Annotated in this window: 94 protein-coding genes and 1 pseudogene (2 of these 95 running past the window's edge); 43 read left to right on the top strand and 52 right to left on the bottom strand. The window is 72.3% G+C overall.

Annotated elements, in window-relative coordinates; genetic code table 11:
• From IF02_RS0112585 to IF02_RS0112575, 3 genes are all read left to right on the top strand, one after another.
• Positions 1-969: the 3' portion of an HtaA domain-containing protein gene (locus tag IF02_RS0112585; protein ID WP_030156301.1), read on the top strand. It extends 495 nt beyond the left edge of the window; only the last 969 of its 1464 coding nucleotides appear in the window; its start codon lies beyond the left edge, outside the window; its stop codon occupies positions 967-969.
• Between the two features lie 19 nt (positions 970-988).
• Positions 989-1660 carry a PhzF family phenazine biosynthesis protein gene (locus IF02_RS0112580; RefSeq protein WP_030156300.1) on the top strand — a complete coding sequence of 224 codons (672 nt, stop codon included), beginning with the start codon at positions 989-991 and terminating at the stop codon, positions 1658-1660.
• Positions 1661-1726: 66 nt separating this feature from the next.
• Positions 1727-2086, top strand: a complete 360-nt coding sequence (locus tag IF02_RS0112575; RefSeq protein ID WP_030156298.1) for a hypothetical protein — start codon at positions 1727-1729, stop codon at positions 2084-2086.
• Between the two features lie 104 nt (positions 2087-2190).
• Here IF02_RS0112575 and IF02_RS0112570 read toward each other — a convergent pair whose 3' ends face one another.
• Both IF02_RS0112570 and map read right to left on the bottom strand, forming a co-directional pair.
• A complete protein-coding gene (locus tag IF02_RS0112570; protein WP_030156296.1) occupies positions 2191-2838 on the bottom strand; it encodes a heme oxygenase (biliverdin-producing) in 648 nt (215 codons plus the stop codon).
• Positions 2839-3006: 168 nt separating this feature from the next.
• Positions 3007-3864, bottom strand: a complete 858-nt coding sequence (map, locus tag IF02_RS0112565; RefSeq protein WP_030156294.1) for a type I methionyl aminopeptidase — start codon at positions 3862-3864, stop codon at positions 3007-3009.
• 72 nt (positions 3865-3936) lie between these two features.
• Between map and IF02_RS0112560 the strand changes: the two genes are divergently transcribed.
• On the top strand, positions 3937-4176 hold the full coding sequence (locus IF02_RS0112560; RefSeq protein WP_030156293.1) for a hypothetical protein: 240 nt from the start codon (positions 3937-3939) through the stop codon (positions 4174-4176).
• 99 nt (positions 4177-4275) lie between these two features.
• Here IF02_RS0112560 and IF02_RS0112555 read toward each other — a convergent pair whose 3' ends face one another.
• On the bottom strand, positions 4276-4881 hold the full coding sequence (locus tag IF02_RS0112555; protein ID WP_030156292.1) for a hypothetical protein: 606 nt from the start codon (positions 4879-4881) through the stop codon (positions 4276-4278).
• Between the two features lie 113 nt (positions 4882-4994).
• Between IF02_RS0112555 and npdG the strand changes: the two genes are divergently transcribed.
• Positions 4995-5723, top strand: coding sequence for an NADPH-dependent F420 reductase (npdG, locus tag IF02_RS0112550; RefSeq protein WP_030156291.1), 729 nt, complete (start codon positions 4995-4997; stop codon positions 5721-5723).
• A 54-nt stretch (positions 5724-5777) separates the two neighbouring features.
• On the opposite strand, the gene IF02_RS0112545 is transcribed toward npdG, so the two are convergent.
• Complete coding sequence (locus tag IF02_RS0112545) at positions 5778-7811, bottom strand: TerD family protein (protein WP_030156290.1); 2034 nt, start codon at positions 7809-7811, stop codon at positions 5778-5780.
• Positions 7812-8043: 232 nt separating this feature from the next.
• Between IF02_RS0112545 and IF02_RS0112540 the strand changes: the two genes are divergently transcribed.
• Positions 8044-8229 (top strand): hypothetical protein, encoded by a 186-nt coding sequence (locus IF02_RS0112540; protein WP_030156289.1) that lies wholly within the window; start codon positions 8044-8046, stop codon positions 8227-8229.
• A gap of 13 nt (positions 8230-8242) precedes the next feature.
• Here IF02_RS0112540 and IF02_RS0112535 read toward each other — a convergent pair whose 3' ends face one another.
• A complete protein-coding gene (locus tag IF02_RS0112535; protein ID WP_030156287.1) occupies positions 8243-9040 on the bottom strand; it encodes a site-2 protease family protein in 798 nt (265 codons plus the stop codon).
• Here IF02_RS0112535 and IF02_RS0112530 point away from each other — a divergent pair.
• Positions 9039-12620: an AfsR/SARP family transcriptional regulator gene (locus IF02_RS0112530; protein ID WP_051696167.1), complete on the top strand. Its 3582-nt coding sequence runs from the start codon at positions 9039-9041 to the stop codon at positions 12618-12620. The two genes, IF02_RS0112535 and IF02_RS0112530, sit on opposite strands and share 2 nt — an antisense overlap.
• A gap of 59 nt (positions 12621-12679) precedes the next feature.
• Here the strand turns inward: IF02_RS0112530 and IF02_RS0112525 are convergent, their stop codons facing one another.
• The 3 genes from IF02_RS0112525 to panB all read right to left on the bottom strand — a co-directional run bounded on the left by IF02_RS0112525 (position 12680) and on the right by panB (position 15563).
• Positions 12680-13528, bottom strand: coding sequence for an ABC transporter permease (locus IF02_RS0112525; RefSeq protein ID WP_030156284.1), 849 nt, complete (start codon positions 13526-13528; stop codon positions 12680-12682).
• A complete protein-coding gene (locus IF02_RS0112520; protein ID WP_030156282.1) occupies positions 13525-14559 on the bottom strand; it encodes an ATP-binding cassette domain-containing protein in 1035 nt (344 codons plus the stop codon). Before IF02_RS0112520 ends, IF02_RS0112525 begins: the two co-directional genes overlap by 4 nt.
• A 143-nt stretch (positions 14560-14702) precedes the next feature.
• Positions 14703-15563 carry a 3-methyl-2-oxobutanoate hydroxymethyltransferase gene (gene panB / locus IF02_RS0112515; RefSeq protein WP_030156280.1) on the bottom strand — a complete coding sequence of 287 codons (861 nt, stop codon included), beginning with the start codon at positions 15561-15563 and terminating at the stop codon, positions 14703-14705.
• A 362-nt stretch (positions 15564-15925) separates the two neighbouring features.
• Between panB and IF02_RS0112510 the strand changes: the two genes are divergently transcribed.
• Positions 15926-16954: an endonuclease/exonuclease/phosphatase family protein gene (locus tag IF02_RS0112510; protein ID WP_030156278.1), complete on the top strand. Its 1029-nt coding sequence runs from the start codon at positions 15926-15928 to the stop codon at positions 16952-16954.
• Between the two features lie 37 nt (positions 16955-16991).
• On the opposite strand, the gene IF02_RS0112505 is transcribed toward IF02_RS0112510, so the two are convergent.
• From IF02_RS0112505 to IF02_RS34335, 4 genes are all read right to left on the bottom strand, one after another.
• A complete protein-coding gene (locus IF02_RS0112505) occupies positions 16992-18746 on the bottom strand; it encodes an NAD+ synthase (protein ID WP_030156277.1) in 1755 nt (584 codons plus the stop codon).
• Positions 18747-18822: 76 nt separating this feature from the next.
• A complete protein-coding gene (locus IF02_RS0112500) occupies positions 18823-20049 on the bottom strand; it encodes a DUF4352 domain-containing protein (protein WP_030156275.1) in 1227 nt (408 codons plus the stop codon).
• Between the two features lie 164 nt (positions 20050-20213).
• Complete coding sequence (locus tag IF02_RS0112495; RefSeq protein ID WP_030156273.1) at positions 20214-21866, bottom strand: multicopper oxidase family protein; 1653 nt, start codon at positions 21864-21866, stop codon at positions 20214-20216.
• Positions 21867-21955: 89 nt separating this feature from the next.
• On the bottom strand, positions 21956-22432 hold the full coding sequence (locus IF02_RS34335; protein ID WP_030156271.1) for a hypothetical protein: 477 nt from the start codon (positions 22430-22432) through the stop codon (positions 21956-21958).
• Between the two features lie 110 nt (positions 22433-22542).
• On the opposite strand from IF02_RS34335, the gene IF02_RS0112485 reads away from it, so the two are divergent.
• Positions 22543-23229, top strand: a complete 687-nt coding sequence (locus tag IF02_RS0112485) for a DUF998 domain-containing protein (protein ID WP_030156270.1) — start codon at positions 22543-22545, stop codon at positions 23227-23229.
• A gap of 71 nt (positions 23230-23300) precedes the next feature.
• Positions 23301-24131, top strand: a pseudogene (locus IF02_RS0112480) (alpha/beta fold hydrolase); the annotation flags it as partial.
• A gap of 69 nt (positions 24132-24200) precedes the next feature.
• Here IF02_RS0112480 and IF02_RS33685 read toward each other — a convergent pair.
• The 4 genes from IF02_RS33685 to IF02_RS34330 all read right to left on the bottom strand — a co-directional run bounded on the left by IF02_RS33685 (position 24201) and on the right by IF02_RS34330 (position 26566).
• Positions 24201-24620, bottom strand: coding sequence for a CBS domain-containing protein (locus tag IF02_RS33685; RefSeq protein WP_078622060.1), 420 nt, complete (start codon positions 24618-24620; stop codon positions 24201-24203).
• Between the two features lie 127 nt (positions 24621-24747).
• Positions 24748-25461: a DUF305 domain-containing protein gene (locus tag IF02_RS0112475; protein WP_030156266.1), complete on the bottom strand. Its 714-nt coding sequence runs from the start codon at positions 25459-25461 to the stop codon at positions 24748-24750.
• On the bottom strand, positions 25458-26111 hold the full coding sequence (locus tag IF02_RS0112470) for a DUF3105 domain-containing protein (protein WP_030156264.1): 654 nt from the start codon (positions 26109-26111) through the stop codon (positions 25458-25460). Before IF02_RS0112470 ends, IF02_RS0112475 begins: the two co-directional genes overlap by 4 nt.
• Positions 26112-26182: 71 nt before the next feature.
• A complete protein-coding gene (locus IF02_RS34330) occupies positions 26183-26566 on the bottom strand; it encodes a hypothetical protein (RefSeq protein ID WP_051696166.1) in 384 nt (127 codons plus the stop codon).
• A 172-nt stretch (positions 26567-26738) separates the two neighbouring features.
• On the opposite strand from IF02_RS34330, the gene IF02_RS0112460 reads away from it, so the two are divergent.
• Positions 26739-28100: a glutamine synthetase family protein gene (locus IF02_RS0112460; protein ID WP_030156261.1), complete on the top strand. Its 1362-nt coding sequence runs from the start codon at positions 26739-26741 to the stop codon at positions 28098-28100.
• 129 nt (positions 28101-28229) lie between these two features.
• Here the strand turns inward: IF02_RS0112460 and IF02_RS33675 are convergent, their stop codons facing one another.
• The 3 genes from IF02_RS33675 to IF02_RS0112450 form a co-directional block, all read right to left on the bottom strand.
• Entirely contained in the window at positions 28230-29318 is a 1089-nt protein-coding gene (locus IF02_RS33675; RefSeq protein WP_078622051.1) for an RICIN domain-containing protein, read from the bottom strand.
• A gap of 437 nt (positions 29319-29755) precedes the next feature.
• On the bottom strand, positions 29756-31876 hold the full coding sequence (locus IF02_RS0112455; RefSeq protein WP_030156259.1) for a PIG-L family deacetylase: 2121 nt from the start codon (positions 31874-31876) through the stop codon (positions 29756-29758).
• Positions 31877-32059: 183 nt separating this feature from the next.
• On the bottom strand, positions 32060-34072 hold the full coding sequence (locus tag IF02_RS0112450) for a PIG-L family deacetylase (RefSeq protein WP_051696165.1): 2013 nt from the start codon (positions 34070-34072) through the stop codon (positions 32060-32062).
• A gap of 596 nt (positions 34073-34668) precedes the next feature.
• On the opposite strand from IF02_RS0112450, the gene IF02_RS0112445 reads away from it, so the two are divergent.
• Together IF02_RS0112445 and IF02_RS0112440 are read left to right on the top strand one after the other, a co-directional pair.
• Complete coding sequence (locus IF02_RS0112445) at positions 34669-37665, top strand: bifunctional [glutamine synthetase] adenylyltransferase/[glutamine synthetase]-adenylyl-L-tyrosine phosphorylase (RefSeq protein WP_030156256.1); 2997 nt, start codon at positions 34669-34671, stop codon at positions 37663-37665.
• 186 nt (positions 37666-37851) lie between these two features.
• A complete protein-coding gene (locus IF02_RS0112440) occupies positions 37852-38592 on the top strand; it encodes a hypothetical protein (RefSeq protein ID WP_030156254.1) in 741 nt (246 codons plus the stop codon).
• Positions 38593-38605: 13 nt separating this feature from the next.
• On the opposite strand, the gene IF02_RS0112435 is transcribed toward IF02_RS0112440, so the two are convergent.
• Positions 38606-39442, bottom strand: coding sequence for a hypothetical protein (locus IF02_RS0112435; protein ID WP_051696164.1), 837 nt, complete (start codon positions 39440-39442; stop codon positions 38606-38608).
• Positions 39443-39786: 344 nt separating this feature from the next.
• Between IF02_RS0112435 and IF02_RS0112430 the strand changes: the two genes are divergently transcribed.
• Positions 39787-40635 (top strand): helix-turn-helix domain-containing protein, encoded by an 849-nt coding sequence (locus tag IF02_RS0112430; RefSeq protein WP_106977272.1) that lies wholly within the window; start codon positions 39787-39789, stop codon positions 40633-40635.
• Positions 40632-40889 (top strand): DUF397 domain-containing protein, encoded by a 258-nt coding sequence (locus IF02_RS0112425; RefSeq protein ID WP_030156249.1) that lies wholly within the window; start codon positions 40632-40634, stop codon positions 40887-40889. Before IF02_RS0112430 ends, IF02_RS0112425 begins: the two co-directional genes overlap by 4 nt.
• A gap of 36 nt (positions 40890-40925) precedes the next feature.
• Here the strand turns inward: IF02_RS0112425 and IF02_RS0112420 are convergent, their stop codons facing one another.
• Entirely contained in the window at positions 40926-41531 is a 606-nt protein-coding gene (locus IF02_RS0112420; RefSeq protein WP_030156247.1) for a TetR/AcrR family transcriptional regulator, read from the bottom strand.
• Between the two features lie 111 nt (positions 41532-41642).
• Here IF02_RS0112420 and IF02_RS0112415 point away from each other — a divergent pair, with 111 nt between their 5' ends.
• Both IF02_RS0112415 and IF02_RS0112410 read left to right on the top strand, forming a co-directional pair.
• The gene (locus IF02_RS0112415) at positions 41643-43202 is read left to right on the top strand and encodes an APC family permease (RefSeq protein ID WP_030156245.1); all 1560 of its coding nucleotides are present in this window, start codon (positions 41643-41645) and stop codon (positions 43200-43202) included.
• Positions 43124-44707 (top strand): amidohydrolase, encoded by a 1584-nt coding sequence (locus tag IF02_RS0112410; RefSeq protein WP_030156244.1) that lies wholly within the window; start codon positions 43124-43126, stop codon positions 44705-44707. The genes IF02_RS0112415 and IF02_RS0112410 overlap by 79 nt, the downstream gene beginning before the upstream one ends.
• Here the strand turns inward: IF02_RS0112410 and IF02_RS0112405 are convergent.
• From IF02_RS0112405 to IF02_RS0112395, 3 genes are all read right to left on the bottom strand, one after another.
• Positions 44704-45594, bottom strand: coding sequence for a phosphatase PAP2 family protein (locus tag IF02_RS0112405; RefSeq protein ID WP_078622049.1), 891 nt, complete (start codon positions 45592-45594; stop codon positions 44704-44706). The genes IF02_RS0112410 and IF02_RS0112405 overlap by 4 nt on opposite strands.
• A gap of 68 nt (positions 45595-45662) precedes the next feature.
• On the bottom strand, positions 45663-46709 hold the full coding sequence (locus IF02_RS0112400; RefSeq protein WP_030156240.1) for a LacI family DNA-binding transcriptional regulator: 1047 nt from the start codon (positions 46707-46709) through the stop codon (positions 45663-45665).
• A 26-nt stretch (positions 46710-46735) separates the two neighbouring features.
• Positions 46736-48361 (bottom strand): glycoside hydrolase family 13 protein, encoded by a 1626-nt coding sequence (locus IF02_RS0112395; protein WP_030156239.1) that lies wholly within the window; start codon positions 48359-48361, stop codon positions 46736-46738.
• A 233-nt stretch (positions 48362-48594) separates the two neighbouring features.
• On the opposite strand from IF02_RS0112395, the gene IF02_RS0112390 reads away from it, so the two are divergent.
• From IF02_RS0112390 to IF02_RS0112370, 5 genes are all read left to right on the top strand, one after another.
• On the top strand, positions 48595-49869 hold the full coding sequence (locus tag IF02_RS0112390) for an extracellular solute-binding protein (RefSeq protein WP_030156237.1): 1275 nt from the start codon (positions 48595-48597) through the stop codon (positions 49867-49869).
• 8 nt (positions 49870-49877) lie between these two features.
• Positions 49878-50906, top strand: coding sequence for a carbohydrate ABC transporter permease (locus IF02_RS0112385; protein ID WP_030156235.1), 1029 nt, complete (start codon positions 49878-49880; stop codon positions 50904-50906).
• Positions 50907-50908: 2 nt separating this feature from the next.
• Positions 50909-51763 (top strand): ABC transporter permease subunit, encoded by an 855-nt coding sequence (locus IF02_RS0112380; protein WP_030156233.1) that lies wholly within the window; start codon positions 50909-50911, stop codon positions 51761-51763.
• A 75-nt stretch (positions 51764-51838) separates the two neighbouring features.
• Entirely contained in the window at positions 51839-53455 is a 1617-nt protein-coding gene (locus IF02_RS0112375) for a glycoside hydrolase family 13 protein (protein WP_030156231.1), read from the top strand.
• Positions 53443-54459, top strand: coding sequence for a LacI family DNA-binding transcriptional regulator (locus IF02_RS0112370; RefSeq protein WP_234318172.1), 1017 nt, complete (start codon positions 53443-53445; stop codon positions 54457-54459). The genes IF02_RS0112375 and IF02_RS0112370 overlap by 13 nt, the downstream gene beginning before the upstream one ends.
• A 77-nt stretch (positions 54460-54536) precedes the next feature.
• Here the strand turns inward: IF02_RS0112370 and IF02_RS0112365 are convergent, their stop codons facing one another.
• Positions 54537-55694 carry a PQQ-binding-like beta-propeller repeat protein gene (locus IF02_RS0112365; protein WP_030156227.1) on the bottom strand — a complete coding sequence of 386 codons (1158 nt, stop codon included), beginning with the start codon at positions 55692-55694 and terminating at the stop codon, positions 54537-54539.
• Positions 55695-55747: 53 nt separating this feature from the next.
• A complete protein-coding gene (locus tag IF02_RS0112360) occupies positions 55748-56812 on the bottom strand; it encodes a hypothetical protein (RefSeq protein WP_030156225.1) in 1065 nt (354 codons plus the stop codon).
• Between the two features lie 471 nt (positions 56813-57283).
• Here IF02_RS0112360 and IF02_RS0112355 point away from each other — a divergent pair, with 471 nt between their 5' ends.
• Both IF02_RS0112355 and pulA read left to right on the top strand, forming a co-directional pair.
• The gene (locus IF02_RS0112355) at positions 57284-58993 is read left to right on the top strand and encodes a carbohydrate-binding module family 20 domain-containing protein (RefSeq protein WP_030156223.1); all 1710 of its coding nucleotides are present in this window, start codon (positions 57284-57286) and stop codon (positions 58991-58993) included.
• 130 nt (positions 58994-59123) lie between these two features.
• Positions 59124-64469, top strand: a complete 5346-nt coding sequence (gene pulA, locus IF02_RS0112350; protein ID WP_037836105.1) for a pullulanase-type alpha-1,6-glucosidase — start codon at positions 59124-59126, stop codon at positions 64467-64469.
• Between the two features lies 1 nt (position 64470).
• Here pulA and IF02_RS0112345 read toward each other — a convergent pair whose 3' ends face one another.
• From IF02_RS0112345 to IF02_RS0112310, 8 genes are all read right to left on the bottom strand, one after another.
• A complete protein-coding gene (locus IF02_RS0112345; RefSeq protein ID WP_030156220.1) occupies positions 64471-65007 on the bottom strand; it encodes a GNAT family N-acetyltransferase in 537 nt (178 codons plus the stop codon).
• A gap of 22 nt (positions 65008-65029) precedes the next feature.
• On the bottom strand, positions 65030-65752 hold the full coding sequence (locus IF02_RS0112340; RefSeq protein WP_030156218.1) for a TetR/AcrR family transcriptional regulator: 723 nt from the start codon (positions 65750-65752) through the stop codon (positions 65030-65032).
• 31 nt (positions 65753-65783) lie between these two features.
• Complete coding sequence (locus IF02_RS0112335) at positions 65784-66830, bottom strand: PDR/VanB family oxidoreductase (protein WP_030156217.1); 1047 nt, start codon at positions 66828-66830, stop codon at positions 65784-65786.
• Entirely contained in the window at positions 66827-67723 is an 897-nt protein-coding gene (locus IF02_RS0112330; RefSeq protein WP_030156215.1) for a metal-dependent hydrolase, read from the bottom strand. Before IF02_RS0112330 ends, IF02_RS0112335 begins: the two co-directional genes overlap by 4 nt.
• Positions 67724-67871: 148 nt before the next feature.
• Positions 67872-69344 carry a hypothetical protein gene (locus IF02_RS0112325; RefSeq protein WP_106977271.1) on the bottom strand — a complete coding sequence of 491 codons (1473 nt, stop codon included), beginning with the start codon at positions 69342-69344 and terminating at the stop codon, positions 67872-67874.
• 156 nt (positions 69345-69500) lie between these two features.
• Positions 69501-71444 carry a hypothetical protein gene (locus tag IF02_RS0112320; RefSeq protein ID WP_420708133.1) on the bottom strand — a complete coding sequence of 648 codons (1944 nt, stop codon included), beginning with the start codon at positions 71442-71444 and terminating at the stop codon, positions 69501-69503.
• Positions 71445-71576: 132 nt separating this feature from the next.
• Positions 71577-72374, bottom strand: a complete 798-nt coding sequence (locus tag IF02_RS0112315; RefSeq protein WP_030156210.1) for a tyrosine-protein phosphatase — start codon at positions 72372-72374, stop codon at positions 71577-71579.
• An 80-nt stretch (positions 72375-72454) separates the two neighbouring features.
• Positions 72455-73057, bottom strand: a complete 603-nt coding sequence (locus IF02_RS0112310; protein ID WP_051696161.1) for a rhomboid-like protein — start codon at positions 73055-73057, stop codon at positions 72455-72457.
• Positions 73058-73236: 179 nt separating this feature from the next.
• Between IF02_RS0112310 and IF02_RS34325 the strand changes: the two genes are divergently transcribed.
• The gene (locus IF02_RS34325) at positions 73237-73908 is read left to right on the top strand and encodes a hypothetical protein (protein ID WP_158708488.1); all 672 of its coding nucleotides are present in this window, start codon (positions 73237-73239) and stop codon (positions 73906-73908) included.
• 90 nt (positions 73909-73998) lie between these two features.
• On the top strand, positions 73999-75480 hold the full coding sequence (locus IF02_RS0112300) for a PepSY-associated TM helix domain-containing protein (protein ID WP_030156205.1): 1482 nt from the start codon (positions 73999-74001) through the stop codon (positions 75478-75480).
• A 65-nt stretch (positions 75481-75545) separates the two neighbouring features.
• Here the strand turns inward: IF02_RS0112300 and IF02_RS0112295 are convergent, their stop codons facing one another.
• Positions 75546-76172: a winged helix-turn-helix domain-containing protein gene (locus IF02_RS0112295; RefSeq protein ID WP_030156203.1), complete on the bottom strand. Its 627-nt coding sequence runs from the start codon at positions 76170-76172 to the stop codon at positions 75546-75548.
• A gap of 431 nt (positions 76173-76603) precedes the next feature.
• Positions 76604-77623, bottom strand: a complete 1020-nt coding sequence (gene glnII, locus IF02_RS0112290) for a glutamine synthetase (RefSeq protein WP_030156201.1) — start codon at positions 77621-77623, stop codon at positions 76604-76606.
• A 237-nt stretch (positions 77624-77860) separates the two neighbouring features.
• Here glnII and IF02_RS0112285 point away from each other — a divergent pair, with 237 nt between their 5' ends.
• Entirely contained in the window at positions 77861-78802 is a 942-nt protein-coding gene (locus IF02_RS0112285; protein ID WP_234318179.1) for a Gfo/Idh/MocA family protein, read from the top strand.
• Positions 78803-78838: 36 nt separating this feature from the next.
• Here the strand turns inward: IF02_RS0112285 and IF02_RS0112280 are convergent, their stop codons facing one another.
• Positions 78839-79441 (bottom strand): hypothetical protein, encoded by a 603-nt coding sequence (locus IF02_RS0112280; RefSeq protein ID WP_234318171.1) that lies wholly within the window; start codon positions 79439-79441, stop codon positions 78839-78841.
• 121 nt (positions 79442-79562) lie between these two features.
• A complete protein-coding gene (locus IF02_RS0112275) occupies positions 79563-79934 on the bottom strand; it encodes an ArsC/Spx/MgsR family protein (protein WP_030156196.1) in 372 nt (123 codons plus the stop codon).
• Between the two features lie 107 nt (positions 79935-80041).
• On the opposite strand from IF02_RS0112275, the gene IF02_RS0112270 reads away from it, so the two are divergent.
• On the top strand, positions 80042-80299 hold the full coding sequence (locus IF02_RS0112270; protein WP_030156195.1) for a hypothetical protein: 258 nt from the start codon (positions 80042-80044) through the stop codon (positions 80297-80299).
• Positions 80300-80397: 98 nt separating this feature from the next.
• Here IF02_RS0112270 and IF02_RS0112265 read toward each other — a convergent pair whose 3' ends face one another.
• Positions 80398-81579 (bottom strand): PP2C family protein-serine/threonine phosphatase, encoded by a 1182-nt coding sequence (locus tag IF02_RS0112265; RefSeq protein WP_037836104.1) that lies wholly within the window; start codon positions 81577-81579, stop codon positions 80398-80400.
• Positions 81580-81752: 173 nt separating this feature from the next.
• On the opposite strand from IF02_RS0112265, the gene IF02_RS0112260 reads away from it, so the two are divergent.
• The 3 genes from IF02_RS0112260 (at position 81753) to IF02_RS0112250 (ending at position 84860) form a co-directional block, all read left to right on the top strand.
• Positions 81753-82421 carry a VIT1/CCC1 transporter family protein gene (locus tag IF02_RS0112260; protein WP_051696159.1) on the top strand — a complete coding sequence of 223 codons (669 nt, stop codon included), beginning with the start codon at positions 81753-81755 and terminating at the stop codon, positions 82419-82421.
• Between the two features lie 91 nt (positions 82422-82512).
• Positions 82513-83406: a TIGR01777 family oxidoreductase gene (locus IF02_RS0112255; protein WP_030156189.1), complete on the top strand. Its 894-nt coding sequence runs from the start codon at positions 82513-82515 to the stop codon at positions 83404-83406.
• A gap of 197 nt (positions 83407-83603) precedes the next feature.
• Entirely contained in the window at positions 83604-84860 is a 1257-nt protein-coding gene (locus IF02_RS0112250; RefSeq protein ID WP_030156188.1) for an FAD-dependent oxidoreductase, read from the top strand.
• A gap of 64 nt (positions 84861-84924) precedes the next feature.
• On the opposite strand, the gene IF02_RS0112245 is transcribed toward IF02_RS0112250, so the two are convergent.
• Complete coding sequence (locus tag IF02_RS0112245) at positions 84925-86388, bottom strand: hypothetical protein (protein ID WP_030156186.1); 1464 nt, start codon at positions 86386-86388, stop codon at positions 84925-84927.
• Between the two features lie 173 nt (positions 86389-86561).
• On the opposite strand from IF02_RS0112245, the gene IF02_RS32365 reads away from it, so the two are divergent.
• The 5 genes from IF02_RS32365 to IF02_RS0112220 all read left to right on the top strand — a co-directional run bounded on the left by IF02_RS32365 (position 86562) and on the right by IF02_RS0112220 (position 90101).
• Entirely contained in the window at positions 86562-86885 is a 324-nt protein-coding gene (locus IF02_RS32365) for a hypothetical protein (RefSeq protein ID WP_037836102.1), read from the top strand.
• A gap of 76 nt (positions 86886-86961) precedes the next feature.
• On the top strand, positions 86962-87759 hold the full coding sequence (lipB, locus tag IF02_RS0112235) for a lipoyl(octanoyl) transferase LipB (protein WP_030156185.1): 798 nt from the start codon (positions 86962-86964) through the stop codon (positions 87757-87759).
• Between the two features lie 111 nt (positions 87760-87870).
• Entirely contained in the window at positions 87871-88818 is a 948-nt protein-coding gene (gene lipA, locus IF02_RS0112230) for a lipoyl synthase (protein ID WP_030156183.1), read from the top strand.
• A 376-nt stretch (positions 88819-89194) separates the two neighbouring features.
• The gene (locus IF02_RS0112225) at positions 89195-89392 is read left to right on the top strand and encodes a hypothetical protein (RefSeq protein WP_030156182.1); all 198 of its coding nucleotides are present in this window, start codon (positions 89195-89197) and stop codon (positions 89390-89392) included.
• A 10-nt stretch (positions 89393-89402) separates the two neighbouring features.
• The gene (locus tag IF02_RS0112220) at positions 89403-90101 is read left to right on the top strand and encodes a DUF4191 domain-containing protein (RefSeq protein WP_030156180.1); all 699 of its coding nucleotides are present in this window, start codon (positions 89403-89405) and stop codon (positions 90099-90101) included.
• 85 nt (positions 90102-90186) lie between these two features.
• Here the strand turns inward: IF02_RS0112220 and IF02_RS0112215 are convergent, their stop codons facing one another.
• Positions 90187-90654 (bottom strand): RDD family protein, encoded by a 468-nt coding sequence (locus IF02_RS0112215; protein ID WP_030156178.1) that lies wholly within the window; start codon positions 90652-90654, stop codon positions 90187-90189.
• A gap of 184 nt (positions 90655-90838) precedes the next feature.
• Here IF02_RS0112215 and glnA point away from each other — a divergent pair, with 184 nt between their 5' ends.
• Entirely contained in the window at positions 90839-92248 is a 1410-nt protein-coding gene (gene glnA, locus IF02_RS0112210) for a type I glutamate--ammonia ligase (RefSeq protein WP_030156177.1), read from the top strand.
• Between the two features lie 93 nt (positions 92249-92341).
• On the opposite strand, the gene IF02_RS0112205 is transcribed toward glnA, so the two are convergent.
• A complete protein-coding gene (locus IF02_RS0112205) occupies positions 92342-93025 on the bottom strand; it encodes a TetR/AcrR family transcriptional regulator (RefSeq protein WP_078622046.1) in 684 nt (227 codons plus the stop codon).
• Between the two features lie 86 nt (positions 93026-93111).
• Here IF02_RS0112205 and IF02_RS0112200 point away from each other — a divergent pair, with 86 nt between their 5' ends.
• On the top strand, positions 93112-93882 hold the full coding sequence (locus IF02_RS0112200; RefSeq protein ID WP_030156173.1) for an SDR family NAD(P)-dependent oxidoreductase: 771 nt from the start codon (positions 93112-93114) through the stop codon (positions 93880-93882).
• Between the two features lie 13 nt (positions 93883-93895).
• Here IF02_RS0112200 and IF02_RS0112195 read toward each other — a convergent pair whose 3' ends face one another.
• From IF02_RS0112195 to IF02_RS0112165, 7 genes are all read right to left on the bottom strand, one after another.
• Positions 93896-94414, bottom strand: a complete 519-nt coding sequence (locus tag IF02_RS0112195; protein ID WP_030156172.1) for a DUF4240 domain-containing protein — start codon at positions 94412-94414, stop codon at positions 93896-93898.
• A gap of 132 nt (positions 94415-94546) precedes the next feature.
• The gene (gene aceE, locus IF02_RS0112190; protein WP_030156170.1) at positions 94547-97228 is read right to left on the bottom strand and encodes a pyruvate dehydrogenase (acetyl-transferring), homodimeric type; all 2682 of its coding nucleotides are present in this window, start codon (positions 97226-97228) and stop codon (positions 94547-94549) included.
• A gap of 220 nt (positions 97229-97448) precedes the next feature.
• Positions 97449-98072 (bottom strand): GntR family transcriptional regulator, encoded by a 624-nt coding sequence (locus IF02_RS0112185; RefSeq protein WP_030156168.1) that lies wholly within the window; start codon positions 98070-98072, stop codon positions 97449-97451.
• Positions 98073-98181: 109 nt separating this feature from the next.
• Entirely contained in the window at positions 98182-99507 is a 1326-nt protein-coding gene (locus IF02_RS0112180) for an esterase/lipase family protein (protein ID WP_030156167.1), read from the bottom strand.
• Between the two features lie 115 nt (positions 99508-99622).
• Positions 99623-101392 (bottom strand): 2-oxoglutarate dehydrogenase, E2 component, dihydrolipoamide succinyltransferase, encoded by a 1770-nt coding sequence (sucB, locus tag IF02_RS0112175; protein WP_030156165.1) that lies wholly within the window; start codon positions 101390-101392, stop codon positions 99623-99625.
• 57 nt (positions 101393-101449) lie between these two features.
• On the bottom strand, positions 101450-102838 hold the full coding sequence (gene lpdA, locus IF02_RS0112170) for a dihydrolipoyl dehydrogenase (RefSeq protein WP_030156163.1): 1389 nt from the start codon (positions 102836-102838) through the stop codon (positions 101450-101452).
• 310 nt (positions 102839-103148) lie between these two features.
• The gene (locus tag IF02_RS0112165; RefSeq protein ID WP_030156162.1) at positions 103149-104708 is read right to left on the bottom strand and encodes a leucyl aminopeptidase; all 1560 of its coding nucleotides are present in this window, start codon (positions 104706-104708) and stop codon (positions 103149-103151) included.
• A 346-nt stretch (positions 104709-105054) separates the two neighbouring features.
• On the opposite strand from IF02_RS0112165, the gene IF02_RS0112160 reads away from it, so the two are divergent.
• From IF02_RS0112160 to IF02_RS0112140, 5 genes are all read left to right on the top strand, one after another.
• Positions 105055-107082, top strand: coding sequence for a hypothetical protein (locus tag IF02_RS0112160; RefSeq protein WP_051696158.1), 2028 nt, complete (start codon positions 105055-105057; stop codon positions 107080-107082).
• Positions 107083-107173: 91 nt separating this feature from the next.
• Entirely contained in the window at positions 107174-108715 is a 1542-nt protein-coding gene (pelF, locus tag IF02_RS0112155) for a GT4 family glycosyltransferase PelF (RefSeq protein WP_030156160.1), read from the top strand.
• Positions 108712-110250 (top strand): hypothetical protein, encoded by a 1539-nt coding sequence (locus IF02_RS0112150; protein WP_030156159.1) that lies wholly within the window; start codon positions 108712-108714, stop codon positions 110248-110250. The genes pelF and IF02_RS0112150 overlap by 4 nt, the downstream gene beginning before the upstream one ends.
• 108 nt (positions 110251-110358) lie before the next feature.
• A complete protein-coding gene (locus IF02_RS0112145) occupies positions 110359-111006 on the top strand; it encodes a spherulation-specific family 4 protein (protein WP_030156158.1) in 648 nt (215 codons plus the stop codon).
• A complete protein-coding gene (locus IF02_RS0112140; protein WP_078622045.1) occupies positions 111003-111866 on the top strand; it encodes an endo alpha-1,4 polygalactosaminidase in 864 nt (287 codons plus the stop codon). Before IF02_RS0112145 ends, IF02_RS0112140 begins: the two co-directional genes overlap by 4 nt.
• Here the strand turns inward: IF02_RS0112140 and IF02_RS0112135 are convergent.
• The 3 genes from IF02_RS0112135 to IF02_RS0112125 all read right to left on the bottom strand — a co-directional run.
• Positions 111863-113035, bottom strand: coding sequence for a sensor histidine kinase (locus tag IF02_RS0112135; protein WP_106977275.1), 1173 nt, complete (start codon positions 113033-113035; stop codon positions 111863-111865). The genes IF02_RS0112140 and IF02_RS0112135 overlap by 4 nt on opposite strands.
• Positions 113036-113120: 85 nt before the next feature.
• The gene (locus IF02_RS34775) at positions 113121-113855 is read right to left on the bottom strand and encodes a hypothetical protein (protein WP_030156153.1); all 735 of its coding nucleotides are present in this window, start codon (positions 113853-113855) and stop codon (positions 113121-113123) included.
• Positions 113852-114526, bottom strand: partial view of a phosphatidylglycerol lysyltransferase domain-containing protein gene (locus tag IF02_RS0112125; RefSeq protein WP_037836100.1) — the 3' portion only. It continues 1227 nt past the right edge of the window; the window shows 675 of its 1902 coding nt (coding positions 1228-1902); its start codon lies beyond the right edge, outside the window; its stop codon occupies positions 113852-113854. The genes IF02_RS34775 and IF02_RS0112125 overlap by 4 nt, the downstream gene beginning before the upstream one ends.

Genomic DNA, 114526 nt, shown 5'->3' with positions numbered 1-114526 from the left:
AAGCTCGGCACCACCCTCACCAAGGAGGCGGCGGCGCAGCTGGGTTCGGACAAGTACGTCGGCCTGGCCGGCGACCCGCTCACGGCCGCCCTGGAGTTCGGGCAGCCGTCCCCCTCCCCCTCCCCGTCCCAGTCCGTGAGCCCGTCGCCGTCGGCCTCCGCCTCCCCATCCCCGTCGGGCTCGTCGAGCCCGTCGAACTCCGCGAGCCCCTCCCAGGGCGCGAGCTCCCCCGCCGCCGACGGCCCGCAGCAGCTCCTCGGCGGCCGGCTCACCTGGGGCGTGAAGGAAGGTTTCCGCTCGTACGTGGTGAAGGGCGGCGGCTCGGTCACCCCGGCCGACGGGGCCGTCGCGAGCGGCGACACCTTCGCCTTCGCCCTCGGCAAGGGCGAGCTCGACGTCAAGAAGCAGAAGCTGAGCGCCACCTTCGCGGGCAACCTGCGCTTCCAGCGGGCCGACCACGGCGTCGACATGACCTTCGCGAACGTCCGCATCAACGCCGAGGGCAAGAAGGGCACCCTCGTCCTGGACGTCAAGTCGCCCACCGCCACCAAGGTGAACGTGCCCTTCGCCACGCTCGACCTGTCGAAGGCCGAGTACCGGACCTCGGGCGGCCTGCTCACCCTGAACGCCGTCCCGGCCGCCTTCACCGCCGAGGGCGCGGCCGCCATCGGCGCCCCGAGCCCGGACTACGCCGAGGGCAAGCCGACCGACCCCGTCACCCTCTCGGTCTCCGTCGACAAGGACGTGGTCGTCCCCACCGCGGCGCCCACCACCGCCCCCACGTCCACCACCGGCGGGACCGGCGGGACGGGTGGCACCGTGGGCGGGGGCGGCAGTGTCGGCGGCAACCTCGCCAGCACCGGCGCCGAAGTCCCGGCCGGAGCCCTGCTCGCCACCTCCGGCGCGGTCGTCGCGGCGGGTGCCGGCGCCGTCTTCCTCGCCCGCAGGCGTCGCGCGGTACGGATCTGAACCGTGTTTCAATTTCCGCGTGAACGATCTCGATGTGCTCAAGGTCTTCTGCGCGGGCGACGGACGGCACGGCAACCTGCTCGGCGTCGTCCGTGACGGCCGGACCTGCCCCGACGACGCGTCGCGGCAGGCGCTGGCCGCCGAACTCGGCTACAGCGAGACGGTGTTCGTCGACGACCCCGAGCGCGGGGTCGTCGACATCCGCACCCCCGGCACGCGGATGTCCTTCGCGGGACATCCGCTGGTCGGGGTCGCCTGGCTGCTGGACATCGAGGAGCTCCAGCCGCCGGCCGGCTCCGTATGGGCGCGTGACGACGGGGAGTTCACGTGGATCACGGCCCTCCCCGAGTGGGTCGAGGGCAAGCGCACCGAGCAGTACGCCAGCCCCGCCGAGGTCGACGCGCTGCCCGCGCCGCCGCCCGGCGAGGGCTGGCTGTACGCCTGGGCCTGGGAGGACGAGACCGCCGGCCGCATCAGGGCCCGCGGCTTCCCGCGCCGCCCCGACGGGGTCATCGCCGAGGACGAGGCCACAGGATCGGCCGCGATCCTGCTGACCGCCGAGCTGAACCGGGCCCTGAACATCACCCAGGGCGCGGGCTCCCAGATCCTCACCGCGCCCGGCCCGGACGGCACCGTCGAGATCGGCGGCCGCGTCCGCTTCGCGAAGCTGCCGCCGCCGCGAACTGAGTAGGTACGCACCCGCGATTGAGTACGTACGCGCTGGGGGCGGGATGCCGTACCGCGGTTCCATGGCCGCATGAACACGCCACCGAGTGCCGTCCGGCCGCCGAATGCCGCGCCGGACGCCCCGCCGCCCGCCCCGCCGCAGCCGTGGCTGCTGGTCCCCGCGCTCTTCACCGCGCTGACGCTGGCGGCCGGCGGCCTGAGCTACGCGACCTCCTACCTGCCGCGCTACCCGCTGTGGTGCTCGTTCCCGTACCTGATCCCGCTGGGCCTGGCAGCCCTCACCTGGCGGCGGCCCCGGACCCCGGCGCAGCGTACGAACCGCATCGTGGCGGGCAGCATCGGCGTCGGACTCGCCCTCGTCTGCGCCAAGGTCATCGACGTCGTGTTCATCTGCGTCGCCCTGGCCTTCTGGCTCATCCACGGCGACTGACCGCGCGGGGTGTGGCGGCGCGGGGTGCGGCGGGCGCGTGGCGGGGCAGCCGCGACACCCCCGGCACCGAGCGGCGGCGGGGGTGTCGTCCGTACGGGGGAGCGTCAGGCGCTCAGCGGGAACTCCGCGCCCAGCTCCCGGAAGACCGCGCCGTTGAAGTCGAAGGCGCGCTTGCACTCGTCGATGATGCGCTGCTTCTCCAGGTCGTCCGCGGCGATCGCGTCCAGCAGCTCGCGGTAGGTCCGCTTGAAGGCGGCGGGGTTGGAGATGTCCGCGAAGACGTAGAACCGCACGCCGTCGCCCTTGCGCGTGAAGCCCCAGGTCCGCTCCGCCTTGTCGCGGATGATCTGGCCGCCCGAGAGGTCGCCCAGGTAGCGGGTGTAGTGGTGGGCGACGTACCCGCCGGGCCAAGTGGCCGCGCACTGCGCCACGCGGTCCGCATAGGCCTCGGTCGCGGGCAGCGCGACCAGCGTCTCGCGCCACGACGGGCCGCGCAGGTGGGCCAGGTCCCGCTCGATCTCGGCCACGCGCATCAGCTCGGGCCGTATGAACGGGCCCGCCACCGGATCGTCCCTCAGGGACTCGGCCGCGTCCTCCAGGGCCCGGTACACGAACCACAGCTGCTCGGTGTAGCGCGCGTACGCGTCCACCCCGAGACGGCCGCCGAGCAGGTCGCTCATGAACGTCGAGGTCTCTGCCTCGGTGTGCTGCTCGTGCGACGCGACACGGATGACCGTAGAGAAGGCGTCCAAGACAATCCTCCGAAGACGGGGCGAGGAACAACGGAGCCCGGCGGGCGTGACGGCACCGCCGCCACGCCCGATCCTCGCGCTTAGGGTTACCTAAGTCAATGTCTTCCCGACGCCTTGTCGGTAAAACTCCCCCGGACGGTTTTTGGGGAGAGCTTTTCCGGTGAGCCGCTACGGAAGGGTGAGGATCTCGGCGCCCGTGTCCGTCACCACCAGTGTGTGCTCGAACTGCGCGGTGCGCTTCCGGTCCTTCGTGACGACGGTCCAGCCGTCCGCCCACATGTCGTACTCGTGCGTGCCCAGGGTCAGCATCGGCTCGATGGTGAAGGTCATCCCGGGCTCGATGACGGTCGTGGCGTGCGGGCTGTCGTAGTGCGGGATGATCAGGCCGGAGTGGAAGGACGAGTTGATGCCGTGCCCGGTGAAGTCCCGGACCACGCCGTAGCCGAAGCGCTTCGCGTACGACTCGATGACCCGGCCGATCACGTTGATCTGGCGGCCCGGCTTGACGGCCTTGACGGCCCGGTTCAGGGCCTCGCGGGTGCGCTCCACCAGCAGCCGCGACTCCTCGTCCACCTCCCCGCACAGGTACGTGGCGTTGTTGTCGCCGTGCACTCCGCCGATGAACGCGGTGACGTCGAGGTTCACGATGTCGCCGTCGCGCAGGACGGTGGAGTCGGGGATGCCGTGGCAGATGACCTCGTTCACCGAGGAGCACAGGGACTTCGGGAAGCCCCGGTAGCCCAGCGTCGACGGGTAGGCGCCGTGGTCGCACATGTACTCGTGCGCGACCCGGTCCAGCTCGTCGGTGGTCACCCCCGGGGCGATCAGCTTGGCGGCCTCTTCCATCGCCTGTGCGGCGATCCGGCCGGCGATGCGCATGGCCTCGATGGTCGCGGCGGACTGCACCTCCGGTCCGGTGTACGGAGTGGGCGCGGGCTTGCCCACGTACTCGGGCCGGCGGATGTTTCCGGGAACGGAACGGGCGGGAGAGAGCTCGCCTGGTACGAGCAGCGACTGGCCAGACATGCAAGCGAGTGTATCCAGCGGGGATGGGGCAGCATGGCGGCAGAGAGTGGTATCGAGAGGAGCCCGAGGACGATGGCCCTGTTCAAGAAGCGCCAGGTGGGCAAACCCGGCGAATGGTACTACTGCCTGGTCCATCACAAGGTAGAGGAAGGCCCGGAGTGCCCGGCGAAGGACCGTTTCGGCCCGTACTCCACGCCGGAGGAGGCGGCCCACGCCATGGAGACCGCGCAGGAGCGCAACCTCGAATGGCAGAACGACCCCAAGTGGAACGACAAGTCCCGCGAAGAGGGCGAGGGTACGAGCGCGCCGTAGGGCCGTAGGGCGGTACGGCTGTAGGGCGGTACGGCTGTAGGGCCACGGCGCCTCCGGGCCTCCGGGCTACCGGGCCTCCGGGCTACCGGGCCTCGCGGCCTACCAGGGGCTGGGCGGCGGCGCGGTCAGCTGGTCGGCCAGCCGCGCCAGCCGGTCCCGCAGCCGCCGCGGCCCGCGCTGCACCGGCAGGCTGTTCTCCCCGGCCGCCGCACTGACCAGGTGCTGCACCGTGTCCAGGTCCAGCTCGCCGGCGCCCTCCCGTACCGACAGGGCGTCGTGCGCGAGCGCGGCGAGATCCGGGTCCCCGCCGTGCAGCGACAGTACGGTCGCCCCCGCGCGCCGGGCGTCGTGCACCCGCTCCAGCAGCTCCGTCCCGGGCTGCTCCGGGGCCACCACCAGCAGCGTGTGCCCGCGCCGGGCCGCCTCCAGCCGGCCCAGCCCCACCGACAGGTGCGCCGGCTGCCCGGGCCGCACCCGGTGCCGTACGAGCGTGGGCGCCAGCTCCGGCAGCCCGGACCAGGCGGCCTCGTCCACCAGGTGCGCCGCAAGATGCCAGGGCTCGTACTGCTCGGTCCCCACCAGCAGCAGGTTCCCGCCGGCCGGCACGACCGAGTGCCGCAGCGATCCGGCGAAGCGGCGCGCGGCGCCGGGCCACTGCGTACCGGCGAGCACCTCGCGCAGCAGCGCGACCCTCACGGCGTCCATATCGGCATCCTGCCGCAGGAAAGGGACCTAGGGGAGCACTTCGCCCCGGTTCGCCCGACGGCGCAGGTTCGCGGCCGTTCGCCTCTCGGGATCACGGCATTACCCTCGCCCCCATGACCTCCACAGACAGCACTCAGAATCCGCCCGCCCAGGCCGCGGCGAAGGCGCCCGCCAAGGACCCGTGGGACCTGCCGGACGTCTCCGGCCTCGTCGTCGGCGTCCTCGGCGGCACCGGTGACCAGGGCCGGGGCCTGGCCTACCGGCTCGCCCGGGCCGGCCAGAAGGTGATCATCGGCTCCCGTGCCGCCGAGCGCGCGCAGAGCGCCGCCGACGAGCTGGGCCTCGGCGTGGAGGGCGCGGACAACGCCGAGTGCGCGCGCCGCAGCGACATCGTGATCATCGCCGTGCCGTGGGAGGGCCACGCCAAGACCCTCGAAGCCCTGCGCGAGGACCTCGCGGGCAAGCTCGTGGTGGACTGCGTCAACCCGCTGGGCTTCGACAAGCAGGGCGCGTACGCCCTCCGTGTCGAAGAGGGCAGCGCGGCCCAGCAGGCCGCGGCCCTGCTCCCCGACTCCCGCGTGACGGCGGCCTTCCACCACCTCTCGGCGGTCCTGCTCCAGGACGAGTCGGTCGAGGAGATCGACACCGACGTGATGGTCCTCGGCGAATCCCGCGCCGACACGGACATCGTCCAGGCGCTGGCCGCCCGTATCCCGGGCATGCGCGGGGTCTTCGCGGGCCGTCTGCGCAACGCCCACCAGGTCGAGTCCCTGGTGGCCAACCTCATCTCCACCAACCGCCGCTACAAGGCCCACACCGGCCTGCGCGTCACGGACGTCTGATCCGCCGAGGGGTACCGCTGCGCCCCGACGGGCGCAGCGGCCCCTCGGCCGGTGTCAGGCCCGGCGGTCGGCGCGCGCCTCCAGGGGGCCCAGATGCGCCACGACCCCCTGGTGGAAGCGGTCCACGGCCTCGTCGACGCTGCGGATGAAACCGGACTCCGTATTGCCGCGGGTGTTGCCCATGCCCTTGATCAGCGACAGCCGGAACCCGGTGAGGGCGGCGCCGCCCTTGGGCAGCAGGTCGCCCGGCTCGGGGCGCAGCCGCTCCAGGGTGCCGCGCGGCCCGTTGCCGCCCTCGACGAGGCTCTCCACGTGCAGGTCCGCGGGCGCCTCGGCCAGCAGCCGCACCAGCCGCTTCACCGTGGTCAGCGGGTACGAGCCCTCCGGCGCCGGGACGTCCACGCAGGTGCGGACCTTGCCCGTCCGCAGATCGGCGGTCACCGCGATGACGCTGTTCGTCCCGTCGATGCGCAGCTCCGCCGTGAGCCGCCCGTCCTGGCAGAGCTTCTGCGCCGCGGCCGTGCGGCGCGCCTGGGGATCGCTGCCGCGCCGCACGCGCTGGACCGGGAGCGCCTTCTGCCCGAGCTCTCCGCCCAGGCGCAGGCAGACCTGGCGGATCAGCCGCTCCCAGCTCTCGACGACCTCGACGGCGCGCGCGTCGTCGCAGGCGAGGGTCTCGTCCTCGATCCCCTTGCGTACGGGCACCCAGGCGGCGCCCATGTTCTGGAATCCGTGGCAGCCCGACTGCTCGTGCTGGAGGTACTCCAGCAGCTCCTGGAGCAGCCAGGCGTGCGCGGCGTTGCCCACGCCCTCGTGGCGGATCAGCATCTGGGCCTGGTGGGCCACCTCGGCCCAGGACAGGTGCCAGAGGCTGACCTTGTGCTTGCGCCGGCCGTCGATCTTGACGTCCACCATGGCCGTGCCTTCGAGGGCGACGTCGTTGGAGAGCGTGATCACGGCCTCGTAGCCGCGGCGGGCGGCGATGTCCATGTACTGCTGCACCTGCTCGGGCTTGAGCGGGTTGCCGTTCGTCTTCGTCTCGACCAGGGCCGTCCAGAGCTTCCCGGCGCGCTCCACGCGGATCACGCCGTCCGGGCGGCGCGGGGTGTCGCCGTGGGGGAGGGACACCTCGGTGAAGGTCTGCATGCGGCCCGCGGGGGCGCCGAACGCGGCGGTGAGGCGGCGGCCGAACTCCGGCACTTGCGCCATGACGGACAGCAGCACCGAGGTGGCGCGCACCTCCCGCTCCTTGTCGCTCTTCAGCGTCGGCACGGGGAACAGCCGGGCCGGGCGCCAGGAGTCGTTCTCGGCGAGCGAGCTCTTGGCCACCTTGGGCAGGGTGACCTTCTTCTTGGTCGTACGGGGGCCCCGGCCGCGGGTCTGGGCGGGCACGGCGACGGGCTCGTCTGGGGCCGGGGCCGGCGCCGGGGCCGGGGCCGGGGCGACCGGCTCGGGTTCCGCGCCGGGCGCCTTATCCATGGTGACGGCGTCGGCGGCCCCGCCCGGGCCCTCGGCCTCTTGGGCCTCTTCGGCCTCCTCCGCCTCCTCGCTGACGGCGATGCCGAAATCGGTGGCCAGACCGGCCAGCCCCGTCTCGTAGCCCTGCCCGACCGCGCGGAACTTCCACTCCTCGCCGCGCCGGTACAGCTCACCGAAGATGAACGCGGTCTCCACGCTCGCGTCGTGGATGGAGAACCCGACCAGCGGTTCGCCGGACCGGTCCGCGACCGTCATCCGCAGGTCGTCCAGGTCGCCGAACCGGGCGCCCCCGTACTGGCTGGCCGCCACCACGATCCGCTCCACCCCCGCGGGCACGGCGGTGAGGTCGACGCCGATGCGGTCCTCGTCCCCGCTCCCGGTCGGCGTCTTCCCCAGCAGCTGCACGCTTCCGTCGGCGGCCGCCGGGTTGTTGTAGAAGTAGAAGTCGTTCTCGCTGCGGACCTTGCCGTCCGCGTCGACGAGGAGCACCGAGACGTCGGCGTCGCCGGCCCCCGACACGCTGCTCCAGCTCAGGCTCACCACCACGGCCCCGGCGTCTTCGCTGAGGGCCGTCAGGCTGACGTTCGCGCCCTTTGAGATCTCCTGCATGTCCATCCCCCCAGTCGCCCGGCTTCGGCCGTGGCGGACCGTGCAGGCCGGACTGTCGTTCTTCCGTATCCGGCGAACCGTAGCGGCGTGCCGCGCGGAAGATCGGGAAACGGCGAAAACGGGGCGGAAGCGGAGTGCGGGGCTCGTGGGGCGGCTTTACGGGAGCACTGCGGGGCATGGGGGACACTGGTGGGGTTCGACCCCGTTCCGTGTTGCCGAGGAGCTGTTCCCCATGCCCCGCCTTGCCGTGTTCGCCATCGTCGTCTGCGTGCTGTCCGTGGCCGCGGCCGTGGTCGCCTTCGTGGAGGGCAGCTTCGTGGGGATCGTGTGGGTGCTGCTGGCCGGGCTCACGTCGAACATGGCCTGGTACTACCTGCGCAAGGCGAAGGCGGAGAAGGCCGCGCGCTCCGCGGGATAGGGCCTGCCAGGGCCTACTGCGGGGCCGCGCAGAAGCCGTTCGTGTCCTGCCAGAAGCGGTAGAGGTCGCGGCCGCAGAAGGTCTCCAGGTCGGACACGCCCAGCGTGGACAGCAGGTTGCGCACCGCGTCGAAGAAGAACCCGTTGACCTCCGGGATCCACAGCAGCGCGAACACGGCGATCAGTCCGAACGGCGCCAGCGGCGCCACCTCGCGGCGGATCCGGTACGAGAGCCAGGGCTCGATGATCCCGTAGCCGTCCAGGCCCGGCACCGGCAGGAAGTTCAAGATGGCCGCCGATACCTGGAGCAGCGCGAGGAAGGCGAGCGCGAAGCGGAACGCCATCGGGACCCCGTCGAGGGCGTTCAGCCAGAACGGCGCCGTGCAGACTATCGCGAAGGCCACGTTGGTCAGCGGGCCCGCCGCCGAGATGAGGCTGTGCTTCCAGCGGCCCCGGATCCGGTCGCGCTCGATGTACACCGCGCCGCCGGGCAGGCCCAGTCCGCCCATGATCACGAAGATCACCGGCAGGACGATGCTGAGCAGCGCGTGCGTGTACTTCAGGGGGTTCAGCGTCAGGTAGCCCTTGGCCCCGACCGAGAGGTCGCCGCTGTGCAGGGCCGTGCGGGCGTGCGCGTACTCGTGCAGGCAGAGGGAGACGATCCAGGCCGAGGTGACGAAGAGGAACACGGCGAGCCCGGTGCTCGTCGAGTAACCCGTCCACACGGCCCAACCGGTGACCGCCATGACGGCGAAGATGCCGAGGAATACGGAACTGATCTGCCGCTCGCTGCGGCTGCCCTGATGACCCATGCGGCGAAACCTACCCCGCGCAGGGGGCCAAAAGGAGTACGGGGCCGGGCCCCGGGCCAGCGACAATGGGCCGGTGCGTTACGCGATTCTCGGCACTGCCCAGGCCAGCCGCGACGACGGGAGCCCCGTCGCCGTCGGCGGAGCGCGCCTGCGGGCGCTGCTGACCGCGCTCGCGCTGCGCCCGGGGCGGGCCGTGCCGGTGCACCTGCTGGTGGAGCAGGTGTGGGACGGCGACCGCCCGGCGGATGCGCCGGCCGCGCTCCAGGCGCTGGTGGGCCGGCTGCGCAGGGCGCTGGGGCACGGGGCGGTGCGTTCGGTGGAGGGCGGGTACCTGCTGGTCGCGGCGGGCGAGGACGTCGACCTGTACCGCTTCGAGCGGCTCGCCCGGGCGGGCGCGGCGGCGCAGGACCCGGCCGAGGCGGCCGCCCTGTACGAGGAGGCCCTGGGGCTGTGGCGCGGTCCGGCGCTGGCCGACCTGCCGGACGCGGCGGCCGAGTCCGCCCGCTGGGAGGCCGTACGTCTGGACGCGCGCCGGGGCCGGCTCGCGGCGGCCCTGGCGCTGGGCCAGGCCGAGCGGGCCCTGCCGGAGCTGACCGTCCTGTGCGGGGAGCGCCCGCTGGACGAGCCGCTCCAGGCCCTGCGGATCCGGGCCCTGCGGGACACGGGCCGCCCGGCGGAGGCGCTGGCCGCCTACGAAGCCGTCCGGCAGGACCTGGCCGCCCGCCTGGGCACGGACCCGGGCCCGGCCCTGCGCACCCTCCACGCCCAACTCCTGACCCCGCACCCCGACCCGGCCGCCCCCGGGCAGGGCAGCGCCTCCGGTGGGCATCCGGCGCAGCCGGGGCGGGCCCCGGCCTCCGGACCGGGCGCCCCCGGGCAGTCGGCCTCGGGCTCCGGCTCGGCCGGGTCGCCGGGCGCCGCCCCGGGCTGGCATCCAGAGCAGCCGGGGCAGGGGCAGGACGCGGACGTCCCTCCGGCTTCCGGCGCGCCCGCGCGGCCGGCCTCGGCGGACGGTGGGCCGCAGCCGGCGGTCGGGGTCGGGGTTGCCCGCGCGGGGAATCTGCGGGCGCGGGTGACCAGCTTCGTGGGGCGCGAGGGGGACATCCGGGTCATCGGCGCGGATCTCGGGCGCGCGCGGCTCGTCACCCTGCTCGGGCCCGGCGGAGCCGGCAAGACACGGCTGTCCCAAGAGGCCGCCGAGCACGCCGCCCAGGCCTGGCCCGACGGGGTGTGGTTCGTGGAGCTGGCCCCCGTGGACGACCCCGAGGACGTCGCCGAGGCCGCCCTCACCGCGCTCGGTGCACGCGAGACCAAGCTGCGCGGCGGCGCCGCCGAGGAGCTGCGGGCGCTGACCGACCGCGCCGGGGACCAGCCCCTCGACCGGCTCGCGGAGCACTGCGCCCGGCGGCGGATGCTGCTGATCCTGGACAACTGCGAGCACGTCATCGGCGCCTCCGCCGAGCTCGCCGAGGAGCTCCTCGCCCGCTGTCCCGGCGTCCGGATCCTGGCCACCAGCCGCGAACCCCTCGGTGTGCCGGGAGAGTTCCTGCGCCCGGTGGAGCCGCTGCCCGACCCCGTGGCGCTCCGGCTCCTGGGAGACCGGGGGGCCGCCGCCCGGCCGGGGTTCCGCACCGACGACGACCCCGAGGCCGCTGCCGAGATCTGCCGCCGCCTCGACGGGCTGCCGCTCGCCATCGAGCTGGCCGCGGCCCGGCTGCGGCTGCTCACCCCGCGCCAGATCGCCGACCGGCTCGACGACCGCTTCCGGCTCCTGACCGGCGGCGCCCGTACCCACCTGCCCCGCCAGCAGACCCTGCGCGCCGTCGTCGACTGGTCCTGGGACCTGCTCGACGCGTCCGAACGCGCCGTCCTGCGCCGCCTGTCCGTCTTCGCCGGCGGCTGCGACGTGGCCGCCGCCGAAGCCGTCTGCGCCGACCCCGCCGCCCCCGGCGCCCCCGACGTCCTGGACCTCCTCGGCTCCCTCGTCGACAAGTCCCTCGTCGTCGCCGCCCCCGGCCCCGACGGCGCCGAAATGCGCTACCGGCTGCTGGAGACCGTCGCCGAGTACGCCGCCGAGCGGCTCGGCGAGGCCGCCGGGGACCGCGCCGCCACCGAGCGCCGCCACCTCACGTACTACCGCGAACTCGCCCGCACCACCGAGCCGCTGCTGCGCGGCCGCCGCCAGCGCAAGGCCACCGAGCGGTTCGCCACCGAGTACGAGAACCTCCGTACCGCGCTGCGCCGTGCCATCGCCGCCCGCGACACCGACGAGGTGCTCTGCCTCGTCCACTCCCTCGCCTGGTACTGGTCGATGCACGACCTGCGCACCGAGTCCCGGCACTGGTCCAACGCCGCCGGCGCGCTCATCCCCGACCCCTTCCGCGCGCCCGTCGCCCCCGCAGAGCCGGTGTACGCACAGCTCGTGGACACGCCCCCGCCGTACGCCGGGGAACTGCTCACCGAGGCCTGGCGCGGCATCCGGCTGATCCAGCTCGCCTCCCGCGACCAGACCAACGAGAGCTGGAACGCGCCCGAGATCCGGGACCAGATCGAGCAGGTCGTCGCCGCCTACCGTCCCGGCCTGCCGCAGACCTGCCGGACCCCCGGCGGCCTGTGGATCTACGCCGTGATGATCGCCGGCGACCCCGCCCTGCTCCGGCAGGTCCTCGACGCCACCGTCGACACCGCCCGGGAGCTGGACTACCGCTGGGAGCTGGCCGCCGCCCTCCAGGTACGGGCCAACGTGCTGGCCAACCGGGCCGACTGGTCCGGGGACGCCACCCGCGACGCCGACGAGAGCCACGCCCTCTTCGAGTCGCTGGGCGACGACTGGGGCTGCGCCGAGGCCCTGTCCGCCCGCGCCGAAGCCCGCGAGAAGCGGGGCGAGTACGCGGCGGCGACGCAGGACTTCCGGTCCGCGATCGAGCACGCCGAGCGGCTCGGCGCCCTGTCCCAGGTCACGGTCCTGCGCGTGCGGATGGCCGGGGCCCTCGTCGAGAACGGTGAACTCGTCGAGGCCGAGGAGATCCTCACCGGGATCCTGGAGACCCCGCTCACCTACGGCAACGAGGCCCTGCCGGCCGCCCGGATGTTCCTCGCGGGCGTCTACGGCCGCACCGGCCGCATCACCGAGGCCCGCCGGCAGCTCCGGATGCTGCGCGAGGAGTTCGCGCTCGGCGCCTTCGCCATCTTCGACGGGTTCCTGCTCGGCACGATGGCCTGGCTGGACAACCAGTGCGGCGCGTACGCGGACGCCCTCGCCCACCTCCGGAAGGCCATGGGCACCGCCCGGGACACCCTCGCCCTCATGGTCGCCCCGCAGATGCCCGCCGTGTACCTGCTGACGGCGGCCGTCTCGCACGTCGGCCTCGGCGGCGGGCGGCACGCGTACGACGCCGCGCGGCTGCTCGGCGCCTACCGGGCCCACCTGCCGGCCCAGCACTTCCCGGTCAGCACGGAACGCGAGGACGCGGCCCGCGCCGAGAAGCTGACGCGGGCCGCGCTCGGCGAGGCCGCGTACGCGTCGGCGTACGCCGAAGGCGGCGGCCTCACCCTGGAGGAAGCCACCGCCCTCATCTGACCCGGCCCCCGTGCGGGGTCCGTCCGGGACGCGATCCGGAACGGACCGGCCGGCCCGGATCAGGTCTTCTGGCGGAACTTGCGGACCGCGAGCGGCATGGTGACCGCCGTGATGGCCACCGACCAGATCAGCGTCACCGTCACCGGGTGGGCGACCGCACCGCCGTTGATCAGGCCGCGGGCCGCGTCGGCCAGGTTGGACAGCGGGTTGTAGTCCGTGAAGGTCTGCAGCCAGCCGGGCATGGTCGACGGCGGGGCGAAGATCGAGCTGCCGAACTGCAGGGGCATCAGGACCAGCATCGCCATGCCCTGCACGGCCTGCGCGGTCTTCATGGTGAGACCGAGCAGGATGAAGATCCACATCAGCGAGGCGCCGAAGACCGCCGACAGGCCGATGGACAGCAGCAGGTCGAACACCGAGGTCTTGATCGACAGGCCGAGCATGAAGCCGACGGTGAGCAGGATCGCGATGGCGACCATCATCCGGCCGAGCTCGACGACGATCTTGGCGATGAGGACGGACGAGCGGGCGATCGGCATGGACCGGAACCGGTCCATCACGCCCTTCTTGAAGTCGTCGTTGACGCCGGTGCCGACACCCATGGCGATGTTCATGCCCATCATGGCCATCAGGCCCGGGACGACGTAGTTGACGTACGCCTCCTGCTGGCCCTTGCCGGAAATCGCGCCGCCGAAGACGAACACGAACAGCAGCGTGAAGATGATCGGCATGAACAGGACGTCGAACATCGACTCGGGGTCCTGCTTGATCTGGAGGGCGTTGCGGCGCACCAGGGCGCCGATGTGCCGCAGATTGGCGCGCAGGCCGATCCGGCCCTCGCCGTGGCCGTCCACCGGGGCCGGAGCGGGCGCGGTGGGGGCGGGCTTCGTCGTGGTTACGGTGCTCATGCCGCGACCTCCTCGGTCTTCTCGGTGGGGACGGAGTCCTCGACGGAGGTGGGCCGCTGGCCGGTGATGGCCAGGAACACCTCGTCCAGGCTGGGCAGGTAGGTGCCGAGGTCGGCGATCGCGTACCCGCGGGCGGCCAGCAGGCCGACCACGGCGGTCAGCTGCTCGTCGCTCAGGATCGGGACCAGCAGCACGCCCTCGTCCGGGACGGCCTGCGAACCGGCGACCCCGTCGAGCCCGGCCTCGGCCAGCGAACGGGCCATGCCCGGCAGGTCGGAGGCGGCGACGGGGCGGATCTTCAGGGTCCGGCCGCCGACCCGGGCCTTCAGCTCGTCGACCTTGCCCTTGGCGATGACCTTGCCCTTGTCGATGACCGTCAGCTCGTTCGCGAGCTGCTCGGCCTCCTCCATGTACTGCGTGGTGAGCAGGACGGTGGCCCCCTCGGCGACCATCCGCTGCACCTCGTCCCACACCTCGTTGCGGGTGCGGGGGTCGAGGCCGGTGGTCGGCTCGTCCAGGTAGAGCACGGCCGGGCGGCCGATCATCGAGGCGGCCAGGTCGAGCCGGCGGCGCATGCCGCCGGAGTAGTTCATCGCGGCCTTCTTGGCGGCGTCGGTGAGCGAGAACCGCTCCAGCAGCTCGTCGGCACGGGACCGGGCGTCCTTGCGGGACAGGTCGAGCAGCCGGCCGATCATGTAGAGGTTCTCCCAGCCGGAGAGCTTCTCGTCGACCGAGGCGTACTGGCCGGTGAGGCCTATGGTGCGGCGCAGCTGCCGCGGCTGGCGGACCACGTCGTAGCCGGCGACGGTCGCGGTCCCGGCGTCCGGGACGATCAGGGTGGAGAGGCAGCGTACGAGGGTGGTCTTGCCGGCGCCGTTGGGGCCGAGGACACCGAGGACCGTGCCCTCCCGGACGTCCAGGTCGACCCCGTCCAGGGCCTTCGTGTCGCCGTAGTGCTTGACCAGCCCCCGTACCTCGACGGCGTGCGAGCCGTTCACGGGATTCTTGTCGTTTCGCGTCATGTCCACCATGGGACCATCAGCCACCGACAACGCACCGACAGCCGACCGACAGCCGACCGACAGGAAGGCGACAGGCAGCCGGCCGGAAGGCGGACGGACGCCGACGGCCCGCCGACGAGGCGTCGGCGGGCCGTCGTTACGGGACTACGCGATCAGTGGAAGCTGTGCTCGGCCTGCGGGAACGTTCCGCCGACCACGTCCTCGGCGAAGGCCTTCGCCGCGTCGCCCATGGTCGCGCGCAGGTTCGCGTACTGCTTCACGAACTTCGGCATCTTCCCGCCGGTCAGGCCCATCATGTCGGTCCACACCAGCACCTGCGCGTCGCACTCCGCGCCGGCCCCGATGCCGACCGTCGGGATGTGCAGGGACCGGGTGACCTCGGCGGCCAGCTCGGCCGGGACCAGCTCCAGCACCACCGCGAACGCGCCCGCGTCCTGCGCCGCCTTGGCGTCGCGCAGCAGCTGGTGCGCGGCCTCGTCGCCGCGGCCCTGCACCCGGTAGCCCATGGCGTTCACGGACTGCGGGGTCAGGCCCAGGTGGGACATGACGGGGATGCCGGACTGCACGATCAGCTCGGTCTGGTGCAGCGAGCGCTCGCCGCCCTCCAGCTTCACGGCTCCGACACCGGCCTCCTTCACGAGGCGGGTGGCGCTGCGCAGCGCCTGCACGGCGCCTTCCTGGTACGAGCCGAACGGCAGGTCGCCGACGACCAGGGCCCGGCCGGTGCCGCGTACGACGGCCGCCGACAGCATGGTCATCTCGTCCATCGTCACGGGGACGGTGTTCTCGTAGCCGAGGTGACAGTTGCCCATGGAGTCGCCGACGAGGATGACCGGGATGCCGGCCTCGTCGAAGACGGACGCGGTCATCGCGTCGTAGGCGGTGAGCATGGGCCACTTCTCGCCGCGCTCCTTGGCGAGGGTGAGGTCGCGGACGGTGATCCGCCGGGTGCCCGTGCCTCCGTACAGGGTGGGGGAGGCGGCTTCGCGGGCAGGCGAAACGGCATGCGTCATTGCAACTGCTCCTTGATGTCATCTCGAGGCGCCCTCACGGCGTCCCCGGACTCACCCACCATGGTGGCACCTGCCAGGGCCGTGGCGAAAGTGGTGGGGGGACCCGTACGTCACACTCCTGACGCACGCGAGGGCCACTCCCTGCACCCTCATGGCCCCCTCTTGGACCTCTCATGGTCCCCTCACCGGCGGTTCGGCGCGCGCGGGAGGCAATGTACGCGTTTCGTGACAAGCGGAACCTCGGCCACACGGCCGTTCGTCCTCCCGGACGTACGGCCGGAACAACGGCACGGAAGGCTCCGTCGATCGCCTAGGGTCAAGGTGCGGGGACGGAGCGCGAGCACGGCAGCGAGGGCAGTGGCATGGCACAGGCGTACATGACGGAGACGGGGAACGGCGGCTCGGAGCCCGAGCCCTCCGGATCCCGCCTCCGGCGCCGACTGGCCGGGCTGCGCCGGGACCGGGGCATCTGGCGGCGCGGGATCGTCACCGCTGCCGTGGCCGCCCTGATCTCACTGATCATGATCTTCCACGCCGAGCTGCCGAACGACGTGGGCAACCTCGGCAGCCTCACCGAGACCTTCCTGCCCTGGCTGGGCCTGGCCGTGCCGCTCCTGCTGGCCGCCGCCGTCGTGCGCAAGTCCGCCACCGCGCTGATCGCGATACTGCTGACGGCCGTCGTCTGGGTGAACCTCTTCGGCAGCCTGGTCCTCGACAAGTCCGGATCCGGCGGCAACCTGATGGTCGCCACCCACAACGTCGACGCCGACAACCCCGACCCGCACGGCACCGCCGTCCAGATCGCCAGGTCCGGCGCCGACGTGCTGGCCCTGACCGAGCTCAAGGGCAGCGCCGTCCCCGTCTACGAGCAGGCCCTGGCCGGCGGGTACAAGTACCACTCCGTCGAGGGCACGGTCGGCGTGTGGAGCAAGTACCCGCTGAGCTCCAGCACTCCCGTCGACATCAAGATGGGCTGGACCCGCGCCATGCGCACCACCGTGGACAGCCCGTACGGCAAGATCGCCGTCTTCGTCGCCCACCTGCCCTCCGTGCGGGTCAAGCTCAACGCCGGCTTCACCGCCAACCAGCGCGACAACAGCGCCGCGGCCCTGGGCAACGCGCTCGCCGCCGAACCGTTGAAGAAGGTCATCCTGCTCGGCGACCTCAACGGCACCATGAACGACCGGTCCCTGTCCGACATCACCTCGCAGATGCGGTCCACGCAGGGCGCGGCGGGCGACGGCTTCGGATTCAGCTGGCCGGCCCAGTTCCCGATGGCCCGGATCGACCAGATCATGGTCCGCGGCATCACCCCGGAAGGCTCCTGGAGCCTGCCGCGCACCGGCAGCGACCACCTGCCGGTCGCCGCGCGGCTGACCGTGAAGCAGTAGCCCGTACGCCCGTACGGGTGAGACCCGGCGGCAGCGGCTACGCGTGCTCGCGCCAGCCGTTCGTGATGGGCAGCCGGCGGTCCTTGCCGAAGCCCTTCGCGGAGATCTTCGTACCCGGCGGGTACTGGCGCCGCTTGTACTCCGCCGTGTCCACCATCCGCAGGGTCTTGGCGACCAGCGCGCGGTCGAAGCCGGCTTCGACGATCGCGTCGATGCCCTGGTCGCGGTCCACGTACAGCTCCAGGACCGCGTCGAGCACCGGGTAGTCCGGCAGCGAGTCCGTGTCCACCTGGCCCGGGCGCAGCTCGGCGCTCGGCGGCTTCACGATGGAGTTCTCCGGGATCGGCGGGGTCTCGCCGCGCTCGGCCGCGGCCCGGTTGCGGTACCGCGCGAGCCGGAAGACGTCCGTCTTGTAGACGTCCTTGATCGGGCCGTACGCGCCCACCGAGTCGCCGTACAGGGTGGAGTAGCCGACGGCCAGCTCCGACTTGTTGCCCGGGGCCAGCACGATGTGGCCCTCCTGGTTGGAGACCGCCATCAGCATGGTGCCGCGCAGCCGGGACTGGAGGTTCTCCTCCGCCAGGCCGGTCAGGCCGAGCGAGCCCATGTACGCGTCGAACATCGGCTCGATCGGCACGGTCCGGAAGTTCAGGCCGGTCCGGTCGGCCAGATCGGCGGCGTCGCCCCTGGAGTGGTCCGAGGAGTACTTCGAGGGCATCGAGATGCCGTACACGTTCTGCGCGCCGATCGCGTCGCAGGCGATGGCGGCGACGAGCGCGGAGTCGATGCCGCCGGAGAGCCCGATCAGGACGGAGCGGAATCCGTTCTTCTTGACGTACGCGCGCAGGCCCACGACCAGCGCGTCGTAGACCTCCTCGTCGTCGTCCAGGCGGTCGGCGTACCCGCCGGTGACCACGGGCTCGTACGGTTCCACCGGCTCCTCGGAGAGGATCACGCGGTCGATCCGCAGCCCGTCGTCGACGAGGCCCTCGGGGGCGTCGGCGCGGGCGGCCGGCAGGTCGAGGTCGACGAGGACGCAGCCCTCGGAGAACTGCGGGGCGCGGGCGATGACCTCGCCGTCGGCGTCGACGACGATCGAGTCCCCGTCGAAGACCAGCTCGTCCTGGCCGCCGATCATCGCCAGATAGGCGAGGGTGCAGCCGGCCTCCTTGGCGCGCCTGCGCACCAGTTCGAGGCGCAGGTCGTCCTTGTTGCGCTCGTAGGGGGAGGCGTTGACGGAGATCAGCAGGCCGGCCCCGGCGGAGCGGGTGGCCGGGACGCGGCCGCCCTCCTGCCAGAGGTCCTCGCAGATGGCCAGGGCCACGTCGACGCCGTGCACCCGGATGACCGGCTGGGTGTCGCCCGGCACGAAGTACCGGAATTCGTCGAACACGCCGTAGTTGGGGAGGTGGTGCTTGGCGAACCTGAGGGCGACCTTGCCGCCGTACAGCACGGCGGCCGCGTTCTCCGGGGACCCGGCGGGACGGCCGAGCCGCGGGGCGGCCTGCTCCGTACGGTCGAGGTAGCCGACGACGACCGGCAGGCCGCCGAAGCCCTCGGCCGCCAGCCGCTCCGCGAGTTCGCGCAGCGCGGTACGGGAGGCCTCGACGAAGGAGGCGCGCAGGGCGAGGTCCTCGACGGGGTACCCGGTCAGCATCATCTCCGGGAACGCCACCAGGTGGGCGCCCTGCTCGGCGGAGTGCCGGGTCCAGTGGACGACCGAGTCGGCGTTGGCGGCGATGTTGCCGACCTGCGAGTCGATCTGATTCAGAGCGAGGCGAAGTTGAGGCACGGGCCCAGTGTAATCGTCTTTCTGACGCGATGTCCTGGGGCCCGTGCCTGTTGCCGTGTTTTCCGCCGCGTTCCGGTCAGCCGATCGAGCCGCTGAACTTCGCGCTGGGCAGCCGGATGCCGGGGGAGATGTCGGCCGAGAGGTGGTCGGTTCCCTCGGGGACCTCGTACGCCAGGATCCCGCTGGCGGACTCGCCCGGCAGGATGTCGCCCCTGATCATCTTCGGGACGTCGCCGCCGTCGAAGGCGAGCTTGGCGGTCATGCCCTTGTCGTCGCGGACGTTGGGCACCGCGTAGATGACGTTGTGGGTCTCGGTGGAGTTGTTGGTGATGGTGAGCGTGAACTCCACCGCGTTCTCGACCGTCGAGTACTTGTTCTTGGTGACGTACTTCTTCGGCTTCGAGAGGGTCACCTTGATGCCGTTCGGGTACGTGTACGTCTCGCCGAACGGCAGCGGGGAAGTGATGCCGGGGACCTGCGTGGGCGAAGGCGACGGCATCGGTGTCGGCGAGAACCTCGGGAGCGGCGGCCGGCTGGAGCCGATGTCGTCCGGGACCTCCCAGCCCTCCCTGAGCTTGCCGTCGGCCACGTTCGTGACGACGAGGCCGGTGAGGAAGAGGCCGCCGACCGAGGAGCCGAGGCCGAGTACGGCGAGGACCGTGCCGGTGACGGCCATCGACTTGCGGCCGGCGCCCTTCGAGGCGCGGACGAGGGCGCCGATGCCGATGCCGATGCCGATCAGGGCGAGGAGGGCGCCCGCCCAGAAGATGAACGGGATGATCCCGATGAGCACGGCGGCGATGCCGAGGATGAGGGCGGCGACCGCCAAGCCGTTGGTGGTGGACGGCGGGGGCGTGCCCCACGGGTTGCCGGGGGTGGCGCCGGGGTGGGCGCCCCAGGCGCCCCCGGGCGGTACCGGGGCTGCCGGCGCGCCGAAGGAGGGGGCCGGGGGCATGGGCGCGGGCGGCGCGAAGGCCGAGGCGGGCGCGGCGGCGCCGGCCTGCGGGGGCGCGGCTGCGGTCGCGGGCTCGGGCTGGGGCGCGGGGGCCGGAGCGGGGGCCGGAGCCGGGGCCGGCTCGGAGGGCGGGGCGGGCTGCGGTTCGGCCGCCTGCGCTTCGGGAGCCGGAGCCGGGGCGGGCTCGGGCGCGGGCTCCGGGGCCGGCTCCGGGGTCTTCTGGAGTGAGAGCGGCTGTGCCGGCTCGGGCGCGGAGGGCGCCTGCGAGGCCGGCTCCGGTATGGGCGTGCCCGCGGGCTCCGTCGGCGGACCGGACGGGCTGTCGGGCTGGTTCGGGGGCGTGCTCATACCTGGCGGGAGTCCTCACGGGGGTGGTGTGCGCGGTGATCGCCAAGCCTGCCATGCGCCCCGTACGGCTCCAAAGGGGTTTGGCCCCCGGCCCGCCCCCGGTCAGCGGGCCGGGGGCGGGCCGGGAGGGCCGGGGACCGGGGGCCGAACTCCCCGGCGGAGGGCTACCGCTGGTAGCCGAGCACCGTCATCATCCCGGCCTCCGCGTGGTACACGTTGTGGCAATGCGCCATCCACAGCCCGGGGTTGTCGGCGTCGAAGTCCACCGTCAGCTTCCCCTTCGGCAGGACCAGCGCGGTGTCCTTGCGCGCGCCGCCCGCACCGCCGCCGAGGGCGAAGGTGTGCCCGTGCAGGTGGAGCGGGTGCCACATCGTTGTGGAGTTGTTGAACTCCAGCCGGACCCGCTCGCCCGCCTTCACCGGATGCCGCTGGTCCGGGGTGTACGGCTTGCCGTCGAAGGCCCAGTCGTACTTCGCCATCCCGCCGGTCAGTTCGATCCCGATCGTGCGGTCCGGCGTACGGGCCGCCAGTACGGCGGGCTCCGCCGCCCGCAGCGCGCCCGCCGTCAGCGGTGTCCCGGCCAGCTCGGCCGGCCGGGTCGCGGCCGTGGGCGCCGTACCCGGCCCGGTGCGCAGCAGGGCGAGCGCCGACGCCGACCCGCCCTTGCCCTCGGCGAGCGCGGTCAGCGGGAACACCCCGTCCCGCGCGGTGACCAGGACGTCGTACCGCTCACCCATGCCCAGCAGCAGGGAGCCGGTCCTCGCGTGCTCCACCGGGTAGCCGTCGGTGTGGGTGACCGTCAGTTCGTGGCCGCCGAGAGCGATCCGGAAGGCCGTGTCCCCGCCCGCGTTGACGATCCGCAGCCGGATCCGGTCGCCGGGCCTCGCGGTGAAGACCGACGGGTCCTGCGCCGTCCGGCCGTTGACCAGGTAGTACGGGTACGCGACGTCGCCCGGGTCCTTGCCGAGGACGTCGCTCTCCCCGCCCATGAGCAGCCGCGAGGGCGCGCCGCCCGCGGCCGGGGTCTGCGGGGCGGGTGTCTGCGGGGCCGTCGCGGCGCCGCCGTGGCCCGCGTGTCCGCCGCCCGCCCTCATGTCCATGCCCTTGCGGAGTTCGGCGAGGACCGCGTCCGGGGTGGAGCCGTCCACTCCGTCGACCCAGTCGTCCAGGACCACCACCCACTCCTTGTCGTACGCGAGGGGCTCCTTCGGGTCCTCGACGATGAGCGGCGCGTACAGGCCGCGGTCCTGCTGGACCCCGGAGTGCGGGTGGAACCAGTACGTCCCCGGGTGCGGGACGGCGAAGCGGTACGTGAAGGACCCGCCCGGCGCGATGTCCCGCTGGGTCAGGCCCGGGACGCCGTCCATGTCGTTGCGCAGGGCGAGGCCGTGCCAGTGCAGGGAGGTGGCCTGCGGGAGGTTGTTGGCCAGGGTCAGGGCGAGGGTGCCGCCCGCGGTGACCCGTACCTCCTGGCCGGGCAGCCGGTCCCCGTACGCCCAGGAGCGGACGGTGAGCCCGCCGCCGAGGTCGAGCGGGGTGGCGGTGGCGGTCAGCCTGACCTCGGAGACCGGCCCGGTGGCCTTGCGGGCGGCCTCGGCGGCCTGCACCTCGGGCCCGGCGGGGTCGACGTAGCCGCCCGGCGAGGCGGCGGGGGAGGGGCCGCCGTGGTTCATGGAGCCGTGGTCCATGCCGGAGCCGTCGGACGTGCCGGAGCCGTCGGAGCAGGCGGCGAGCAGCCCGGAGCCGGCGAGGGCGGCGGTGGCGCCGAGCACGGCGCGGCGGGTGGGGCGGATGGGGTGGGTGGGAAGAGAGCGCATGGAAGCACCTCGTGGCGTGTGTCGTACGAGCGGATGGGCGCCGTCTGCTGCCGCCGCGCGGGCATGCGGGGGCGGCAGCGGGCCCGTCGCTATACGCGCAGTACCGCCAGCCGGGTGAGGAGTTCGCGGGGCGAGGGCGGGTCGGGTCCGCCGGACCGGCCCGGCCCGCGGGCCGCGCCCCCGAGCGGCGCGGCGTCGCGGAGGCCGGCCGGTCCGGCGCCCAGGATCAGCAGGGTGAGCCCGCCGAGCACGGCCAGGCACACCGACATGGGGTCCATGCCTGAGCCGGCCGGCGGAGCCTCGGCGGCGGGCCCCGGGCCCCGGTCGCCCCGGGCGTGGTCCGAGGTGTGGCCGGAGGCAGGGCCCGAGACGTGGCCCGAGGTGTGGTCCGCCGCACGCGCGGCCGAGGCAACGGCGGCGACCGGAGCCGCGTCCTCCATGGTGTGGGACCGACTCGGATGGCCCAGGGTGTGCATGGTGACGATGCCCAGGAGCAGCGCAGCGAGCAGCAGCAGCCGGGGCCACCGGGCGGCTCGCTGTGCGGTGCGCTGGGCAGGGCGCGTCATGGGCGGAACCCTACCCCGGGTGGGTATCTGATCGTAGGACCGGGTCCGCCGTGTTGAGGATGATGCGCAGTATGTCCACGAGCCGTATTCCGACAAGAGGCGAAGAGGGAGTGTCCACGAGGAACCCGTGGCCGGTCGCCCTCCTCATCGGCTTGGGAGCCGCCGCGTACACCGCCTGGGTGCTCGAGGTCGTCCTCTCGACCGGCCTGAACCCCATCGAGACCTACGTCAGCGAGCTGGCCGCCCAGGACCAGCCGCTCGGCGGGCTCTTCCGGGCCACCGACTTCACCGCCGGCCTGCTCGCCTTCGCGGGCGGCCTGCTGGGGCTCGCCGGGCTGCTGCGGGGCGGCGGATCCCGGCGCCCGTGGTCGGTCGTCGGCTGGGCCGGCATCACCCTCTTCGGCGCGGCCACCGCCGCCGACGCCTGGCTCCCGCTCAGCTGCACGCCCACCGTGGACCCCGTGTGCGCCGCCCGGGAGACCGCCGGCCTGGTCCCGGCCACCCATCAGGCGCATGCCGTCAGCAGCAGTCTCGCCATGACCGGCGCCCTCGTCGGGATCGTCGCCCTCACCGTCGCCGCCCGCCGCTACCGCCGGCTCGCCCCGCTGGCCCGCTACGGACCGGCCCTGGTGGCGCTGGAGCTGCTGGCCACCGTCTGGACCCTGTCCGCCATCGCGCTGTTCACCGCCGGGCGCGGGACTTGGGCGCTCGGCGCCGGGCAGCGGTTGCAGGTGCTGTTCGTGGCGCTCTGGCTGGGCCTGCTCGCGTACTCCGTCCACAAGGAGCGGCGCACGTGACGGCGGCGGCGCACACGACCTCGTACGGGCCCCGGGGCGAGCGCTTCGTACGGGTGCACGGGGTGGACGGGGTGCACGGGGCGGACGGGGCGGACGGGGTTCCCCTGCACGTCGTCGTCGAGGGGAGCGGGCCGCCCGTGGTGCTGAGCGCCGGGCTCGCGATGGCCTGGTTCGACTGGGACCCCGTGGCCGCGCTGCTCGTCGCGCAGGGCCGTACCGTGGTCCGCTTCGACCGCCCCGGGCACGGGCTGAGCGGCCCCGCCACCGCCCCGCCGACCGCCGCCGGGGAGGCCCGCCGGATCGCCGGGCTGCTCGACGCGCTCGGCCTCGGCGGCCGCCCCGCCACGGTCGCCGGGCACTCGATCGCCGGGTTCCACGCCGAGGCCTTCGCCCGCCTGTACCCCGAGCGCACCGCAGCCCTGGTCCTCGTCGACAGCAGCATCGAGGAGGACCCCCGTACGGTGCTGCCCGCCGGGCTGCGCACCGGCGCCGCCGGGCTGCTCGGCCGGGCCCTGACCGCCGCCGGGCTGCCCGCCGCGCTGGGTCCGCTCGCGCGGCGCGCCGCCGTACGGGCCTCCCGCACCGGCGGCTCCGACCCGGCCGCGCGGGACCTCGTACGCCGCGTCTACCGCACCGGGCGGGTCTGGCGCGGGGCCCTGCTGGAGAACGCCCGCTACCAGGACACCGCCGCCGATCTGCTCGCGCTGCGGACCGGGCGCCCGCCGGCCGTGCCCGTCACCGTCCTCGCGGGGTACGACGGCTCGGCGGGGCGGGGGGCCCTGCGGTGGTGCGAGCGCCAGGCGGAGCTGGCCGAGCGGCTCGGCGCCCGCTTCGAGGTCGTCGAACCGTCGGGGCACCTGGTCATGCTGGACCGCCCGGGCGAGGTGGCGCGGGCGGTCCTGGACGCGGGGGTGCGGGAATCGGGTGGGGCGGGTGGGCCGGGGGGGGGCGGATCAGTCGGGTGGGGCCGGTCAGCGCCTCGCGTAGACCTTCTCCACGAAGCCCGCCAGCTGCTCCTCGGAGAGGTGCTGGGCCAGGTCGGCCTCGCTGATCATGCCGACCAGCTTCTTGTTCCTGATGACCGGCAGGCGCTTGATCTGGTGGCTCTCCATCTCCTCCAGGACGTCGGAGACGTCCGCGCCCGCGTCGATCCAGCGCGGGGTGCCCTGGGCCATGTCACCGCAGGTGACCTTCGCCGGGTCGTGCCCCTTGGCCACACAGTTCACGACGATGTCGCGGTCGGTGAGGATGCCGCACAGCCGCTCGTCGGTGTCGCTGATGGGCAGGGCGCCCACATTGAGCCGGGCCATCAGCTGGGCGGCCCGGTCGAGGGTCTCGGTGGCCGGGATCCACTGGGCCCCGGGGTGCATGATGTCTGCGGCGGTCGTCATCGCTGAACCTCCCTGAACGCGTTCACAGCCGGTCGCGGACGCGCTCGGCCGCGGCGTTCCCCACGCGGCGGAGCACACGCCCGTACGGGTGAAAGGACGCCTCTCACCACCGTACGAGCGTGTCCCGTCACCCGCGCGGCGCAGCCCCGCGCTGTTTCAGCATGTCCGCCATGAGGGTGAGCTCCGACTGCTGCGCCTCGACCATGCCCTGGGCCAGCGCCCGCTCGGCGGGGGTCTCGCACTGCGCCGCGCAGCCCTGGGCCATCGCGACGCCGCCCTTGTGGTGGTCGGTCATCAGCTGGAGGTAGAGCACCTCCGCGTCCCGGCCCTCGGCGGCGCCGAGCCGCGCGAGCTCCTCCTTGGTGGCCATGCCGGGCATGAGCGCGCCGGGCTTGGCGGTGACGCCGCCCATGTCGTGCCCGCCCATCTCGTGCCCGGCGTGCCCGCTCGCGTCCTGCCCGCCGTGCTGATCCGCGGTCCCCATCCAGGACATCGGCGGCTCGTCGGCCACCACCTTCGGCAGCCCCCACAGGTCCAGCCAGCCCAGCAGCATGCCCCGCTGGTTGGCCTGGGTGTTGGCGATGTCGTACGCGAGGGAGCGCACCGGCTCGTCCTTGGTGCGGTCCCGCACGACGAACGACATCTCCACCGCCTGCTGGTGGTGCACGGCCATGTCCCGGGCGAAGCCCGCGTCCGGCGAGTAGAGGCCCGGCGCGCGGGACGACGTACGGGAGCCGTCCCCGTCCCCCTCGCCCCCGCTCGCGGAGGCGACCGTGGCCGCCACCGCGAACAGGAGCGCGAGCAGGACGGCCGTCCCGGCCGCCCAGTACGTACGGGTCACTTCTCGGCCAGCCCGTTGGTGCAGGCCGCGCCCGGCTCGGGGGTCTGCGGGCCCTGCACGTACTTGGTGAAGAACTGCGCGACCCGCGGGTCGTCCGCCTTGTCCACCGTCAGCTGCTTGCCCCAGGCGCTCAGCATGATCGTGCCGGCCTGCTCCTTGTCCGGGCTCATCAGCGTGTACGGGGTCTTGGCCACGGTCCCGGCGAGCGCGTCGACGTCGCCCTTGGCGGCCTTCTCGTTGTACGTCACCCAGACCGCGCCGTGCTCCAGCGAGTGGACGGCGTTGACCTCGGGGATCGCGTTCTTGTAGACGTCGCCGTTGCAGTTCATCCAGCGCGGGCTGTGGTCGCCGCCGACCGGCGGGTTCATCGGGTACTTCACCGGGGTCTCGACGTGGTTGCGGCCCAGCGTCTTCGCGTCCCAGGTCTGCTCGCCGTTCACCGGGGCCTTGGCGGCCACCGCCGCGGCGTCCTTCTTCTCCTTCTTGTCGATCATCACCCAGGCGCCGAATCCGATGAGCGCGGCGGCGACCGCCACGGAGGCGGTGATCGCGATGGCCGCGTTGCGCCGGTCGCGGGACCGCTCGGCGCGGCGCATCTCGGCTATGCGGGCCTGGGGGGAGTTCTGGTCGTACGGGGTCCTGCTGGCCATGTGCCCTGAATCCTTCTGCTGAGGGGGGTGGAGGGATGGATCCGGTGGAGCGCGTACGGCGCCCGGACCCGTCAGGTCCGCAGCACTTGGAGGGCATGGAGGTCGGGGGCGCGCGCGAGCGTCCCGTGCGGCCGGGCCGGCCCGCCGTCGGCGGCGCGCGCGACGGGATCGGGGGCGGAGCCCGGCACGGTCACGGCGGGCGGCGGGGCGGGCAGCACCCCGGGGGCCACGTGCGAGAAGGGGGAGCAGCCGGGCGCCTCGTCGGGGGCCACGCAGACGGCGCGCGGCGCGGTCGCGGGGGTGATGGCGGCCCCGGCGGTCCCTCCGTGCGGCTCGCCCGGCCGTACGCACAGGAACAGCGCCGCGAACAGCACGGAGAGGGCGACCACGATGACGGCATGCCGACGTACGCGGCGCCCTGTGCGCCCGCCCCGTACGTGCTCCCGGCCCCCCATGGGCGCAGATGGTAATGCTCATGACGGCCCCGAGGTCAGTGCGGGGGTGCCACGAGCTTTCAAGGGTGCGTAATGTGGCGGAAACCGCGGCTGGCGATACTGGGCCCGCCCGACCGTGCCCACACCCTCGGGGGAGTGGTGCACAGGCCGTCTGAACTGCGAGGATGAAGGCATGGACAAGCAGCAGGAATTCGTCCTCCGGACGCTCGAGGAGCGCGACATCCGGTTCGTGCGCCTGTGGTTCACCGACGTACTGGGCTTCCTGAAGTCCGTCGCGGTCGCCCCCGCCGAGCTGGAGCAGGCCTTCGACGAGGGCATCGGCTTCGACGGCTCGGCCATCGAGGGCTTCGCCCGGGTCTACGAGTCCGACATGATCGCCAAGCCGGACCCCAGCACGTTCCAGATACTGCCGTGGCGCGCCGAGGCCCCCGGGACCGCCCGGATGTTCTGCGACATCCTCATGCCGGACGGCTCCCCCTCCTTCGCGGACCCGCGCTTCGTCCTCAAGCGCATCCTGAACAAGACCTCCGACCTGGGCTTCACCTTCTACACCCACCCGGAGATCGAGTTCTTCCTGCTGAAGGACAAGCCGCTGGACGGGACCCGCCCGGTCCCGGCCGACAACTCCGGCTATTTCGACCACACTCCGCAGAACGTCGGCATGGACTTCCGCCGCCAGGCGATCACCATGCTCGAATCCATGGGCATCTCGGTCGAGTTCAGCCACCACGAGGGCGCCCCGGGCCAGCAGGAGATCGACCTCCGCTACGCGGACGCCCTCTCGACGGCCGACAACATCATGACCTTCCGCCTGGTCATGAAGCAGGTGGCCCTCGAACAGGGCGTCCAGGCCACCTTCATGCCGAAGCCGTTCTCGGAGTACCCGGGCTCGGGCATGCACACCCACCTCTCCCTCTTCGAGGGGGACCGCAACGCCTTCTACGAGTCGGGTGCCGAGTACCAGCTCTCGAAGGTCGGCCGCTCGTTCATCGCGGGCCTTCTTCGCCACGCGGCGGAAACGGCGGCGGTGACGAACCAGTGGGTGAACTCCTACAAGCGCATCTGGGGCGGCTCCTCCCGCACGGCCGGCTCCGGCGGCGAGGCACCCTCGTACATCTGCTGGGGCCACAACAACCGCTCGGCCCTGATCCGCGTCCCGATGTACAAGCCGGGCAAGACGGGCTCCTCGCGCGTCGAGGTCCGCTCGATCGACTCGGGCGCCAACCCGTACCTGACGTACGCCGTCCTCCTCGCGGCCGGCCTCAAGGGCATCGAGGAGGGCTACGAACTCCCGGCGGGCGCCGACGACGACGTCTGGGCCCTCTCCGACGCCGAACGCCGCGCGATGGGCATCGAACCCCTCCCCCAGAACCTCGGCGAGGCCATCTCCCTGATGGAACGCAGCGAACTGGTGGCGGAAACCCTGGGCGAGCACGTCTTCGACTTCTTCCTCCGCAACAAGAAGCAGGAGTGGGAGGAATACCGCTCGGAGGTAACGGCCTTCGAACTCCGCAAGAACCTGCCCGTCCTGTAACCGCAGGTCAGCGGCGATACCCCAGTCACACGGCACCCCGGGCCGGCGGCACTCGGCCGCCGGCCCGGACCCGTTTCACCGCTCCTGGGCCGTCTGTGGGCCGTCAGCCGCGGCATCCGCCATCACTATTCACCTGAGGGCGAAGTTTTGTGTCCAGTAGACGCGTGAATTATGGCCGTTGGCCTTGCCCACACCGAGCACCTTGTAGTTGCAGTCAAGGATCGCCGCGCGATGCCCCCAATTGGATGCCTCATCGTGATGCAACCAATTATCCATCGCCTGAGCGAAAGTCTGGTTGGTGCCGTAGCTCCAGTTCTCAGAACGCTGTGCGGGGGTGAAGCCCTCCGCTTTTATCCGATCCACGGGCATCGTGTTGCCCGAGCCTATGTGGCCTCGCTTGGGATCGCTTCTGGGGTAGGCGTCGATGAGTGTCGCATAGTTGGCGGCCAGATCTTCGCTGTGTTTGCGCGATACCTCGCTGAGTCGGGGGTCAAGACGCACGCTCGGATCACCGCAGTTACCCTCATCATGTCGCGCCTGAATGATCTGGTCGACCATCTGTTTCGAGTCAGGAGGCATCGGCGGAAGGGGGCGAGGTTCAACGGCTGTGCCAGGATGAACCTGTCCACTCGTCTCCAATCCCCACGCTTGATTGACCCACCAAGGGTCACCAGTGGTTCTGGCGCATTTCCACTGTTGCAGCAACCCGCCTCGCTGGGGCGGGTTGGGGAAATTATCGTTGTCCACGTCGAGACACTTTCCGCTGTGTACTGACTGGATGAGGTATCCCACAACGTTTTCACCGCAACCACCGTCGGAGCTGGGAATGCAGCCCGGGTCCCCTATGTCCACGAACTCCCAAAGCTGGTTGGTGCCGCCATTGCATGCCCATTGAACGACCTGAACCCCGTTGGCCTTGGAATCACCGTAGAGTCCCAGACACTTGCCTGAATGGCGCGCGACGATCTTATAGCCTTTCCCGCCGCCCGCATCCACGAAGTCGAACTGCTCGTTTTTTGCGTCGTCATTCCGCGGCCAGAGGTTGATGTACTGGCCATCTTCTGGACGCGCGTTCATGACGTTTACCACCAACCCGGAACTTTGATTGTAGATAAATTCGCCGCCGGGGGTATCGGCTTTAGTCGGGTCGGGAGTCAATAGGCCGAGTCCCATCAGAAGTGCGGTCAGCAAGGCCAGCCCGGATGCATTTTTCCCCATCGCTGCGCTCCACTTCATGAAAGGTCAACGGGGCACGTGTACCTCAACGGCGGTTGCTGACCTAAGGGAGGTTTGGTGGTGAAGTTACGCATTCCCGCGTGTGCTATAGGCGCGCCAGCGCCTCGCCGCGGTGAGCCCTTCGTCGTGGGACCTCAAAGGCCATGCGCCCATTGTCGGTCGCATAAAGAGCGGGTGCAACTCGAAGGACCGCTGCAGCAGTTCGCGGTGAGCCTTCGGAGCCATTCGAGATTGCCGCTTTGCCGGCAAACTGCACCGGTGCCGCCAGCATGTTTATGCGCGGCTCGTCCCCGACCTGGCCCCGGCAAAAGATTTGGCCACAAGAAAGCCCGCCACACCGCAAGGGCTTCCCGGCGAAAGAGGTGGGACGGGCAAGGAACCTCAAGGAGGAACGGGGCCGTTGGCGTGGCGGGGGCGGGTTACTTCGGGGGGAGTGCTCGGTGCCAGGGGGTTCGGGGGGTGGGGGTGTTGGGTGGGGTTGTGGTGATGTGGAGGTCCGCGTCCAGGCCCAGGACCGCCGTTGTTGTTGCGCCCGACGGTTCGAGGATGCCGGCCGGGGCGCCCGCGTAGAGCATCTGCGACTCCGTCCACGCCGGCGGGCCGCCGAGGCCCGTCGTGCCGACCGTGCCCGTGTCCGCGCGGCCCGACAGGAGGCGGCCCGCGACGCCGACCGCGCCGTAGCCCGCACGGCCGCCGGCCTCCGCGACGCTGGAGACCTGCGGCTTGCCGGTGCCCGCCGTGACCAGGGCCGTACGGACGACCCCCGAGTCGGGGCGCCGGAAGTAGAGCCGCACGCCCGCGCCCTCCGCGGCCGCCGACAGCGGGACCGTGGTGGCCGGCAGGCCCGTCGGGAACGGCCCCTGGAGCGGGGCGCCCGGGGTGGGCTGGGTCCAGGCCAGGACCGACTTGGTGGTGGTGGCGTACACCTGGCGGCGCCCCGACGCGTCGACCGCCGTCACCGGGTCGCTCTGCAGGTCCTCGCCGCCCAGGTGCTGCCAGGCGCCGAAGACGCCGTCCGGCTGCTGCTCGCGGGCGCGCAGGGTGCGGCGGGAGTCGCGGACGTAGACGGTCAGCCGGCCGTCCGGGGACACGGCCGCCGAGGGCGCGCTGATCGAGGAGGTGCCCTCGTCGTCGGTGCCCTCGGGGGTGCCGAGCGACTGCCACGGCCCGAACGGGCCGCCGGGCGCGGACTGGACGGCGTACACGATCTCGCGCCGGTAGTCCGCGGGTCCCGGGCCGAGGACCGTACGGGTGGCGAGGACCGCGATGCGGCCGTCGGGGAGGCGGGCGGTGCTCGCGCCCGGGTCGATGCCGGTGCCGGGGAGCAGGTCGGGGCCGGTCCAGGCGGCGCCCGGGCTGCCGGCGGCCGCGCCGCCGCCCGTGCCGCCCGCGCCCGGCCGGGTCCAGACGGCCATCTGTCCGTCCAGGGCCGCGAAGGCGTACAGCCGGCCGCCGGTCCCCGCCGCCAGCCAGGAGGTGTTGTCGGCGCGGGCGTAGCGCAGCGACTGGGCCCAGTTGCGGCCGGTGGGGCTGCTCGCCACCTTGCGGTCGCCGCAACCCGAGGGGCTGCCGCAGTAGTTCTCGTGGTCGAGCCAGGCGTACGTCTTGAGGAATCCGATCTTCGTCTCGGCCGTCTGCGGGTCCAGCGCGTGCGGGAGGGTGCCGTTGTGGTAGCCGAGGTAGTTCTGCACCGAGAACCGCGGGCGGTCCGTGACCTGGGCGGCGTACGCGGCGATGGCGGCCTGTACGAAGCGGGCGCCGTACATGTGGTCCTGGTGGTCGGTGTACTTGCCGGTGTCGTGGTACCGGCCCGGCGTCGGGTCCTGCATGCGTATCGTCGTCGGCTTGTAGAGCGCGAGCAGCCCGGCTATCGACCGGACCACCTGGTCCTTGGTGTACGTGGACTGCTGCTTGACCGGGGTCGCGGAGGTCAGCTGGGCGCCGAGCGCCGGTATCTTGCCGTTCCACAGCCCGCGCAGGCTGTCCGGGTTCTCGGCGGTGGGATTGCGGGCCTCGCGCATCTGCAGCCAGACCAGGTTGACCTGCGGCCGGGCCATGAGCACGTCGAGTTCGGCCTGGCCGCCGCCCGCGGTGGGTATGACCGTGCGCTTCCAGGCGCTGGTGCGGTCGCCGGTGACCATCTGGGCGTACGCGCAGCGTATGCCGTTCTGGCGGGCCTCGGCGTAGTGGGCGCGGTCGGCGGGCTGCTCCGGGTCCTTGGCGCCGGCCCCGTTGGCCTCGTTGCGGCCGTCGGCCTCGCCCGAGGTCAGGTACACGGTGGTGAGTTGGAGGCCGGCGGACAGCGAGCGGCTGAGGTCCGGGTTCATGAAGAACAGGTCGTCGTCGGGGTGGGCGACGATCTGGACGACCGATCCGGAGGTGGTGCTCGCGGTCAGCGCGACGTCCGGGCTCTGCTCCTGGGAGGCGGTGGCCTCTGCCGACGTCTGCTGGCCGGTCGCCACGGCGAGCACGCCGGTGGCACCGACGGTGAGTACGGGAAGGAGGGCAGCGAGGAGGAAGCGGCGGCGGGCAATCGGCATCGGTCACGCCTTGGGGTCGTTCCGGGCGGGAAGAACGGCGGTTCAGTCAGTTCAGTCAGCTCAGTCAGTTCATCCACTGAGAGGCCAAATCGGGGGACTTGGTTCACCGTTGTGCCCGATCACTCCTGCTTTTCGGAAAGGACCTTCCGCCCGGGCGCGTTGGGGGGGGTGGGGGTGGGGGCGTCAGCGGCCCGCGTTGCGCGGGCCCACCGGCAGCCAGGGCGCCAGGTGCGCGTCCGCGTCGTCCGCCGACGAGGTCACGTACAGCCGCGCGTCGAGCCCCACCACCGCCAGGCTGACCGTGTTCCTGCCGGTCATCGTGGACGACGGCGCCCCGACGAACATCAGCGGCGACCGCTCCCACGGCCGCCCCGACCCGAGGCCCGAGCCCAGCAGCCCGCCCGCCGAGCGGCCGGCCAGCACGTGCCCGCTCGCCGTCACCGAGCCGAAGCCCTGGAGCCCGCCGAGGTCGGTGAGGTGGTTCACCTTCAGCCCGCCGTCGCCCGTCACCAGGGCGGTACGGACATTGCCCGACCCCGGCTTGCGGAACCACAGCCGCACCCCGCCCTCGCGCCCCTCCGCGGTGAGCGGGAGCGTCGTGTCCGGCAGCCCGGTGGGGGTGGCCGGCCCCAGCGGGGCGCCCGGCTTCGGCTGGGTCCAGCCCACCACCGATTTGGCGGTCGCCGCGAACACCATGCGCCGCCCGGCGCCGTCGGTGGCGGCGACCGGGGTGCCGTGCAGGTCGGCGCCGCCGTACGGGGTCCACGGGCCCCAGCCGCCGTTAGCCGACTGCACCCGCCCGCGCAGGGAGCCCGCGCCGTCGCGGACGTACGCCGCCAACTGCCCGGTGCCGTCGACCGCGACGGCGGGGGCGCTGATGTCGGAGGTCCAGTTCTCGTCGGCGGTCTCGGGCGTGCCGAGCGACTGCCAGTCCCCGAACTCCTCGGTGCCCGGGCCCTTCTGGACGGCGTACACGACCTCGCGCCGGTAGTCCGCGGGCCGCGCGCCGAAGGAGGTACGGGTGCCGAAGGCGGCGATCCGGCCGTCCGGCAGGGTGACGGTGGCCACGCCCGGGTCCATGCCGGTGCCGGGCAGCAGGCGCGGACCGCTCCAGGCGCCGATGGGGCCGGACCGGTGCCAGAGCGCGACCTGGCCGTCGAGCACCTTGAAGGCCCACAGGCCGTGCTCCTTGTCGGAGGTCAGCCAGGACGTGCCGGTGCCGCGGGCGTAGTTGACGGTCGAGGTCCAGCCGTTGCCGGCGGGGTGGTCGGCGACCTTGAGGTCTCCGCAGCCGGCGTCGCTGCCGCAGTGGTTCTGCTTGTCGAGCCAGGCGTAGGTGTCAAGGATGTCCAGCTTCTCCTTGGCCTCGTCCGGGTCCAGGGCGCTGGGCAGGGAGCCGTTGAAGTAGCCGACGTAGTTCTGCACCGCGAAGTGCGGGCGGTCCTTCGCGTCGACGTCCTTCGCGTACGCGGCGAGGGCGGCCTGCACGAAGCGGGCGCCGTAGAAGTGGTCCTGGTGGTCGGTGTACTTCCTGGTGTCGGGGAAGCGGCCGGGGGTGGGGTCCTGGGCGCGGACGGTGGTCGGCTCGTACTGCTCCAGGACGCCGACGAGGGTGCGGACGACCTGGTCCTTGGAGTAGGAGAAGCGCTGCTTGACGGGGGTGCCGGAGGCGAGCTGGGAGCCGAGCGCGGATGTCTTGCCGTCCCACAGGCCGTGCAGGCTGTCGGGGGCGCTGTCGTAGACGGTGCCGGCCTCGCGCAGTTGCAGCCAGACGAGGTTGACCTCGGGCTTGGCGACGAGGACGTCGACCTCGGCGTGGCCGCCGCCCTTGGTGGGGACGACGGTGCGCTTCCAGGCGCTGCCGCGGTCGCCGGTGGCCATCTTGGCGTAGGCGGCGCGGATGCCGTTCTGGCGGGCTTCGGCGTAGGCGGGCTTGTTGGGAGGGGTGGAGGCCTGCTTGCCCTCGGTGGCGTTGATGCCGTCCGCCTCGCCGGCGGTGAGGTAGACGGTGGTGACGGGGTGCCCGGCGGCTATGGAGTACCGCAGGTCCGGGTTCATGAAGTACAGGTCGTCGTCGGGGTGGGCGACGATCTGGAGCACCCGGCCGGGGTCGGGCGCGTCGACGGCGGCCGTGGGTACGGGGCCGTGGCGGTCGCCGATGCCGCTGAGGGCCTCGTTCCCGCGGAGTACGAGCATGCAGCCCGCCGCGACGGCGGCAAGGCCGGCGACCCCTTTCACGAACCGGCCGAACCGGCCGACCCGGCCCCGAGCCCGCGCGCTCCGTGCGCCCCGGCGCCCCGAGGCCTCGGCGGTACGCGCACGCCGCGCGGCGCGGCGGCCGCCGGGTGCCGGGGCTTGGGCGGCGCCGGAACGGCGGGAGGCGCGCCCCCCGCCGGGCGCCCCCGACGAAGGCCGGTCCGGGCCCCCGCCCGGCGCCTCCGGCCACGGCTGCGACGGGCCCCCGCCCTGGGCGCCGTGCCACGGCTGCGACAGGTCCCCGCCCGGCGCCCCTGACCACGGCTGCGACGGGCCCCCGCCCGGGCCACCCGGGCCGCCCGGCCACGGCCCGTCCGGCGGCGTGGGGTGTCCTTCGGGCATGCGGGTCCTTCGGGCCGTTGGGCGGGAGCGGCCCGGAGGGAGGGCACAGGGTCCGAATGTATACAGATAATCCGATAAGCGGGATCATGGTACGTGCTCGGCCACGCCGTGAGTCGAACGCCTGCTCCGGATAGGCTCACCCCAGGCACGCTCCGCCAGTGGCGGCGACGGCGACGTACGCGGGAGGCGGCGGGATGACAGTCCCGGGACGCAGGAGCAGTACCTTCATGCGGCTGCTGCGCAGCGGCTTCACCGACCCCTCGGCCGCCGCCCGGCTGCTCGACTCCGACGCGCTGGCCTCCGTACGCACCGATCCGGTGCTCCTCGACGCCCTCGGGGCCACCGCCGATCCCGATCTCGCCCTCCTCGGGCTCGTCCGGCTCGCCGAGGCGCAGAGCGGGGACGAGCGGCCCGTACTCCTCGACACCCTGGTCAGCGCCAAGCCGCTGCGCGACCGCCTCCTCGGCGTGCTCGGCGCCTCCGAGGCGCTCGCCGACCACCTCGCCCGCCACCCCCGCGACTGGCACGCGCTGGTGACGTACGAGGCCGCCGATCTGCACCCCGGGCTCGCCGAGTTCGAGCAGGGGCTCGCGCAGGCCCACGACCCTATCGCCCTGCGCGTCGCCTACCGCCGCTGCCTGCTCTCCATCGCCGCCCGCGACGTCTGCGGCACCATCGACGTCGCCCAGACCGCCGCCGAGCTCGCCGACCTCGCCACCGCCACCCTCCGTGCCGCCCTGCGCATCGCCTCGGCCGCCGCCCCCGAGGACGCCGCCGCCTGCCGGCTCGCCGTCATCGCGATGGGCAAGTGCGGCGGCAACGAGCTCAATTACGTCTCCGACGTCGACGTCATCTTCGTCGGGGACGCACCGGCCGGACCCGGCGGCGCCGACGAGGGCAAGGCCGTCCAGGCCGCCACCCGCCTCGCCTCCCACCTCATGCGGATCTGCTCCGAGACCACCATCGAGGGCACCATCTGGCCCGTCGACGCCAACCTGCGCCCCGAGGGCCGCAACGGCCCCCTCGTCCGCACCCTCGCCTCCCACCTCGCCTACTACCAGCGCTGGGCCAAGACCTGGGAGTTCCAGGCCCTCCTCAAGGCCCGCGCCGTCGCCGGCGACCCGGACCTCGGCGCCCAGTACATCGACGCCATAACGCCCCTCGTCTGGCAGGCCGCCGAACGCGAGAACTTCGTCGCCGACGTCCAGAAGATGCGCCGCCGCGTCGTCGACAACATCCCCGCCGCCCAGGTCGACCGCGAGCTCAAGCTCGGCCCCGGCGGCCTGCGCGACGTCGAGTTCGCCGTCCAGCTGCTCCAGCTCGTCCACGGCCGCAGCGACGCAGGCCTGCACTCCGGCTCCACCCTCGACGCCCTGCACGCCCTCGCCGCCGGCGGATACGTGGGCCGTACCGACGCCGCCCAGCTGAACGACGCGTACCGGTTCCTGCGCGCCATGGAGCACCGCATCCAGCTCCACCGGCTGCGCCGCACCCACCTCGTCCCCGAGGACGAGGCCGACCTGCGCCGCCTCGGCCGCTCCCTGGGCCTGCGCACCGAGCCCGTCGTCGAGCTCAACAAGGCCTGGCGCCGCCACGCCTCCGTGGTCCGGCGCCTGCACGAGAAGCTCTTCTACCGGCCGCTCCTCGACGCCGTCGCCCAGCTCGCCCCCGGCGAGGCCCGGCTCTCCCCGCGCGCCGCCGGCCAGCGCCTCGAAGCCCTCGGCTACGCCGACCCGGCCTCGGCCCTGCGCCACCTCGAAGCCCTCGCCTCCGGCGTCACCCGCAAGGCCGCCATCCAGCGCACCCTGCTCCCGGTCATGCTCGGCTGGTTCGCCGACTCCGCCGACCCGGACGCCGGCCTGCTGAACTTCCGCAAGGTCTCCGACGCCCTCGGCAAGACCCCCTGGTACCTGCGCCTCCTGCGCGACGAGGGCGCCGCCGCCGAGAACCTGGCCCGCGTCCTGTCCGCCGGCCGGCTCGCCCCCGACCTGCTGATGCGCGCCCCCGAGGCCGTCGCCCTGCTCGGCGACCCCGAAGGCCTCGGACCCCGTACGCACGAGGCCCTGGAGCAGGAGGTGCTCGCCGCCGTCGGGCGCGCCGAAAGCGCCGAGGCCGGCGTCGCCGCCGCCCGCGGGGTCCGCCGCCGCGAGCTGTTCCGTACGGCCGCCGCCGACATCATCCGCTCGTACGGTACGGAGGACAGCCCGGCCGAGGAGGACCCCGGAGCCCTCGTGGACCGGGTCGGCAGCGCCGTCTCCGACCTCACCGCCGCCACCATCGCCGGAGCCCTGCGCGCCGCAGTCCGCCACCACTGGGGCGAGGTCCTGCCCACCCGCTTCGCGATCATCGGCGTCGGCCGGTTCGGCGGCCACGAGCTCGGCTACGGATCCGACGCCGACGTCCTGTTCGTCCACGAACCCCGCGAGGGCGTCGACGAACAGGAGGCCGCGAAGGCCGCCCAGACCGTCATCGCCGAAATGCGCAGGCTCCTCCAACTCCCCACCGCCGACCCGCCGCTGCTCATCGACGCCGACCTGCGCCCGGAGGGCCGCTCCGGCCCCCTGGTCCGTACGCTGTCCTCGTACGCCGCGTACTACCGGCGCTGGTCCCTGACCTGGGAGAGCCAGGCCCTGCTGCGCGCCGAACCGGTCGCGGGCGACGCCGAGATCGGCGCCCGCTTCATCGAGCTGATCGACCCGCTGCGCTACCCGATGGAGGGCCTCGGCGAGGACGCGGTCCGCGAGATCCGCCGCCTGAAGGCCCGCATGGAGTCCGAGCGCCTCCCGCGCGGCGCCGACCCCACGCTCCACACCAAGCTGGGCCGCGGCGGCCTCAGCGACGTCGAGTGGACCGTCCAGCTGATCCAGATGCGGCACGCCTGGTCGGAGCCCGGCCTGCGCACCACCCGGACCCGCGAGGCTCTGGCCGCCGCCCACGCGGCCGGGCTGATCCCGACCGAGGAGGCGCAGATCCTGGACGAGGCCTGGGTACTGGCCACCCGGGTCCGCAACGCGGTGATGCTGGTCCGCGGCCGCGCCGGGGACACCTTCCCCTCGGAGGCCCGGGAACTGGCCGCCGTCGGCCGCTACCTCGGCTACGCGGAGGGCACGGTCGGCGAACTGCTCGACGACTACCGCCGCATCACGCGCCGCGCCCGAGCGGTCGTGGACGACCTCTTCTACGGAGCCTGAGAACGGGGAAATTCGTTTGGCGGGCCACCGCGGCCGCTGTTACCTTTCCGGAGGCCGTGCGAGAGAACGAGGAGGTGGTACCCGTGAACGCAGTATCGACATGGGTGCTCCCCTCCGGGGTCACGGTCGGGCGATAGGCAGGTCGTCCGGGAGCGCCGTTCCAGTGCACTCCCGAAAGGCACGACCATGCATTTCACTTCAGAGCAGCGCCTCGACGACGGCGTCCTCGAACGCGAATTCGCCCTCGGCGAGATCCCCGGCATCCTGTGGACACCCGCATCGGCATCCGCATCCGCACCGGCGCCACTGATCCTGCTCGGCCACCCTCCCCTCGGGCTGCGAAGGATGCACCCCCGACTGGTGGCCCGGGCCCGGCACTCCGCGGCGGAGGGCTTCGCCACGGCCACCATCGAGCTCCCCGGAAGCGGCGATCGGCCCCGCTGGCCCGCCGTCGACCAGGCCCGCGCCGACTTGCGCCGGGCGATGGAGGCCGGCGAGCCGGTCGGCGACGAGATCGTCGACGCCCTCGTCCTCCCGCTGGTCGACAAGGCGGTCCCGGAATGGCAGGCCGCCCTGGACGCCCTCCTTTCGCTGCCCGAGATCGGCGGACCGGTCGGGTACTCGGGGGGAGTGATCTCCATCGGCATCCGGCTGGCGGTGGTCGAGCCCCGCATCTCGGCGGCCGTTCTGTTCGCCGGGAGTTTCGTGCCTCGCGCCATGTTCGAGGAGGCCCGGCAGGTCACCATTCCGCTGCACGTCCTGCTGCAGTGGGACGACGAAGGGAACGAGCGGCAGGCGGCCCTGGACCTGTTCGACGCCTTCGGCTCCGAGGAGAAGTCCCTGCACGCCCATCTCGGCGGGCACAGCGGCGTCCCGCAGTTCGCGGGGGAAGCGGCGGCCCAGTTCTTCACCCGACACCTGAGGTGAGGCCGGCCGCTGCCTAAGCGGCTGCCGCCGCCGATCCCGTCGGCGGGCGGCAGCCGCGGCAGCGGCCCGGGACGGGGGAGCGGAACGCGCGGTCGCAGCCGTCGCACGTGCGCAGCGGATGCACTTCGCGGTCCGGGGGTACGGAGCCTGCCGCCCCGGGCTCCGGCAGCCGGGGCGGCACCAGCTCGCGCAGGCGGTGGGCGAGCAGCGCAGCGGGGGAATGGACCGGCACCACCGGCAGCGAGCGGGTCAGGGCGGCGGCGACGGCGCTCGGGGCCAGCCCCCGCTCCAGCCACACCGCCGCGGCGGGCGCCAGCCGTACGGTGTCCCGCTCGGACAGCACCAGCCGCGGATCGCGCAGCCGCAACCGGGCCAGCAGTTCCCGGGCTTGGAGCTCGGCTCCGGAGGCGGCCGGGGCGGTTTCGGGGGCCGGTTCCGGGGTGTCGGCCGACTCCGGCTCGGGTGCGGCGGTTGCCGGGACGTACGGCTCGCGGATTTCCTGCGTCGACCTCGCGGGCGGGTTGTTGTACGAGACCGTGCAGGTCACGATCTGACCGGTGGGGAGCCTTTCGCGGTAGCGGGCCAGGTAACCGTGTTCCTCCAGCTCGCGCAGGGTGGCGGCGATGCGGACCTCGCCCTCGGGGAAGCGATCGGCGAGGGCCTTGATGGTGACCTTCGCGCCCGTCGGGAGGGACTGGATGTGCGTGGCCAGACCGATTGCCGACATGCTCAACTCGCGGTGCTGGGCGAGGTGGTTGCCGATCTTGACGTAGCCGCGGCGGTGGTCGTGGTTGATGTGTCGGATGCCCGACGAGGCGCGCGTGGGCGCGCTAAACTGCTGATCAGCCATGGGAAGGGGCTCTAGCCTTCTCTTGGTCAGGCCCTCGGCGGGATTGGCGTCCCGTGCGAGGGCCGAATTGCGTTTATGGGGTTGTCGGGGGCCAGCGTGCCCGACGGATTGGCATATGCGCCAGTCGGGTTGGGGTGATTCACCCGTCCGAGTGAGAGGGGAGGGGGAGGTGAGGAGAGGTCATTTCCCCCGGTTGTTTGTCTTTAGATGTCGAGCGTCACCGGTTATCGCTCCACCGGGTCGTGGAACCCTCGATCCGGTGAAATCGGACTTTCCCGTTCTCGCGCCTTGTTGCTGTCATCCGTGCGTAGCCTGACGGGAGTTGCAGGCCAACGGAGGTGGCAGTGAGCGCAGAGGGCACCGATGAGTCGAGCTGGGCACTCGACCCGGAGGACGAATCAGGAGCAGTCGTCGCGGCGGTGGGACGCCAGGTGAAAATTTGGCGGGAGGCGGCCGGACTCGACCGATCCACTTTCGCTGAACAGATGGGCTACGGGGCGGATCTGACCCGCAAGATCGAGAGTGGCACCCGCATTCCGCGTCCGGAGTACCTGGAGAAGGCGGATGAGGTCCTTGGCGCGGGCGGAAAGATCGCCGCGATGAAGGAGGACGTCGAAAAGGCGCATTACCCCAAGAAGGTTCGGGATCTGGCCAAGTTGGAATCCGAGGCGGTTGAGCTTGGCGCGTACGGGAACCACAACCTCCACGGACTGCTACAGACCGAGGAGTACGCGCGGGCGCTGTACGAGATCCGACGGCCGGCCTTCTCGTCGGACGAAGTGGAGCGCTATGTGGCCGCCCGCATGGCACGACAGGAGATCTTCCACCGGCGGCCGTCACCCGCGCTGACCTTCGTGCTGGAGCAGGTCACGCTGGAGCGGAGGATCGGCGGACGGGACGTCCTGCGAAGGCAGTTGGAGCACCTGCTCGACGTCGGTCGACTCCGCAACGTTGAGATCCAGGTGATGCCGATGGACTGCGAGGATCACGCAGGGATGGGCGGACAGATCGATGTCTTGAAGCTCAGGAACGGTTCTACGATCGGGTACGTCGAGGCGCAGCTGATGAGTCGCCTGATCACCAGTGCGAAGGAGATCCAGATCCTCGAACTCCGGTATGGGATCATCCGTTCACAGGCTCTCAACCCGCGGCAGTCGAGAGCCTTCATCGAGAAAGTGCTGGGAGAGACATGAGCATCAAGCCCTCGGTCGGCGACCTTTCCGCACTGGAGTGGGTGAAGAGTAGCTACAGTGCGAGCAGCAGCAACGACTGCATCGAGGTCGCCTGGACCAAGAGCAGCTACAGCACCGCCGACGGAGCCGACTGCATCGAGGTCGCCCGGACCCCCGGGACTGTCCTCGTCCGGGACTCCAAGCGGCCCGAGGGCGCCCGCCTGGCCGTCACCCCGGCCGCCTGGGACGGCTTCGTCACGTACGCGACCGCCTGAGAACACCGGGTTCGGCCGTCCCCGCCGGCCGACTCCTCAGGCCGGTTCGCCCCGCAGGGTGCGGGCGTACGTCAGGAAGGCGGCCAGGCCCAGGTCGAACGCGGCGTCCGCGCGGCCCGGGCCGACGGCCGTCAGGGCCTGCGCGAGCAGCGGGGTGTCCGGTGACGGCTCCCACATGGCCTCGGGGGCTGCCAGGTCCAGGGCCGAGCCGAGGACCAGGTTCTCCAGCGCCGTCAGCAGCGGCATGACCCGGCCACGGGCGAAACCCGCCGCCAGCAGCATGGCGACCGCGCGCTCGTACTGCGCCAGCACCCGCGGGGCCCGCACCGGCGTGGTCATCAGCAGCGGGATGACCTGCGGCGAGGCCGCGAAGGCGGCCCGGTACGAGCGCGCCCACGCCTCCAGGGCCCGGTCCCACGGCTCCAGGTCCAGCGTCTCGCCCGCGATCCGGTCGCACACGAGCTCCCGCACCAGCTCCACCACCCCCGCCCGGCCGTCCACGTGGTGGTACACCGACCCGGTCTGCACGCCGAGCGCCCGGGCGATCTGAGGGACGCTGAACTCGCCCTGCTCCTCGACCAGTTGCAGTGCGGTCGCGGCGATCCGCTCCCGGTCGAGGAGTGGGGTGCGCGGCCGTGCCATCGGTTTCTCCCGCCGTGAGGTCTTCCCGTACGCCAAAACCGGAGGCTACATTGCCGCGAACCGAAGAACCGAAAGCCTTTAGGTTTCGGTCTCCCCGAAGGGTGCCTCCGCATGCCCGAAACGCCGGAACCGCCGACGGACAGACCCGCCCTGCACAGCGCGGCGCTCGGTACCGCCGACATCTCCTTCTTCGTCGTCTCCGCCGCCGCCCCGCTCACCGTCATGGCCGGAGTGGCCCCCGTCGCGATCCTGCTCGGCGGGATCGGCGCCCCCGCCGGGTACCTGCTCGCCGGGCTGACCCTCGCCGTCTTCGCCGTCGGGTTCACCACCATGAGCCGCCACGTCCGCAGCGCCGGCGCCTTCTACGCGTACATCACCCGCGGCCTCGGCAAGCGCGTCGGCATCGGCGCCGCCCTGCTCGCCCTCGTCGGCTACAACGGCATGGAGATCGGGGTCTACGGCCTCCTCGGCACCACCACCGCCGACACCGCCCACGCCCTCGGCGGCCTCGACGTCCCCTGGCTGCCCGTCTCCCTCGCCGGCCTCGCCCTCATCTGGTACGGCGGCTTCCGCTCCATCGACTTCGGCGCCAAGGTGCTCGGCGTCCTGCTCGTCGCCGAGACCGGGATACTCGTCCTGCTCGCCGCCGGAGTCCTGATCAAGGGCGGCGCGCACGGGCTGTCCGCCGGCTCCTTCGCCCCCGGCGCGGTCCTCGTCCCCGGTACCGCGGCCGTCCTGGCCTTCGCCTTCGCCGCGTTCACCGGCTTCGAGTCCACCGTCATCTACCGCCGCGAGGCCCGCGACCCCGACCGGACCATCCCGCGCGCCACCTACATCGCCGTCGCCTTCCTCGGCCTCTTCTACGCCTTCATCGTCTGGACCGTCATCCAGGCCTTCGGCGCCGAGGAAGTGGTCGCCGCCGCAGGCGCGGACCCCGGCGGCCTCTTCTTCGCCGCGATCACCACGTACGTCGGCCCCTGGGCGGCCGACCTCATGCACCTGTTCATCGTCACCAGCGTCATCGCCTCCCTCCTCGCCTTCCACAACGCCATCAACCGCTACGCGCTCGCCCTCGCCGAGGAGGGCGTACTGCCCGCCGCCCTCGGCCGGGTCCACCCGCGCCACCGCTCCCCGTACCTCGCAGGGCTCGCCCAGACCGCCCTCGGATTCGTGATCGTCCTCGCCTTCGCGCTGGCCGGGGCCGACCCGTACCAGCAACTGCTGCTCTGGGTGAACACGCCCGGCATGATCGGGCTCATGGCGCTGATGCTGCTCGCCGCGATCGCCGTACCCGTCTACTTCCGGCGCATCGCGCACGCCGAGGGCCCCTGGCGGACCGTGGTCGCGCCCGTGACCGCAGCCGCCCTGCTGGCCCTCGCGATCTGCCTCGTCGTCTCCAAGGTGGACCTGTTCACCATGGCCTCCACCACCGTGAACACCGTCCTCGTCGCCCTCGTCCCCGCCGTGTTCCTGGCCGGGCTCGGGCTCGCGCAGCGCCTGAAGACCCGCCGCCCCGAGACCTACGCCCGATTCGCCGCCGAGCCCGCCGAAGCCCCTCAAGGACCCGCCGAAGCCTCCCAAGGAGAAGAGCCGTGCCCGCTGCCGACACCGTCCTCACCGGAGCCCGCGTCCGTACCCTCGACCCCGGCCGCCCCGAGGCCCGCGCGGTAGCCGTCCGCGGCGGCGAGATCCTCGCCGTCGGCGACGAGGCCGACGTACGCGACTGGCGCGGCCCCGCCACCGAGGTGCTCGACCTCGGCGGCGCCACCCTCACCCCCGGCCTGACCGACGCCCACAGCCACCCCGTCTGGGGCATCGAGATGGCCACCGGAACCGACCTCTCGGCCGTCCGGGACCTCGACCAGCTCCGGGCCGCCCTGCGCACCGCCCCGCGCCCGGCCGGCTGGGTCCTCGGCCACGGCCTCGACCACAACGCCTTCGGCGGCCGCCCCGTCGACAAGGCGCTGATCGAGGAGGCCCTGGCCGGAGCCCCCGCCTTCCTGCGCCTGTACGACGGCCACTCCGCCCTCGCCTCCGGCGCGGCCCTGGACGCCGCGGGCATCACCGGCCCGCGTACGTTCGACCAGCGCTCGGAGATCGTCTGCGATCCGGACGGCCGCCCGACCGGCCACCTCGTCGAGCACGCGGCGATGGCCCTGGTCGGCGTCCTCGCCCCGAAGCCCTCGGCGGCCGAGCGGCGCGGCCGGCTCACCGCCCTGCTCGGCGAGATGGCCGCCACCGGCCTCACCGGGGCCCACGTCATGGACCTCGGCGACGGCGACGTACCGGCCCTGCTCTCCGGCGTCGAGTACGACGGCGACCTGCCGCTGCGGCTGAACCTGGCGCCCTGGTGCATGCCGGGCGCGACCCCGCAGGAGCTGGCGGAGCTGATCGGGCTCCAGGGGCTGCGCGGCCGCCACTGGCAGGTCGGCGGCGTGAAGTTCTTCATGGACGGCACCGTCGAGGGAGGCACCGCCTGGCTGGAGCACGCCGACTGCCACGGCCGGGGCACGGACGCCTTCTGGCCCGATCCCGAGGCCTACTCGGCGGCCGTACGGACCCTCGACGCGGCCGGGGTGCGCACCGCGACCCACGCCATCGGCGACGCGGCGGTCCGCCACGTCCTGGACACGGTGGCCTCGCTGGGCGCCCGCGCCCGGATGCGGCACCGGATCGAGCACATCGAGACCGTCCCCGACGGCCAGTTGAAGCGGTTCGCGGAGCTCGGGGTGATCGCCTCGATGCAGCCGCCGCACACCGCGTACACCCGGGCCGACCACAGCGACGAGTGGTCGAAGCGGCTGGGCGCGGACCGGGCGGCCCGGGCCTGGCGCTGCCGGGACCTGCGCGACGCGGGGGCCGTGCTGGCACTGGGCTCCGACTGGCCCATCGCCCACCACGACGCCCGCCGGGTCCTGGCCATCGCCCGCAGCCCGCTGGGCGCGGCCTCCGGCGGGCCCGCCCTGACGGGGCTGATGGCCCTGGAGGGCATGACCTCGCACGCCGCGCTCGCGGCGGGGGAGCAGCGGGTGGCGGGCCGGATCGCGGCCGGCTTCCGGGCGGACCTGACGGCGTTCGCGCTCGACCCCGTGGACACCGCCCCGGACGAGCTGGCCGAGGCCCCGATCCGGCTCACGATGTCGGGCGGCCGGATCACGTACGGCAGGGAGTTCTAGGCCTTGCGGAACCGGTTCAGCAGGGCGGCCGAGGCCGGATGCGGGCCCGTCTCCTCGGGCTCGCGCGGCAGCCGGTGCGGCAGCGAGCCGTACCAGCCGCGCGAGACCGTGTATCCGAACGCGAGGCAGAGCATGCCGCCCGCGGCGTCCAGCCAGAAGTGGTTGGCGGTGGCCACGATGACCACGAGGGTGGCCACCGGGTAGAGCAGGCCCAGGATCCGGGCCCAGGGGGCGGAGGCGACCGCGAAGATCGTCAGTCCGCACCAGAGCGACCACCCTATGTGCATGGAGGGCATGGCCGCGTACTGGTTCGACATGTGCTTGAGGTTGCCGGAGGCCATGGAGCCCCAGGTGTGGTGGACCAGCACGGTGTCGACGAAGCTCTGCCCGTTCATCAGCCGGGGCGGCGCGAGCGGGAAGAAGTAGTAGCCGAGCAGGGCCACGCCCGTGGTGGCGAAGAGGACCATCCGCGTGGCCGCGTAACGCCCCGGATGGAAACGGTAGATCCACACCAGGACGCCGATGGTCACGACGAAGTGGAGCGTGGCGTAGTAGTAGTTCATGCCGACGATCAGCCACGTCACCGAGTTGACGGCGTGGTTGACCGACTGCTCGACCGCGATGCCGAGGGTCCGTTCCAGGTCCCACAGCCAGTCGGCGTTCGCGAGGGCGTCCGCCTTCTGCTCGGGCACGGCGTTGCGGATGAGCGAGTAGGTCCAGTAACTGACCCCGATGAGCAGGATCTCGAACCAGATCCGCGGCCGGCGCGGGGCGCGCAGCCGGGACAGGAGAGCGCGCTGAGCCCCCGGACGGGCCTCACCCTCGGTCACGTGGGGTGACGAGACTTCCGTCCGGGTTTCCAGTGTCTTCACGCTCGATTCACCCATGGGGAAAGAGTCTGCCAGATGCGATCTCGCCTTCGATCATCCCTCGGGAGGGTCTCGGGCGCAGCCGCTCACCCCTGAGGTGTAGACGGTCCCCTACGTTGCTGCGGACCGGAGGCGGTGGATCCGCGGACCACCAGCTCGGGCAGGAAGACGAACTCGCTGTGCGGGGCCGGCGTACCGCCGATCTCCTCCAGGAGCGTACGGACCGCCGCCTGCCCCATGGCCTGCACCGGCTGCCGGATGGTGGTGAGCGGCGGATCGGTGAACGCTATGAGGGGGGAGTCGTCGAAGCCGACGACGGAGACGTCCTGCGGCACGCGCAGCCCCTGCTGCCGGGCCGCCCGGATCGCCCCGAGCGCCATCATGTCGCTGGCGCACACGATGGCGGTGCAGCCGCGCGCGATGAGCGCGGCGGCCGCGGCCTGCCCGCCCTCCAGGGTGTACAGCGAGTGCTGGATGAGTTCCTCGACCTCGGCCTCGTCGAGACCGAGCCGCTCCTTCATCCCGAGCCGGAAGCCCTCGATCTTCCGCAGGACGGGCACGAACCGCTTGGGTCCGACCGCGAGTCCGATCCGGGTGTGCCCGAGCGCGGTCAGGTGGGTCACGGCGAGCTGCATCGCGGCGCGGTCGTCGGGGGAGACGAAGGGGGCCTGCACCTTGTCGGAGAACCCGTTGATGAGGACGTAGGGGACGCCCTGCCCGCGGAGTTGGTCGTAGCGGCCCATGTCGGCGGTGGTGTCGGCGTGCAGCCCGGAGACGAAGATGATGCCGGAGACCCCGCGGTCGACCAGCATCTCGGTGAGCTCGTCCTCGGTGGACCCGCCGGGCGTCTGCGTGGCCAGCACCGGGGTGTACCCCTGCCGGGTCAGCGCCTGGCCGATGACCTGCGCGAGCGCCGGGAAGATGGGGTTGTCCAGCTCGGGGGTTATCAGGCCGACGAGCCCCGCGCTGCGCTGGCGCAGCCGCACCGGGCGTTCGTAGCCGAGCACGTCGAGGGCGGCCAGCACCGATTCGCGGGTGCCCGCGGCCACACCGGGCTTGCCGTTGAGCACGCGGCTGACTGTGGCTTCGCTGACCCCCGCCTGGGCTGCGATGTCGGCTAGCCGTGCGGTCACGGGATTGGACTGTACCGGTCCCCGGCTCACAACGCCCACCACGTGCACGCATCGGGCGGCAGGAGCACGGTCCGGCCGTCCGTCTCCACCGGGGCGCTGGACAGTACGGGGCGCCCCGGCGAGGGGAGTTCCAGCGGCTCGGAGCGGCTGTTGAGGGTGCAGGCGAACCCGGGCCGGGTGAAGAGGAGCACGCCCTCGGGCGCGGGCAGCCAGGTCAGCGGGCCCGCGTCGGGGGAGCCGAGGCCGGGCAGCGCCCGGCGCAGCTCCAGGGCGGCGCGGTACAGCTCCAGGGTGGAGTGCGGGTCGCCGGTCTGGGCGGCGACGCTGAGGGGGGCCCAGTCGGCGGGCTGCGGGAGCCAGCTGCCGGCCGGCCCGAACCCGTACGGGGGCTGCTCGCCGGACCAGGGCAGCGGGATCCGGCACCCGTCGCGCAGCCCGTCCTGTCCGGCGGAGCGGAGGAAGGCGGGGTCCTGGCGCACGGCGTCGGGGAGGTCGGCGACCTCGGGCAGGCCGAGCTCCTCGCCCTGGTAGAGGTACGCGGACCCGGGCAGGGCGAGCATCAGCAGCGCGGCGGCCCGGGCACGGGCCAGGCCCTGTGCGCCGCCGCCGTACCGCGTGACATGGCGTACGACGTCGTGGTTGGACAGCACCCAGGTGGTGGGGGCTCCGACGGAGGCGGTGGCGGCCAGGGACTCGTCGATGACGGTCCGCATCGCGCGGGTGTCCCACGGGCAGTTCAGGAAGCGGAAGTTGAAGGCCTGGTGCAGCTCGTCGGGCCGGACGTAGAGCGCGAGCCGCTCGGAGGTCGGCGCCCAGGCCTCGGCGACGCCGATGCGCGGGCCGTCGTAGGAGTCGAGCAGGCGCCGCCAGGAGCGGTGGATCGCGTGGACCCCGTCCTGGTCGAAGAAGGGGAGCGGCTCGGTGCCGATCAGGGTGGCCTGGGCGCCGCGGCCGATGTCGGGCATGCCGGGGGCCTTGACCATGCCGTGGGCGACGTCGATGCGGAACCCGTCGACACCGAGGTCGAGCCAGAAGCGCAGGACGGAGGCGAACTCCTCCGCGACCTCGGGGTGCTCCCAGTTCAGGTCCGGCTGCTCGGGTGCGAAGAGGTGCAGGTACCAGGCGCCGTCGGGGGTGCGGGTCCAGGCGGGGCCGCCGAAGACGGACTCCCAGTCGTTGGGCGGGCGCTCCCCGCCGGGTCCGCGGCCGGGGCGGAAGTGGTACCGGGCCCGGGCCCCGGCCGCGGGGTGGGCGAGGGCCTCCCGGAACCAGGCGTGCCGGTCGGAGGTGTGGTTGGGCACCACGTCCACGATGACCCGCAGGCCCAGCGCGTGGGCGGCCCGGACGAGCTCGTCGGCGTCGGAGAGGTCCCCGAAGAGCGGGTCGACGGCGCGGTAGTCGGCGACGTCGTAGCCGCCGTCGGCCTGGGGGGAGACGTAGAAGGGGGTGAGCCACACGGCGTCGACCCCGAGCCGGGCCAGGTGGGGCAGGCGCGAGCGCACCCCGCGGAGGTCGCCGACGCCGTCGCCGTCGCTGTCCGCGAAGGACCGTACGTACACCTGGTAGATGACGGCATCGCGCCACCAGCGGCCGCTTGCGGTGGCGTTGCTGGAAGCGCTTGCAAGCCGTGAGGCGGTCAGCTCATGGGTCATATCGGGGTCAACGCGCGTACATGCCCCCTGGTTGCGGCCTGGTTGCAGGCCTGCTCACCCGAAGGACGTTCGAACGAACAGCAAGCTGCGGCAACCGTCCGGACACACGGATGTAACGATCACCGTCTCTTGCAGAAAATTGCCGCAAGGTCTTTCGGTCAGCTTTCAGGCTTGTTACGTTCCCTGCAACTCGGGACCGCGAGGGCGCGGCCGGGATCATCGAAGGAGTTCATATGCGGCGTGGCATAGCGGCCACCGCGCTGGTCGCGACCCTGGCGCTCGCGGCGACGGCTTGCGGCGGTGACACCAAGGACGGCGGCGGCGAGACCAAGGCCGGCGGGGAGCTCTCCGGCACGGTCACGTGGTGGGACACCTCGAACGACGCCGAGAAGGCCAGCTTCCAGAAGATCGCCGAGGCGTTCACCGCGAAGCACCCGAAGGTCACCGTCAAGTACGTCAACGTCCCGTACGGCGACGCGCAGAACAAGGTCAAGAACGCCTTCAGCAGCGGTTCCGAGGCCCCCGACGTGATCCGCGCCGACGTCGGCTGGGTCGCCGACTTCGCCTCGCTGGGCTACCTCGACGAGGTCCCGGCCGAGACGGCCAAGAAGGTCGACGCCGAGTTCCTGCCGCAGGCCGCGGCCAGCGGCAAGTACGAGGGCAAGACCTACGCCGTCCCGCAGGTCATCGACACCCTCGGCCTCTTCTACAACAAGAAGATGCTCGCCGACGCCGGCGTCCAGCCCCCCAAGACCCTGGAGGAGCTGAAGACCGCCTCCGCCGCGATCAAGGCGAAGAGCGGCAAGGCCGGCCTCTACCTGCGCGGCGACGACTCGTACTGGTTCCTGCCGCTCATCTACGGCGAGGGCGGCGACCTCGTCGACGCGAAGAACAAGACGGTCACCGTCGACAACCCGGCCGGCGTCAAGGCGTTCAAGACCGCCCGCGACCTGGTCACCTCGGGTGCGGCGATCACCAACGCCACCGACGGCTGGACCAACATGCAGACCGCCTTCAAGTCGGGCGAGGCCGCGATGATGATCAACGGTCCGTGGGCCGTCGCCGACACCTACGCCGGCGACCAGTTCAAGGACAAGGCCAACCTCGGCGTCGCCGCCGTCCCGGCCGGCTCCGCCAAGGCCGGTGCCCCGCAGGGCGGCCACGACCTCGCCGTCTACGCCGGGTCCAAGAACCGCGCCGCCGCGCACGCCTTCGTCGAGTACATGACCTCGCAGGACGTGCAGGTGCAGTCCACCAAGGAGCTCAGCCTGCTCCCGACCCGGACCGCCGCGTACGAGCAGCCGGACGTCAAGTCCAGCGAGATGGTCCAGTTCTTCAAGCCGGCCGTGGACAAGGCCGTCGAGCGCGCCTGGATCCCGGAGAACGGCTCCCTCTTCGAGCCGCTGAAGGTCGAATACACCAAGGCGATCACCGGGGCCTCCAGCCCGGAGGACGCGGCCAAGGCGGCCGGCGTCGAGTTCCGCAAGATCCTCAAGGGCTGGAAGTAGACAAGACGATGGCTGCTCACACCAGCCAGTCGGTGGCGAAGGCCGCGGGCGGCGACGGGGAAGACTCCGTCGCGGCCCGCGGCCGGAGCCGCAGGACTGACAGCGCGAAGCACGGTGGCCTGGGGCGCGCCCTCGCCACCCATTGGTACGCCTGGGCCATGATCGCCCCGGTGGTGCTCGTCCTCGGCGTGATCATCGGCTGGCCGCTCGCACGCGGCATCTACCTGTCGCTGACCGACGCCAACGAGCGCAACGTCGCCCGTACCATCGGCGCCAATCACATCGAGGCCACGTACACGTTCGTCGGCCTCGACAACTACGCGGACGTCCTGGCCGACCCGGTGTTCCTGCAGCGGCTGGTGTGGACGGTGGTGTGGACCGTCCTGTGCGTGTCGATCACCTTCACGCTCGGACTGGCCCTGGCCAACATGCTGAACCGGGAGTTCCGGGGCCGCGCCGCCTACCGGATGGCGCTCATCCTGCCCTGGGCCGTCCCCGGCTTCGTCTCCGTCTTCGCCTGGCGGTTCCTGTTCAACCGCGACAGCGGCATCCTGAACAAGATCCTCGACGGAGGCGGCATTTCGGCGATTCCGTGGCTCGACGACCCGACGTGGGCGAAGTTCTCGGTCGTCGCTGTCAACGTCTGGCTCGGCGTCCCCTTCATGATGGTCGCCCTGCTCGGCGGGCTGCAGTCGATCCCGGGCGAGCTGTACGAGGCCGCCGAGATGGACGGGGCCACGGCCTGGCAGCGGTTCCGGCACATCACCCTGCCCGGGCTGCGGTCGGTGAGCATGACGGTGATCCTGCTCTCCACCATCTGGACCTTCAACATGTTCCCGGTGATCTTCCTGCTCACGCGGGGCGGACCGGGAGACTCCACCGAGATCCTGGTGACCCAGGCCTTCCGGGAGGCCTTCGTGTCCAGCCCGCGCGATTTCGCGGGCTCCGCCACCTGGGGCGTGCTCATCCTCGCCCTGCTCATGATCTTCGCGCTGGTCTACCGGCGCTCGCTGCGCAAGCAGGGAGAGGTGTGGTGACCGTGACGACGACCAACGTTTCCGTACGCAAGCGGGGCGAGCGCTCCCCGCTCGCCTCCGCCGGACTGCACGTCACCCTGATCGTGGCGTCCGTGATCGCCGTCTTCCCGGTGCTGTGGGTCCTGCTGACCTCGATCAAGCCCGCGAAGCACGCCATCTCCACGGACTTCGTGAAGGAACCGACCCTGGAGAACTACCGCTACCTGGTGGAGTCGACCTCCTTCTTCACGTGGTTCGGCAACTCCGTGCTCGTGGCGGGCATCACCACCGTGCTCGGCGTGTTCATCGCCGCCACGACCGGCTACGCCGTCAGCCGGTTCAAGTTCCCCGGCATGAAGCCGCTGATGTGGACCCTGCTCATCACGCAGATGTTCCCGATGGCCATCCTGATCGTCCCGCTCTACAACCTCATGGGACAGCTCGGACTGCTCAACCAGCCGCTCGGTCTGATCATCACGTACCTCACCATCGCCGTGCCGTTCTGCGCCTGGATGATGAAGGGGTTCTTCGACACCATCCCGGTCGAGATCGACGAATCCGGCCGCGTCGACGGGCTCAACCCCTTCGGCACCTTCTGGCGCCTGATCCTGCCGCTGGCCAAGCCCGGCCTCGCCGTCACCGGCTTCTACTCGTTCATCACCGCCTGGGGCGAGGTCGCGTACGCCTCCGCCTTCATGGTCGGCGACGAACACCTCACCCTCGCCGGCGGCCTGCAGACCTTCGTCACGCAGTACACCTCCAACTGGGGTGCGATGAGCGCCGCTTCCGTGCTCATCGCCATTCCGGCGGCCATCTTCTTCCTCTTCGCCCAGCGTCACCTCGTCGCCGGGATGACGGCAGGCGCGACCAAGGGCTGACGCCCCTTCCGCGACCCAGGGCTGACCTCCCTGCCTGCCCCCTCTCACCCCCGGCCCGATCTCTCCAAGGACGACATGACCCAGCACCTCGCCGACGCACTGACTTCGGACAGTGGCCTTCCCACCACCACCGGCACCCGGCCCGGCTGGTGGAGAGAAGCGGTGATCTACCAGGTCTATCCGCGCAGTTTCGCCGACTCCAACGGGGACGGCATGGGGGACCTCGAAGGCATCCGCAGCCGCCTGCCCTACCTCAAGGAGCTGGGCGTCGACGCCGTCTGGCTCAGCCCCTTCTACGCCTCCCCGCAGGCCGACGCCGGCTACGACGTCGCCGACTACCGGGCCATCGACCCCATGTTCGGCACCCTGCACGACGCCGACGCCGTGATCCGCGAGGCGCACGGGCTGGGCCTGCGCATCATCGTGGACCTCGTCCCGAACCACTGCTCCGACCAGCACGAATGGTTCAAGCAGGCGCTGCGGGAAGGACCCGGCACCCCGCTGCGCGAGCGCTTCCACTTCCGCCCGGGGCAGGGGGCCGACGGCTCGGAGCCGCCGAACGACTGGGAGTCGATCTTCGGCGGCCCGGCGTGGACCCGGGTGGCGGACGGGGAGTGGTACCTGCACCTCTTCGCCCCCGAGCAGCCCGACTTCAACTGGGAACACCCCGCCGTCCAGGACGAGTTCCGCTCGATCCTGCGCTTCTGGCTCGACCTGGGGGCGGACGGCTTCCGGATCGACGTCGCCCACGGCCTGGTCAAGGCCCCCGGGCTGCCCGACCTCGGCCGCGACGAGCAGCTCAAGCTGCTCGGCAACCAGGTGCTGCCCTTCTTCGACCAGGACGGGGTCCACGAGATCTACCGTTCCTGGCGCAAGGTGCTGGACGAGTACGCCGGCGACCGCATCGGCGTCGCGGAGGCCTGGACCCCGAGCGCGGACCGGACCGCCCTGTACCTGCGCCCCGACGAGCTGCACCAGGCGTTCAACTTCCACTACCTGAGCACGGGATGGGACGCCGCCGCGCTGCGCGCCGCCATCGACGACTCGCTCGACTCGATGCGTCCGGTGGGGGCGCCGACGACGTGGGTGCTGTCCAACCACGACGTCGTACGCCACCGCACGCGCTTCGGCAGCCTGGAGCGGGCGCGGGCCGCCGCGCTGCTGATGCTGGCGCTGCCGGGGTCGGCGTACGTCTACCAGGGCGAGGAGCTCGGCCTGCCGGAGGTGACCGACCTCCCGGACGAGGTGCGCCAGGACCCCTCCTTCTTCAAGGAGAACGGCCAGGAGGGGCTGCGCGACGGCTGCCGCGTGCCGATCCCGTGGTCGGGCGACCAGGCGCCGTACGGCTTCGGCGACGGCGGCAGCTGGCTGCCGCAGCCGGCCGAGTGGGCGGGGCTGAGCGTCGAGGCCCAGACGGGCGACCCGGCCTCCACCCTGGAGCTGTACCGGGCGGCGCTGCGGATCCGCCGGGAGCGCGGCGACCTGGGCGCCGGCGACGCGGTGGAGTGGCTGGAGGCGCCGGAGGGCGTGCTGGCGTTCCGGCGCGGCGACTTCGTCTGCACGGTGAACACGACCGGGGAGCCCGTACGGATGTCCCCGCCCGGGACGGTGCTGCTGGCCAGCGGCGACGCGGCGGACCCGGCGGACCCGGGAGTCCTGGGCGCCGACACGGCGGTGTGGTGGCAGGGGTGACCTCCCCGCTCCGGCTGACGGACATCGCCGCGCAGGCCCAGGTCAGCGAGGCGACGGTCAGCCGTGTGCTCAACGGCAAGGCGGGCGTGGCGGCCGGCACCCGGCACAAGGTGCTGGCCGCCATGGACCTGCTCGGCTACGAGCGGCCCGTACGGCTGCGCCGCCGCAGCAACGGGCTGGTGGGGCTGTTGATCCCGGAGCTGACCAACCCCATCTTCCCGGCGTTCGCGCAGGTCATCGAGCAGGCGCTGGCCGGCCACGGGTACACGCCGGTGCTGTGCACGCAGACGCCGGGCGGGGCCACCGAGGACGAGCTGGTGGAGCAGCTGGAGGAGCGGGGGGTCACGGGGATCGTCTTCCTGTCGGGCCTGCACGCGGACTCGTCGCTGGACCCTTCCCGCTACCAGCGGCTGTCGTCGCGGGGCATCCCCTTCGTCCTGATCAACGGCTTCAACGAACACGTCAACGCGCCGTTCATCTCGCCGGACGACCGGGCGGCGGCGGACATGGCGGTACGTCACCTGGCGGACCTGGGCCACCGGCGGATCGGCCTGGCCATAGGGCCGACGCGGTACGTCCCGTCGGCCCGCAAGGAGGCGGGGTTCATCGCCGCGGTGCCGCAGGCCCTGGCCGAAGGCCGGATCCAGCGGACGCTGTTCACGGTGGAAGGCGGCCACGCGGCGGGCGGCGCCCTGCTGGACCGCGGCTGCACGGGCATCGTGTGCGGCAGCGACCCGATGGCGCTCGGCGTGATCCGCGCGGCCCGCGAGCGGGGCCTGCGCGTCCCCGAGGACGTCTCGGTGGTCGGCTTCGACGACTCCCCGCTGATCGCCTTCACGGACCCCCCGCTGACGACGATCCGCCAGCCGGTCCGCGCCATGGCCACGGCGGCGGTGGGAGCCCTCCTGGAGGCGGTCGCCGGCACCCCGGTCCAGCGCACGGAGTACGTCTTCCAGCCGGAACTGGTGGTGAGGGGCTCGACGGCCCAGGTCCCGGAGGACTAGGGGGCCAGAGGGTCAGGGGACCAAGGGGCGGGCATGGGCAACGTCTTGCCCATGCCCGCCCGGCCGTGAGGGACGTCCTACGCCGAGACCTTGCCGACGCCGCCCATGGGCTGCGTGTCGCGTTGGGTGATCTGCCAGAGCTGGCTCTCACGGTTGCTGACGTAGATCTGGCCGCCCGCGGTGTCCAGCGCGAGGCCTTCGCAGCTCGCCAGGCCGCTGGCCACCACGCGGTGCGAGCCGTCGGCCAGGGTGATCTCGTACAGGCGGCCGTTCACGTGGTCGAGGGTGAACGCCTTGCCGTCGCCGGTGAGTTCCACGCGGATGGTGCTCGCCGTGGGGAGGGTGGTCACGAGGCGCTTGGCGCCGTCGGCCAGGTTGACCTCGTACAGGTTGTAGCCGTGGTCCTTCTGGCCGACGTACGCCTTGCCCTTGCCGTCCAGCGCCACCGCGGAGACGCCGACCGGCAGGCCGGTGGCGACCGTGGTCTTCTGCCCGCTCTGCAGGTCGACCGCCGTCAGCTTCCCCTCGCTGTGGCTGACGACGTAGGCCTTGCCCGCCCCGTCCAGCGCGAGCCCGTACGCGCCCGGGACACTGGCGACCGTGCTGAAGGTGCCGGTGGACAGGTCCACGGCGGTCAGGCGCCCGTTGCCGTAGTCGGCGGCGTAGACCTTGCCCTTGCGGTCCAGCTTCACATCGCAGATGTCGCCCAGGCCGCTCGCGACGACGCGCTGCGCGCCGGTGGCGAGCTTCACCGCGGACAGCTTCTGGCCGCCCCGGTCGGCGACGTACGCCGTGTTCTGCGACGGGTCCACCGCGAGGCCCTCGGAATTGCCCAGACCCGTCGCGATGAGGGCGAAGCTCCGCCGGGTGGCCATGAGCTTCGACAGGTCTTCGAGCTTCGGCATGTCGTCCTCGCCGATGCTCACCTTCGGCGGTCCGGCCGCCTTCAGGGTCGACGAGGCCATGGCGGACGTCGAACCGGGGTTCTCGGCGACCTGACGCTGATCGGCGGACGCGTCATGGAATTTCTGGAAGAGGGGATTGAGAAAGCCCATGACGTCGAACGCCCCGTGCGCCGTCTGGCGCACGATCCACGGGTCGCGCTCGCTCTCCATTTTGCGGACGGCTTCCGAGACGTCGCCGGCTCCGGGGGTGTCCTTGCCGAGAGATTCAGCGGACTGTTTGGCGGAGTCGGCTCCGCTGCCGCCGCCGTCGAAGATGTTTCCGAATGACACGAGAGTTCCTCCTGATGTGGCTGTTCTGGCCTGACCGGTGGGTGGTCGCCTTTTCAGAGAGGCTGCTTCTGGCTCTCGTAATCGAGTGTCTCGGGCTGGAAGACCCGGTGTTCCCCGGTGCGGACGGCCACGATTTCGGCCGACCCCTTCTGCATGAACCTCTTGCCCTCATCGGCCAGATCGAAGTTGCCGCCGTCCTCGACGGAGTCGCCGAGTTTCCATGCGACGACCCGGGAGTACTTCGGCTCCTTGGCCTGCGGGGGAGTTCCCCTGACCTCCACCGGCTTCGGGTAGTACAAGGCGACCCAACCACCGAAGGTGACCGGGAATTCGTAGTCGAACTGCCTCACCTGGCGGCGGGTCGTGGCCATGACGTCCGCCCGGCTCATCACTTCCAGGCTGACCGACGACTGGTGTTTCCATTCGGTGGTCAGCGAACCGCTGACGGAGGCGGTGACGCCGAGCAGCAGGTCCGCCCACAGCTCACCGGTGCCCGTGGCGGTGGTCGTGGCCTGCGTCGTGCTCGTCGCCTCCGTCTGGGACTCCTGGTCGACGCCCTGGTTGTCCTTGCTGTTCTTCAGGGTGGTCTTCTGGTACTGCTGCATCGCCATGCTCTTCTGCATTTCCTGCTGGAGCGATGCGATGGATTTCGCCCCGAAGGTGAGCTTCACCTCGCCCTGGAGCGACCAGCTGACGGTGTTCGAGACGGAGAACTCGACCGTGTCCGTCACGGTTATTTTGACGGGGTCGGTTCCGTTGACGTACGTCTGCTTGGAGATCATGTCCGGCGGGGGCTGCGCGATGTCGCTCCGCTCCTCGACGACCGGTACGCCCATGTTCATGAACGCGCGCCACCCGCGCTCCTGCGCCGTCTTCTCGTCCTCGGGGAACTCGCCGTAGCGCTTCTTGTTCAACGAGAACCCGATGGGGCTGACCGGCTCGCCCCCTCCTTCGGGGGTCCTCTTCAGCGCGCCCCGCTGCTTGTTCCGCTCCAGGATGGCTTCGGCCTTGGCCGGGATTTCGAGCTCGTCCTGGTTCCGCGTGGTGAGCGGGTGGCGCATGAACACGTCGTTGATATAGGCCTTGCCCACATCACTCTTCGCGCTTTTCTCCGACATGTACCTGAGGTCTCCCTGAGTCGCGGAAATGAATGATCTTTCCGGTGCATGGTGAAACTACGCGGCCGGTGCAAGATGATCATCGAGCGAAAATGGTCATGGGGTGAAAACCGGACAACCCCCGTTCCACCTGCGGGGATCACCCTTCCGGCAAGGGCCGGACCGGCCCGTACCCCGGCGGCGCGGGACGTCCGGTGTGGCCGGATCCGCGGTCCCGGACCGCGTACGGGGCCGGGGCGGTCGGGAAGTGGCGGGGATGTGCCGCTGCCGGGGGAGCGTGTCCGGCGCGGGCCGGAGTCGGCCGTAGCGCGGCGGAGTTGGCCGGGCCGTCCGGCCTGGCAGTCCCACCTGTCCGGCAGGACACGCCCCGGAAACAATTCTGCAATCTCTTGCGCAAACTCTTGCAGCGCCCTTACCTGGCCCCTACGGTCGCTGGAATCCCCACCTCTCCCGCCAGGAGGCCCCCCCCGCATGCCTGCCAGAGCAGTCAGAGCTGCAACTCTTTTCGCCAGCACCGCACTTGCCGCGGCCGCCCTCACCGGCCCGGCCCCGCAGGCCGCCGCGGCGGCGCCCGGCGACAAGGACGTCACCGCCGTCCTCTTCGAGTGGCGCTTCGAGTCCGTCGCCCGGGCCTGCACCGATGCGCTCGGGCCCGCCGGGTACGGGTACGTCCAGGTCTCGCCGCCCCAGGAGCACATCCAGGGCCCCCAGTGGTGGACCTCGTACCAGCCCGTCAGCTACAAGATCGCCGGGCGGCTCGGCGACCGCGCCGCTTTCAAGACCATGGTCGACACCTGCCACGCCGCCGGGGTGAAGGTCGTCGCCGACTCCGTGATCAACCACATGGCCGCCGGCGACGGTGTGGGAACCGGGGGTTCTTCGTACACGAAGTACGGGTACCCGGGGACCTACTCGGGCTCCGACATGGACGACTGCCGGGCCACCATCTCCAACTACCAGGACCGGGCCAACGTCCAGAACTGCGAGCTCGTGCAGCTCGCCGACCTGGACACCGGCGAGGACTACGTACGCGGGCGCATCGCCGGATACCTGAACGACCTGCTCTCCCTCGGCGTCGACGGCTTCCGGATCGACGCCGCCAAGCACATGCCCGCCGCCGACCTCGCCAACATCAAGTCCCGCCTGACGAATCCTTCCGCCTACTGGAAGCAGGAGGCGATATACGGCGCGGGCGAGGCCGTCTCGCCCTCCGAGTACCTCGGCAACGGCGACGTGCAGGAGTTCCGCTACGCCCGGGACCTCAAGCGGGTCTTCCAGAACGAGAGCCTCGCCCACCTCAAGAACTTCGGCGAGGCCTGGGGGTACATGCCGAGCGGGCAGTCCGCCGTCTTCGTCGACAACCACGACACCGAGCGCGTCGGCGACACCCTCAACTACAAGGACGGCTCCGCCTACACCCTCGCCGGCGTCTTCATGCTGGCCTGGCCGTACGGATCCCCCGACGTGCACTCCGGGTACGAGTGGACCGACAAGGACGCCGGCCCGCCGAACGGCGGCTCGGTGAGCGCCTGTTACGCCGACGGGTGGAAGTGCCAGCACGCCTGGCGGGAGATCTCCTCCATGGTCGGCTTCCGCAACGCGGCCCGCGGCCAGGCCGTCACCAACTGGTGGGACAACGGCGCCGACCAGATCGCCTTCGGGCGCGGGGCCAAGGCGTACGTCGCCATCAACCACGAGGGCGCGGCCCTCACCCGGACCTTCCAGAGCTCGCTCCCGGCCGACGACTACTGCGACGTCCAGAGCGGGCGCACCGTCAGCGTGAACTCCGCCGGGCAGTTCACCGCCACCCTGGGAGCCGGTACCGCCCTCGCCCTGCACGTCAACGCCCGTACCTGCACCGGTGGTGGGACCACGCCCCCGCCGGCGGCCGCGGGCGCCTCGTTCGCCGTCAACGCCACCACCGTCCCCGGGCAGAACATCTACGTCACCGGGGACCGCGCGGAGCTCGGCGGCTGGAACACCGCCGGAGCCCTCAAGCTCGACCCGGCGGCCTACCCCGTCTGGAAGCTGGACGTCCCGCTCCCGGCCGGGACCGCGTTCTCGTACAAGTACGTACGCAAGGACGCCGCCGGGAACGTCACCTGGGAGAGCGGCGCCAACCGCACCGCGACCGTCCCGGCGAGCGGCAGGGCCGTGCTCAGCGACACCTGGCGCAACTGACCCCGCACGCCCCGCACACCCCGTACACCCGCACACCCGCCCCCACCGACCAGGGCCGCCCGGCGTCCAGAAACCCCGCCATCCGCCGGGCGGCCCTCATCCACGCGACACGTAACCAAGGAGACCCGCCTTGATACGCCCCGCCGCAGGAGTGCTCGCCGCCGCCCTGGCCGTGACGCTCCTGCCCGCCCTCCCGGCCGCGGCCGCCGCGCCGCCCGCCCCGCCGTCGGACGCGAAGCTGGCCGCCGAGCCCGCGCGGCACGACCTGACCCGGGAGCAGTTCTACTTCGTCCTCCCGGACCGGTTCGCGAACGGTGATCCGCGCAACGACACCGGCGGCCTGACCGGCAGCCGGCTGGAGACCGGGCTGGACCCGACGGACAAGGGCTTCTACCAGGGCGGCGACCTCAAGGGGCTGACCGACCGGCTCGACTACATCAAGGGGCTCGGAACCACCGCCATCTGGATGGCTCCGATCTTCAAGAACCAGCCGGTGCAGGGGAAGGGGGCCGATGTCTCCGCCGGGTACCACGGGTACTGGATCACCGACTTCACGCAGGTCGACCCGCACTTCGGCACCAACGCCGACCTGGAGCGGCTGATCGACAAGGCGCACGCGAAGGGGATGAAGGTCTTCTTCGACGTCATCACCAACCACACCGCCGATGTCGTCGACTACCGGGAGCAGTCGTACTCCTACCTGTCGAAGGGCGCCTTCCCCTACCTGACGAAGGACGGGGTGCCCTTCGAGGACTCCGACTACGCGGACGGGAAGCAGAAGTTCCCGGGCGTCGACGCCGAGTCCTTCCCGCGGACCCCCTTCGTGCCCGACGCGAAGAAGAACCTGAAGGCTCCCGCCTGGCTCAACGACCCGGCGATGTACCACAACCGGGGCGATTCCACCTTCGCCGGGGAATCCTCCGACCAGGGTGACTTCTTCGGCCTCGACGACCTGTGGACCGAGCGGCCCGAGGTCGTCAGCGGGATGGAGAAGATCTACGAGAAGTGGGTCAAGGACTTCTCGATCGACGGCTTCCGCATCGACACGGTCAAGCACGTCAACACCGGGTTCTGGACGCAGTGGGCCACCGCCCTCGACAAGTACGCGGCCCAGCGCGGCCGGAAGAACTTCTTCATGTTCGGCGAGGTCTACTCCGCCGACACCGCCGTCACCTCCCCGTACGTGACGCAGGGCCGCCTCGACGCCACCCTCGACTTCCCGCTCCAGGACGCGATCCGCGCGTACGCCTCCCAGGGCGCGGGGGCCCCGCGGCTGGGCTCCGTACTGGCCGACGACTACCGGTACACGACGGACAAGGCGAACGCGTACGAGCAGGTCACCTTCCTCGGCAACCACGACATGGGCCGCTTCGGGAGCTTCCTGAAGCAGGACCGGCCGGGGGCGGGGGAGCAGGAGCTGCTGGACCGGTACCGGCTCGCCAACGAGCTGATGTTCTTCTCCCGGGGCAACCCGGTGGTGTACTCCGGCGACGAGCAGGGCTTCACGGGCGCGGGCGGCGACAAGGACGCCCGGCAGCCGCTGTTCGGCACGCGGGTCGCCGACTACCTGGACGACGACCAGCTCGGAACGGTGCGCACCCACGCGAGCGATGCCTACGATCCGGGACACCCGCTCTACCAGCAGATCAGTGCTCTCTCGAAGCTGACGAAGGACCACCCGGCCCTGCGGGACGGCGTCCAGAGCGAACGATTCGCCGACGGCTCCGTCTACGCCTTCGCCCGGACCGACCGCCGATCCCGCACCGAGTACCTGGTCGCCGCCAACAACGCCGCCGAGGCGCGGACCGTCGAACTCGACGCCCCGGCCGGCGCCCAGTACCGCACCCTGTACGGCGGCACCGCGCTGCTGCGCGCCTCCGCCGCCGGCAAGCTCACCGTCACCGTCCCCGCCCTCGGCTCCGTGGTCCTCCAGGGCGCCGCCCCCCTCGCCGCCCCCGCCGCCAAGCCCGCCCTGACCCTCAGGGCCCCGGCCCCCGGCGCCACCGGGACCGTCGAGCTCTCCGCCGACGTCACCGGCGGCGGCCTGAACCGGGTCGTCTTCGCCGCCCAGACCGGCACCGGCAAGTGGCAGGTCCTCGGATCCGCCGACCACGCCCCGTACAAGGTCACCCAGCACGTCACGGCCCCGGCCGGCACCGCCCTGCGCTACAAGGCCGTCGCCGTGGACGCCTCCGGCCGCACCGCGAGCGCCCTCGCCGAGTCCGTCTCCGGCCAGGTCCCGCCCACCCCGGTCCCCACCGCCACCCAGCGCGACATCGCGGTCGTCCACTACCGCCGCCCCGACGGCGACTACACCAACTGGCGGCTCTACGCCTGGGGCGACCTCGCGGACGGCGAAGCCACGCCGTGGCCCGCCGGGCACGATTTCACCGGCCGCGACGCGTACGGCGCCTTCGCCTACGTCAAGCTCAAGCCCGGCGCCTCCTCGATCGGCTACCTCGTCATCGACAAGGACGGCAACAAGGACGTCGCCACCGACCGCACCCTCGACGTGACGAAGAGCGGCGAGGTCTGGCTGGAGCAGGGCAAGGAAGCGGCCACCACCGACCGCCCCGCCTACCCGCCCCAGGACCAGGCCAAGGCCGTCCTGCACCACCAGCGCGCCGACGGCGCCTACGAGGGCTGGGGCCTGCACGTCTGGACCGGCGCCGCGACCCCCACCGACTGGTCCAAGCCGCTGCCGCCCACCCGCACCGACTCCTACGGCGCCGTGTACGAGGTCCCGCTCGCGGCCGGGGCGACCAGCCTCAGCTACATCCTCCACAAGGGCGACGAGAAGGACCTCCCCTCCGACCAGTCCCTCGACCTGAAGGCCACCGGCCACGAGGTCTGGATGCTGGGCGGCCGGGCCCCCTACCTCCTGCCGCAGCCCGCCGGCTCCTCCGCCGCCCTCGACCTCACCAAGTCCGAGGCCATCTGGATCGACCGCTCCACCCTCGCCTGGAACGCCCCCGCGGCCGCCGCCTCCGTCCAGCTCCTCGCCTCCCGCGAAGGCACCGTCACCGCCGGGAACGGTGTCCTGCACGCGGACGGCGCCGCCTGGCTGCGCCTGGCCAAGACCGAGCTCACCGCCGCCCAGAAGCAGAAGTTCCCGCACCTGGCGACGTACTCCGCCTACTCCGTCGACCCCCGCGACCGCGACCGCGTACGCGAGGCCCTGCGCGGCCAGCTCGTCGCGAGCGCCCGCGCCGCCAACGGCGCCGTGCTGGCCGCGACCGGCGTCCAGCTCGCCGGCGTACTCGACGACCTGTACGCGAACACCGCGGCCCTCGGCCCGGTCTTCAAGGACGGCCGCCCCACCCTCTCCGTCTGGGCCCCCACCGCCCGCCAGGTCGCCCTCGAACTCGACGGCCGCACCGTCCCCATGCGCCGCGACGACACCACCGGCGTCTGGTCGGTGCGCGGCGAGCGCGGCTGGACCGGCAAGCCCTACCGCTACGACGTGACCGTGTGGGCCCCGAGCGCCCGCCAGATGGTCCGCAACCTCGTCACCGACCCGTACTCCACCGCCCTGACCACGGATTCCACGTACAGCCTGGCCGTCGACCTGGCCGACCCGAAGCTGGCCCCGCCCGGCTGGCGCGCCCTGCGCAAGCCCGCGCCCGTCCCCTTCACCTCGGCGCAGATCCAGGAGCTCCACATCCGCGACTTCTCGGTCGCGGACCGTACGAGCACCCACCCCGGCCAGTACCTGGCGTTCACGGACACCGGCTCGGCGGGCATGCAGCACCTGCGCGCGCTGGCCGCGTCCGGCACCTCCTACGTACACCTCCTGCCCGCCTTCGACATCGGCACGATCCCGGAGAAGGCCTCCGACCGCACCGAACCCGCCTGCGACCTGAAGGTGTACGCGCCGGACTCGCCCGAGCAGCAGGCCTGCGTGGCCGCGGCCGCCGCGAAGGGCGCGTACAACTGGGGCTACGACCCGCTGCACTACACCGTCCCGGAGGGCTCGTACGCGAGCGACCCGAACGGCACGGCCCGTACGGTCGAGTTCCGCAGGATGGTCCAGTCGCTGAACGGCGCCGGACTGCGGACCGTCATGGACGTGGTCTACAACCACACCGTGGCGTCCGGCCAGTCCGGCACATCGGTCCTGGACCGCATCGTGCCGGGCTACTACCAGCGGCTGCTGGCGGACGGCTCGGTCGCCAACTCCACCTGCTGCGCCAACACGGCTCCCGAGAACGCCATGATGGGCCGGCTCGTCGTGGACTCGATCGTCACCTGGGCGAGGGAGTACAAGGTCGACGGCTTCCGCTTCGACCTGATGGGCCACCACCCGAAGGCGAACATCCTGGCCGTCCGCCAGGCCCTCGACGCGCTGACCGTCGCCAAGGACGGCGTCGACGGCAAGAAGATCATCCTGTACGGGGAGGGCTGGAACTTCGGCGAGGTCGCCGACGACGCCCGCTTCGTCCAGGCCACGCAGAAGAACATGGCCGGCACCGGCATCGCCACCTTCTCGGACCGCTCGCGCGACGCGGTCCGCGGCGGCGGCCCCTTCGACGAGGACCCGCGCGTCCAGGGCTTCGCCTCCGGCCTGTTCACGGCCCCGAACGCCTCGCCCGCGAACGGCACCGCGGACCAGCAGCGGGCGCGGCTGCTGCACGCCCAGGACCTGATCAAGGTCGGACTGTCCGGCAACCTCGCCTCGTACGCCTTCACGGACAGCGCGGGGCGGCGCACCAAGGGGTCCGAGGTGGACTACAACGGCTCCCCGGCCGGGTACGCGGCGGCTCCCGGCGACGCCCTCGCCTACGCGGACGCCCACGACAACGAGACCCTGGCCGACGCCCTGGCCTACAAGCTGCCGCAGGGCACCTCGGCCGCGGACCAGGCCCGGATGCAGGTCCTGGCGATGGCCGTCGGCACCCTCTCGCAGGGCCCCTCGCTGTCCCAGGCCGGTACGGACCTGCTCCGCTCGAAGTCCCTCGACCGCAACTCGTACGACAGCGGCGACTGGTTCAACGCCATCCACTGGGACTGCCGCGAGGGCAACGGCTTCGGGCGCGGTCTGCCCCCGGCCGCCGACAACGGCTCCAAGTGGCTCTACGCGAAGCCGCTGCTGGCCGGCGCCAAGGCACCGGGCTGCGCCGAGATCACGGGCGCCTCGGCCGCCTACCGCGACCTGCTGCGGATCCGTACGACGGAACCGGCCTTCGCCCTCACCACGCCCGAGGCGGTCCAGGCGGCGCTGGCCTTCCCGCTCTCCGGCACGGACGAGACCCCGGGGGTGATCACCATGACCCTCGGCGACCTGGTGGTGGTCTTCAACGCCACCCCCGCGGCCCGGACCCAGCGCATCCCGGCCCTCGCGGGCACCGCCTACGCCCTGCACCCGGTCCAGGCGGCCGGCTCTGACCCCGCGGTCAAGCAGGCGGCGTACGACGCGAGGACGGGAGAGTTCACGACGCCGCCCCGCACGGTCGCGGTCTTCACCCGGAACCGGTAGCTCAGACGACGGTGAGCTGATCGAGCCGCTTCTCGAGCAGGATCACCCCGTACACGCGACCGTCCTTGCCCTCCTTGTGGGGGAACTCCCCGACCACCCGGTAGCCCGCACCCCGGTAGTACGCGAGCAGCCGGGGGTTGGTGGAGACGCAGTCCAGCCGCGCCCGCGGCAGTCCGGAACCGGCGATCCGGCGCTCGGCATGTTCGAGTATCCGCCGTCCGGCCGCCGCGGGCGCGCTCTCGCGGTCCACCATCAGCCGGTGCACGTAGCCGGCGACCGGCGGCTGCACGCCCCAGGCCTCCTCGTCGGACCACCACAGCTCGTACGCGCCGATGATCCGCCCGTCGGCGTCCCCGGCGAGCCACACCTCGCCCTCGCGCATCTTCGCCAGGAAGTGCGCCGCGTCCTTGTCCCCGGGCTTCCACTGGTCGATCCCGTGCTTGCGCATCCACCGGGCGGCCTGGTCGTACAGCGCCACCAGCGTGGCGGCGTCCCTCTCCACGGCACGCCGGAACAAGATCCCGTCATTAATGATCACGGGCGCATTATCACGCGGATGATCACCGGGCGTTGGGAACGACGGGCTCCACCGTCGGGGGCACGAGCCCCACGAGCCGCCCGACCAGCTCCCCGAACGGCCCGTCGGCCGGCTCGTCCGCGAGGATCCGGCCGAGGATGGCGGCCATCTCCGCGTCGTACGCGGCGCTCACGGCGGCCAGCGCGGCGAAGTCGTGCACGAGCTGGAGCTCCAGCTCGGCCCGCGGGATCTTCCGCCCCTCCAGCCAGATCAGCGCCGTGGATTCCGCGAGCGACACCCAGGACCGCACCACGAGCTCCAGCCGCGCGGGCGGGTTCTCGATGCCGATGTGCGTGACGATCTGCAGGTACGCGGCCTGCCGGACCTCGTCGATCATCGCGTTGGTCCGGTTGCTCCCGACGGCCGGGCCGCCGCGCATCAGCGCCGAGAAACCGGGCCCGTGGTCGTCGACGAACGCGAAGAACCGGCCCATGACGCGCAGCAACCGCGCCCCGAGCGGCCCCTCCCGAGGCTCCACGAACCGCTGCGCGAGCTCGTCGGCGGCCCGCCGCAGCGCGGCCTCGTACAGGCTCAACTTGCCCGGAAAATAGTGGTAGACGAGCGGCCGCGATATCCCCGCGGCCGCCGCGATCTCGTCGATCGACACGTCGTCGGGCGACCTGAGGCTGAACAGCTCCAGGGCCACCCCGATCAGCTGCTGCCGCCGCTCCTCGACACCCATCCTGCGCCGCGTCCCGGTAGTCATGCGCCACACCCTACTGGGCCTGCGGCAACGCTCAGAGATCGAGGACCAGGTGGTCGTCCTGGGCGCGGGAGACGCACAGGAGCATCGAGTCCTCGCGCTCCCGGTCCGTGAGGAGGGTGTCGCGGTGGTCGACCCCGCCTGCGAGGACGCGGTGTTGGCAGGTGCCGCAGAAGCCCTGTTCGCAGGAGTACGGGGTGTCGGGGAGCTCCCGGCGGACCGCGGCCAGGGCGGATTCCTCCGCCGCGACCTCGATCGTGCGGCCCGAGCGGTGGAGTTCGACCGTGAAGGGGCGGGAGGTGCCGGCCGCGGGGGTCGCGGTGAAGCGCTCCAGGTGGACCGGGGTGCCGGGCGGGGCCGCCGCTTCGACCGCCGCCATCAGGGGGGCCGGGCCGCAGCAGTAGACCAGGGTGTCCGGGCCCGCCGCCGTGAGTGCGGCAAGGTCGGGGAGGCCCGCCTCGTCCTGCGGGGTGACGGTGACCCGGGAGCCGTACGGCTCCAGTTCGGCGAGGAACGGCATCGAGGCGCGGCTGCGGCCGCCGTAGAGGAGGGTCCAGTCCGCGCCGGCCGCCGTGGCCGCCCGCAGCATCGGGAGGACGGGCGTGATGCCGATTCCGCCCGCCACGAAGAGGTACGAGGAGGACGGCTCCAGCACGAAGCGGTTGCGGGGCGGGCGTACGGGGAGCTCCGCGCCCTCCGTCAGCTGCGCGTGCGCCTCGCGGGAGCCGCCGCGGCCGTCCTCGACCAGCCGGACCGCGATCGTGTAGCGGCCCGCGTCCGCCGGGTCGCCGCAGAGGCTGTACTGGCGGACCAGGCCCGAGGGGAGCTGTACGTCCACGTGCGCGCCCGGGCTCCACGGCGGGAGTTCCGCCGATTCGAGGGTCAGCATCAGGACCCCGTCCGCCGGCTCCGTACGGGACACGATCAGTGCGGGCAGCCAACGGCGCGGGGAGTGGCCCGAGACCGGGGTCTCCAGCGCAGGCAGGGGCCACAGGGGGGAACGGGCGATGCGCCCCCGCAGGGCGCGCCGGGTCAGCAGCGCCGCGCCCGCCACCGCCGCCAGCTTCAGGGCGCGGCTCATGCCGTGGCACCGCCGTTCGCGCCGGGGGAGGAGGCCAGGTAGGCCACGGCCTGGGCCGTCGATCCCTCCTGGGAGGGGTGGTACGTACGGGACAGGTACGTCGGGATCGACTTGAGCATCGCGCCCGCCGAGGGCAGCGTGCCCTGCCGGCCCGCCCGGAAGAACTGGCCGAGGGAGGCCTTGGCGGCGGGCAGCTCCGGGTCGTTCTCCATGAAGAAGCGGGCGCCCCGCTGCCACAGGAAGACGAGCGCCGTGAACGCGGTGGCCCAGGTCCGGGCCCGCCGGTGGTAGCCGCCGTCCACGTGCATGAAGAGGTCGAAGGCCACCGAGCGGTGCTCCACCTCCTCCGCTCCGTGCCAGCGCAGCAGGTCCAGCATCACGGGGTCCGCGCCCCGGCGGTCCAGTTCGTCGGCGTTGAGCACCCAGTTCCCGAGGAACGCCGTGTAGTGCTCGATCGCCGCGATCAGCGCGACCCGCTCCATGAGCCACCAGTGGCGGGCCTTGCCCGGGGGCAGGGTCCGGTCGCCGAGCAGCTTCTCGAAGAGCCAGTCCACCTGCGCCGTGTAGGGGGTGGGGTCCAGGCCCAGCCGCTTGAGGTGGGGGAGCACGTCGTCGTGGGCGGCGGCGTGCATGGCCTCCTGGCCGATGAACCCGACGACGTCGGCGCGCAGTTGCTCGTCCTTGATGTACGGGAGCACCTGCTTGTACACGTGCACGAACCAGCGCTCGCCCGCGGGCAGCAGCAGGTGCAGCACGTTGATGGTGTGCGTGGCGAACGGGTCGCCGGGCAGCCAGTGGAGCGGGGTGTCCTCCCAGCCGAAGGACACGTTCCGGGCCTTGAGCGCGATGTGTTCCGCCGCCACGGGGGCGGGCGCGTGCGGCGTATTAGACATGGCGTCAATGTACTGAGGGGTAGGGGAGAGGAAAAGCCCTCTGCGGCCATCAAGTTCCGGCCCGAGGGCCCTGGGCGTGCAGAAGTCCCCCGGGCATGCAGAAGTCCCCCGGGCGGGCATGCCGCGCCCGGGGGACTTCAGGGTCCGGTTACCGCTCGGCGTGCCCGCTCGCGAGCGCCCACTCGCGGTTGAGGGCGCCGAGCGGGATCTTGCGCTCGAAGAGCGGCGTGCCGAACAGGGAGAGCTGCAGGTGCAGGTTCCCGCTCAGGTCGAAGCCGCCGTACAGCGCCCACGAGCCGCTGAGGGAGGTCTTGCCGTCGCTGGACGCGCTCGCCTTGGCGTCGGCCTCGCCGCGCAGGTACGGGGCGAAGTCCGCGCTGACGCCGACGGCCCCGTACAGGCCGACGGAGGCCTCGGCGCCGAGGGCGCCCTTGACCTTGCCGGAGGCGGTGACGGTCGCGGTGACCGGCGTGCTCTTGACGTTGGACTGGCTGACCGGCGTCCAGCCCTTGCCCAGCGCGTAGCTGCCGCCGATCTTGAAGTCGCCCTTGACGTCCTGCTGGACGTCGAGGGTCACGCGGCCGTCGGCCTCCACCTGCACGTAGCAGGTCAGGTCGAGGTTGACCACGACCGGCACCGGGCCGACCTGGATGACCGGAGCGGTGTGCAGCTTGGCGAACGGGATCCGCTTGGGCGCCCCGGTGCTCGCCGCGGCGCGGCCCTGGAGCTTCCACTGCGAGGACCAGTCGCCGCTCATGCCGAGGAAGGCGCCGCGCGGCCCGGAGCCGCCGCCCGGGGTGCCGTCGTACGAGAACTCCACCTGGGGGGCGAGCTGGACGAAGCCGGAGACCGAGGCGCCGGCCGAGGCGGGGGCGTCGGGGGCGGTGTCCACGGCGGCGTTCACGTCGAGCCGCAGGTTGCCCAGGGGCAGCTTCGCGCCCTCGGGGCCGAACTTCACGCCGCCGGTCTTGGCCCAGGAGAAGGTGACGCCCTTCATCAGGGGCTCGACGGTGACCGAGGACGGGTCGACGGGGACCTTGCCGCCGGCCTTGTCGTCGTTCAGGACGGAGGCCAGCGTCGTGGAGGCGGTCTTGACCTCGGTGCCGCGGTCGGTCTTCCCGATGACCTCGGTGACCTTGGCCAGCAGGCCGTTGGGGGCGCCGGGCGCCGGTGCGCTGGCGATGACGTCGCCGACCGCGACGGGCTTGTCGGCCTCGGGGGACTTCCCCGGCTCCGGGGACTTGCCCGTGTCGGGGGACTTGCCGGTGCCGGGGTTCTTGCCCGGCTCGGGCTTCTTGCTCGGCGAGGAGGACGGGGCGGGCCCCTGCGGGGCCTTGGCTATGACGGCCCGTCCGGTCGCCTGGTCGTACGAGGCGACCTTCAGCGAGGACTGCTCCGTCCTGCCCTTCCCGCCGGCGCGGGCCACGGCCGCCGGTGTCGGCGTACCCTGCGGCGCCGCGGCGACGTCGAGCTGCTGCGACGTGCCGTCGCCCGAGGGCGCGAGGGTGGCGGGGGCGGCCGCGTCGGCGGCGCCGGTGTGCGGGGTCGAGGAGCAGCCGGTGGCGGTGAGCGCGAGTGTGGTCAAGCCGGGGAGCAGGAGCCGTCGGGCGAGCATGCGCACGTGGGGGAACCTTCAGTACGTGAGGGGTGTGAGTGGGTTACCGCGTGGTAACCGGAATCCGATCATGCCATGTGTGCCCGGTGGCAGTCATGTCCGGATCCCGCCAACTCCCCGACGACTCTTGACGGTTGAAGATTCACCCACGTGCCGGTGGGGCTACCGGAGCACCCCCGCCTTCGTACCGTCCGTCAGCTTGCCCGCCAGCTCCACCTGCGCGCCCTCCGGTGCCTTCACCGCCAGCCGGTTGCCGTTCGCCGCCCCGTTCACCCCGCCGCCCGACACCGACAGCGAGGCGAACTGCGCACTGCCCGCCGCCAGCACGTACCACTGGCCGGCCTTCGACTTCCACAGCACGCCCGCCAGCACCCGCGGCTCCCGCGCCCCGCACGCGGGCGAACCCTCCGCCTTCGCCGCCTGCGCCGCCAGCGGCGCGCCCGGAGCCAGGAACTGCGCCTGCACCCGGTCCTCCGTACCCGCCCAGGTCTCGGCCCGGGTGCACAGCCAGGTCGCCGTACCGTCGCCCTCGGGCAGCGGCTGCTTCGCGTACGTCCAGGCGTTGACGCTGCGGACGCCGTGCGAGCGGACCGACGGCAGCAGGCACGCGATCCGCGACCAGTCGCCGAGCTCCGCCCCCTCCGCCACGTCGCGCTCCGCGCCCGGCGCGCCCGAGGTCAGCCGGGCCGGGGTCAGCTCGCCGAGGTCGGTGACCAGCCGGGTGGCACCGCCGCCGGTCAGGGCCAGGGCGTTCCAGCCGGTGCAGTTGCCCGCCGGGGCCGGGCTCGCCACCGGCGGGGTGATCCCGTCCTGGCCCAGCTTCAGCACCGCCGGGGCCTCGCCGGGCTTGAGCAGGTCCCGCAGCCCCGCGCCGGTGACCCACGGCGCGGTCAGGTAGCGGACGTTGCCGTCGACCCGGCTCAGCACCAGCGCGGTCGCGCTCTCCGCCGAGGCGGCGTCGGTCCGGGCGAAGTCGAGGGCGGCGACCGAGGTCCCGGTGCGGGGTTCGGCGTACCGGACCACGCGCAGGCCGTCGTACAGCAGGACCACGACCGCCTGGTCGACGGTGCCCGCGAACAGCAGCTGCGGCGGGCCCATCGGAGGTCCGGGCGGGGTGCCGGGGGTGGCCGAGGCGACCACCGCCCGGCCGGGCCGGGCCCACACCGCCAGCGCCCGGCGCAGCAGTTCGGCGTCGTCGGTGCGGTTGCCGCGGGCGGGCCAGGTGGAGAAGCCCGTACGGGACGACGTACGCCAGGCGGCGGGCGCGACCCGGACCAGCTTGCCCGGATCCAGGGCCTGCTCAGCCGCCGCGTTGAGGGCGTACGGCGGGGCCGCGGCCCCGTCCGCGCCCCAGCCGCCGCCGGGCAGCGCGAGCAGCGCCCCGCACACGGCGAGGGCGGCCGCGGCGGCCAGCGCGGCCCGTGTGAACCGGCGCCGGCGCAGCAGGTCGGTGGGGCGCGCCTGGAGTACGCAGGGATCGAACTCGGGGGACGCGAACAGGGAGTCGTTGGCCGGGTCCCCCGATTCCGCGACGGCCGCGGCGGGGTTCGTGACCCCGGCCTCGGTGAGCACCCGGAGCACTTCCGGCTCCGGCAGCCGTTCCAGGGCGCGCAGTACGCAGGCCGCCCGGCCGGGCCCGTCGAGAGTGGCCAGCCACTGGTCCAGGGCCAGCTCCTCGGCCCCGCCGGAGCGGGGGAACAGCCGCAGCCCCCACACCTGGGGGAGCAGTGGAGGCAGCTGCGCCCGCCGGGGCAGCGCCCGGAAGGTCAGCGGAATCCCGGCCTCCAGGGCGGCGCGCAGCACCCTCAGCCGTACGTACGCGTACCCCGAATCGGCCCCAGGGGTCCCGCGCTGGCCCGGGACCCCGCCCTGCACGGCGGCTGCGGCGGCGGCTTCCGTCCCGGAGCCGCGCCGCCCGCGCGGGAGCGCCCGCTGGGCCAGCGAATGGGCGGTGAGCACCCGCCGGTTGCGGCCGAGGGCGGGCGGCAGCACCAGGTAGGCGAGCCGCACCAGCCGCGGGTAGTGCTCGACGATGGCGGCCTCGGCCAGCTCGACGTCGGGCGGCACGGGAGACGGGGGGCGGGTGGCGGTGTCCGGCGCAGTCACGTTCAGCAGAACGAGCGAATCGTCGGATGGTCACCCGTCCCCAGGTCGCACGTTCGGGTCAGACCCGGGGCAGGCGCGGGCCGGACGTGGTCCGGACCCGGGTCGGACGCGGGTCGGACCGAGGTCGGAGCGTCACGCCGTCAGGCGGGCGCGGAGCGCCTCGACCGCCTCGTCGGGGACGCCGAGACCCTCGCGCACGTACTTCTCCATCGAGCCGTAGCGCGTGCTCACCTCGTCGAGCGCCGCCTCCAGGTACTCGGGGAACACCCCGATCAGGCCCAGCGCGATGTCCGGGTTGCCCCCGGCGACGGTGAAGCCCTCGATCATCGGTGCGAACGCCTGCTTGACCGCCGGATTGACCGAGAGGTATTCGGCCATCAGGGTCTCGTCGTCCGCGCCGAGCAGCGACAGGACGACGGTCGCGCCCCAGCCCGTGCGGTCCTTGCCGGCGGTGCAGTGGAACAGCAGGGGGCCGGCCTGCGGGTCCGCGAGCTCGGTGAGCAGGGTCCGGTACGCGGCCTGCGCCGAAGCGGTGGACACGAAGGACCGGTAGGTGTCGGCGAACAGGACCTGGACCTTGCCGCCGCCCAGGTGCTCCTCCGCCATCGCCGGGTCGGACAGCAGGTCCTTGAGCTGCGTGGCGGCCGGCATCTTCCCGGAGCTCAGCTTGTCGGCGAGGACGTCGCCGACCAGGAGGCGGACGCCCTCCGGTATCCGGTCCGGGTGGGCGGCGCGCTCGGCGTCGGTGCGGAAGTCGATGACCGTACGCAGGCCCAGCGCGGCCACGACCGGGTCGGCGGCCACGTCCAGGCGGTCGAGCTGGCCGGAGCGCAGGACCAGGCCGGGGCGGACGGTGCGGCCGCCGGAGAGGGGGGTGCCGCCGAGGTCGCGGAGGTTGGCGACGGTGGTGGAGGGGGTGGTCGTGGTCATCGTGGCGGCTCCAGCGGTGTGCGTACGGCGTGGGTGGTTCGGGTGGTGCGAGGGGTTCAGACGGTGTGAGCGGTGTGCATTCATCCGATTTTCGGATGCTTAGTCCCGGATAGGCAATCGAGGGCGAGGGAGATGCCGACCCCGATCCCCAGTGCCGCCAGATGCCCGGCGTCGGTGAACGTCCGCTCGCGCTTGAGCACCGGCCGTACGGCGAGCGCCAGCAGCCCCACCCGTGCGGCCGTACGGACCGGGCCGCGCGGCAGTACGGAGGTCAGCGCGCCGAGCACGGCGTTGAAGCCGTAGCTGCTGCCCACGTCCAGGGCCCGCCGGGTGGGCGCGTCGGCGCTCCCGCGCAGGGCGCCGAACACGAGGAGCGTGGCCGTGGCGTGCCCGAAGAGGAACACCCCGACCGTCCACCAGGCCCCGTACGCGTACTCGGCGTACCCGAGGACCGCGACGAGCAGCAGCGCGTACGGCAGCGGCATGGGCTCCTCGACGACGAAGGCGCTGCTCAGCAGGGTCTCCCAGCGGCCGGCGGCGAGATTGTCGACATTCGTCGAGCAGCCCCGCAGTACCCGGTCCCGCTCCGCCGTCCCCCGTCGTTCCAGGGCGTACGCGCCGAGCTGGACCCCGCCCGCATACACCACGCCGATGGCCGGTGGCGGCCAGAGCAGTGAATTCATCCGATCATGATCGGACACGACCCTCGGGCTGGCGGAACCGGGGCCCGTGCGAGCATGTTTCAGCCATGTCAGGAACTCCCGCGCCGCTGCGCGCCACACGGGCCGCGATGTTCGCGGCGGTGTGCACCGCATTGGGTGCTGTGGGGCATTCGTACATGTCTGGCGTAGGCATTCCCCTGATGGGCCTTCTGGGTGCTTTCGGGGTGACGGGCGGGCTCGCATGGCTCGGCGCCGGGCGCCGCCGCGGGCCCGTCGGGATCAGCGCGGCGCTGCTCGCCGTGCAGGGGGTGCTGCACCTGGTCTTCTCGGGCAGCCAGGCGGGGCACGGCGGCCACGCCGCGAAGAGCACCCCGCTCGGCACGCCCGTGCCCGGGCACCCCCACATGGCGGGCACGGCGATGCCGGACGCGGCCGGAGCCGCCGGTACCGGCGCCATGGACGGCATGGCCGGAATGCATGAGATGGCCGGGATGGCCGGCATGCACGGCATGGCCGGAACGAGCGGGATGGCCGACATGGCCGGGCACGGCGGCCTCGGCATGATCGTCGCGCACGTGCTCGCCGGCCTGTTCTGCGCCGCCTGGCTGGCATGGGGCGAGGCCGCCGTGTTCCGGCTGGCCCCGGTCCTCGGTGCCGCCGCGCTGCTGGCCGCCCGGCCGCTCGCCCGCGCGTTCGCGCTGCTCCGGGCCCGGGTGGCCCCCGTACCGGCGCCGGCCGCGCCCCGGCCTTCGTACGAACCCCCGCGCGGGCTGCGCGGAGCGGTGCCCGCCCACGCCCTGGTGCGCCGCGGTCCGCCCCGGTGGCGGGACACCCACGCCACGGCCCCCGGCCGTCTTGCCCGCGCCGCCTGACTGACCGGCGCACCTCCCGCATTGGCGAGGGGCGAGACCCGGGGCCCGATCACCCATGTCTTCGCCAACGCGCCAATACCTAGGACCCACATGTCCCTTGACGAGGTTCAGGACGTCCGCACCCCGGACGCCGCCGCACACACCGACGCACCCGCCACGCCCGACGCACCCGCCACATCCGACGCGTCCTCGAAGCCCGGAGCCTGGGCCGCCCTGCGGCCGCTGCTCCTGCGCATGCACTTCTACGCCGGAATCCTGATAGCCCCGCTGCTCTTCCTCGCGGCCGCCACCGGCCTGCTGTACGCGGGCTCCTGGCAGGCCGAGAAGATCATCTACGCCGATGAACTGACCGTCACCAGGGTCGGCGAGAGCACCGTGCCGCTCAGCGCCCAGCTCACGGCCGCCCGGGCCACCGTCCCGGACGGGAAGGTCGTGGGCGTATGGCCCGCGCCCGACCGCGAGGCGACCACCCGCGTGATCATGGAGGTTCCGGGGCTGGAGGAGGGCCAGACCCGCACCGTGTTCGTGGATCCCTACACGGCCCACGTCAACGGCCAGCTGACCACCGAAGGCGACGCGCTGCCGCTGCGCGCCTGGCTCAGCGAGTTCCACTCCAGCCTCCAGCTGGGCGAGTTCGGCCGGAACTACAGCGAGCTCGCCGCGAGCTGGCTGTGGGTCGTCGCACTCGGCGGACTCGCCCTGTGGATCGGCCGCCGCCGCTCCCGCAAGGCCCTGCTCGTCCTGCCCGACCGCGCCGCCACCGGCCGCCGCAAGACCCTGTCCTGGCACGGGACGGTCGGCCTCTGGGCCGTCGTCGGACTCGTCGGACTCTCCGCCACCGGCCTGACCTGGTCGAAGTACGCGGGCGAGAACATCGGCAAGCTCCAGGACGGACTCGGCGGCGCCACCCCCTCGGTGTCCGCGGCCCTCGCCCCCGGTTCGGACGCCGGCTCCGACGCGCACGCCGGCCACACCGGGCACACCATGCCCGACGGAACGGAGATGCCCGCGATCCCGGCCACCGCGGACATCGGCGTCGACAAGGCGGTGGCCGCCGCCCGCGCCGCCGGGGTCACCCACGAGCTGCGCGTCACCCTGCCCGCCAAGGGCAAGGGCTACGTGATCAAGGAGCAGGACAAGCAGCTGCCGGTCCACCTCGACTCGGTCGCCGTCGACCCGGCCGACGGCCGGATCATGGACGAACTGCGCTTCGCCGACTACCCCGTCCTCGCGCAGCTGACGCGCTTCGGCATCGACCTGCACATGGGGAAGACCTTCGGCCTCGCCAACCAGATCGCGCTCGGCGCGCTCGCGGTCGCGGTGATGTTCCTGGTCTTCTGGGGCTACCGGATGTGGTGGCTGCGCCGTCCCACCAAGGACCGGGCCCTGTCGGCCGGCCGCGCCCAGCCGCGCGGCGCCTGGCGCAAGGTGCCGCTGACGATGCTGCTCCCGCTCGCCGCCGTGACCGCCGTGGTCGGCTGGTTCGTACCGCTGCTCGGCATCAGCCTGGTCGCGTTCCTGGCGGTCGACGTGCTGCTGGGGGCGGTCGCGGCGCGCCGCGCAGCGGCTTAGTCCGGAGGCTGGTGGGCCCGTACTCCCGTACTCCGTGCGGGAGTACGGGCCCACCGTCCGTCCGCTCAGGGCGCGTACTTGTAGCCCACGCGGCGCACGGTCTGGATCGCGGAGCGGTGCGCCGCGCCCAGCTTGCGGCGCAGGCGGGCGACGTGGACGTCCACGGTCCGGCCGTCGCCGACGTGGCCGTAGCCCCAGACGGTGGTCACGAGCTGGTCCCGGCTGTGCACCCGGTGCGGGTGCGCCACCAGGTGGGCCAGCAGCTCGAACTCCAGGTACGTGAGGTCGAGTACCCGGCCGTCGACCTCGGCTGTGCGCTGGGCCGCGTCGATACGGACGATCCCGTCCCCGGCGGAGGCCGGGGCCGAGGGGGTGGGCGCGGGGGCAGGGGCGGGGGCCGGGGGCCGGGGAACGGACTGCGGGGCGAAGGCGATCGGCGGCTGCAGGTCGTCCGGCCCGGCCGGTACGAGGACCAGGTAACCGACCATCGGCGGCTGGCCCGGCAGCGTCGGCACGGCGTGCTGCGGCGCGGGCAGCCAGGTGGCGCCGGGCGGCAGGAAGTCGACCACGCGGGCGGCCTCGCTCCGCTCCACGGCGCGCAGCCGGGGGCGGGTACTGGGCGGATAGGCGAGGGGCACGGTCGCAGCGGTCGCGGCGGAGGCGGCAGAGGTCAGGGAACGGGTGTGAGACATGAGTGGTCAGCTCTTTCACGCGAAGTGGTCGGCAGGAGACGTACGTACGTCATCGCGTACCGCGCAGACCGAAGGCCTCGGGGGAGCTCTCTTGGCGGATCCCGAAAGGCTTTAGAGGGCCGGCGCGTTCTCCGTGCGGCAACACACCCGGTCGAAATCGTGATCCTGACGGGAGGGCCAGAACGGCTCGAGGTCGCTGCGACCGTTCGAGGTGTGTGAGTGGCTGGCCATGAGCGCCATTGAAGCAGATGTGGGGGGCCCGGGGCAGTTCCCGTCTCACCTGGTGGAGCGGAATCTCAAATTCCGCGATGCGCTCTCGAGTGGACCTCCGGTAACCACGACCGTGGACGCACAACACACAACGCACAACGCCCGCCGGGCCACAGGGGCTCGGCGGGCGTCGTGTCGCAGGGGCGGGGCGGGCCGGTCTCTCAGACCAGGCCCTCCTTCTTCAGGCTCGTGCAGCAGGTGTCCACGATGAGGCGGGTCACCACGTACGGGTCCACGTTCGCGTTCGGGCGGCGGTCCTCGATGTAGCCCTTGCCGTCCTTCTCCACCTGCCACGGGATGCGGACCGAGGCGCCGCGGTCGGAGACGCCGTAGCTGAACTCGTTCCACGGGGCGGTCTCGTGCAGGCCCGTCAGGCGCTCGTCGATGCCGGCGCCGTAGTTCTTGACGTGGTCCAGCGGCTTCGAGCCCTCGCCCAGCGCCTCGCACGCCGTGATGATGGCGCGGTAGTCCTCGCGCATCGCCTTCGTGGAGAAGTTGGTGTGCGCGCCCGCGCCGTTCCAGTCGCCCTTCACCGGCTTCGGGTTCAGCGTCGCCGAGACGTTGAAGTCCTCGGCGGTGCGGTACAGCAGCCAGCGCGCGATCCACAGCTGGTCCGAGACCTCCAGCGGGCCGACCGGGCCGACCTGGAACTCCCACTGGCCGGGCATGACCTCGGCGTTGATGCCGGAGATGCTCAGGCCCGCCGCGAGGCAGTGGTCCAGGTGCTTCTCGACGATCTCGCGGCCGAAGATCTCGTCCGAGCCGACACCGCAGTAGTAGCCGCCCTGCGCGGCCGGGAAGCCGCCCACGGGGAAGCCGAGCGGCCGGATGCCGTCGAAGAAGGTGTACTCCTGCTCGATGCCGAAGATCGGCTCCTGGTCGCCGAACTGCTCGGCGACCGGACGCAGCAGCGCGCGGGTGTTCGACTCGTGCGGGGTCATGTCGATGTTCATGACCTCGCACAGCACGAGGACGTTGTCGCCGCCGCGGATCGGGTCCGGGCAGGAGAACACCGGCTGGAGCACGCGGTCGGAGGCGTGGCCCTCGGCCTGGTTGGTGCTCGATCCGTCGAAGCCCCAGATCGACAGCGCCTCGCCGTCGGCCAGGATCTTCGTCTTGGAGCGCAGCTTCGCCGTCGGCGCGGTGCCGTCGATCCAGATGTACTCAGCCTTGTAGCTCACGGGCCCCATCCTTCGGTGCGTCGCTCCGGCGCAGACTCTGCGGGTGCTGCGTTCGTGCTGCTGTGTTTGTCGTACTGCGGTGCGTTGCGGTGTAGACCGCAGCGTGCCCGTTCGCGATTTCTCATCCGTTGCCCGTGTGTGAACCCCGTGTTACCGGGGTTTACGCCGCAGGTCGGGTGGGTTGTGCGGGTTGGTGGCAGCACACCCGTCCGAGTGGGGCAGACTGAGCAGGTGAGCATTTCGTACGATTTGACCTCGGCCGACGATCCCACCGACTCCCCCCGCCCGCCGGCCCGCCCCCGGGTCGGCCTGCTGGGCACCGGCCCCTGGGCCCACCGCACCCACGCCCCCGCCCTCGCCGCGCACGCCGGCTCCGAGTTCGCCGGAGTGTGGGGCCGTCGCCCCGAAGCCGCCGCCGAGCTGGCCGAGGCGTACGGCGTGAAGGTGTACGAAGACCCCGACGCGCTGTTCGCCGACTGTGACGTCGTGGCCTTCGCCCTGCCGCCGGACGTACAGGCCCCGCTGGCCGTACGCGCCGCCGCCGCGGGCTGCCAGCTGCTGCTCGACAAGCCCGTCGCCACGACCGTCGAGGAGGCCCGCGCCGTGGCCGACGCCGTCGCCCGGCACGGCGTCGCCGCCGTCGTCTTCCTCACCCTCCGCTTCGCCGAGCCGGCCGCCGGCTGGGTCGCCGAGCAGGCCGGCCGCTCGGGGTGGTTCACGGCGAGCGCCCACTGGCTCGGCGCCGTGTTCCCGCCCGACGGCACGCCCAGCGCCTACGCCGACTCGCCCTGGCGCAAGGCCAAGGGCGGGCTGTGGGACGTCGGCCCGCACGCCCTGTCCGTCCTGATCCCGGTCCTCGGCGACGTCACGTCGGTCTCCGCCACCCGCGGGCCCTCCGACGTGGTCCAGCTCGCCCTGCGCCACGCCTCGGGCGCCGCGAGCACGGCCGTACTCAGCCTGGGCGCGCCGACGGCGGCGGCCGGGGTGGGGCTGGAGCTGCGCGGGGCCGAGGGCGTCTTCTCACTGCCCAACTGGACCGATGTGCCGGGCGCGTACGGCCGCGCCCTGGACGCCCTGCTCACCGCCGCCCGCACCGGTGTGGCGGACCCCCGCGACGCGCGGTTCGCCGCCCGCCTGACGGAAATCCTGTCGGAGGCGGAGTCCCAACTCCCGGCCTGAGGGGCGGGGGCCCCGGCGGGGCCGCTCGCCGGCCGGCTATTTGATGACCGCGTTGGCCACGATGATGGCGAGGCCGATGGTGGCGTCCGCCATGCCGATGAGCAGGGCGGAGCCGAGCCGGTAGCCGACGCGCAGCGCTACGAAGGAGCCCCACGCGAACAGCAGCGCGGTGTTCAGACCGAGTCCGACGGCGGTCACCGTGGGGGAGTCCAAGTGGGCGACCCCGGCGATGACCAGCAGCAGGACGGTGGGCACAGTGCCCACGATCATCGGCCACTCGTTCCACAGCGCCCGCGAGAGCACCCGCCACCGGTGGGCGGCGGAGCCGGCCTGATGGCTGGTCATGTGGTGCGAGTAGCCGTGCGCGAGCGCGGCCGCCCCGGCGGTGACCAGTACCCAGCTGGCGTCGTAGAACGGGGTGTACTCGCCGCCCGCCTGATCGAGCGCGGCCAGCAGGCCGGACGCGAGCACGGTCCCGTAGACCCCGCCGAACATCCAGTCGGCACCCCGGCGCGGCGGGGGCAGGTGGGGCCGCGGGAGCTGCTGCGGGTGCGGTGCGCCCCGGGGGTCCTGCGCGTCCTGCGGGTCCGGCGCGTCCTGCGGGTCCGGCTGGTCCTGTCCGGTCTGCTCGTCGGTCATCGCTGTCCTTCGGCGTGGTCCTTCTGGTGCGGTACAACCCCTTTGCCCGGTTTCACACCCTAGGGGGTGAGGGGGTGAGGCCGAGATGAGGAGCGGCGCCGTACGGACCCTTCGGCGCGGCTCAGGGCCGGCGGGACAGGGCCTCGCGGACCGCTTCCTCGGAGCGGGCGACCACCGCCGTGCCGTCCTCCGCCGTGATGATGGGGCGCTGGATCAGCTTCGGATGCGCCGCCAGGTGGGCGATCCAGCGACCCCGGGCCGCGTCCGTCCCCTCGCGCGGCAGGTCCCGTACGCCGGTCTCCTTCGCGAGCGGGTCCGAGGTCCGCGTGATGTCCCACGGCTCCAGGCCGAGCCGGCCCAGGACCTCGCGGATCTCGGCCTCGGACGGCACGTCCTCCAGGTAGCGGCGCACCGTGTACTCGGCCCCCTCGGCGTCCAGCAGGGTCAGCGCGGCTCGGCACTTCGAACAGGCGGGATTGATCCAGATCTCCATGGCTCCCAGCCTAGTCAGAGCCATCCTGGCCAGGGGCTTTTGTCAGTGGTCCCCGGTAAAATCGAGGGAGAACGACAGGAAGCCAACTACCGTTTGGGAGGCTGTAGATGGCCACTGCCACGACCATTGAGCCCGTCAAGAAGAAGCCGCTGCCGGCGGGCCTGCCCCGCGAGTGGTACGAGAGCCACAACCGCCGTCTGAAGGCGATGCGGCTGGCGATATCCCTGCTCGACTCGGGGACGTACGACGCCCGCCGCGCCACCAACCGGAAGATCCGCACGATGGCGGTCCGCACGGGCATCCACCGCCCGTCGAACGTCACGTGCAAGCTGGTCCGCGCCTTCATCGTCAGCAACGGAGCCTGAGCCCCGCCCCTGCTCCCGACCGGTGTCCGGCCGGACACCGGCCGGGGGTGTACGCCCCCGCGCCCGATGATCCGCGCCGCCTGATCCGCGCCCGCGGATCAGGCCTCCGGGAGGGACAGGACCAGGAGGGCCACGTCGTCGCGGGGGCCGCCGTCGGTGAACTCCACCAGGTCCTGCCACACCGCCTCGACCAGCCCCGCCGGGTCCCGCTCCAGGGCCGGGACCCGGGCCGCCAGCGGGTAGAAATCACCCGCCGTGTCCCGGGCCTCGGTCACCCCGTCCGTGTGTGCCAGCAGCCGGTCCCCCGGCAGCAGCGGTACGTCGGCCACCACCGCCAGGTCCGGGCCGGCGAGCCCGAGCCCCAGCGGAGGGCCCGGTTCCACCGCCACCTCCGAGACCGTGGAAGCCCGGAGCAGCAGCGCCGGCGGATGCCCGCACGAGAGGATCCGTACGAGGTCCAGCCCGGGCGGGAACTCCAGCAGCAGCGCCGTCGCGAACAACTCCGGATGCTTCCCGGACCCGTCTGCCGAGGCGGACCCGTCTGCGGAGTCTGCCGATCCGGCCGAGTCTGCCGATCCCGGCGATCCGGCCGATCCCGTCGATCCGGCCGGGGCCGCCGAGCCCACGGTGTCCGCCAGGAGCCGGCGGTCCAGCCGGGCCGCCACCCCCACCAGCTCCGGGTCGTCCAGCACCGCCTCCCGGAAGGCGCCGAGCAGCGCGGCCACCGTGCCGACCGCCGCCAGGCCGTGCCCCTGTACGTCCCCGACCAGCGCCCGCACCCCGTACGGCCCGACCCGTACGTCGTACAGGTCGCCGCCGACCAGAGTGCCGCGCTGGGCGGCCCGGTACAGCCCGGCGCAGCGCACCGGACCGACCCGGTCCGGTACCGGCGGCAACACCGCCAGCTGGGCCGCCTCCGCGACGGTCCGTACGCTGACCAGCTGCGCGTCGCGGCGCCGCCGGACCCAGGCGATGACCACGCTCAGCAGCGCGACCACGGCCACCGTGGCCAGGTCGGCGCCCTGGGCGTGCCCGACCCCGAGGGACGACACGCCGAGCAGCAGCAGCACGATCCCGGCGAAGACGGCGGTGCCGGCCGCCCCGTACGCGAAAGCCGCGACCGGGGGCAGCCCTGCCAGGAAGTAGCCCAGCTCGATGTCGCCCGGGGTGGCCGCCTGTGCGAACACCAGCACCACCAGGGCCACGGGGGGCGCGAGCCGCGCCCAGCGCGGTGGCGGCTTCCCGTGCAGCCAGCCAGGCTCCTCCCGTCGGCGTCTCACCCCTCCACCCTGGTACGCGGGCGGGGGGCGCGCACGCCGGACCGGCCCGCCGGGTGGCCGTGCGGGGTCCGGACGCCGACAGTGGTCCCGTGACGGATGCGGATGCGGGCGGGGCGGGAACGGGCGGCGCCGGAGCGGGCGGCGCGGGAGCGGACGGGGCGGAGCAGAGCGCGGTGATCGGCTCGCGGCTGAACTGGCTGCGGGCCGGCGTGCTCGGCGCGAACGACGGGATCATCTCCACCGCCGGCCTGGTGGTGGGCGTGGCCGGGGCCACCACCTCGCGGGTGTCGATCCTGGCGGCGGGGGTGGCCGGACTGCTGGCGGGGGCGCTGTCGATGGCGGCGGGGGAGTACGTCTCGGTGAGCTCCCAGCGGGATTCGGAACGGGCCGAGCTGGAGACGGAGCGGCGGGAGCTGGCGGAGGAGCCGGAGGAGGAGCTGGCGGAACTGGCCGGGCTGCTGGAGGCCAGGGGGCTGAGCCGCGAGCTCGCGCGGGAGGCGGCGGTGCAGCTGACGGAGCGGGACGCGCTGAGGGCGCACGCGCGGGTGGAGCTCGGGATCAACCCCGACGAGCTGGTGAACCCCTGGCACGCGGCGTTCGCGAGCCTGGTCGCGTTCACGGTGGGGGCGCTGCTGCCGCTGCTGGCGATCGCGCTGCCGGGGCCGTCGCAGCGGGTGCCGGTGACGGCGGCGGCGGTGCTGGCGGCGCTGACGCTGTGCGGGGTGATCAGCGCCCGCCTGGGCGGAGCCCCGGCCGCCCGGGCGATCCTGCGCAACGTCACCGGCGGCGCCCTGGCGATGGCCGTCACCTACGCGGTGGGCACCTGGCTGGGCACGTCCTGACCGGGCCCCGGTCCGGAGGAGGGCCCTCCTCCGGGCGGAATCGGTGCGGCGGCGGCGGATGCGCCGCGGGGCGGACCGGCATCATGGGGGCATGCGTATCGCCATCACCGGTTCCAGCGGGCTCATCGGCCAGGCCCTCGTACGGTCCCTGCGGGCGGACGGGCACGAGGTGGTGCGGTTCGTACGGCGTAGGCCCTCCGCACCCGACGAGGCCGAGTGGGATCCGCGGCGCGGATACGTCGACCCCGCCGGGCTCGCCGGCTGCGGGGCCGTCGTCCACCTCGCCGGGGCCGGGGTCGGCGAACACCGGTGGAACGCCGCGTACAAGAAGGAGATCCGCGACAGCCGGGTCGCGGGGACGGCGGCCATGGCCCGTGCGATCGCCGCGCTCGACGTGCCGCCCGCCGTGTTCGTCTGCGGCACCGCCGTCGGCTACTACGGCGACACCGGCGACCGCGCCGTCGACGAGCACGCCCCCGCCGGACGGGGCTTCCTGCCCGAGGTCTGCATCGAGTGGGAGGCGGCCGCCGCCCCCGCACAGCTGGCCGGCGTACGGACGGTCTTCGCCCGGACCGGACTGGTCGTCGCCGCCGAGGGCGGGGCCTGGGGCAAGCTGTTCCCGCTGTTCAAGGCGGGGATCGGCGGCCGGCTCGGCAACGGCCGCCAGTACTGGTCGTTCATCTCCCTGCACGACGAGATCGCGGCCCTGCGGCACGCCATCGACACCCCCTGGCTGTCCGGCCCCCTCAACCTGACCGCCCCCGAGCCGCTGACCAACCGCGAGGTCACCGCCGCGATGGGCCGCGTACTGCACCGGCCGACGCTGTTCGCCGTACCGGCCCCCGCCCTGCGCGTCGTACTCGGAGAGTTCGCCGGGGACGTGCTCGGCAGTCAGCGGGTGCGCCCCGCCCGGCTGCTGGAGTCCGGCTTCACCTTCCGGTACCCGGGCATCGACGAGTCGATCCGAGCCGCGCTCGCCCGCTAGCCCGTACCCGCCGCCGGCCCGTACCCGCCCGGACCGCCCCACGGCACGCCCCTGCCCCCGTGCGACCGTTCGTGACCCGGATGCGACCGGTGTGCGACCGGAGTTGGCCGTAATACCCCACCGAACTCGGGTTCCCATGGAGCCCGTTGGGGGAAGGAGGATTCCCACACAGCCGCGCCGACCTCGGGGAGGGGCACGTGCTCACCAACTCGCACCGCACCGCACAGCACGCGGACGTCGTCATCGTAGGAGCCGGAGTCTCAGGACTCGCGGCGGCGCACCACCTGATCGCCGCAGGGGTCACGGTCACCGTCCTGGAGGCCGCAGGCGATCCCGGCGGCCGCATGGCCACCGAGCACGTCGACGGATTCCGGCTGGACCGGATCGGACAGTTGCTCAACACCTCGTACACGGAGCTCGACCGCACCCCCGGCCTGGCCGGCCTGGTCCTGAAGCCCTTCGCGCCGGGGGTGCTCGTCCACACCGACGGCCGGCAGTCCCGGGCCGGGGCGCTGACCCCTGCCCGCGCGCTGGCCAGCGGATCCTTCGACCAGGCCCGGCTCAGCGCGTACCTCGGCCGGCTCGCCGCCCTGCCGGTGGAACGCGTACTGGCCCGCCCCGAGCGCACCGCGCTCGCCGCCCTGCGCTCCCGGGCCCTCGGCGCGACCCTGCGCCCCCTGCTCACCGCGCTGCTGCGCGATCCGGAGCTCACCACCTCCAGCCGGGTCGCCGACCTGGCCCTGCGCACCTTCGCCCGCGGCCGGCTCGCCGTGCCCGAGGGCGGGGCCGCGGCCCTGCCCGAACTCCTCGCCGCCACCCTGCCGCCCGGCACGGTGCGCACCGGGGTCCGGGTCCGGTCGGTGGCGACCAAACTGGTCACCACCGAGGAGCACGGCGACTTCAGCTGCCGCTCCGCCGTCCTGGCCACCGGCGCGCGGGCCGCCGCCGAGCTCCTGCCGGGGCTGCGGGTGCCGGCGTTCCACGAGGTCACCGTCATCCACCACGCCACCGCGGCCCCGCTGCCGTGGGACGGCTCGCTCCTGCTCGACGGCGATCCCAGGTGGCCCGTCGCCCACACCGCCGTGATGAGCGCGGTCGACCCGACGCGGGCCCCGGCCGGCCGGAGCCTGGTCACCACCACCGTGCTCGGCCCGCCGCCGCCCGTCCGTACGGTCGCCTCGCGCCTGGCCCGGCTGTACGAGACCGGCACCCGGGACTGGGAGCTGCTGGCCGTCCACCACGCCCCGGAGGCCGTCCCCGCGATGCCGCCGCCGTACGACCTGCGCAGGCCGGTCCGGGTCCTGGCCGGGCTGTACGTGTGCGGCGACCACCGCGACTCCAACACCGTCCAGGGGGCGCTGCACTCGGCCCGCCGCGCCGCCACCGCCGTCCTGCGCGACTTCGGCATCCGGCTCCCGGCGAGCGCGGAGCCGGCCGTCCGGGCGGTGGCCTGAGAACCACCACGGACCGGGCCCGGTTCCCCCGCGGAACCGGGCCCACGCCCGTCCCCTCACGCGCTCACGACAGCGCCGCCACCCGGTCCCGGTACGTCCGCACCGCCGAGGCGTCCCGGTACGGCTCCAGCCGCCGCTCGAAGTCCCGTACGTACTCCACCGCGCGCACCGACCGCATCTCCATCGCCTGCTGCGCCGCCTCCGCGCCCAGCGCGCACGCCTGGTCCAGCTCGCCCAGCCCCAGCCGCGCCGTCGCCAGCACCACCCGGCAGAACAGCCGAGAGCGGGCGAACCCGGGCGCCCTCAGCTGGAGCGACCGCTCCGCGTGCTGCGCCGAGGCGCGGTACTGCTGGAGGTCCCGGTGGCAGTGCCCGAACTCGTCCGCCAGCTGCCCCTCGTCGAACAGCCGGGCCCAGTGCGGTACGTCGTCCCCCGCCCGGGCCGCGCCCAGCGCCCGCTCGGCCCGCACCAGCGAGGCCGTCGCCGCCCGGACCTCGCCCAGCACCGCGTGCCCGCGCGCCTCCGCCGAGTGCAGGAGCGCCTGCACCACGGGCGGCGGCCCCGAGCCGACGCCCTGCTGCGCGACGCGGGCCAGCTGCACCGCCTCCCTGCCGTGGCCGAGGTAGACCGCCTGCCGGCTCATGGTCACCAGCACGTACGAGCCGTACGGCCGGTCCCCGGCGGCCTGCGCCAGCCGCAGGGCCTGCACGAAGTAGCGCTGGGCGAGCCCGTGCGCGGCGATGTCGTACGAGGTCCAGCCCGCGAGCCGGGTCAGGTCGGCCGCGGCCGCGAAGAGCCGCCGCCCGGTGGTCTCCCCGTACGTGCCGCGCAGCATCGGCTCGGCCTCGTGCTCCAGGTAGCGCACCAGGGCCTGCCGGGCGTGCCCGCCGCCGTACGTGTGGTCCAGGGTCCGGAACAGCTCGCTGACCGAGCGCAGCGCCGCGATGTCCCCACTGGTCACCCGCTGGCCGGGCCCCCGGTCGATCTGCCGCTGCCGGGGCACCGAGCCGCGCCCCTGGACCGGGACGCGGGCGGCGGCCGCGGCGGCAGCGGCGGCGGCCGCCGGATCCGCGCCGCGGCCCACGCGCTCGTCGGCGCGCCCGATGAGCCAGTCCCGGCTGGGGACGACCAGCCCGGCCGGGGTGAACGCGATCTTCCGCAGCTCGGCGTGGGAGCCGGAGTCCTTGCGCCAGAGCCCGCTGGCGATGTCGACGGCCTCCTCCGGGGTGGCCGCGAACTCCAGACCCGCGTAGACGGGCGCGCAGGCGTCCAGTCCCAGGTCCTGTGCGGAGAGCCGTCGGCCCAGGCGCCGGGTGAACACCTCGGCGATCAGCGCCGGGGTGGTCCCGCGCGGCTGCTGCCCGCGCAGCCATCGGGTCACGGAGGTCTTGTCGTACCGCAGATCGAGACCGTGCTCCAGGCCGAGCTGGTCGACGCGGCGGGCCAGACCGGCGTTGGAGAACCCGGCTTCCGCGATCAGCGCCGCGAGCTGCCGGTTGGGGACGCGCTGGGCAGGTCGTTCCGTCATCGGCTCCACGGTTTCCTGACGTGACGGACCGGAGTCCCGGCCCTGTGAACGGCGTGAATGTAGCGGCGAACTCCGCTCATGCCGCCCCCTCTGTCCCACATTCATCCGATCGTGTGCAGAACCGGTAGGGCCCTTTACGGACTGACCCCCTCCGTCCGCGTACGCTGCGCGACATGACCCGCAGGACCAGGCCCTCCGCGGCGGAGCCCTCCGCCGACGCCACCGCACGACTGCCCGCACCGCTGCCCGCGCCCGAGCTGACCGAGGCCGAGTGCCGGCGGTGCGGCACGTACATCGCGGGGCTGGACGGGCGGTACGCGTGCGGCGTGTGCGGCTGGGTCAACGACCACTCGGAGGGCCACCGGCGGCTGCCGACGGCCGACGAGGACCCGGACCGGCCCGCGGCCCGGGGCCGGTCCCGGCGGCCGAGGCCGCTCCCGCCGGGCCCGCAGGAGGGCCCGTCCGGCCCCGCGGGGCCCGCGCGGACGGGCCACTGAGGGGGCGGAAACCGGCCGCCGTACCCTTGGCTGGTGCGATACGTGCACACGGCAGGTTCAACGAGGAGGCGCTGCGGTGGCTGAGCTTGGGTTTGTCCATCTGGGCTTCGGACCCGATTACGTCGAGTACACCCGGGCCTGGGAGGAGCAGCGACGGGTCCACGCCGCGCGCTTCGCGGACGAGATCGGCGACACCTGCCTCCTGCTGGAGCACGAGCCCGTGTACACCGCGGGCCGGCGCACCGCCGACAGCGAGCGCCCGCTGGACGGCACCCCCGTCGTGGACGTGGACCGCGGCGGCAAGATCACTTGGCACGGCCCGGGCCAGCTCGTCGGCTACCCGATCATGAAGCTGCCCCGCCCGGTCGACGTCGTCGCGCACGTGCGCCGGCTGGAGGAGGCGCTGATCCGCACCGCCGCCGAGTTCGGCCTGGAGACCACCCGGGTCGAGGGCCGGTCCGGGGTCTGGGTCCTGGGCGACCCGATCGAGGACCGTCCGAAGACGGGCGGGCTCTCCCTCGACCTCGACCCGCGGCTGACGGACGAGGAGTTCGACCCGCGCCTGAACGGCCCCGAGTACGCCCCCTCCAACGCCGGCCAGCGCCGCGAGGACCGCAAGCTGGCGGCGATCGGCATCCGCGTCGCCAAGGGCGTCACCATGCACGGCTTCGCGATCAACGTGAATCCGGACAACACCTGGTTCGACCGGATCGTGCCCTGCGGGATCCGCGACGCCGGTGTGACCTCGCTCTCGTACGAACTGGGCCGCGAGATCCCCATCGCCGACGTGCTGCCGGTCGTCGAACGCCACCTGAAGGACGTACTGGAGCAGGCGGAGCTGCGGCCGAGGGAGACAGAGCCCGCCGCGGGCTGACGACCGGGGGGAATGCGGCCGGTCACCGCCAGGTTGGCCGACGTAAGAGCGTATGAAATTACGGGCGTACCCTGGTGGGCGCCGAAGAATCGAAGTCACAGGGAGCCGGTCGTGTCCGCAGTCGCACCCGACGGACGCAAGATGCTGCGCCTCGAGGTCCGTAACGCCCAGACGCCCATCGAGCGCAAGCCCGAGTGGATCAAGACCCGGGCGAAGATGGGTCCCGAGTACACGAAGATGCAGGCCCTGGTGAAGGGCGAAGGACTGCACACCGTGTGCCAGGAGGCCGGTTGCCCCAACATCTACGAATGCTGGGAGGACCGCGAGGCCACCTTCCTCATCGGCGGCGACCAGTGCACCCGGCGCTGTGACTTCTGCCAGATCGACACGGGCAAGCCCGAGGCCCTGGACCGGGACGAGCCGCGCCGCGTCGGCGAGTCGGTCGTCACGATGGACCTGAACTACGCCACCATCACCGGCGTCGCGCGCGACGACCTGGCCGACGGCGGTGCCTGGCTGTACGCGGAGACCGTGCGCCAGATCCACGAGCAGACGGCGGGCCGCGAGGCCGGCCACACCAAGGTCGAGCTGCTGGCCCCCGACTTCAACGCGGTCCCGGAGCTGCTGGAGGAGGTCTTCGCCTCCCGCCCCGAGGTCTTCGCGCACAACGTGGAGACGGTGCCGCGGATCTTCAAGCGGATCCGCCCCGGCTTCCGCTACGAGCGCTCGCTCGACGTGATCACCCGGGCGCGCGCCTACGGCCTGGTCACCAAGTCGAACCTGATCCTCGGCATGGGCGAGGAGCGCGAGGAGGTCTCGCAGGCGCTGAAGGACCTCCACGAGGCCGGCTGCGAGCTCATCACCATCACCCAGTACCTGCGGCCCTCGCCGCGGCACCACCCCGTCGAGCGCTGGGTGAAGCCGGCCGAGTTCGTGGAGCTGGCGAAGGAGGCCGAGGAGATCGGCTTCTCCGGCGTGATGTCGGGCCCGCTGGTCCGCTCCTCGTACCGGGCGGGACGGCTGTACCAGCAGGCGATGGAGAAGCGCAGCCGAGTCTGAGCGCAGGTTGAGGGCTCGTCCGAGGTACGAGGGCGGGCACTCGGCCGGAGCGTTGACGAGGCGGAGCTCGACCAAGGGCACGGAGAAGCGCGCCACGGTGTGACGCGCGCTACCATCCGGACTGTGTGAACTCACGCACAAAGTCTTACCAACGGGTAACACCGCATCGACGCGGCCCCTAGGCTCTTCGTAACGAGAGTCCGGCGGGCCGCGTAAATGTTTCATCACCGTTTGACCGACCGGTCATGCCCTGGTAACACCAGTCAGTGACGATGGCTCCACGCACCGCGCACGCCGGCGCACACGCTGCCACACCCCGCCGTGCGCCCCAGAACGTCCCCGAGCACCGCCCAGCACCGTGAAAGGGATCGACATCATGCAGGCCGCGCCCGTACGCGCCATTGCCATTCCGTCGTTCACCGACGCCTTCCGGGGCTTCGAGTCGCTGCTCATGAGCGGCGCCCGCCGCAACGCATGGAGCGCCGTCCTCGAGGACCGCCGCAGAGCCAAGGACCGGGTCGAAACCGAGCACGTACTCGAGGCCGCGGCGACCCGGACCTCACAGGCCACGTAAACTTCGGTCTATGGCGAGGAAGTCAAACGCAGAGACTGCTGCGAACCCCGGGCGACTGAAGCAGATCGCCCTGACGTACAAGATGACGCGCAAGGCCGACCCGAAGGTCGGTCTGATCGTCGCGGGCGTGGGAATCGTCACCTTCGGTGTCTTTCTTGCGATCGGCTTCCTGATCGACCACCCGGTCTACCTGGGCATCCTGGGCTTCCTGGTGGCGTTCCTCGCGATGGCGATCGTCTTCGGACGACGGGCCGAGCGGGCTGCCTTCGGGCAGATGGAGGGACAGCCGGGCGCGGCCGCGGCCGTACTGGACAACGTGGGACGGGGCTGGACGACCACCCCGGCCGTCGCGATGAACCGGAGCCAGGACATCGTCCACCGGGCCGTGGGCAAGGCCGGCGTCGTGCTGATCGCCGAGGGCAACGCGAACCGGCTGAAGCCGATGCTCGCCGCCGAGAAGAAGAAGCTGGCCCGGATCATGCCGGACATCCCGGTGCACGACTTCATCGTGGGCACCGGCGAGGGCGAGATCCCGCTGAAGAAGCTCCGTACGACGCTGCTCAAGCTGCCGCGCGTACTGGCCGGTCCGCAGATCACGCAGGTCAACGACAAGCTGCGGGCCATGGGCGATCTCATGAGCAACATGCCGCTGCCGAAGGGCCCGATGCCCAAGGGCATGCGGATGCCGCGCGGCGGAAAGATGCGCTGATCCGCTTTTCGTATTTCGTATACATGACAGGGGCGCCCCCGAGCCAACCGGCTCGGGGGCGCCCCTGTCATGTGCCTCTGCGGGCCTAGACGCGGACCTGGACGGCGCGCGCGAGGCGGTCGTGCAGACCGCGCCCGTCCCGGTCCCAGACCAGCGCCGGGATGACCAGGGCGAGCAGCACCGTACGCAGCAGGACCCGGCCGAAGCCGAGGCGGCCGCCGCCCTCCGCGACGACGCGCAGGCCCACGAGCCGCTTCCCGGGAGTGAACCCCACGGTGCCGACGGTGAGGATGCTCAGCACCACGAAGATGGCCAGCGTCCAGTTGCCCGTGGCGCTCGCGTCGCCGTGCGTGATCAGCCCGTATGCGATCACCTGGCAGCCGACCCAGTCGATGGCGAGAGCGCCGAGGCGGCGGCCGAAACGCGCCACCGAGCCGGGCCCCTCCTGGGGCAGGCCGAGCCGCTGGCCCCGGTAGCCGAAGTCGACGCCCATGTCCTCGGCGGCCGCGCGGGGGCCGGAGAGCCAGGATCCGATTGCCTGTCTGTTGTCCACCCGACCACGGTACCGGTGGTGTCCGACAGCGTTCCGACGGGACCCTGGTTAACTTGAGCGAAACAAATGGGTCATGCTTGAGAAATCCCGCCTGCTTATGGTCTGGTCAGCGTGCGGCACCGCACTGACGCACCACGAGCTATAAAGCCCGCCCTGCCCCGGGGCCGGGAGTAGGAGGAGTTGGATGTTCCAGAACGCCGACGAAGTGAAGCAGTACATCGAGGAGAACGACGTCAAGTTCGTCGACGTCCGCTTCTGCGACCTGCCTGGTGTGATGCAGCACTTCACCATCCCGGCGCGAGCGTTCGACCCGGCGGAGGAGCTCGCCTTCGACGGCTCCTCGATCCGCGGCTTCCAGGCGATCCACGAGTCGGACATGGCGCTGCGCGCCGACATCTCGACCGCGCGCCTGGACCCGTTCCGCAAGGACAAGACGCTCAACATCAACTTCTTCATCCACGACCCGATCACGGGTGAGGCCTACAGCCGCGACCCGCGCAACATCGCGAAGAAGGCCGAGGCGTACCTCGCCTCCACCGGCATCGCCGACACCGCGTACTTCGGCCCCGAGGCCGAGTTCTACGTGTTCGACAGCGTGCGCTTCGCGACTTCCGCGAACGAGGGCTTCTACCACATCGACTCCGAGGCCGGCGCCTGGAACACCGGCTCCGAGGAGAACAACCGCGGCTACAAGGTCCGCTACAAGGGCGGTTACTTCCCGGTCGCCCCGGTCGACCACTTCGCCGACCTGCGCGCCGAGATCTCCCTCGAGCTGGACGCCCAGGGCCTCCAGGTCGAGCGCCAGCACCACGAGGTCGGCACCGGCGGCCAGGCCGAGATCAACTACAAGTTCAACACGCTGCTGGCCGCGGCCGACGACCTGATGCTCTTCAAGTACGTCGTGAAGAACGTCGCCTGGCGCAACGGCAAGACCGCGACCTTCATGCCGAAGCCGATCTTCGGTGACAACGGCTCGGGCATGCACGTCCACCAGTCCCTGTGGGCCGGCGGCGAGCCGCTGTTCTACGACGAGGCCGGCTACGCGGGCCTGTCGGACACCGCCCGCTACTACATCGGCGGCATCCTCAAGCACGCCCCGTCGCTGCTCGCCTTCACCAACCCGACGGTGAACTCGTACCACCGCCTGGTCCCGGGCTTCGAGGCGCCGGTCAACATGGTGTACTCGCAGCGCAACCGCTCCGCCGCGATGCGCATCCCGATCACGGGCTCGAACCCCAAGGCGAAGCGCGTCGAGTTCCGCGCCCCGGACCCGTCCTCGAACCCGTACCTGGCGTTCGCGGCCCTCCTGCTGGCCGGCCTCGACGGCGTCAAGAACAAGATCGAGCCGATGGAGCCGATCGACAAGGACCTCTACGAGCTCTCCCCCGACGAGCACGCGAGCGTCCCGCAGGTCCCGACCAGCCTGGAGGACGTCCTCAAGGCCCTGGAGGCCGACCACGAGTACCTCCTGGCCGGCGGCGTCTTCACCCCGGACCTGATCGAGACCTGGATCGACTACAAGCGCACGCACGAGATCGCCCCGATCGCCCTGCGCCCGCACCCGCACGAGTTCGAGATGTACTTCGACATCTAAGAAGCAGCGCGCGCAGCGGCCCCGTCGCTCTCTCCGGAGAGCGGCGGGGCCGCTGTGTTGTTGCCGCCGGCCGTCGGTGTCAGCTCGTGCGGCTCAGGGTGAAGGCGGGACGGCCGCCTTGGCCTTGCGGAGGAGGGGCATCGCGGAGGTCAGGTCTCGGAGGCAGCGGATCGCGAGTTCGGGCGGGGAGCCGGGGCCCGAGACCGGGGCTTCCGTCGTCGACCAGAGCTCCAGGGCGATGCGGATGGCGTCCGTCGCGGCCGCCGCGAGGAGGCGGACGCCCAGGGGGTCGGCGTCCTCGCCGGCCAGCCGGGCGATCACCGGGACCAGGCGTTCCTCGGAGTCCTGGTTCACGCGGTACCAGACCGCGCGCAGCGCCTCGTCGGTCGCGGCCGCGCGCAGCAGGCCGCGGGTCACCTCCAGGCCCTCCTCGACCGCCTGGGAGTCGCTCAGCGAGCGGGTCACCGCGCGTTCCAGGGACTCCGCGAGGGGGGCGGCGGGGTCTTCCTCGGCGAGCAGGGCGCGCCAGGCGTCACCGCCTCCCGCGAGCAGCGGGGCCACGGCCTCCTGCTTGTTGCGGAAATAGCGGTAGAACGTGCGCAGGGCCACCCCGGCGCGGTGCGCGATGTCCTCGGCGGTGGTGCCGTCGGGGCCGTGTTCGGCGAACAGTTCGCAGGCCGCGCGGGCGATGTCGAGCTGGGTGGCGGCCTTGCGGCGCTCGGTCAGCGACTGGGCTCCGGGGCCGGCCAGGGGAGAGTACGGACGAGGGGATCTCACGCGTGAAGCCTACCTTCCCGGCCCCCTTTTGAGTGCGTGTTCTGACAGGCTGGCAAAACGTGTCACCCCGCGAGTACGCTCGCGCCATGAACCGTTACGAAGGACGTCGCGTCCTCATCACCGGCGGCGGCTCCGGCATCGGCCGGGCCACCGCCCACCGCATCCTCGCCGAGGGCGGCCGCGTCCACACCGTGGACGTCAACGAGGAGGGGCTGGGGGGCACCGCGGCGCAGGCCGCCGCCGACGGGCACGCGGACCGCCTCACCGCCGCCGTACTCGACATATCCGACGAGGCGGCCGTGCAGAGCGGTGTCGCCGCAGCCGTGGACCTCCTCGGCGGGCTCGACGTGCTCGTCAACGCCGCCGGCATCCTGCGCTCCGCGCACACCCACCAGACCACGCTCGACTTCTGGAACAAGGTCATCGCGGTCAACCTCACCGGCACCTTCCTGGTGATCCGCGAATCGCTCCCGGCGCTGCTGGAGGGCGACCAGCCGGTCGTCGTGAACTTCAGCTCCACCTCGGCGTCCTTCGCCCACCCCTACATGTCCGCGTACGCGGCCAGCAAGGGCGGCATCCAGTCCATGACCCACGCGCTGGCCGCCGAGTACAGCAAGCAGGGCCTGCGCTTCGTCGCCGTCGCGCCCGGCTCCATCGAGAGCGGCATGACCACGGGCAACGGCCCCGGCCTGCCCGAGGACACCGACTGGAGCCTGTTCGCCAAGCTGGCCCCGGCCCTCGGACAGGGCTTCGCCGGCCCGCAGACCGTCGCCGGGGTCGTCGCCATGCTGGGCTCCGAGGACGGCGCCTTCATCACCGGCACCGAGATCCGCATCGACGGCGGGACCCACTACTAGACCTACGGCACGGTCAGCTTCTGAAGCGGTCCCACAGCCGGGGGAAGCGCTCCGCGAGCACGGCTTCGTTCTCGAAGTCCAGCGGGGTGCCCTCCGGCTCCGCCGCTTGCAACGGGATGCCCAGATCCGGCGCCACCGCCCCCGTCAGCTGCTCGTACGCCTCGTCGGCCGCGTACCCCAGCTCCTCGCCGTCCCCGTCGATCTCCTCGTCGAACTCGTCCAGGAGCTCCGCGAGCGCGTCGGGATCGTGCACCCCGCCCTCGAAGACCTCCCGGCCCTGGCCGATCAGCCAGCACCGGAAATAGTCGAACGCGTCGTCGCTCGCCCCGTCGAGCAGCACCCACGCCGCGCCCCACAGGTCCCACGTGTACGCCCGGTTGTACCGGGACTCGAAGTGCCGGGCGAAGTCCAGGACGGAGTCCGGATCGAGCTGCGCCAGCCGCTCCACGAGCAGCTCGGCGTGTTCCTCGGGGTCGCCCTCGGCGGCCTCGCGGGTACGGTCGACGATCTCCCAGAACTCCGTCTCGTCCATCACCGCTCCAGCATCACGGGTGCGCCCCCTCGCCGCCACCGCTCATACGGCCAAAGGCCGGTGTCCGCCCCCGGAATCGGGGGTCGGACACCGGCCTTCGGCCTGTGGCCTCTGTCTTGCGGCGTACGTGCCTTACAGGCCGTAGCGCTCGCGCGCCTCCTTGATGGCGGACGCCGGCACCTCGCCGCGGCGGGCGAGCTGGGCCAGCGCGGCCACCACGATCGACTGCGCGTCGACACCGAAGTGGCGGCGGGCGCCGTCGCGGGTGTCGGACAGGCCGAAGCCGTCCGTACCGAGCGAGGTCCAGTCCTGCTCCACCCACTGGCTGATCTGGTCCGGGACCTGGCGCATCCAGTCGGAGACGGCCAGCACCGGGCTCGTGACGCCCTCCAGCGCGCGGGTGACGTACGGGGTGCGCACCTCGCCGCGCAGCAGCGCCTCGTCGCACTCCAGCGCGTCGCGCCGCAGCTCGCCCCAGGAGGTGGCGGACCAGACGTCGGCGGCCACGTTCCAGTCGGCGGCGAGCAGCTTCTGCGCCTCCAGCACCCAGTGGATCGCCGTACCCGAGGCCATCAGCTGGATCTTCGGGGCGTCGGCCGCCGGTGCGGACTCCAGCGAGGAAGCCTCGTTGAAGCGGTAGAGGCCGCGCAGGATGCCCTCTTCCACGCCCTCCGGCATGGCCGGCTGCACCTTCGGCTCGTTGTAGACCGTCAGGTAGTAGAAGACGTCTTCCGGCTTCTCGCCGTACATGCGGCGCAGACCGTCCTTGACGATCACCGCGATCTCGTACGCGAACGCCGGGTCGTAGTTGAGCGACGCCGGGTTCGTGGACGCGATCAGGTGCGAGTGGCCGTCCGCGTGCTGGAGGCCCTCACCGGTCAGGGTCGTACGACCGGCCGTGGCGCCGACGATGAAGCCCTTGCCGAGCTGGTCGGCGAGCTGCCACATCTGGTCGGCGGTGCGCTGCCAGCCGAACATCGAGTAGAAGATGTAGAACGGGATCATCGGCTCGCCGTGCGTCGCGTACGACGTGCAGGCGGCGATGAAGTCGGCCATGGCGCCGGCCTCGGTGATCCCCTCGTTGAGGATCTGGCCGTCCTTGGCTTCCTTGTAGTACATGAGCTGGTCGCGGTCGACCGGCTCGTACGTCTGGCCCAGCGGCGAGTAGATGCCGGCCGAGGGGAAGAGCGACTCCATGCCGAAGGTGCGGGCCTCGTCGGGGACGATCGGCACCCAGCGCTTGCCGGTCTCCTTGTCCCGCATCAGGTCCTTGACGAGCCGGACGAAGGCCATGGTGGTGGCCATCTCCTGCTTGCCGGAGCCCTTGATCAGCGGGGCGAAGGAGCGCTCGGCCGGAGCCGGCAGAGCCACGTGCTTGACCTTGCGGGCCGGGGCGGGGCCGCCGAGCGCCGCGCGGCGCTCGTTCAGGTACTGCACCTCGGGGCTGTTCGCGCCCGGGTGGCCGTACGGGACGACGCCGTCGGCGAAGGCGCTGTCCGGGATCGGGAGCCCGAGCAGGTCGCGCATGCCCTTGAACTCGTCGATCGTCAGCTTCTTCATCTGGTGGTTCGCGTTCTTCGACTCGAACCCGGCACCCAGCGTGTAGCCCTTGACGGTCTGCGCGAGGATGACCGTCGGCGCGCCCTTGTGCTCCAGGGCGGCCTTGTACGCGGCGTAGACCTTGCGGGGCTCGTGGCCGCCGCGGGAGCTGTGGAAGCACTCGGCGATCTTCGCGTCCGAGAGCACGCCGGCCAGCTGCACGAGCTCGGCGCTGGCGCCGAAGAAGTGCTGGCGGATGTAGGCCACGTCGCGGGTCGCGTACGTCTGGAACTGCGCGTCGGGTACCTCGCGCAGGCGGCGTACCAGGGCGCCCGTGGTGTCGAGCCGGAACAGCTCGTCCCAGGCGGAGCCCCACAGCGACTTGATGACGTTCCAGCCGGCGCCGCGGAACTGGGCCTCCAGCTCCTGCACCACGCGGAAGTTGGCGCGGACCGGACCGTCGAGGCGCTGCAGGTTGCAGTTGATGACGAAGGTCAGGTTGTCGAGCTGCTCGCGGGAGGCCAGGGCCAGGGCGGCGGTCGACTCGGGCTCGTCCATCTCGCCGTCGCCCAGGAACGCCCAGACGTGCGAGTTCGCGGTGTCCTTGATGCTGCGGTTCTGCAGGTAGCGGTTGAAGCGCGCCTGGTAGATCGCGGACAGCGGGCCGAGGCCCATGGAGACCGTCGGGAACTCCCACAGCCACGGCAGGCGCCGCGGGTGCGGGTAGGACGGCAGGCCGTTGCCGCCGGACTCCTGGCGGAAGTTGTCGAGCTGCTGCTCGGAGATGCGCCCGTCGAGGAAGGCGCGGGCGTAGATGCCGGGGGAGGCGTGGCCCTGGATGTAGAGCTGGTCGCCCGATCCGTCGGCCTCCTTCCCGCGGAAGAAGTGCTGGAAGCCGGTCTCGTAGAGCCAGGCCGCCGAGGCGAAGGTGGCGATGTGGCCGCCGACGCCGTACTTGGAGCCGCGGGTCACCATGGCGGCCGCGTTCCAGCGGTTCCATGCGGTGATCCTGGCTTCCATCTCCTCGTCACCCGGGAACTCGGGCTCGGCGGAGGTGGGGATGGTGTTGACGTAGTCCGTCTCCAGCAGCTTCGGCAGGGCGAGGCCGGCGGCCTCGGCGTGCTGGAGGGTGCGGCGGAGCAGGTATTCGGCGCGGCGCGTACCGGCGGCCTTGGCGACGGCGTCCAGGGAGGCCGCCCATTCGGCGGTCTCCTCGGTGTCGCGGTCCGGGAGCTGGTCGAGCTCGCTCGGAAGCTTTCCTACGGGGTCGGACATCGGTGTGCGCCGCCTTCCGGACAAAGGAGAGGTGGTGAAAAATCCCTGACGGGCAGGACAGGGTCGATGGGCCCGGTTGGGGTCCGTCGACGACTGTAAATCGCTGATCGATGATCGATCAAACGAATGTGACATTGAAATGGCCATCCGGCCAAAAGTCGGCACCCGGTGCCATGGAATCAGGCACCCGGTGCCGGGCGAAACGGGACAGACCACCCCGTCAGGCGCGGGGCGCACACCCCAGGACATGCCGCTTCACGAGCACCCCGATGTCCGGATCCTGACTGCGGAACGCCTCCACGAGGGCCGCGTGCTCCTCCGCGTACGACTTCTGGACGGTCCCCAGCCAGCGGATGGACAGGGCCGTGAAGACCTCGATGCCCAGGCTCTCCCAGGTGTGCAGCAGCACGCTGTTCCCGGCCGCCCGCACCAGCTCCCGGTGGAAGCCGACGGTGTGCCGCACCTGCGCGGTCCCGTCCTCGGTCCGGTCGGCCTCCCACAGCGCCGCCACGTGCGGCTCCAGCGCCGAGCAGTCCGCCGCCAGCCGCGGCGCGGCCAGCTCGGCCGCGATCTGCTCCAGGCCGGCCCGGACCGGGTAGATCTCCTCCAGGTCGGCAGCCGACAGGTTCCGTACGCGCACGCCCTTGTTCGGCGCCGACTCGATCAGCCGCAGCGTCTCCAGCTCGCGCAGGGCCTCGCGCACGGGCGTCTGGCTGACCTCCAGCTCCACGGCGATCCGGCGCTCGACGATCCGCTCGCCGGGCTTCCAGCGTCCGCTGACGATCCCCTCCACGATGTGCTCGCGGATCTGCTCGCGCAGCGAGTGCACGACGGGTGGGGTGATCATCGGGGCTTCATCTCCTGTGGGGCCGCGCATCGCTTCGATGCGTAGACAATACGGCGGAGTGGGCCGCGGGGATGCGTTCCTGGTCAGGGCCGTTGGGTGAGGCTGGTTACAAGGCGCTGCGCCGGATCACGCTCAGGGCCGTGACCGGACCCACCGACAGCCGGTACGCGCCCGGTTCGGGCGGCGGGAACGCGACGCCGTAGCGGCCGCCGCCCAGGCTGCGCAGGGCGCGGGACGCCGGACGGCCGCCGTCGGCCGGGCGGAGCTCCGCCATGAGCAGCCGCGCGTCGTCGGGGGCCGTGACCGTGACCTCGTACGGGACCCCCGCGGGCAGTACGGGCAGCACCCGCACCCCCAGCCGGTCGGCCGGGTCGGCGGCGGCGTCCCCGGGGAGCGGGGGCCCGTCGCCCAGGAGGCCGCGCAGGGCCTCCCGTACGGCCCGGTTGTTCTGGAGCGAGCCGTGCTGCTCGTACGGGGTGCACGACGCGTACGGGGTACCGGGCCCGGGGCCCCCGCCGAGGCGGGGGACCGTGCCGTCGCCGTCGGCCCCCGTCAGGAGCGTCAGGCGGTCCCCGGCGTACCTCGCGGTCGTCGCCGTGGGCTGGCCCGTGCCGGCGATCGCGTACAGCCCGGCCCGCGGCGGGGCGCTGCGCAGGTCGGCGTGGAAGCGGGCCGCGTCCGCGAGCAGCGCCTCGTCCACGCCCGGCAGCCCCGGCAGGTCGCGGACGTACGCGAGCCCGCCCGGGCCCTCCACGCACGCGTAGTCGGGGGCCAGCTGGTGCAGGGACGGCAGGCTGCGGGCGAAGGGGCCGAGGTCGGGGCCCGCGGCGCGCTCCCCGTGCTCCCCCTCCACCAGGTCGGCCAGGGCCCGTACGGAGCCCCGGTGCGGGGTGCCCAGGGTGATCACGCGGCGGGTGATCCCGTGCCCGCCGAGGCGTTCCACGTAGTGCCGGGCCACGAGCCCGCCCATCCCGTGGCAGAGGAAGACCACCCGGGCCTCGCGGCGCTCGGGGGCCGAGGCCCGCCAGCGCTCCAGCTCCAGGTCGATCCGGCCCTTCAGCCTCTCCGCGCCGTGGCGGCAGGACAGCCGCCAGTCGTACGGGAAGGTGAGGAGGTTGTCCGATACGGACAGGGTGAAATGGCGTTCCAGCCAGCGCAGCAGGTCCGTGTAGCCGTCCACCGGGTGCCAGATGCCCGGCAGGGCGTGCAGATCGGGCATCAGGCCCACGGGGACGACCCCGTCGCCCGGGTCCCCGTCACCGATGTCCTTCGGGAGGCGCAGGGCGCCCACGGAGCGGCCGAAGCCCCGCAGGCCGCGTAAGAGGGCCGGACCGGACAGGTCCCAGACCGCTCTGCCGTCGGCGTCCGCCAGCCGGCTGCCCAGGATCCCCGGCAGTACCACGACGAGATCCGTCACCTGTGTCCGTGCCATACGCAGCCCCCCGAGATGTCACACATGGACCCACCAGGGTAAGACGACGGCGCCCCCGCCCGAAGTGGTTCCGGGCGGGGGCGCCGTACGAGTCGCTGCCGAAGCGGCGTGGGCCTTACAGGCCGAGCTCGACCTCGAACTCGCCGGCCTCGAGGATCGCCTTGACGGCCGAGAGGTACCGGGCCGCGTCCGCGCCGTCCACCAGGCGGTGGTCGTAGGACAGGGTCAGGTACGTCATGTCGCGGACGCCGATGACGGTGCCCTCGGGGGTCTCGATGACCATCGGGCGCTTGACCGTGGCACCGATGCCCAGGATGGCGACCTGGTTCGGGGGCACGATCACGGTGTCGAACAGCGCACCGCGCGAGCCGGTGTTGCTGATGGTGAAGGTCGCGCCCGACAGCTCGTCCGGCGTGATCTTGTTGCCGCGGACCTTGGCGGCCAGGTCGGCCGTGGCCTTGGAGATGCCCGCCAGGTTGAGGTCACCGGCACCCTTGATGACCGGGGTCATCAGGCCCTTCTCGGAGTCCACGGCGATGCCGATGTTCTCCGAGTCGAAGTAGGTGATGGTGCCCTCGTCGTCGTTGATCCGGGCGTTGACGACCGCGTGGGCCTTCAGCGCCTGGGCGGCGGCCTTGACGAAGAACGGCATCGGCGAGAGCTTGACGCCCTCGCGGGCCAGGAAGGAGCCCTTGGCCTGCTCGCGCAGCTTCATGATCTTGGTGATGTCCACCTCGACCACGGAGCTGAGCTGAGCCTGCGAGTGCAGCGCCTTCATCATGTTGTCGCCGATGACCTTGCGCATGCGGGTCATCTTGACGGTCTGACCGCGCAGCTCCGAGACCGCGGCGGCCGGAGCCTTGGCGGCCGGGGCGGCGGCCGGAGCCGGGGCGGCAGCGGCGGCCTTGGCGGCCTCGGCGGCGGCCAGGACGTCCTGCTTGCGGATACGGCCACCGACGCCGGTGCCCGAGACCGAGGCCAGGTTGACGCCGGACTCCGAGGCGAGCTTGCGCACCAGCGGGGTCACGTACGCGCCCTCGTCACCGGCGGAGACCGCGGCGGCGGGGGCAGCGGGGGCGGCGACCGGAGCCGGGGCGACCGGAGCCGGAGCGGCCACGGGGGCCGGGGCGGCGACCGGAGCCGGGGCGACCGGAGCGGCGGCGGCCGGGGCGGCCACGACCGGGGCCGGGGCGGCGACCGGAGCGGCGGCGACCGGGGCCGGAGCGGCGACCGGGGCAGCCGCCACCGGGGCCGGGGCGGCGGCCGGAGCGGCACCGGCGGCGCCGATGACGGCCAGGACGGCGCCGACCTCGGCGGTCTCGTCCTCGTTGATCCGGATCTCCAGCAGGGTGCCGGAGACCGGCGCGGGGATCTCGGTGTCGACCTTGTCCGTGGAGACCTCGAGCAGCGGCTCGTCGGCCTCGACGGACTCGCCGACCTGCTTCAGCCAGCGGGTGACGGTGCCCTCGGTGACGCTCTCGCCCAGGGCGGGGAGAACGACGTCCGTGCCGGAGGCGGCGGGCGCAGCGGCGGCCGGAGCCTCGGCCACCGGGGCCGGGGCCGCGGGGGCCTCGGCGACCGGAGCCGGAGCGGCGGCCGGAACCTCGGCGACGACCGTCTCGGCCTCGGCGGCAGCCGGCGCGCCGGAGCCGTCGTCGATGACGGCCAGCTCGGCGCCGACCTCGACGGTCTCGTCCTCGGCGACCTTGATGGAGGCCAGGATGCCGGAGACGGGCGACGGGATCTCGGTGTCGACCTTGTCGGTCGAGACCTCGAGCAGCGGCTCGTCGGCCTCGACGCGCTCGCCCTCGGCCTTCAGCCAGCGGGTGACAGTTCCCTCGGTGACGCTCTCGCCGAGCGCCGGAAGGGTTACGGAAACCGACATGGTTTCAGTTGCTCCTTACGAAAGTGCGGAAGTGGTCGTCGCGCCCGTGACTGTGGATTAGTCGTGGGAGTGAAGCGGCTTGCCGGCCAGGGCCAGGTGGGCCTCGCCGAGCGCTTCGTTCTGGGTCGGGTGCGCGTGGATGAGCTGCGCGACCTCGGCCGGCAGAGCCTCCCAGTTGTAGATCAGCTGGGCCTCGCCGACCTGCTCGCCCATCCGGTCACCGACCATGTGGACGCCGACCACGGCACCGTCCTTGACCTGGACGAGCTTGATCTCGCCCGCGGTCTTCAGGATCTTGCTCTTGCCGTTGCCCGCCAGGTTGTACTTCAGGGCCACGACCTTGTCCGCGCCGTAGATCTCCTTGGCCTTGGCCTCGGTGATGCCGACGGAGGCGACCTCGGGGTGGCAGTACGTGACGCGCGGAACGCCGTCGTAGTCGATCGGGACGGTCTTCAGACCGGCCAGACGCTCCGCGACGAGGATGCCCTCGGCGAAGCCGACGTGCGCGAGCTGCAGCGTCGGGACGAGGTCGCCGACGGCCGAGATCGTCGGCACGTTGGTCTGCATGTACTCGTCGACCAGGACGTAGCCGCGGTCCATCGCGACGCCCTGCTCCTCGTAGCCCAGGCCCTGCGAGACCGGGCCGCGGCCGACGGCGACCAGCAGCACCTCGGCCTCGAAGGTCTTGCCGTCCGCGAGGGTGACCCGTACGCCGTTCTCGGTGTACTCGGCCTTGTCGAAGAAGGTGCCCAGGTTGAACTTGATGCCGCGCTTGCGGAAGGCGCGCTCCAGCAGCTTCGAGCTGTTCTCGTCCTCGACCGGGACGAGGTGCTTGAGGCCCTCGATCACGGTGATGTCGGAGCCGAAGGACTTCCACGCCGAGGCGAACTCGACGCCGATGACGCCGCCGCCCAGGACGATCGCCGACTCGGGGACGCGGTCCAGGACCAGCGCGTGGTCCGAGGAGATGATGCGGTTGCCGTCGATGTGCAGGCCCGGCAGCGACTTCGGCACGGAGCCGGTCGCCAGCAGGACGTGGCGGCCCTGGATGCGTTGGCCGTTCACGTCGACGGAGGTCGGCGAGGAAAGGCGGCCCTCACCCTCGATGTACGTCACCTTGCGGGAGGCGACCAGGCCCTGCAGGCCCTTGTACAGGCCCGAGATGACCTCGTCCTTGTACTTCTGCACGCCCGCGATGTCGATGCCCTCGAAGGTGGCCTTCACGCCGAACTGGGCGGCTTCGCGCGCCTGGTCCGCGATCTCGCCCGCGTGGAGCAGTGCCTTCGTGGGGATGCAGCCGTTGTGCAGGCAGGTGCCGCCGAGCTTGTTCTTCTCGATCAGGGCAACGTCCAGACCCAGCTGGGATGCGCGCAGAGCCGCGGCGTAACCGCCACTGCCACCGCCGAGGATCACTAGGTCGAAAACGGTGCTGGCGTCGTTCGCCACGTCACGTCCTCCATGCATGTGCGCCGGGCACCGGTCCTCTGTGACCGGGCGGCGGCTGGTAATCGGCCGCTAGTTGTTCGGCCCTGTGGTGGGGGCCCTGTCCTGCCGAGAACCCATCTTCGCATTTGTCGGGGGAACGCGGGACGCCGGGCCCAGGATGTGGCAGGTCGTTCTGCCCGAAGTAAGGGTTACCAGTGCGTAGAAACCTACGGATTTCGTTGTCAGTGAACATGCCTCAAGCCTTGATCCAGTGCGCGATCAAGGCTTGAGACATGTCACAGACGGCGCTGCGGGGCCTGCCGGGGCTGGGTCAGCCCAGGTCGCCGGTGGCCGTACGCTCGGCCAGCCGCACCAGGGTGCGCACGGCCGAGCCGGTGCCGCCCTTGGGGGTGTAGCCGTACGGGGCGCCCTCGTGGAAGGCCGGGCCCGCGATGTCGAGGTGCGCCCAGGTGATGCCCTCGCCCACGAACTCCTGGAGGAAGAGGCCGGCCACCAGGCCGCCGCCCATGCGCTCGCCCATGTTCGCGATGTCCGCGGTGGGGGAGTCCATGCCCTTGCGCAGGTCGGCGGGGAGCGGCATCGGCCAGGAGGCCTCGCCGACCTCCTCGGCGATCTCGTGGATCGAGGTGCGGAAGGCGTCGTCGTTGGCCATGATGCCGAAGGTCCGGTTGCCCAGCGCCAGCACCATCGCACCGGTCAGGGTGGCGACGTCGACGATCGCGTCCGGGTTCTCCTCGGAGGCCTTGGTCAGGGCGTCGCCCAGGACCAGGCGGCCCTCGGCGTCGGTGTTCAGGACCTCGACGGTCTTGCCGCTGTACATGCGCAGCACGTCGCCGGGGCGCGTGGCGGAACCCGACGGCATGTTCTCGGCGAGCGCGAGCCAGCCGGTGACGTTGACCCGGAGGCCCAGCTTGGCCACGGCCACGACGGAGGTGAACACGGCGGCGGCGCCGGACATGTCGCACTTCATCGTCTCGTTGTGGCCGGCCGGCTTCAGGGAGATGCCGCCCGAGTCGTAGGTGATGCCCTTGCCGACGAAGGCGAGGTGCTTCTCCGCGTCGGGGTGGGTGTAGGCGATCTTCACCAGGCGCGGCGGGTTCTCGGAGCCCTTGCCGACGCCCATGATCCCGCCGAAGCCGCCCTTGGTCAGCGCCTTCTCGTCCAGGACCTGGACCTTGATCCCGTGCTCCTTGGCGGTCGCGGACGCGACGGCGGCGAAGGCCTCGGGGGTGAGGTCGTTCGGCGGGGTGTTGATCAGGTCGCGGGCGATGTTGACCTCGGTCGCGACGACCGAGGCGCGCTCGACGGCGGCCTTGTGCTCCTTGTCGCGGGGCTTGGCACCCAGCAGGACCACCTCGGCGAGCGGCTGCTTCGGGCCGCCGTTCTTGTCCGTGCCCTTGGCGTCTTTGCCGCCCTTGCCGGCCTTCTTCTCGCCGCCCTGGTAGGCGGTGAAGGCGTACGCGCCCAGCAGCGCGCCCTCGGCGACGGCCGTGACGGCGGAGGCGTCCTCCAGCGGGAGGGCGAAGGCGGCCTTCTTGGTGCCGTGCAGCGCACGGGCGGCGGCGCCGGCGGCGCGGCGCAGGGCCTCCTCGTCGAACGACTCGTCCTTCTCGGGGACGGGGCCGAGTCCGACCGCCAGCACGACCGGGACCTTCAGGCCGTCCGGCGCCGGCAGCTTGGTGGTCTCGCCTTCGGCGCCCGAGGCACCGAGCGCGTCGAGCACGGCGGCGAGCTTTCCGTCGTACGCCTTGTCCACGGCCTCGGCGCCCGCGGCGACGACCGGGCCCTTGGGGCCCTTCGCCACGCCGACCACGAGGGCGTCGGCGCGCAGCGTCGCCGCGCCGGCAGTGCTGAGAGTCAGAGCAGTCACGGTGGTGAAGTCTCGCTTCCGTTTGTGTTGTGGGCCGAGTGGGTGGCCGGCCATCCGCAGCGATCGTATTCCGGCCCGACGGCCGCCAGAAATGAGCCTACGCGTACCGGCTCGTCCGCACGGCACTCGAAGGTTTGGCAAGTTGTTCGATCAAGACGCCGGGAGATTCACCCATCCGTGGTTTCCGCACCAGGTTTGCCCCTTAGACCTGACGAGGTCCGAGAGACTCGACCCACTCTCGCAAGGGGACGCGGGGTCCCTTTGCATGATTTCCACAGAGCCTCCTCGGCCCGGCCGACCGCCATAGGGCCGTAGTCGAGTGATGCCTGCGGGGGGAAAGGCCGAAATGGTCAACAAGAACCGGATGAACAGGGCTGCCGCCGCAATGGGGGTGGCAGCGCTGATGTCCGTGGCACTGCCCGCCGCGTCCGCGCACGCGGCCGTGACACCGCGCATCGACCTGAAGGTGCTGGTCGTCGACGACGGCGGCAGCTCGGTCGAGGCCATCACCGCGGAGCTCCGGGACACCGGAGTCCCCTTCACCAGGGTTGCCCTGGGCAGCGCCGGACGCCCGGTGATCAACGCCGGGTTCCTCAGCGACACCGTCGACGGCCGGCCGCGCGCCAAGTACCAGGGCGTCGTGCTGCCGAACGAGAACCCGTTCGGCGAGGGCTCGGCCGAGATGGCCGCGCTCAGCGCGTACGAGACGACGTACGGCATCCGCCAGGTCGACGCGTACACCTGGGCCCACCCGGGCGTCGGCCTGGAGTACACCGACAACGGAGGCTACAGCGGGCAGCTCGACGGCACGCAGGCCGCCGTCACCGCCGCCGGCAAGGCGGGCCCCTTCAACTACCTCGGCGGCCAGGTCGCCTTCGAGGACAACTCCGCCCTGGTCCCCGAGAGCTACGGGTTCATGGGCAAGCCGCGGGCCGGCTACACCAGCTACCTCGACGCGCCCGTAGCCGGCGGACGGGCCTCGCTCGTCGGCGAGTACGCCCACGACGGGCGCAGCGAACTGGTCGTCACCTTCGGCTACAACCAGTACCAGCAGCAGTTCCGGCTGCTGGCCCGCGGCATCGTCGACTGGCTCACCCAGGGGATCCACCTCGGCCAGGAGCGCAACTACTTCGCGGTCCACGTCGACGACGTCTTCGCCCCGGACGCCCGGTGGAGCAAGGAGCTCAACTGCACGCCCGGCGACTACGCCTGCGCGGGCGGCGAGGGCAAGGAGAGCACCATCCGGATGACCGCCGCCGACGCCCAGTACGCGGCGCAGTGGCAGACGAGCAAGAACTTCAAACTCGACCTCCTCTTCAACGCCGGCGCCGGCGAGGAGTGGAAGACCGAGAACGGCGGCACCGACGCCCTCACCGCCCAGCTCGTCGCCGACCGGGCCAAGTACCGCTGGATGAACCACACGTACACGCACCCCTTCCTCGGCTGCGTCCAGGACACCGCCACCGTCCCGTGGACCTGTACGAAGAACGCCGCGGGCGCCGTCAACTGGATGAGCCGGGCCGACATCTCCGCCCAGATCCGCGACAACAACAACTGGGCCGCCGCCAAGGGCATCACCACCGACCGCACCGAGCTCGTCACCGGCGAGCACTCCGGCCTCAAGACCCTGCCGCAGCAGGCCCAGGACAACCCCAACCTGGCGGGCGCGCTCGCCGACAACGGGGTCAAGTGGGCGGGCAGCGACAGCTCGCGCGAACCCGCGCAGCGCGCCGTGGGCGCCGCCCTGACCGTCCCCCGCTACCCGATGAACGTGTACTACAACACGGGCACCAACGCGGAGATGGCCGACGAGTACAACTGGATCTACACCAGCCGCGCCAACGGCGGCAGCGGGGTCTGCGAGGACAACCCCGGGACCTCCACCTGCCTCCCGGCCCCGCTCAACACGAGCACCGGCTACCTGGACTACATCGTCCCCGCCGAGGCACGGACCGCCCTGCGCCACGTGCTGGCCAACGACCCGCGCCCGCACTACGTCCACCAGTCCAACCTCGCCGAGGACCGCACCCTCTACCCGGTGCTCAACCAGGTCCTCGACACCTACCGCGCGCTCTACGCGCCCAGCGCCCCGATCGTGAACCAGAGCATGAAGGACACCGGCGTCGAGCTCAGCCGCCGGGCCGCCTGGGACAAGGCCGTCGCCAACAACCAGGTGACCGCCTACCGCATCGGCAAGGACGTCACCGTCAAGGCGCCCTCCGGAGTCGTCGCCCCGGTGACCGCGCCCACGGGCACCAAGAAGCAGCTCCTGCTGGGCACCGCCGACTTCGGCACCGCCTACGCGGGCAGCCGCTCGGCGTGGACCGCGCCCGAGCTGCTGCAGAGCGCGGTCACCCTCAAGCTGCCCAGCTGACCACTGTCCGGCTTCGCCACCGGGTACCACCCAGCGCCGGCGCTCCGCACACGGGCGCCGGCCCCTTTTCCGTCCTGGGGGGACACAGCACATGAGCCATGGGCGTCACGTCACCATGCTCACCGAAGGCACCTATCCGCACGTCCACGGGGGAGTCAGCACCTGGTGCGACCAGCTGGTACGCGGGATGCCGGAGGTCGACTTCAACGTCATAGCCCTGACCGGCTCCGGACGCGAGCCGGTCACGTGGGAGCTGCCCCGCAACGTCTACCGGCACACTGCCGTCCCGCTCTGGGGACCGGTGCCCGGCCGCGGCCGCCGCTCGGCCCTGCGGGGCAAGGCGCACCGCCGGTTCACGGCAACGTACGAAACCTTCCTGCTCTCCCTGCTCGATCCTCCCCCGGCCACCGCTGGGGGTGCCCCCACCCACGGCGGCTTCTCCGAAGCCCTGCACGAACTCGCCGTCCTCGCCCGGGCCGGCCGCCTCGCCGCGGCCCTGCGTTCCGAAACGGTCCTGCGCCTGCTGATGAACGTGTGGACCCGGCCGGGCCTGCCCACCGCCGCGGCCGAGCCCACCATCCACGACGCGCTCACCGCCACCGACCTGATCGAGCACGCGCTGCGGCCGCTGTCCGTACGGATCCCGCCCGACAGCGTCGCGCACTCGGTCAGCAGCGGGCTCGCCACCCTCCCGGCCCTGGCCGCCAAGTACCTCGACAAGGTGCCCTTCCTCCTCACCGAGCACGGCATCTACCTGCGCGAGCGCTACCTCGGCTACCGCACCGCCGAGCAGCGCTGGCCCGTCAAGGCGCTGCTGCTCGGCTTCTACCGGGAGCTCAACACCGAGGGCTACCGGCAGGCCGACCTCATCACCCCGTGCAACCAGTACAACCGCCGCTGGGAGGAGCGCGGCGGCGCCGCCCCCGACCGCATCCGCACGGTCTACAACGGCGTCGACCCGTACGCCTTCCCCGACGCAGGACCCGAGCCGGAGGTGCCCACCCTCAGCTGGTGCGGGCGCATCGACCCGATCAAGGACCTCGAAACCCTCATCCGGGCCTACGCGTTCATGCGCGAGGAGCTGCCCGCCCTGCGGCTGCGCCTGTTCGGCCCGGTCCCGGCCGGCTGCGAGGAGTACAAGCTGCGCCTGGAGGAACTCGGCGCCGAACTCGGCGTGGCCGACGGGATCTCGTACGAGGGCCGCATCGAGCAGGTCGCGCAGGCCTACGCGGCGGGCAGCATCGTCATGCTCTCCAGCATCAGCGAGGGCTTCCCCTTCAGCATCATCGAGGCCATGTCCTGCGGCCGGACCACCGTCTCCACCGACGTCGGCGGGGTGCGGGAGGCCGTCGGCGACACCGGGCTCGTGGTCCCGCCGCGCGAACCGGAGACCATGGCCCGCGCCACCCTCGCCCTGCTCCGCGACGACGAACGCCGGGCCGAACTGGGCCGGCGCTCCCGCAAACGGGTCGTCGAGAAGTTCACGCTCCACCAGTCCGTGGACGGCTTCCGGCACATCTACCGCGAACTCGCCGGCCAGCCCGTCGTGCCCGTCCGAGCGGGCGGCGACTGGACGCAGCGGCTCGCCGACCCCTGGTACCGCGAACTCGCCGCCGACGGGAGCCTGTGGTGAGCGGATCCCTCTGGCTGCGCGTCCCCGGCGGGGACACCCTCCCCGCCATCCCCCGGCCCCGCCGCACCGGGCCGGGGGACCCCGGCCCGGCCGGCGACCCCATGGACCAACTCGCCGAGCGCCTCGACGGGTTGATCGCAGCGGCCGTCCACCCCGACGAGATCGCCGCCGTCCTCGAATCCGACGGGATGACCGACGAGCACATCCGGCTCACCTACGGCCGCCACGACTCCTTCGGCCTCGCCGAGGAGCTCTACGACCGCGTGCCCCGTGCCTTCCCGGAGCCCGCACACGTCCCCGACCCCTGGAAGGTCTCCCTCACCGCCTGCCTGCTGCGCGGGTTCGTCTTCGCGCTGCCCGGCCTCGCCTACGTCCTCGGCGCCCCCCTGCTGGAGGGCCCCAAGGACCGGCTCGGGCTCCCCGCCGGGACGCTGACCCTGCTCGCCGGGGCGCTCATCGGCTGGGTGTGGGACCAGACCCTGTCCCACCGCGCCTACACCTGGCTGGGCCTCGGCGACCGGGCCGCCGCCGGGCGGACCCTGCTCGTCGGGGCCCCCGTCGGCGCCCTGCTCGGCATCGCCGCCGCGCTGACCGTGCCCGGCGGGCCGCCGTTCAGCTACGCGTTCGCCGCCGGCCAGGCCCTGTACGTCGGCGCCGCCACCGTGCTGCTGGTCCTCGGCCGGGAGCGGGTGCTGCTCGCCGCGCTCGGCCCGATGGCCGCGGGGGCGCTGCTCGCGCTCTTCACCGACCTGCCCGTGCGGGTACGGGTGGGCCTGCTGGTGGCGTCCCTGCTGGCCGCCTGCACCCTCGCCGTACGGGAGCTGCCGGTGGCCGAGGGCGTACGGGCCGGGGTGCGCCGGATCCGGGACCGGGCCGGACACCGGTCCGGCGAGGGCCCGGTGCGCTGGCGGATGCTGCGGGGCGCCGAGGAGGAGTACGGCCCGCGCGGACCCCGGATCGGGGACTCCGTGCCGTACGGGATGTTCGGCCTCGGCACCGGCCTGCTGGTGCTGTACGCCGCCCTGGGGGAGGTGCTCGCCGGGGGTCCCGCCGAGGCCGTCGCCGCCCCCTCGGCGGTGGCGCTCACCCTCAGCATGGGTCCCGCCGAATGGCTGCTGCACCGGTTCCGCAGCGGGAGCCTGGCCGGGCTGCGGGCGGCCCGCTCGCCCCGGCAGTTCTGGCTGCGGATGCTCGGCACGCTGGGCCGCTGCCTCGCCGCGTACCTGGCGGTGCTGCTGGCCCTCGGGCTGGCCGGCACCCTGCTCTGGCCGGGCGCCCCCGGGCTGACCGGGATCCGGGCCGCGACCCTGCTGCTGCTCGGCGCCGTCATGTGGACCGGGCTGCTGCTCCAGTCCTTCGGGGCGGTCCGGCCCGCGGCCGTGGTCTGCGCCTCGGCGGCGCTCGCCCAGAGCCTGGCGCTGCTGCTGGAGCTGGGGCAGCCGCGGCTGGTCCAGCTGGTGGTGGCGGGCGCGGCCGCGGCCGTACTGGGTGCGCTCGTCTGCCTGCTGCTGGGCCGCGCGACGGCCCACCGCTGACCCGGCCGACCCGCCGATCCCGCCGCCCACCGATCCCGTTGATCGCGTACAACGTCCTCGTACAACGTGACTTGGTACAACGTGACCCCGTACAAGAAGAAGGTCCTGATGCTGCTGGTGCCCCTCTACGAGCATCCCGCCGACCGGCCCGAGGACTGGGAGCGGCTGATCCGCTCCGCCGGCCGGCTGCACTCCGTGGTCCTCAACCCCGCCAACGGGCCGGGCGAGGCCCCCGACGAGCGGTTCGCCGCCGTGGCGCAGCGGCTGCGCGACGCCGGGGTGCCCGTCCTCGGGTACACGGACACCGACTACGGGCGGCGCCCGCACTCCGCGGTGGTGCAGGACCTGCTGCGCCACCGCGACTGGTACGGCGCCGACGGGGCCTTCCTCGACCAGGCCTCCGCCGATCCGGCGCTGCTCTCGCACTACGGGCGGCTCGGCATCGCCGCCCGGGCCGCGGGCGCCCGTACCGTCGTCCTCAACCACGGCGTCCACCCGCACCCCGACTACGCCGAACTCGCCGATCTGCTGGTCACTTTCGAGGGACCCTGGGACGCCTACCGGGACGCCTCGGTGCCGCCCTGGACGGCCGACCACCCCGCCCAGCGGTTCTGCCACCTCGTGTACGCGGTCCCGCCGGGCGCGCCCGCCGCCGAGCTCGCCCGGCAGCGGGGGGCCGGGGTGCACTGCGCGGTCCCCGGCACCGGCGCGCACCCGTGGGGGACCCTCCCGTACGCCCTGGAGGCCGCCGGATGACCCCGACCCGCTCGCCGCACGGCGCGGTGGGCCGCGGCCCCCGCCGCGGCCGCGCCCTGCCGCTCGCCCTGCTGCTCCTGCTGGCCGCCTGCACCACCCGGGGGCAGGAGCCGGACGACGTGTCACCCGCCCCCGCGCCGGGGGAGCGCTGGCAGCCGAAACCCGGGGTCAGCTGGCAGTGGCAGCTGACCGGGAAGCTGGACACCTCGGTGAGGGCGGCGGTGTACGACGTCGACGGGTTCACCACCACCAAGGAGCAGGTCGACGGGTTGAAGAAGGCCGACCGGCGGACCGTCTGCTACCTGTCCACCGGCGCCTGGGAGGAGTTCCGCCCCGACGCCGACGCCTTCCCGAAGGCGCTGCTCGGCGAGGGCAACGGCTGGGAGGGCGAGCGCTGGCTGGACATCCGGCGGCTCGCCGAGCTGGAGCCGCTGATGGCGAAGCGGATCGACATGTGCCGCGAGAAGGGCTTCGACGCGGTGGAGCCGGACAACATGGACGGCTACCGCAACACGTCGGGCTTCCCGCTCACCGCCGAGGACCAGCTGGCGTACAACCGGCTGATCGCGAAGCTGGCGCACGACCGGGGGCTGGCGGTCGGGCTGAAGAACGACCTCGACCAGATCCCGCAGCTGGTGGGGGACTTCGACTTCGCCGTCAACGAGCAGTGCGCCCAGTACGACGAGTGCGAGCGGCTCACCCCGTTCATCGCGGCGGGCAAGGCCGTCTTCCACGTGGAGTACGAGAACCGGATCGGCCAGTGGTGCGGGCAGTCGCAGGAACTGAAGCTCAGCTCGCTGCAGAAGAAGTACGAACTGGGCGCGTGGCGGCAGTTCTGCCCGCCCGCGGGCCCGCCCTAGGCGACGGGGAGGACGGCGTGCACCCGGTAGCCGCCGCCGAAGCGGGGCCCGGCGAAGCAGGAGCCGCCCAGGGCCGTGGCCCGCTCGCGCATGCCGAGCAGCCCGTGGCCGCCGCCGGCGCCGCCGTCCTCGCCGGCCGCGGCGGTGCCGCCGTCGTCCAGCACGGTCACCTCCACCGAGGCGTCGACCCGGACCACGCTGACCTCCGCCCGGACCTCCGGCCCGGCATGCTTGCGCACGTTGGTCAGCGCCTCCTGGATCACCCGGTACGCCGCCAGGTCCACGGCGGCCGGCAGCGGATCCTTGTCCCGGCCCAGCTCGACCATCACCTTCACCGGCAGTCCGGCGTGCCGGAAGGTGTCCACCAGCTCGTCCAGGACGGCCAGCCCCGGCGCCGGTTCGGTCGGCGCCTCCGGGTCGCCGGACTGCCGCAGCAGCCCGACCGTGGCCCGCAGCTCGTTCAGCGCCGAGCGGCTCGCGTCCCGTACGTGGGCCAGGGCCTCCTTGGCCTGGTCGGGCCGCTTGTCCATGACGTGGGCGGCCACCCCCGCCTGCACGTTGACCAGGGCGATGTGGTGGGCCACCACGTCGTGCAGGTCCCGGGCGATCCGCAGCCGCTCCTCGGCGACCCGCCGCCGGGCCTCCTCCTCGCGGGTCCGCTCGGCCCGTTCGGCCCGCTCCCGTATGGCGTCGATGAACGCCCGCCGGCTGCGCACGGCGTCGCCGGCGGCCGCGGCCATCCCCGTCCAGGCGAAGAGGCCGATGTTCTCCTGCGCGTACCAGGGCAGCGGGCCGGCCAGCATGGCCACGCCCGTCAGCCCCGCCATCGTGAGCAGGGCGATCCGCCAGGTGGTGGGCCGGTCGGTACGGGAGGCCAGCGTGTACAGGGCGATCACCGTGGACATGGCGACGGGGGCCCGCGGCTCGCCGGTGGTCAGCTCCAGCAGGCACAGCCCGATGGTCACGGCGAGCACGGTGCGGGTGTGCCGGCGCCGGAACACCAGCGTGCCCGCGCCCAGCACCATCAGCAGCAGGGAGAACGGCTCGGGGGTCTGGGTCCCGAAGGTGGGCCCGTGCGGGCCGTGCGGATCGGCGAAGGAGCCGACGACCATGGAGACGAGCGCCCCGAGCGCGAGGACGGCATCGGTGGCGAGCGGATGGGCCCGCATCCACTGCCGGGTGGGGGCGAACGGCCCGAGGTCTGTCGTCACCCCGATACGGTACGGCCTGCTCCGGGCGGGGCGGGCGGGCCCGTCAGGTGCCGGGACGCTGCGGGGGCAGCGGGGCCGCCGGAGGCGGGCGCCTGCCGAGCGGGACGCGGGAGCGCTCCGGTCCCCACTTCGCGCGGACCACGCACACCGCCATGACGGCGGCGATGGCCGCGAGGTGCTCCTTGCCGGCCAGGTTGTCCTTGACCAGCACCTCGCCGATCATCACCGCGATCACGATAGCGCCGGTCAGGTACGCCCGGTACCGCCAGCACACGTAGATCGCGAGGCCGACCACCGCCGCCGAGGGCCCGGTGTCGTTGACGACGCGGTCGGACAGCGGCAGGCCGAAGGGGTGGTCGGCGCCCAGCGAGAGCCCGATCCGCGCGTACGTGGTCCCGGCGAGGGTGGCGACGTAGCCGATGGCCAGCGTGCGCCACCAGCCGATGCAGATCTCCGAGATCCCGAAGACCAGCAGGATCTGGGCGAGCGCCCCCCACACGGGCAGGTCGAGGGCGGGGACGAACAGGGACAGCGGGGTCCGCAGCACGGCCAGCCACAGCGGGTCGACGGCTTTCACCGATCCGAGGTTCTGGACCGGCTGGAACCCCCAGGACGTGTTCTGGACGATCTGGAAGACCGAGGTCAGGCAGACGGCCCCCAGGGTCATCGGGGCCGCCCGCCACTTGTCGCGGACGAGGGCGTCGCGGACGGTCCGGAACAGGGGCCCCCACTCGCGGCGGGCGAACCGCCGCAGGGGGGTGGTCGTCCAAGCCGTCAACGATTGGTCTCCAGATGTTTGCGGTTCAGCCACTTCGGCAGCCCGGGAGCCTCCAGGAAGCCCTCGGCCCGGCCCGCCGCGATACCGATCCGCAGCAGGTCGGAGCTCTTCTCGAAGAGCATGAACCGCGGCTCCCAGATCGGCCGGTATTTGGCGTTGGCCCGGTAGAGGGACTCGATCTGCCACCAGCGGGAGAAGAAGCTCAGCAGCGAGCGCCACATGCGCAGCACCGGACCCGCGCCGAGCTTGGACCCCCGCTCGAAGACGGAACGGAACATCGCGAAGTTGAGCGAGACCTGTGTGACGCCGATCTCCTTGGAGCGTTCGAGGAGTTCGATGACCATGAACTCCATCAGACCGTTCTCGGAATCGCGGTCGCGGCGCATCAGGTCCAGCGACAGCCCCTTGGGGCCCCACGGCACGAAGGACAGCACGGCGCGCAGGTCACCGTTGCCGTCGGTGCACTCCAGCATCACGCACTGGCCGTCGCCGGGGTCGCCCAGTCGGCCCAGTGCCATCGAGAAGCCGCGCTCGGTGGCGCCGTCGCGCCAGTCGTCGGCCCGGGTGAGGAGTACGTCCATCTCGTCGGCCGGGATGTCGGCGTGGCGGCGGATCCGCACGGTGTAACCGGCGCGCTTGACGCGGTTGTAGGCCTGCCGGACGGTCCGCAT

This window comes from Streptomyces sp. NRRL S-244, assembly GCF_000717915.1.
GTDB lineage: Bacteria > Actinomycetota > Actinomycetes > Streptomycetales > Streptomycetaceae > Streptomyces.
The sequence above is the reverse complement of the archived record's forward strand: the minus strand, read 5'-3'. Positions and strand labels throughout refer to the sequence as shown.

Excerpts from the sequence above, each read along its gene's own strand:
- IF02_RS0112575 (WP_030156298.1), top strand. The coding sequence starts at position 1,727 with ATGAACACGCCACCGAGTGCCGTCCGGCCGCCGAATGCCGCGCCGGAC.
- map (WP_030156294.1), bottom strand. The coding sequence starts at position 3,864 with ATGTCTGGCCAGTCGCTGCTCGTACCAGGCGAGCTCTCTCCCGCCCGT.
- IF02_RS0112560 (WP_030156293.1), top strand. The coding sequence starts at position 3,937 with ATGGCCCTGTTCAAGAAGCGCCAGGTGGGCAAACCCGGCGAATGGTAC.
- IF02_RS0112555 (WP_030156292.1), bottom strand. The coding sequence starts at position 4,881 with ATGGACGCCGTGAGGGTCGCGCTGCTGCGCGAGGTGCTCGCCGGTACG.
- npdG (WP_030156291.1), top strand. The coding sequence starts at position 4,995 with ATGACCTCCACAGACAGCACTCAGAATCCGCCCGCCCAGGCCGCGGCG.
- IF02_RS0112545 (WP_030156290.1), bottom strand. The coding sequence starts at position 7,811 with ATGCAGGAGATCTCAAAGGGCGCGAACGTCAGCCTGACGGCCCTCAGC.
- IF02_RS0112540 (WP_030156289.1), top strand. The coding sequence starts at position 8,044 with ATGCCCCGCCTTGCCGTGTTCGCCATCGTCGTCTGCGTGCTGTCCGTG.
- IF02_RS0112530 (WP_051696167.1), top strand. The coding sequence starts at position 9,039 with ATGCGGCGAAACCTACCCCGCGCAGGGGGCCAAAAGGAGTACGGGGCC.
- IF02_RS0112535 (WP_030156287.1), bottom strand. The coding sequence starts at position 9,040 with ATGGGTCATCAGGGCAGCCGCAGCGAGCGGCAGATCAGTTCCGTATTC.
- IF02_RS0112525 (WP_030156284.1), bottom strand. The coding sequence starts at position 13,528 with ATGAGCACCGTAACCACGACGAAGCCCGCCCCCACCGCGCCCGCTCCG.
- IF02_RS0112520 (WP_030156282.1), bottom strand. The coding sequence starts at position 14,559 with ATGGTGGACATGACGCGAAACGACAAGAATCCCGTGAACGGCTCGCAC.
- panB (WP_030156280.1), bottom strand. The coding sequence starts at position 15,563 with ATGACGCATGCCGTTTCGCCTGCCCGCGAAGCCGCCTCCCCCACCCTG.
- IF02_RS0112510 (WP_030156278.1), top strand. The coding sequence starts at position 15,926 with ATGGCACAGGCGTACATGACGGAGACGGGGAACGGCGGCTCGGAGCCC.
- IF02_RS0112500 (WP_030156275.1), bottom strand. The coding sequence starts at position 20,049 with ATGAGCACGCCCCCGAACCAGCCCGACAGCCCGTCCGGTCCGCCGACG.
- IF02_RS0112495 (WP_030156273.1), bottom strand. The coding sequence starts at position 21,866 with ATGCGCTCTCTTCCCACCCACCCCATCCGCCCCACCCGCCGCGCCGTG.
- IF02_RS34335 (WP_030156271.1), bottom strand. The coding sequence starts at position 22,432 with ATGACGCGCCCTGCCCAGCGCACCGCACAGCGAGCCGCCCGGTGGCCC.
- IF02_RS33685 (WP_078622060.1), bottom strand. The coding sequence starts at position 24,620 with ATGACGACCGCCGCAGACATCATGCACCCCGGGGCCCAGTGGATCCCG.
- IF02_RS0112470 (WP_030156264.1), bottom strand. The coding sequence starts at position 26,111 with ATGGCCAGCAGGACCCCGTACGACCAGAACTCCCCCCAGGCCCGCATA.
- IF02_RS34330 (WP_051696166.1), bottom strand. The coding sequence starts at position 26,566 with ATGGGGGGCCGGGAGCACGTACGGGGCGGGCGCACAGGGCGCCGCGTA.
- IF02_RS0112460 (WP_030156261.1), top strand. The coding sequence starts at position 26,739 with ATGGACAAGCAGCAGGAATTCGTCCTCCGGACGCTCGAGGAGCGCGAC.
- IF02_RS33675 (WP_078622051.1), bottom strand. The coding sequence starts at position 29,318 with ATGGGGAAAAATGCATCCGGGCTGGCCTTGCTGACCGCACTTCTGATG.
- IF02_RS0112455 (WP_030156259.1), bottom strand. The coding sequence starts at position 31,876 with ATGCCGATTGCCCGCCGCCGCTTCCTCCTCGCTGCCCTCCTTCCCGTA.
- IF02_RS0112450 (WP_051696165.1), bottom strand. The coding sequence starts at position 34,072 with ATGCTCGTACTCCGCGGGAACGAGGCCCTCAGCGGCATCGGCGACCGC.
- IF02_RS0112445 (WP_030156256.1), top strand. The coding sequence starts at position 34,669 with ATGACAGTCCCGGGACGCAGGAGCAGTACCTTCATGCGGCTGCTGCGC.
- IF02_RS0112440 (WP_030156254.1), top strand. The coding sequence starts at position 37,852 with ATGCATTTCACTTCAGAGCAGCGCCTCGACGACGGCGTCCTCGAACGC.
- IF02_RS0112435 (WP_051696164.1), bottom strand. The coding sequence starts at position 39,442 with ATGGCTGATCAGCAGTTTAGCGCGCCCACGCGCGCCTCGTCGGGCATC.
- IF02_RS0112425 (WP_030156249.1), top strand. The coding sequence starts at position 40,632 with ATGAGCATCAAGCCCTCGGTCGGCGACCTTTCCGCACTGGAGTGGGTG.
- IF02_RS0112420 (WP_030156247.1), bottom strand. The coding sequence starts at position 41,531 with ATGGCACGGCCGCGCACCCCACTCCTCGACCGGGAGCGGATCGCCGCG.
- IF02_RS0112415 (WP_030156245.1), top strand. The coding sequence starts at position 41,643 with ATGCCCGAAACGCCGGAACCGCCGACGGACAGACCCGCCCTGCACAGC.
- IF02_RS0112405 (WP_078622049.1), bottom strand. The coding sequence starts at position 45,594 with ATGGGTGAATCGAGCGTGAAGACACTGGAAACCCGGACGGAAGTCTCG.
- IF02_RS0112395 (WP_030156239.1), bottom strand. The coding sequence starts at position 48,361 with ATGACCCATGAGCTGACCGCCTCACGGCTTGCAAGCGCTTCCAGCAAC.
- IF02_RS0112390 (WP_030156237.1), top strand. The coding sequence starts at position 48,595 with ATGCGGCGTGGCATAGCGGCCACCGCGCTGGTCGCGACCCTGGCGCTC.
- IF02_RS0112385 (WP_030156235.1), top strand. The coding sequence starts at position 49,878 with ATGGCTGCTCACACCAGCCAGTCGGTGGCGAAGGCCGCGGGCGGCGAC.
- IF02_RS0112375 (WP_030156231.1), top strand. The coding sequence starts at position 51,839 with ATGACCCAGCACCTCGCCGACGCACTGACTTCGGACAGTGGCCTTCCC.
- IF02_RS0112360 (WP_030156225.1), bottom strand. The coding sequence starts at position 56,812 with ATGTCGGAGAAAAGCGCGAAGAGTGATGTGGGCAAGGCCTATATCAAC.
- IF02_RS0112355 (WP_030156223.1), top strand. The coding sequence starts at position 57,284 with ATGCCTGCCAGAGCAGTCAGAGCTGCAACTCTTTTCGCCAGCACCGCA.
- IF02_RS0112340 (WP_030156218.1), bottom strand. The coding sequence starts at position 65,752 with ATGACTACCGGGACGCGGCGCAGGATGGGTGTCGAGGAGCGGCGGCAG.
- IF02_RS0112335 (WP_030156217.1), bottom strand. The coding sequence starts at position 66,830 with ATGAGCCGCGCCCTGAAGCTGGCGGCGGTGGCGGGCGCGGCGCTGCTG.
- IF02_RS0112330 (WP_030156215.1), bottom strand. The coding sequence starts at position 67,723 with ATGTCTAATACGCCGCACGCGCCCGCCCCCGTGGCGGCGGAACACATC.
- IF02_RS0112315 (WP_030156210.1), bottom strand. The coding sequence starts at position 72,374 with ATGACCACGACCACCCCCTCCACCACCGTCGCCAACCTCCGCGACCTC.
- IF02_RS0112310 (WP_051696161.1), bottom strand. The coding sequence starts at position 73,057 with ATGAATTCACTGCTCTGGCCGCCACCGGCCATCGGCGTGGTGTATGCG.
- IF02_RS34325 (WP_158708488.1), top strand. The coding sequence starts at position 73,237 with ATGGGCCTTCTGGGTGCTTTCGGGGTGACGGGCGGGCTCGCATGGCTC.
- IF02_RS0112300 (WP_030156205.1), top strand. The coding sequence starts at position 73,999 with ATGTCCCTTGACGAGGTTCAGGACGTCCGCACCCCGGACGCCGCCGCA.
- IF02_RS0112295 (WP_030156203.1), bottom strand. The coding sequence starts at position 76,172 with ATGTCTCACACCCGTTCCCTGACCTCTGCCGCCTCCGCCGCGACCGCT.
- IF02_RS0112280 (WP_234318171.1), bottom strand. The coding sequence starts at position 79,441 with ATGACCGACGAGCAGACCGGACAGGACCAGCCGGACCCGCAGGACGCG.
- IF02_RS0112275 (WP_030156196.1), bottom strand. The coding sequence starts at position 79,934 with ATGGAGATCTGGATCAATCCCGCCTGTTCGAAGTGCCGAGCCGCGCTG.
- IF02_RS0112270 (WP_030156195.1), top strand. The coding sequence starts at position 80,042 with ATGGCCACTGCCACGACCATTGAGCCCGTCAAGAAGAAGCCGCTGCCG.
- IF02_RS0112255 (WP_030156189.1), top strand. The coding sequence starts at position 82,513 with ATGCGTATCGCCATCACCGGTTCCAGCGGGCTCATCGGCCAGGCCCTC.
- IF02_RS0112245 (WP_030156186.1), bottom strand. The coding sequence starts at position 86,388 with ATGACGGAACGACCTGCCCAGCGCGTCCCCAACCGGCAGCTCGCGGCG.
- IF02_RS32365 (WP_037836102.1), top strand. The coding sequence starts at position 86,562 with ATGACCCGCAGGACCAGGCCCTCCGCGGCGGAGCCCTCCGCCGACGCC.
- IF02_RS0112225 (WP_030156182.1), top strand. The coding sequence starts at position 89,195 with ATGCAGGCCGCGCCCGTACGCGCCATTGCCATTCCGTCGTTCACCGAC.
- IF02_RS0112220 (WP_030156180.1), top strand. The coding sequence starts at position 89,403 with ATGGCGAGGAAGTCAAACGCAGAGACTGCTGCGAACCCCGGGCGACTG.
- glnA (WP_030156177.1), top strand. The coding sequence starts at position 90,839 with ATGTTCCAGAACGCCGACGAAGTGAAGCAGTACATCGAGGAGAACGAC.
- IF02_RS0112200 (WP_030156173.1), top strand. The coding sequence starts at position 93,112 with ATGAACCGTTACGAAGGACGTCGCGTCCTCATCACCGGCGGCGGCTCC.
- IF02_RS0112195 (WP_030156172.1), bottom strand. The coding sequence starts at position 94,414 with ATGGACGAGACGGAGTTCTGGGAGATCGTCGACCGTACCCGCGAGGCC.
- aceE (WP_030156170.1), bottom strand. The coding sequence starts at position 97,228 with ATGTCCGACCCCGTAGGAAAGCTTCCGAGCGAGCTCGACCAGCTCCCG.
- IF02_RS0112180 (WP_030156167.1), bottom strand. The coding sequence starts at position 99,507 with ATGGCACGGACACAGGTGACGGATCTCGTCGTGGTACTGCCGGGGATC.
- sucB (WP_030156165.1), bottom strand. The coding sequence starts at position 101,392 with ATGTCGGTTTCCGTAACCCTTCCGGCGCTCGGCGAGAGCGTCACCGAG.
- IF02_RS0112160 (WP_051696158.1), top strand. The coding sequence starts at position 105,055 with ATGGTCAACAAGAACCGGATGAACAGGGCTGCCGCCGCAATGGGGGTG.
- pelF (WP_030156160.1), top strand. The coding sequence starts at position 107,174 with ATGAGCCATGGGCGTCACGTCACCATGCTCACCGAAGGCACCTATCCG.
- IF02_RS0112145 (WP_030156158.1), top strand. The coding sequence starts at position 110,359 with ATGCTGCTGGTGCCCCTCTACGAGCATCCCGCCGACCGGCCCGAGGAC.
- IF02_RS0112140 (WP_078622045.1), top strand. The coding sequence starts at position 111,003 with ATGACCCCGACCCGCTCGCCGCACGGCGCGGTGGGCCGCGGCCCCCGC.
- IF02_RS0112135 (WP_106977275.1), bottom strand. The coding sequence starts at position 113,035 with ATGCGGGCCCATCCGCTCGCCACCGATGCCGTCCTCGCGCTCGGGGCG.